This window comes from Plantibacter sp. AC185 (assembly GCF_979258065.1).
Genome location: NZ_OZ409831.1, coordinates 4070218 through 4184364, shown reverse-complemented (window position 1 = coordinate 4184364; position 114147 = coordinate 4070218). Strand labels below are relative to the sequence as shown.

The window sequence follows — 114147 nt, the reverse complement described above, 5'->3', positions numbered from 1 at the left end:
TGCAGCACGGAGCCCGGAGCTGCTGGTCGTCGACGACGAGGACGAGCGCCCCGTCGGCGACGCGGGTGGTGTCTGGCGGGTGCGTCAGGTGTTCGCCGATCCGGCCGGCGACCATGACTGGGGGATCAGCGCCGTCATCGATCTCGACGCCTCCGACGAGACCGGGACCGCGGTCGTCCGCGTGACCGCGGTCGGGATGCTCTGAGTCGTCAGCAGGCGCAGTGAGTCGTCAGCAGGCCCGCTGACCCGTCAGCGGAAGTGCGTCTGAGCCGTCAGCGGGAGACGCTGAGGGATGCCGACTCCTCGACGCGTGACGCGGTCCGGACCGGGATCCGCTGCTGCAGCACGACCCAGGTCATCGCGGCGACGAGCAGTCCGGCGAGCACCATGTGCAGCCCGACGAGCACCTCGGGGAGTCCGAGGCGGGCCTGGGTGAGCCCCACGATGATCTGCACCACTTCGACCGCGAGTAGCGTGGAGACCGCGGTGCGCACCCCGCGCGACCCGCGGCGGGCACCGAGCGCGATCGCGCCGACGAGCAGCACGATGGTGCCGGCGAGCGTCGCGTAGGCGGGCCAGCTGTGCAGGTGCTGGAGGAACTCGGGGTCGAACCCGTTGCGCGGCGCCGGCACCTCCTTCGAGTTGTCGCCGGCGTGCGGGCCCGAGCCCGTCGTCAGGATGCCGAACACGACGGTGACGGCGACGAAGAGGCTCGTCAGGTGGACGACGCCGAGGTACCAGCCGGGCATGACCTTCACCGCACCGCGAGGGCCTCGGTAGACCCGATGGACGAGCATCGTCGCGAGGGCGACCAGGACGATCGAGATGACGAAGTGCAGCCCGACCACGTACGGGTTCAGCCCGGTGAGGACGGTGATGCCGCCGAGGACTGCCTGCGCGGGGATCGACAGGCCCTGGAGCAGGGTCAGTCGGAAGAGGTCGGGGCGCTGCCGACGCATGCGGATCACCGCGAGGAACGCGGCGATCACGATGGCCGCGAGGACGAAGGTCAGAAGGCGGTTGCCGAACTCGATGAAGCCGTGGATGCCCATCTCCGGCGTGTTGACGAAGGAGTCGTCCGTGCAGCGCGGCCACGTCGGGCATCCGAGCCCGGAGGCCGTCAGGCGGACGGCGCCCCCGGTCCCGATGAGGACGAGCTGGAAGGCGAACGAGAGCCAGGCGACGACCCGTACGCGCTTGTCGATCGTCGTCGGCAACCACTGCCAGAACCGGGTGGCCCGCACCCGGTCGGGAAGGGACGGCGCCGGCGTCGGTCGACCGGCGGTCTTGGAGTGGTGTGACACGGGTCGATCCTTCGGTTCGCGGTGGCCACGGCTGCGGTATCCACCGTCCTCACCCACAACCCACAGGAAGCTGTAGGATTATGAGGTTCACGGTGCGCGCGAGAAGCGCCATGGTTCATGAACATTGTAGGTTCGCGAAGAAGCCGCCCGCACATCCCCTCCCCAATCCGCTCCGATCAGGCGCGTGCCATGGGAGGGAATGACGACCTCCAGCCGGTGGTTGTCTCCAGGGAGGAAAGAGGGACACATGTCAGACATCCTGATCGATCGCCCGGAGCTCGCCGGACTCGGCCAATACGAGTTCGGATGGCACGACGGCGACGTCGCCGGCGCTTCAGCGCGCCGCGGCATCTCCACGGAGGTCGTGGCCGACATCTCCGCACTGAAGAGCGAACCGGACTGGATGCTGCAGCGCCGCCTCAAGGCCCTGCAGCTGTTCGAGCGCAAGCCCATGCCGACGTGGGGCGCCGACCTCTCCGAGATCGACTTCGAGAACATCAAGTACTTCGTCCGGTCCACCGAGAAGCAGGCTCAGACCTGGGAGGACCTGCCGGACGACATCAAGAACACCTACGAGAAGCTCGGCATCCCCGAGGCGGAGCGCCAGCGCCTCGTCTCCGGCGTCGCCGCGCAGTACGAGTCCGAGGTGGTCTACCACCAGATCAACGAGGAGCTCGAGGCGCAGGGTGTCATCTTCATGGACACCGACACGGCGTTGCGTGAGCACCCCGAGTTCTTCGAGGAGTACTTCGGCACGGTCATCCCGTCCGGCGACAACAAGTTCGCCGCGCTGAACACCGCCGTGTGGTCGGGTGGCTCCTTCGTCTACGTGCCGCCCGGCGTGCACGTCGAGATCCCGCTGCAGGCCTACTTCCGGATCAACACCGAGAACATGGGTCAGTTCGAGCGCACGCTGATCATCGCCGACGAGGGCAGCTACGTGCACTACATCGAGGGTTGCACCGCGCCGATCTACAAGTCGGACTCGCTGCACTCCGCGGTCGTCGAGATCATCGTCAAGAAGAACGCCCGCGTCCGCTACACGACGATCCAGAACTGGTCGAACAACGTCTACAACCTGGTCACGAAGCGCGCCACGGCCGCCGAAGGCGCGACCATGGAGTGGATCGACGGCAACATCGGATCCAAGGTCACGATGAAGTACCCGTCCATCTACCTCATGGGCGAGCACGCCAAGGGCGAGACCCTGTCCGTCGCGTTCGCCGGTCCCGGCCAGCACCAGGACGCCGGCGCGAAGATGATCCACATGGCTCCGTACACGCAGTCGTCCATCGTCTCCAAGTCGATCGCCCGAGGCGGCGGACGCGCGGGATACCGCGGCGAGGTCCGGGTGGACGCCAACGCCCATCACTCGGCCAACACCGTGCGCTGCGACGCGCTCCTGGTCGACACCATCTCCCGCAGCGACACGTACCCGGCGATCGACATCCGTGTGGACGACGTCCAGCTCGGACACGAGGCGACGGTGTCCAAGGTCAGCGAGGAGCAGCTCTTCTACCTCATGAGCCGCGGCATGCCGGAAGACGAGGCCATGGCGATGATCGTCCGCGGCTTCATCGAGCCGATCGCCCGCGAACTGCCCATGGAGTACGCACTCGAACTCAACAAGCTCATCGAGATGGGCATGGAAGGATCCGTCGGTTAATGACGACTGCAGCACCGACTCAGACCGAAGGACAGCACGGCATCACGGCACACAGCGACGGCGCAGGACGCGTCATCCCGGTGCAGACCCGATCGGAGCGCTTCAGCTCCTATGATGTCGCCGACTTCCCAGCGGTGACGGGACGCGAGGCGGTCTGGAAGCTCAGCCCGGTCGCGCAGTTCACCGACCTCACCGCGGGGGAGCTCGACGGCTCGCCCACCCCGATCACGCACGACGACGTCGACGGCTTCAGCGTCGAGTGGATCAGTCGCGACGACGCCCGCGTCGGCTCCGCCGGCGTGCCGGAGGAGCGCGCCTCCGCGAACGCCTGGTCGAGCTTCGACCAGGCGCTGGCGATCTCGGTCACGGGCGAGGAGTCCAAGACCCTGCGCCTCGAGCGGAGCGGGCTCGGCGACGGCGCCCGCGCTGCGCACACCGTCATCACCGCCGCACCGTTCAGCCGCGGCCTCATCATCATCGAGAACGCGGGCGACGCCCGCCTCACCGAGAACGTCGAGATCGTCGTCGGCGAGCAGGCCGACGTGACCGTCGTGACCGTGCAGTGGTGGGACGACGCAGCCGTGCACCTCGCCAGCCACTTCGCGTCCATCGGTCGCGACGCCCACCTCAAGCACGTCGTGGTGTCGCTCGGCGGCAAGGTCGTCCGGGTGAACCCGACCCTGCACCTCGCCGGTCAGGGCTCGGACCTCGACTCGCTCGGCGTGTACTTCTCCGACGCGGGTCAGCACCTCGAGCAGCAGGTCTACATGCACCACGACGCACCGAACACCCGCGGGCGCGTGACCTACAAGGGCGCACTGCAGGGCGAGGGTGCGCGGTCCGTGTGGATCGGCGACGTCCTCATCAGCAACCGTGCCGTCGGCACCGACAGTTACGAGCAGAACCGCAACCTGGTCCTCTCCGACGGCACCCGTGCCGACTCCGTGCCGAACCTCGAGATCGAGACCGGCGACATCGCCGGTGCCGGTCACGCGAGCGCGACCGGACGCTTCGACGACGAGCAGCTCTTCTACCTGCAGGCTCGAGGCATCCCTGAGGACGAGGCACGACGACTCGTCGTCCGCGGCTTCCTCGTGGAGATCATCCAGCAGATCGGCGACACCGAGCTGCAGGAGCGCCTCTCGGCGGCCATCGAGGCCGAACTGCTCGGCGCCGACGGACAGGGCACCGGCGGAGCGCAGCACTGATGGCGACGAAGGTGTGCTCGTTCGACGAGCTCGCCGTCAACCAGGCCAAGCGGGTCGTGGTGGACGGCGTGCCGATCGCCCTCGTGCGCGACGCATCGGACGAACTGTTCGCGATCGGCGACGTCTGCACCCACGGCGACATCTCGCTGTCCGAAGGCTTCGTCGAGGACGGCAACCTCGAATGCTGGGCACACGGCTCGCAGTTCTCGCTCACGACGGGCAAGCCGCTCACCCTTCCGGCCTACGAGCCGGTCCCCGTCTACACCGTCGAGCTCATCGACGGCGACATCTACATCGACCCGACCGCAACGAAAGAGATCTAGCACCATGTCAGTCCTCGAAATCCGCGACCTGCACGTCAGCGTCGAAACCGAACAGGGCACCAAGCCGATCCTGCGTGGCGTCGACCTCACCATCCGGAAGGGCGAGACCCACGCGATCATGGGTCCGAACGGTTCGGGTAAGTCCACGCTCGCGTACACGATCGCCGGCCACCCGAAGTACACCGTCGACAGCGGATCCATCACGCTGGACGGCGAGGACGTCCTCGCGATGAGCGTCGACGAGCGCGCCCGTGCCGGACTCTTCCTCGCGATGCAGTACCCCGTCGAGATCCCCGGTGTCACGGTCACGAACTTCCTTCGCACGGCGAAGACCGCGGTCGACGGCGAGGCGCCCGCGATCCGCGGCTGGATCAAGGACGTCCGCGAGTCGATGAAGAACCTGCGCATGGAGCCTGCCTTCGCCGAGCGCAACGTCAACGAGGGCTTCTCCGGTGGCGAGAAGAAGCGTCACGAGATCCTCCAGCTCGAGCTGCTGAAGCCGCAGTTCGCAGTCCTCGACGAGACCGACTCCGGCCTCGACGTCGACGCCCTCAAGATCGTGTCCGAGGGCGTCAACCGCGCCAAGGAGAACACGGGCCTCGGCGTCCTGCTGATCACGCACTACACGCGCATCCTGCGCTACATCAAGCCGGACTTCGTGCACGTCTTCGTCGCCGGCAAGATCGCCGAGCAGGGCGGTCCCGAGCTCGCCGACCGACTCGAGAACGAAGGCTACGACCGTTTCCTCGTCGATGCCGTCGTCGCCCCGGAAGGTGCCTGAAGCCGCGCGAGCGGTCTAAGATAACGACATGGTAACAACGCTCAGTCCGCAACGATTCGACGAGGTCGAAGAGGCGCTCAAGGACGTCATGGACCCCGAGCTCGGGGTGAACGTGGTCGACCTCGGTCTCATCTACGACCTGGGTTGGGATGACGAGAACGACGCGCTCATCATCCACATGACCCTGACCTCCGCCGGATGTCCGCTCACGGACGTCCTCGAGGAGCAGACGGGTCAAGCGCTCGACGGCATCGTCGACGCCTTCCGCATCAACTGGGTGTGGATGCCGCCGTGGGGCCCGGAGCGCATCACGGACGACGGGCGCGACATGATGCGTGCCCTCGGCTTCTCGATCTGATCGAACCTCCACGACGACGGACGGCTGCAGTGCAGCCGTCCGTCGTCCTGTTCCTGGCAGCGTCGTCCGGCTGATCCCGGATAGGGTCGAGGCATGACCGAGATCGTGTCCGCAGACCCCCTCGACGTCCTGCGCAGCCGGACGAGCGAGAAGTGGTCCGAGTACCCCGACGACGTCTTGCCCATGTTCGTCGCCGAGATGGACGTCCCCCTGGCACCCGTGGTCCGCGATGCCCTGCACGCGGCGATCGACCGCGGTGACGCCGGGTATGTCGCGAGCCGCACGCGGCTCCCGCAGGTGTTCGCCGACTTCGCAGCGCGACGTTGGGGATGGGTCGTGGATCCCGGCTCCGTGTTCACCACCGCCGACGTCAGCATGGGCATCGTCGAGATCCTGCGTCGCGTCATCTCGCCCGGCGAGGGCGTCGTGATCACCTCGCCGGTCTACCCGCCGTTCTTCGACCTCGTCATCGAGGCCGGGGGAGTCGTGGTGGACGTCCCCTTGCTCGGGTCCAGCCGCGCCGACGATCCCGCCGGAGGCTGGCGGCTCGACCTGGACGGTCTCGAAGCCGCCTTCCGCAACGGCGCGAAGGCGTTCCTGCTCTGCAACCCGCACAACCCGATCGGTCGGCCGCACACGGTCGACGAACTCCGCTCGGTCGCCGCGCTGGCCGCGCGGTACGGGGTCACGGTCGTGAGCGATGAGATCCACGCTCCGCTCACCCAGCCGGGCGAGCGGTTCGTCCCCTATCTCAGCGTGTCCGACGAGGCCGCCGAACACGGGTACGCCGTCCTGTCGGCGAGCAAGGCCTGGAACCTCGCCGGCCTGAAGTGCGCGGTGATGGTCACCGCCGGCCCGGGGCCGCGGAGCGTGGTCGCGGGGATGCCGGTCGAGGTGTTCTGGCGGACGGGTCAGTTCGGTGTGCTGGCTTCGGTCGCCGCCTTCGAGGCCGGAGAGCCCTGGTTGGACGGGCTCCTCGGGTTGCTCGACGGCAACCGGCGGCTGCTCGGTGAGCTGCTGGGCACCGAGTTGCCAGAGGTCGGCTACCGTCCGCCTGCCGCCGGGTACCTCGCCTGGCTGGACTGCACCGCGCTCGGTTGGACCGAACCCCCGGCGCGGCGCATCCTGCGCGAGGCGCGCGTGGCCCTGCAGGAGGGAGCCCCGTTCGGGCCCGGAGGCGTCGGCCACGCACGACTCAACCTGGCCTGCTCACCCGAGCTCCTCACCGAGGCGATCGGACGGATCTCCGCCCTGCGTTGACGCCCGTCCGGCCGCGCCGGAACCCTGCCGGAACGGCCGCGGTGCTGAGCATCGGATTCACGATTTATACTGGGAGGCTGACCCCCACCCTCCGCGTTGTCGAAACGCACCCGAAGAAATGGACTATGCCTGTGCTGAGTGTGCACGACCTCGAGATCCGCGTGGGGGCACGCGTGCTCATGGAGCACGTGAACTTCCGCGTGTCCGCCGGCGACAAGATCGGCCTCGTCGGCCGTAACGGTGCCGGGAAGACGACCCTGACCAAGACGCTGGCTGGGGAGACCCTCCCGACGAACGGCAAGATCGATCGCGGTGGCGAGATCGGTTACCTGCCGCAGGACCCGCGCTCCGGTAACCCGGAGGACCTCGCCCGCACCCGCATCCTCGATGCGCGCGGTCTCGGCCAGCTCGCGCTCGGCATGCACGAGTCCAGCATGGCCATGGCGAGCGACGACCCGAAGGTGGCGGAAGCCGCCATGAAGAAGTACGGCAACCTCACCGACCGGTTCAACGCGCTCGGCGGGTACGCCGCAGAGGCCGAGGCGGCCTCCATCGCATCGAACCTGAACCTGCCCGACCGCATCCTCGATCAGCAGCTGAAGACGCTCTCGGGTGGACAGCGTCGCCGCATCGAACTCGCGCGCATCCTCTTCTCCGACGCCGAGACGCTCATCCTCGACGAGCCGACCAACCACCTCGACGCCGACTCGGTCGTCTGGTTGCGTGAGTTCCTCAAGCAGTACAAGGGCGGGTTCATCGTGATCTCGCACGACATCGAGCTCGTCGGCGAGACGGTCAACCGGGTCTTCTACCTCGATGCGAACCGCACCGTCATCGACATCTACAACATGAACTGGAAGAACTACCAGCGTCAGCGCGAAGCCGACGAGGAGCGCCGGAAGAAGGAGCGCACCAACGTCGAGAAGAAGGCGACGGCGCTGCAGCTCCAGGCGGCCAAGTTCGGTGCGAAGGCCAGCAAGGCGGCCGCAGCCCACCAGATGGTGGCTCGCGCCGAACGAATGCTCTCCGGGCTCGAGGAGGTCCGCGCGCAGGACCGCGTGGCCAAGCTGCGGTTCCCGACCCCGGCGCCCTGTGGCCGGACGCCGCTCATGGCGAGCAACCTGTCGAAGAGCTACGGGTCGCTCGAGATCTTCACGGCCGTCGACCTCGCGATCGACCGTGGCTCGAAGGTCGTCATCCTCGGATTCAACGGTGCGGGCAAGACGACCCTGCTGCGGATCCTCGCCGGAGTGGACCAGCCCGACACCGGGCAGCTCGAGCCCGGGCACGGCCTGCGGATCGGCTACTACGCGCAGGAGCACGAGACGATCGACGTGAAGCGCAGCGTGCTCGAGAACATGGTCTCCTCGTCGCCGAACATCACCGAGATGGAAGCGCGCAAGGTCCTCGGCTCGTTCCTGTTCACCGGCGACGACTCCAACAAGCTCGCGGGCGTGCTGTCCGGTGGCGAGAAGACGAGACTCGCTCTCGCGATGATCGTCGTCTCGGGCGCGAACATGCTTCTTCTGGACGAGCCGACCAACAACCTCGACCCGGCCAGCCGGCTGGAGATCCTCGACGCGCTCGCCCACTACGAGGGTGCCGTCGTGCTCGTGAGTCACGATGAGGGCGCCGTCGAGGCGCTCAACCCCGAGCGGGTGCTCATCCTGCCCGACGGCGTCGAGGACCACTGGAACAAGGACTACCAGGACCTCGTCAGCCTGGCCTAGCGCCAGCGGGCCAGCGCGCCCGGCCCGTGAGCATCACGGGCCGGGTATGCCCCGTCCGTCGACGGCTCGGGGCAGTCGGGTCAGCGACTCGCTTCGAGGATCTCATCCTCGATGTCGGCGTCGGACCGTGCCTTCGCGGCGAGCCGTTCGGCGCGCGCAGCCGCACGCCGTTGCTCCTTCGGGTCGTCGGAGTTCAGGATGCGGTACTCCTGACGGATGGCATAGGCGAGGAAGATGAAGCCCATCAGCGCGAAGACCACCCATTGCAGCGCGTACGAGAGGTGCATCCCCTCGTTCGGCTCGGGCTTGATCGGACCGAGCGGTGCCGCCTCGGCAGGCGCCGGGCTCTCCGAGAGGAGCATGCCGTACGCACCGGAGTAGAGCGTCTCGCCGCGGAGTTCGGCGATCTGCGGGAGGTTGATCGTGGCCACCTGGCCGTCGGCGGCCCCGCGGCCCGGGAGCGTCGGTTCGCCGGGTCGGATGCGGACGACGACCGAGACCTCACCGCTCGGAGGCGCCGGGATCGATTCGGGTGCTTCGAGTGAATCGTTCGCAGCGACCCAGCCACGGTCGACGATGAACACGTCTCCGTTGGCAAGTCGGAGCGGCGTGAGGACGTTGAAGCCCGCCTGGTTGTTCCGGGGACGGTTCCGCACCAGCAGCTGTTCGTCAGGCAGGTAGGTACCGCTCATCGACACCGGGTGCCATTCGTCGGCCACGCTGAAGGAGTCGAGCGACGGCAGCGCTTCGTCGAGCGGGATCGGGGTCGCGTCCCAGTTGGTCTCGATGCGCTGGACCTCCTCCTCCTTCTCGCTCGCCCGGGCGAGCTGCCAGTTGGAGAGGAGGACGCACACGATCGCGAACACGATCGCCACGCCGAGGTAGCCGAGCCAACGGCGGCTGAAGGCGAACCGCCAACCCGCGCTCATGAGCCGACCTCCGACGCCAGCGGACGCCGCTCGAGCGGGAAGGAGCGGGCTTCGAGGAAGGCCTCCAAGAAGTCGACGTGCTCGTCGCAGGCGGTCCAGACCTTCACGCGGTCCTCCGCGTGGATCTTCGGATTGCGCCACTCGATCCGCCAGCTCGCCGCCGCGCGGCAGCCGGCCCGCGAGCAGATCACGCCGTCGGGCTCGGCACCGAACCCGATCATGCCTGGTCGGCCGGACGAGGCGGAACCGAGTCGTCGACGATGATCGGCCGCTGGGATACGACGACACCGGTGGGGCGCTCGATGGCCCCCTGTGACGGCAGCGACCCGGCGTTCGCGATGATCACGGCGACGTACGGCAGGAAGATGGCACCGGCTGCGACCGCGAACATCCAACCGCCCTGGACGAACGGGAGCGCAGCGAGGCAAAGCAACCGGACACCCATGGTGATCGAGTACTTGATGAGCCGCTGCCGGCGCTCCTGTTCGGGAGCCGGTGGGAGGGAGGTGATGCTCTGCTGCTTCATGCCATGACCAGCCTACGCGCTCGGCGGGTGGGCGAAGCCCCCAAATCACCGGGAGAAAGGGAGTACCCCCATATGCTTGTACGGGTCCGCGGCCGGAACGCCGCGCGCCCCGACGGCCGCCGCACGAGTCGGCCGGTATCGCCGCAGGAGAGGAATCGACCATGACCGCACCACGCACCGTACTCGTCACCGGAGGCAACCGGGGGATCGGCTTCGCCATCGCCGAGGAGTTCGTCGCGCAGGGTCACCGCGTCGCCGTCACCGCACGATCCGGCGAGGGCCCCGCGGGCACGTTGACGGTCCGCGCGGACGTCACCGACGCCGCCTCCGTCGACGCGGCGTTCACCGAGATCGAGTCGGAGCTCGGGCCGGTCGAGGTGCTCGTCGCGAACGCGGGCATCACGAAGGACACCCTGCTCATGCGGATGAGCGAGGACGACTTCGACCAGGTGGTCGACACGAACCTCGGCGGCTCCTTCCGCGTCGTCAAGCGCGCGTCCAAGGGCATGCTCAAGGCACGCTTCGGGCGCATCGTGCTCATCTCCAGCGTCGTGGGCCTCTACGGGTCCGCCGGACAGGTCAACTACGCGGCCTCGAAGAGCGGCCTCATCGGCATGGCGCGATCCATCACCCGCGAACTCGGTGCACGTGGGATCACGGCGAACGTGATCGCCCCGGGGTTCATCGAGACCGACATGACCGCCGAACTGCCCGCCGAGACCCAGGCCGAGTACAAGAAGAGCATCCCGGCAGCGCGTTTCGCGAGTGCGAACGAGGTCGCGAAGGTCGTCACGTGGATCGCCGGTGACGACGCGGGCTACATCTCCGGCGCCGTGATCCCGGTCGACGGCGGCCTCGGCATGGGTCACTGACCCGGGCAGCACCGCACCGAGCAGAACCCGACCTCGGGCGCTGACACCGACGCGCGGATCAGAGCCCGAGGAGCGGGAGGACGCCGGCGAGGTCGACCCGCCCGGCGACGAGGTCGGCATGGCGGCGGACGATCGGCTTCGCGTTGAACGCGACCGAGAGCCCGGCGACGGCCATCATCTCGAGGTCGTTGGCTCCGTCGCCGATCGCGATCGTCCGTGCCAACGGCACGCCGTCCTCGTCGGCCCACTCCTGCAGTGCGGCCGCCTTCGCCGCCGCGTCGATGATGGGACCGCTGAGGCCTCCCGTCAACCGACCGTCGGCGGTCTCGAGGCGGTTCGCCCGCACGTGGTCGAGGCCGAGTGCCTCGGCGAGCGGGTCGAGCAGTTCATGGAACCCGCCCGACACGACACCGATCCGCGACCCGTGCGCATGCAGCCGGCCGATCAGCGTCTCCAGGCCGGCCGTCGTCCGGATCCGTTCGGCGATCACCGGGATCCGGTCGACGGGCAGGCCCGCGAGCGTCGCGACCCGGGCCCGGAGGCTGTCGGCGAAGTCGAGGTCACCGCGCATGGCGCGCTCGGTGATGGCGGCGACCTCGGGGAGGCTGCCGACCTCCTCGGCGAGCAGCTCGATCACCTCGTTCTCGATGAGCGTCGAGTCGGCGTCGAGGACCGCGAGGAACCGGACACCTCGTCCGGCCTGTGGGGGGAGTGCTGCTTCGGGATCCGCCACTGCCGAACGCTCGGTACTCATGGAACGACGCGTACTCCCTTGCCAACCACGGTGAGACCGGATTCGGTGACGGTGAAGCCGCGAGCGCGGTCACGGTCGTGGTCGACACCGACGCTCGCGCCGGAGGTGACCACCACATCCTTGTCCAGGATAGCCCGCTTGACGACGGCGTCCGGTTCGATGTGGACCTTGTCGAACACGACCGAGTCGGAGACGTGGGCGCCGGATTCCACGAGCGCCCACGGCCCGAGGACACTGCGCTCGATGTGGGCACCGGACAGCAGCGAACCGAGGGAGACGATCGAGTCGATGGTCTGGCCGAGGTTGCCCTTCGCGTCCCGCACGAACTTCGCCGGCGGCGAGTTCAGCTGCGAACTGAAGATCGGCCAGTCGCGGTTGTACAGGTTGAAGATCGGGAGCGTCGAGATGAGGTCCTGGTGGGCCTCGTAGAACGACTCGATCGTCCCCACGTCGCGCCAGTAGTAGCGATCGCGATCCGTCGATCCGGGTACATCGTTCCGCTGGAGGTCGTAGACGCCGGCCTCGCCGCGATCGACGAAGTACGGGACGATGTCGCCACCCATGTCGTGGTTCGAGCTCGTCACCTCGCCGTCGTCGATGACCGCCTGCATGAGTGCGTCGGCGTCGAAGACGTAGTTGCCCATCGAGGCGAGCACTTCACCGGGGGAGTCGGGCAGGCCCGGCGCGTCGAGCGGCTTCTCGAGGAAGCGGGCGATGGTCGTCGGGTCGTCCGCGTCGACGTCGATGACGCCGAACTGGTCGGCGAGGGAGATGGGCTGACGGATCGCGGCGACCGTCGCCTTCTTGCCCGAGGCGATGTGCGCCTCGATCATCTGCGCGAAGTCCATGCGGTAGACGTGGTCGGCGCCGACGACCACGACGATGTCGGGCTTCTCGTCGCGGATCAGGTTGAGGCTCTGCAGGATCGCGTCGGCGGATCCGCTGAACCAGCGCTTCCCGAGACGCTGCTGCGCCGGCACGGACGCGACATAGGAGTCGAGCAGGCCGGACAACCGCCAGGTCTGCGAGACGTGGCGGTCGAGGCTGTGGGACTTGTACTGGGTGAGGACGACGATCTGTGTGAGTCCCGAGTTGATGAGGTTCGACAGCGCGAAATCGATCAGGCGGTACTGCCCGCCGAACGGTACGGCCGGTTTCGCGCGGTCTGCGGTCAGCGGCATCAACCGCTTCCCTTCCCCACCAGCGAGGACGATTCCGAAGATCTTCTTTGAGGCGGCCATGGCTTCACAATAGATGCCGGACGAGACCTGTACTAGCGTCTAGACATGCGAGTTGATCTTGTGACAAAGGAGTACCCGCCGGAGATCTACGGCGGCGCAGGCGTCCACGTGTCGGAGCTGGTGAAATCCCTCCGCAGCGACATCGACGTGACCGTGCGCTGCTTCGGCGCGCCACGCGACGAGGCCGACACCGTCGCGTACGGTGTCCCGGCCGAGCTCCAGGGGGCGAACGGCGCCCTCACGACACTCGGGACGGACCTCCTGATCGCCCAGGACGTCGCCGGGGCCGACCTCGTGCACTCGCACACCTGGTACGCGAACGGCGCCGGTCACCTCGCGTCACTGCTGCACGGCATCCCGCACGTCGTGACCGCGCACAGTCTGGAACCGCTCCGCCCGTGGAAGGCCGAGCAGCTGGGCGGTGGGTACCGCGTGTCCAGCTGGATCGAGCAGTCCGCCTACGAAGGCGCCGCGGCCGTCGTGGCGGTCAGCGACGGCATGCGTCGCGACATCCTGCGGTCGTACCCGAGCCTCGACCCGGCCAAGGTGCAGGTCATCTACAACGGCATCGACCTGACCGACTGGCAACCACGCGTGGACGACGAGCTGCTGCGGTCCCTCGGTATCGACCCGTCCCGTCCCTCCGTCGTCTTCGTCGGTCGGATCACCCGTCAGAAGGGGCTGCCGTACCTGCTCCGCGCGGCCCGATTGCTGCCACCCGACGTGCAGCTCATCCTGTGCGCCGGCGCTCCCGACACCCCCGAGATCCTCGCCGAGGTCAAGGGGCTCGTCGAAGAGCTGCAGCGCGAGCGCACCGGGGTCGTGTGGATCGAACGACTCCTCCCGCGTCACGAGCTGTGCACCGTCCTCACCGCCGCCACGACCTTCGTGTGCCCATCGATCTACGAGCCGCTCGGCATCGTCAACCTCGAGGCGATGGCCTGCGGTGCCGCCGTGGTCGGGACGGGGACCGGCGGCATCCCGGAGGTCGTGCAGGACGGTGTGACCGGCAGGATCGTCCCGCTCGCGCAGGCGTCCGACGGCACCGGCACCCCGCTCGACCCGGAGCGTTTCGTCGCCGACCTCGCCGCCACCCTCACCGAGGTCGTCCAGGATCCCGCCCAGGCGAGGGCCTACGGGGCCGCTGGTCGCCGACGCGCGGAGTCCGACTTCAGCTGGTCGCGCATCGCCACCCAGACGGCGGAGCTCTACCGCAGCCTGGTCTGAACCACCTGCGGACACCTCGGAGGACGGCGACGCGCGACGAGTCTTGGCGGATAGGCTAGGACCATGCCGAGCGTGTTGCAGTTCTCCGATGTGTCCGTCGTCCGCAATCTCAACCCCATCCTCGATGGCGTCGACTGGACGGTGACGGGCGACCAGCGATGGATCGTCCTCGGCCCGAACGGCGCCGGCAAGACGACGCTCCTGCAGCTCGCGGCCACGCTCATCCACCCCTCGAAGGGCACGGTCTCCGTGCTCGACGAGACGCTCGGCCGGGTCGACGTCTTCGAACTGCGCCCACGCATCGGCTTCGCGTCCTCCGCCCTCGCGAAGCGGGTGCCGCCGGAGGAGACCGTCCTGGACGTCGTGCTCACGGCGGCCTACTCGGTCACCGGGCGCTGGGTCGAGCAGTACGAGGACATCGACGTGAAGCGCGCGTCGCGGGTCCTCGCCGAATGGAAGCTCGACCACCTCGCCGACCGCCGCTTCGGCACACTGAGCGACGGCGAGCAGAAGCGCGTGCAGATCGCGCGGGCCATCATGACCGACCCCGAACTCCTCCTGCTCGACGAGCCGGCCGCGAGCCTCGACCTCGGCACGCGCGAGGAGCTCGTCGAGCTGCTGGGCGGCTACGCGAGCGCCGACGACTCACCGGCGATCATCATGGTGACCCACCACGTCGAGGAGATCCCCGTCGGCTTCACCCACGTCCTGCTCGTTCGCGACGGCGGCATCGTCGCCGCCGGCCCGATCGCCGAGACACTCACGGCCGAGCACCTCAGCGAGACCTTCGACCTCCCGATCGAGCTGAGCGAGGAGGACGGCCGGTTCCACGCCCGCTCCGTCCGCGCCGGACGCTCGGCCGTCGCCCCCTCCTGACGGCCACGACTCGGCGAGTCGTCCTCGGCTGGCGAGCAGACGCGCGCCGAGTCTGGTAAAGTCGACCTTTGGCTCGCGGAGCCAAGAGCTTTCTGCCTCGTGCCTGGAGTTCCGAGCGCGGGTACTACCCACACCATCCACTCAACAAGGACTGCTGATGAAATCTGACATCCACCCCACGTACGAAGCCGTCGTCTTCCGCGACCTCGCCTCCGGCGCGACGTTCCTCACGCGCTCGACGGTCTCGTCGGGCAAGACGATCGACCTCGACGGCGTCACCTACCCGGTGATCGACGTGGAGATCTCGTCCGAGTCGCACCCGTTCTACACGGGCAAGCAGCGCATCATGGACTCCGCCGGTCGCGTCGAGAAGTTCAACCAGCGCTTCAAGGGCTTCGGCAAGTAGTCCTTCAGCTGGAATACACGAACGCCCCGATCCTCGGATCGGGGCGTTCGTCGTCGTGGCGAGCCGTACAGCTCAGATGCCGATGGGCAGCTGGTCCGCTGGGACGATGATCGGCGCCTCGGGTCGGGCGGCAGGGCGTCCCGTGCGGATGGGCCAAGCACCGTCGGCGACGAACTCGGGATCGCGCACGCGGCGCATGTAGGACTGGAAGCTCTCCGCCTGCTCGAGCGACCAGGTCCGCTGGGCCTCGTGCAACTCGTCGACGCTCGTCGGCAGGGCGTCGGCATGAAGCCGACCGATGGCTTGAGCGACGCGTCCGGCGGCGACGGCGTCCACCCCCGCGTCATGCGCACCCTCGAGCGGAACGCCGTGTAGGGCGGCGACGACCTCGAGCGTCCGCTTGCCGCGCCGGAAGGTGTCGAGCCGCCGGTCGAGGATCAGCGGGTCGACGACGGGGGACGGGTCGGCGATCGACGTCACCCCGTGTCGCTCCGCCTCGAAGTGCAGGAGGGAGAAGTCGTACGGAGCGTTGTAGGCGACCACCGGGGTCCGCGCGGCGAACAGCTCGGTGAGGACGGCGACGATCTCTCCGACGACGGCCGGCGCCGGACGCCCCTCCGCCCGGGCCCGCTCCGTCGTGACGCCGTGGATCTCGGCGGCGCGAGCGGGGATCTCGACCCCGGGATCGGCCATCCACGACCACGAACGTTCGACCGAACCGTCCGCGGTGATGACACCGACGAAGGCGGTCACGATGCGACTCGTCTCCACCTCGATGCCCGTCGTCTCGAGATCGAAGACCGCCAGGCGGTCCGTCCAGTGGGGATTCGCATCGACCGTGTTCACGCCTTCACCCTATGACGCACCTCCGACAGGGTCCTGTGCCACGCCGGGGCGGCACGGTCCGCGTCGTCGGGTGAACGCGGAGCCGGACTGCCTAGACTGAGTGGATGCCCGTCGAATCACCGTACGCCGACCAGCTCGACCGCATCCCCGTCCGGGAGCGCTCGCTCATCGTGGACGGAGCCGAGACCCGGTTCTGGGACTACGGCGACCACGAGGCGTCGACGACGATCGTCATGGTGCACGGGTTCCGGGGTGACCACCACGGCCTCGAACCGGTCGTCGCGCAGCTCTCCGGGTTCCGGATCATCGCTCCGGACCTCCCCGGCTTCGGCAGCTCGGCTCCCTTCCCGGAGGCCACCCACTCCGTCGAGGGGTACGCCGCCTGGCTGGGACGGTTCATCGAGGAACTGCACCTGACCGGCCGTGTCGTCCTGCTCGGGCACTCGTTCGGCTCGATCGTGTCGAGCGCCGCCGTCGCCGGGGGACTCCGACCGGATGACCTCATCCTCGTGAACCCGATCGCCGCCCCGGCGCTCCAGGGTCCTCGAGGTGTCCTGACGAGGCTCGCGGTCTTCTACTACTGGTCGTCCGCGAAGCTCCCGAAACGCCTGGGATTCGCCTTCCTCCGGAACAAGGGTGTCGTGCGCATCATGAGCGTCGCGATGTCGAAGACGAAGGACCCGACGCTCCGTCGGTGGATCCACGCCCAGCACGACCAGTACTTCAGCGCCTTCGCCGACCGGGAGGTCGTCCTCGAGTCGTTCACCGCCTCGGTCAGCCACGACGTCAGCGAGTACGCCGACCGGATCCCGAGCCGCACGCTGCTCATCGCCGCCGAGCGTGACGACATCACGCCCGTGGCCGCGCAGTACGCGCTCGCGAAGCGGTTCGCCGACGCGCAGCTGCACGTCATCCCGGGCGTCGGACACCTCATCCACTACGAGGAGCCGCACGACGCGGCGCAGCGCCTCACCGCGTTCCTCGCGGACGACCGCACCGACGCCTGAGGCGTCAGGCGTCGGTCGCCTCCTGCGAGACGACGCTCGTGAAGGCGGACGGGACCAGGCGAGCGGCGATCCCGGTGAGCGTCTCACTGGCACCAGCGTCGAGCTTCACGTCCGCGCGGCCGTCCGCCTTCGTGACGCCGCGGTTGATGACGACGATCGGCAACCGCTTCCGGCGGGCGAGTTCGAGGAGCCGGATCCCCGAGTTGACCACGAGGGAGGAGCCGGCGATCACGAGTGCGTCGGCGCCGCGCACGAGTGCTGCCGCCTCGGCGTACTTCTCCGTCGGGATGAACTCGCCGAAGAAGACCACGTCCGGCTTCAACATGCCACCGCAGACCGTGCACACGGGGACGACGATCTCGTCCACGCGCCCGACCTCGGCATCGCCGTCCGGGTTGATCGTCACGTCCGTCTCGGTGTCGAGCCACGGGTTCAGGTCCGTCATGCGCTCCGCGATGCTCGACCTGGCGTAACTCTGCCCGCAGGAGAGACAGCTGACGCGGTCCATCGACCCGTGCAGGTCGACGACGCGGCGCGAGCCGGCCCTGACGTGGAGGCCGTCGACGTTCTGCGTGATGACGCCGTCGGCGATGCCTGCCTCCTCGAGGAGCGCGATCGCCCGGTGGCCGGCGTTCGGGCGAGCGCCGTCGAACCGCTTCCACCCGAGGTGGCTGCCGGCCCAGTAGCGCTTGCGCGCGGCGTCGTCGTTGGACAGGAACTGGTCGACCGTCATGGGGGTCCGGACCGGAGCGCCCTGGCCCCGGTAGTCGGGGATCCCGGAGTCCGTGCTCACGCCGGCCCCGGTGAGAAAGGCGACACGGCGATCCGCGAGCAGCTCGATCGCCCGTTCGAGCCCGGCCTCGGCCGTCTCGTCAGCGGGATCCCCTGCTGCGATCAGCGTGCTCATGCCTGCTCCGTCCATCCGTCCGCGATGATCGGAGTGCTCCGGGCCATCGCTTCCCCTGAGTCTAAACGGCCTCGTTTTCGATCGTGTTCCCACTCTGGCAAGGTGGAGGTCGAACATCGCGTCGAGAGGACGTCTCCCATGCAGGTCATCCGGATCACCGATCTCGACGACGGACGACTCGACGACTACGCGCGACTGACGGACGTCGCCCTCCGCCGGGTGTCCGAACCCGCTGGTGGCCTGTACATCGCCGAGTCCACGAAGGTCATGGAACGTGCGCTGCGCGCCGGGCACCGACCGCGATCGGTCCTGCTGCAGGAGAAGTGGCTCGAGGACGTCTCGCCACTCCTCGAGGACCACGACGTCCCGGTCTTCGTCGGCGAGCCCGCACTCCTCGAGCAGCTGACGGGCTTCCACCTGCACCGGGGAGCCCTCGCGGCGATGCACCGCCCACCGCTCGCCGATCCCGCCGAACTCCTCGCCGACGCCCGCCGGGTGGTCATCCTCGAGGACATCGTCGACCACACCAACGTCGGCGCCATCTTCCGCTCGGTCGCCGGCCTCGGTGCCGACGCCGTCCTGATCACCCCGCGCTGCGCCGACCCGCTGTACCGCCGAAGCGTCCGCGTCAGCATGGGCACGGTCCTGCAGGTGCCGTGGACCCGCCTGCCGGAATGGGACGTCGCTTCCGGCGTCCTGCGGGATGCCGGCTTCGAGACGGCCGCCTTGGCCTTGGCCGACGATGCCGTGGACCTCGACACCTATGCTCGGACCGCGCCGGAACGACTCGCCATCGTGCTCGGCGCCGAGGGTGACGGTCTGAGCGCCTCGGCCCTCGCCGCCGCCGACACGATCGTGACCATCCCGATGCTCCACGGCGTCGACTCGCTGAACGTCGCGTCGGCCAGTGCCGTCGCCCTCTGGGAGCTCCGGGTCCGCTGACCACGGTCCCTCGCTGCCCGAGGACCACCCGGTCGGCGGCACGTCGCGACAGGGTACGCGCAGGAGCGCCGGGTAGCATGACCGGGTGCCACTCACGAGACGACAGATCTACCGCCGCCGCCGTCTCGCCGTCTTCGGTGTCCTCGCCCTCCTCATCGGGGTGTTCGGGTACAGCGCAGGCGCGCTGCTCCGCCCGGTGCCGGCCGCGGCTGCGACGCTCGATTCCAGCGACGCCCTCACCACCTCGCTCGTCCAGCAGACCACACCGGTCGCCTGGCCCGGATTCGGGCGGGGCGCCATCGGTGCCGTCGGGTTCGACGGCGTCCTGAGTTCGAGTGGCGAGCAGACGCCGTTCCCCATCGCGAGCATCACGAAGACGATCACCTCCCTCGTCGTGCTGGAGGCCAAGCCGCTCGCCGCGGGAGATCAGGGCCCGTCCATCACGCTGACCGACGCCGACGTCGGGTTCTACTACGACACCATCGCGGAGAACGGTTCAGCGGCACCCGTCGTCGCCGGGTCGGTGTTCACCCAGCGGCAGATGCTCGAAGCACTGCTCCTCCCGTCGGCGAACAACTACAGCATCTCCCTCGCCGTCTGGGCCTTCGGTTCGGTCGACGCGTACCTCGACGCGGCGCGCGCCTGGCTCGATGCACGTGGGCTGACGGGCACGACCGTCACGAACACGAGCGGCCTGGGCGAGACGAACGTCAGCACCCCGAGCGACCTCGTGACCATCGGCAAGCTCGTGCTCGCCGACCCGGTGCTCTCGTCGATCGTCAAGGAGCCCACGGCGGTGCTGCCCGCCATCGGCGAGGTCGAGAACACGAACGCCCTCCTCGGCCAGTACGGGGTGACCGGCATGAAGACGGGGACCGACGACGCCTCGGGCGCCTGCCTGCTGTTCTCCGCCGACCTCCAGGTGGCGGGGCGGACGGTGACCGTCGTCGGCGTCATCCTCGGTGCCGACGACCACACCGTGCTCAACGAGGCCGTGGTCTCCCTGTTGCAGAGCGTGCCGGCCGGATTCCACCAGGTCCAGCTCGCCACCGCCGGGCAATCGGTCGGCTCCTACTCGACCGCGTGGGACCAGGCCGCGAAGGTCGTCGTGGCCTCCGACGCCTCCGTGCTCGTCTGGCAGGACACCCCGATCACGGTCGAGAGCCGCGCCAGAGCCATCGACGCGGGTGCCGCCGGTTCGACGGTCGGGAAGCTCAGCTACACCGTGGGGGCGGGCGCGGAGGGCGGCGCGGCGACGATCGACGTCCCGCTGGCCCTCGACGCGGACGTCGCGCCGGTCACGCCCTGGTGGCGCCTGACCAACCCGTGACCGCAGCAGACGCCGGAGCCCGGGTGATCGGCCGGACGGTCAGACGTCGAGTTCCTGGTCCTGCGCTGCGACCGTGAGGAACGGGCCGGCGAGCGGTCGCTTGGCGGTGATGTGGTCGCCGGACGACTGGTGCCGCACCCGACGGAGCACCCACGGCACGAGGTACTCGCGCGCCCAGGCGAAGTCCTCGGTCCGGGCCTGACGCCAACGCCTGACGGGGAGCGGCTCCGGCTGCAGCGGCTTGAGGTCGTTCTCGACGTTCAGCGCGTGCAGGACGAGGCGGGCGACCTCGTGGTGGCCGAGCGCGTTCAGGTGTAGGCGGTCCGGTGCCCACATCCGCGGATCCTGGATCGCCTGGAGGGCCCACTGGTCGGCGATGATGCAGTCGTGTCGGGCGGCGATGGCCCGCAGGTTCTCGTTGTAGATCGCGACCTTGCCGCGGATGCTCCGGAAGACGGGGGAGAAGCCGACGTCCACGCCGGTGAACAGCACGACCGTCGCTCCGTCGCTCCGGAGTCGGATGATCGCCTGCTCGAGTCGTCTGGCGATGTCGTCGGGGTCGGTGCCGGGCCGGATCACGTCGTTGCCGCCCGCCGAGATCGTGATGAGGTCCGGGTGCAGCTCCAGGGCCGGCTCCACCTGGTCGTCGAGGATCTGCTGAGCGAGCTTGCCGCGCACCGCGAGGTTGGCGTAGGCGAAGTCCGAGTTCTGCGCGGCCAGCACCTCGGCGACGCGATCGGCCCATCCGCGGTGCCCGCCCGGCGCCCCAGGCTCAGGATCGCCGATCCCCTCCGTGAACGAGTCGCCGATGGCGACGTACCGCGACCAGGGATGGTGCTGTTCGGTCATGGGTGGTTCCTCCTGCTGTGCATCCGGAACCTCCAGCGTACGCCCGCCCCTCGGCTGGCGGATCAGTCGCGAGTCGGACATCCGGATGGGTGTCGGGGACGCACACGATGGTCGGCGGTGTCGGTGCGGCCGGGTACAGTGGTCTCCAGTGAACGCGGAAATCTCTTCGACCCAGCACCTGGGCGGGTCCGCAGCCGAACACCTCTCACCGGCCTTCCCGGAACGCGCAGCGTGGGGCACGGCGAGCAAGCTTCGAGCCTGGCAGGCCGAGGCGCTCGAGCAGTACTTCACGACCGAACCCCGTGACTTCCTCGCGGCGGCGACACCGGGCGCAGGCAAGACGACGTTCGCGCTGCGGCTCGCCTCCGAACTCCTCCATCGCGGCACGATCGACCGCATCACGGTCGTCGCCCCGACCGATCATCTGAAGCGCCAGTGGGCCGAGGCCGCGAGCCGGGTCGGCATCCGCCTCGACCCGAACTTCGCGAACCGCGACCAGGTCTTCGGCCGCCACTACCACGGTGTCGCGGTCACCTACGCCCAGGTCGCGGCGAACCCGCCAGTGCATCAGCGCACGACCGATTCGGGTCGCACCCTCGTCATCCTCGACGAGGTCCACCACGGCGGCGACGCCCTGAGCTGGGGCGACGGCATCCACGAGGCCTTCTCTCGGGCGACCCGTCGCCTGTCCCTGACCGGGACCCCGTTCCGGTCAGACACGGCACCGATCCCGTTCGTGGTCTACCAGCCGGACCACCAGGGCATCCGGACCTCCGTCACCGACTACAACTACGGGTACGGTCGCGCACTCCAGGACGGGGTCGTCCGTCCGGTGCTCTTCATGGTCTACGCCGGCCACATGCGCTGGCGGACCAAGGCCGGCGACGAGATGGAGGCCCGCCTCGGCGAGGGCAACACGAAGGACATCACCTCCGCGGCCTGGCGCACCGCCCTCGACCCCCAGGGTGACTGGATCCCGGCGGTCCTGAAGTCCGCCGACCTCCGACTGTCCGAGGTCCGTCAAGCGGTCCCCGACGCCGGCGGACTCGTGATCGCCACCGACCAGACGACCGCGCGAGCCTACGCCGCCATCCTGCACGAGCTGACGGGGGAGCAGCCCACGATCGTCCTCTCAGACGAGAAGGAGGCCAGCGACCGGATCGCCGACTTCTCGGGGAACACCAAGCGCTGGATGGTCGCGGTCCGCATGGTGTCGGAAGGCGTGGACGTCCCACGACTCGCCGTCGGCGTCTACGCGACGTCGTCCGCCACGCCGCTGTTCTTCGCGCAGGCGATCGGGCGATTCGTCCGGGCACGTCGACGCGGCGAGATCGCGAGCATCTTCCTCCCGAACGTGCCGAACCTGATGGCCCTCGCTGAGAAACTCGAGCTCGAACGCGACCACGCACTCGACCGCCCGAGCGACCCGGACGCGGAGGGCGACCTCTTCAACCCGGAGGACGCGATGATGGCGGCCGCGGAGCGCGAGGACAAGGCTTCCGACTCACTCCTCGAGGAGTTCACCTGGCAGGCCGTCTCCTCGGACGCGCACTTCGACCGGGTGGTGTTCGACGGCGACGAGTTCGGCGAGCTCGCCCAGCCGGGCACCGAGGAGGAGTTCGACTTCATCGGGTTCCCCGGGCTCCTCGAGCCTGAACAGGTGCACGAGCTGCTCGTGCAGCGCCAGAGCCGCCAGGCCAAGCGCGGGGCGTTCGTCGACAAGAACGCCGCCTCGCCGAGTCCGCAGGCGGACATCCCCGCTCCGCTCTACCGCACCCTCAAGGAGCAGCGCCAGGTGCTCAACACCCTGGTCGGCCTCTACGCCAAGCACACGAAGGAGCCGCACGGACTCGTGCACGCCGAACTGCGACGCGTCTGCGGCGGCCCCGCCGTGGCACAGGCGAGCGTGACGCAGCTGCAGTCGCGCATCGACCTGCTCCGTCGGCGCCTGGGCCACGGGCACTGAGGACAGCGCTTCTTCTCGCGCGCGCGTTCTCCTGCATCGCGGTCAGCCCGCCGGAGCTGCCCTTCGACAGGCTCAGGGACCGGCGTGTTCCGGACGGAGCTCTCCCGGTCACTGAGCTTGTCGAAGTGCCCACGAGGGCCCCTGCTCCGACCACCCTTCGACAGGCTCAGGGACCGGCGGAGGATGCTCAGGGACCGGCGGTGCAGGCTCAGGGACCGGCGGAGGTGCGCCGGATTTCGCTCTGGCCGAAGACGATCTCGGGTGTCGGCGTGTCGTGGAGTCCGGCGGAAAAACAAGAACGGCCGGAGCTTTCGCTCCGGCCGTTCGCCGTCTCAACACGGTGTGCGCGAAGGGGGACTTGAACCCCCACGCCCGTAAGGGCACTAGCACCTCAAGCTAGCGCGTCTGCCATTTCCGCCACCCGCGCGTGTTGTGATCGTGTCCGGCTTTCGCTGGGCACGAGAAGAAACTCTAGCACGGATTTCGACAGCCGTTCACCACCTCGTACCGCCAGAGGATCTTCTCGACGGCTTCCGGCCGTGCGCCGACCGCGCAGAACGGGGGAGAGGTGCAGCGGTCAGGGCCGACGGGTAGCGTGGAACCATGACCTCCGGCTCAGACGCATCCGACCTCACGCTCGACGAGACCACGCGGATCGCGCGGGACCTCATCCGCATGGACACGACGAACTACGGTGAGGGCCGCTCCAACGGCGAGACGGAGGCCGCCGAATATGTCGAGGCGTACCTCCGCGACCTCGGTCTGGAGCCGGAGCTGATCGACGCCGCTCCGGGCCGGACCAGCGTGGTCGCGCGGGTCGCCGGTGCGAACCCCGAGAAGCCGGCGCTCGTCGTACACGGACACCTCGACGTGGTGCCTGCCGACCCTGCGAACTGGTCGGTGGACCCCTTCGGCGGCGAGATCAAGGACGGCCTGCTGTGGGGACGCGGGGCCGTCGACATGAAGAACATGGACGCGATGATCCTCGCGTCGCTCCGCGAGATCCTCGACAGCGGCCGCCGCCCGGAACGCGACCTCGTGATCGCGATGTTCTCGGATGAGGAGAACGGCGGTGTGTTCGGCTCGCACCACCTCGTGACGGAACGACCCGAGCTCTTCGCCGGCGCGACCGAGGCGATCAGCGAGGTCGGCGGGTACTCGATCACGTTCGGCGGACGCCGCTCCTACCTCCTCCAGACCTCGGAGAAGGCCCTCGTCTGGATCAAACTGGTCGCGACCGGACGAGCGGCCCACGGATCCCGCTACGTGCAGGACAACGCCGTCACCCGCCTCGCGGAAGCGGTGGCGGCCATCGGACGCACCGAGTGGCCCGTCCGACTCACCGACACCACCGAGCAGCTGCTCCGTGAGATCGCCACCATCCTCGGCACCACACCCGAACGGCTCGGCCCGGACGAGCTCGCCCTCGCGACGGGTACGGCCTCCGGCTTCATCCAGGCCTCGCTGCGCACGACGAGCAACCCGACCCTGCTGCAGGCCGGCTACAAGCACAACGTGATCCCCGATCGCGCCGAGGCGCTCGTCGACATCCGCACCCTGCCCGGCGAGGAGGACGCCGTGCTCGCGCGCGTCGCGGAGATCGTCGGTGAGGACATCGAGATCATCGTCATGCACCGCGACATCGGCCTCGAGACACCGTTCTCGGGTCCGCTCGTCGACGCGGTCGTCGAGACGCTCGGGCGCCACGACCCCGGCGCCCCGGTGCTCCCGTACATGCTCTCCGGCGGTACCGACAACAAGGCGCTGTCGCTCCTCGGCATCACCGGGTACGGCTTCGCTCCGCTGCGCCTGCCGGAACACCTGGACTTCCCCGCGATGTTCCACGGAGTCGACGAGCGCGTGCCGCTCGACGCGCTAGGGTTTGGCAAGCAGGTCCTCACGGACCTCCTCCTCGACTACTGACTTCCCACGGTCCGTCTTCGCGCCCTCCGAGCCGCGAGACGCTCCAGGAGCCGCCCCGCCGACGACTGCCGGATCCGGCCGAACACCAGCCATCCGGCTGCAGAAAGGTGCCCTGTGGACCTCATCAACGCCATCATCCTCGGACTCGTCCAGGGACTCACCGAGTTCCTCCCGATATCGTCGAGTGCGCACCTGCGCATCCTCGGCGAGTTCCTCCCGGGGGCGAAGGACCCTGGCGCGGCGTTCACGGCGATCACCCAGATCGGTACCGAGGCCGCCGTCGTGGTGTTCTTCTGGCGCGACATCGTCCGCATCATCTCCTCCTGGTGCAAGGCCCTCGTCGGCAAGATCCCGAGGGATGACGCCGACGCCCGCATGGGGTGGCTGATCATCATCGGCAGCGTCCCCATCGTCGTGCTCGGCCTGTTGTTCCAGGACGAGATCGAGACGACCTTCCGCTCACTGTGGATCGTCGCGATCATGCTCATCGTGTTCGGCATCCTGCTCGGTGTCGCCGACGCCGTCGGAGCGAAGAAGCGACGACTGAAGAGCCTGACCTACGGCGACGGCGCGATCTTCGGAGGCGCCCAGGCCCTCGCCCTCATCCCCGGTGTCTCCCGCTCCGGCGGCACGATCACGGCGGGGCTGTTCATGGGCTACGAGCGCCGTGCTGCGGCGCGGTACGCCTTCCTGCTCGCGATCCCCGCGGTGTTCGGCAGTGGCTTCTACCAGGTCTTCAAGAGCATCGGCGAGCCGAGCCCGTACGGACCGGTCGAGACGCTCGTGGCCACCATCATCGCGTTCGTCGTCGGCCTCGCGGTCATCGCCTTCTTCATGAGCTACATCTCGAAGCGCAGCTTCCTGCCCTTCGTCGTCTACCGCATCGTGCTCGGCGTCGTCCTGCTGGTGCTGCTCGGCACGGGCGTGATCAACGCGTGAGGGCCTGGTCCGCCCCGGTCGTCCCGAAGCTGCCCGGCTCCGGCACGGCCCCGTGTCTCTGGGACACCCCGAGCGCCGGTCTCATCGAGGCCTCTGCCGAACGTACGGCGCGGCTGTACGTCTGCGGCATCACCCCGTACGACGCGACCCACCTCGGCCACGCGTCGAGCTACCTCGCCTACGACACCCTGCAGCGCGTCTGGCTGGACGCCGGCTATGAGGTGCACTACGCCCAGAACGTCACCGACGTGGACGACCCGCTGCTCGAGCGGGCCAACGCGACCGGCGTCGACTGGATCGAACTCGCAGCCAGCCAGGTCGAACTCTTCCGAAGCGACATGGAACGCCTCAGCATCCTGCCACCCGAGGACTACGTCGCGGTCACCGAGGTCATCGGACCGATCGCCGACGCCGTCGCGCTGCTCATCGAGCGCGGTGTCGCCTACACGGTCGACACCCCGGACAGTGCCGCCGGAGACGACGTCTACTTCGACGTGCGCGCCGCGGCCGACGACGTCTGGCACCTCGGCGCGGAGAGCGGGCTCGACGAGGCGACGATGGCCGCGTTCTTCGCCGAGCGCGGGGGAGACCCCGACCGCGCCGGGAAACGCGATGCCTTCGATCCACTGCTCTGGCGGGCGGCGCGCGACGGCGAGCCGAGCTGGGAGTCACCCGTCGGCCAAGGACGCCCCGGTTGGCACATCGAGTGCTCGGTCATCGCCCTCCAGCACCTCGGATCCGACTTCACGGTCCAGGGTGGCGGCTCCGACCTCGTCTTCCCGCACCACGACCTGAGTGCCGGGCACGCCGCAGCGCTGTCCGGTCGCCCGCTCGCCAAGGTGTTCAGCCACGCCGGCATGGTCGCCTACGAGGGCACGAAGATGTCGAAGTCCCTGGGCAACCTCGTCCTCGTCTCACGCTTGGCCGCCGACGGAGCAGATCCCTCGGCCATCCGACTCGCGATCCTCGCGAACCACTACCGCAGCGACTGGGAGTGGCACGACGAGCACCTCGTCCTGGCCGATCGTCGGCTCGGGACCTGGCGTTCGGCCTTCGCGACGGACGCCGCGAGTGGAGCGTCCGCCGTCGAGCTGCTGCAGGCGATGCGGGTCCGACTGGCGGACGACCTCGACACCCCGGGTGCCATCGCACTCGTCGACGCCGCAGCGACGACCGGCGTCGACGACGCCGACCTCGCGCGGTCGGCCGTCGACGCGCTCCTCGGCGTGCGCTGAGCAGGACGGCGGCTCACCGAGGTCGCGCCACCGCGATGGAACCGGGTTACTCGCGGTCCTTCCGCCAGGGCTCGTCGCCCTTGCCCTCGTCCCGACGGAGGTACCGCTCGAACTCCTTGGCGATGGCCTCGCCGCTCGCCTCGGGCGACTCGACGGTGTCGCGCGCCTGCTCCAGCTGCTGGATGTAGGCGGCCATGTCCTCGTCTTCGGCGGCGAGCGTGTCGATCCCGCTCTGCCACTCGCCGGACTCCTCGACGAGGGCTCCGCGGGGGATGACGACGTCGATGAGCTCCTCGAGCTTGTCGATCAGCGCCAGGACGGCTTTCGGGGAGGGCGCGCTGTGCACGTAGTGGGGGACCGAGGCCCAGACCGACAGACTCTGGACGCCCTGCCGCTCGGCGGCGTCGGCCAGCACACTGAGGATGCCGACCGGCCCTTCGTACGTGCTGCGCTCGAGCTGCAGGGCCTGCCGCAGCTCCGCGTTCTCGCTCGAGGCGAAGACCGAGATGGGTCGCGTGTGCGGGACGTCGGCGAGCATCGCACCGAGCATCACCATGCCGGTGATGCGCTGCTCGGTGATCACGGCGAGGATCTCGTCGACGAACGCCTTCCAGCCGCGTGAGGGCTCGGCACCGAGCAACACGTAGACGTTGTCGCCGCCGCCCTCGCTGACCCGGAGCGCGGCGTCCTCCGCCAGGGGGGTCGCGGGCTTCGCCGCTTCGGGGTCGGGCCCCGAGATCGTGGTACCGGGCCAGGTCAGGGACCGTTTGCCGTCCTCGTCGACGCCGACCGTCGGCCGGTTGAACTGGTAGTCGTAGTAGGGCTCCGGGTCGATCTCGAGCAGCGGGCGGAGGGCGAGCGAGTCGCGAAGCACGCGCACCGCGCCGCTCGCCGCCTCGCCGGCATCGTTCCAACCCTCGAACGCCACGACGAGCAGGCGACCGCCCAGCGGCTCCTTGGTGTCTTCCGTCACGTCTCACTCCTCGGTGCACGGGGACCTTCCGCGACCATCCATCCAGGATAGGCGCTTCACCACCCGGTAGCATGGCACCCCGTGACCACTCTCCTCCCTGCCGCAGTCCTCTGGGACATGGACGGCACCGTCGTCGACACCGAGCCCTACTGGATGGAGGCCGAGACCGAGCTGGTCGCGGCCCACGGTGGCACCTGGACCCATGAGGACGGCCTCCTGCTCGTCGGGAACGGGCTCTGGGACTCCGCCGCCGTGCTCCAGGGCCGCGGCGTCGCGCTGGACGCGGACACGATCGTCGCCCACCTCACGGACCACGTGCGGCGCCTCATCCAGGAACGCGGCGTCCCGTTCCGTCCCGGCGCCCAGGAGCTGCTCCACGAGCTCCGGGACGCCGGCGTGCCGACCGCGCTCGTCACCATGTCGATCCGGTCCATGGCCGAGGACATCGCGGGCGGCATCCCGTTCGACGCGTTCGACCTCATCGTCGCCGGCGACGAGGTCGAGCACCCCAAGCCCCATCCGGACCCCTACCTCAGGGCCGCCGAGGCACTCGGCGTCGACCCGCGCGAGTGCATCGCGATCGAGGACTCCGCCACCGGTCTCGCGTCCGCGCTCGCGGCGGGGACCATCGCCGTGTCCGTCCCGCACATCGTGCCGATCCCGGAGGGCCCCCACCACACCACCTGGGACACCCTCGCCGGGCGCTCCGTCGCCGACCTCGCCGAGCTGCGCTCGACCGCGAGCGGCACCACCCACCACCCCGAGACAGAGGCAGCACAGCGATGAGCGCGAACCACCAGCCGGCGAACAGCGGCCCCTTCCGCGAGGGTGACCGCGTGCAGCTGACCGGACCGAAGGGGCGGAAGAACACCATCACGCTCGAGGCCGGCAAGGTCTTCCACACGCACCGCGGGATGATCGAGCACACCACGATCATCGGCCTGCCGGACGGCAGCGTCGTCGCCAACACCGAGGGCATCGAGCACCTCGCACTCCGGCCGCTGCTGGTCGACTTCGTGATGTCGATGCCTCGCGGTGCCGCCATCATCTACCCGAAGGACGCGGCCGAGATCATCGGCCAGGCGGACATCTTCCCCGGCGCGACGGTCGTCGAGGCCGGTGTCGGTTCCGGCGCGCTCTCCCTCTGGCTCCTCCGGGCCATCGGACCGTCGGGCAGGTTGGCCTCCTTCGAGCGTCGGGACGAGTTCGCCGACGTCGCGCGAGGCAACGTCGCGACCTTCTTCGGCTACGACCCGCAGAACTGGTCGGTCACGGTCGGCGACCTCCAGGAGACCCTGCCCGACACGATGCCCGCCGAATCCGTCGACCGCGTGGTGCTCGACATGCTCGCACCGTGGGAGTGCCTCGACGTCGCCTGGGAGGCGCTGAAGCCCGGCGGCGTGATCCTCTGCTACGTCGCCACCGTCACCCAGCTGTCCCGGGTCGCCGAAGCGATCCGAGGGACGGGCGGCTTCACCAACCCGCAGTCGAACGAGACGATGATGCGCGGGTGGCACGTCGAGGGGCTCGCAGTGCGACCGGACCACCGGATGATCGGACACACGGGCTTCCTCATCACCGCGCGGAAGCTCGCTCCCGGCACGGTCCTGCCCGAGCTGAAGCGACGCGCCTCGAAGAGCGACTTCAGCGCCGAGGACGTCGAGCTGTGGACGCCGGGCGCCCTCGGGGAACGCTCCGCGAGCGCGAAGATCCTGCGGAAGCGCGCCAGGAGCGCCGGGGCGAGTGCCGAGCTGTCCCGTGCGCGGGGCCTCGACGGCGACAGCGTGGGGCCGGACGAGTCGATCGAACCGTCCGCCGCTGAGCCGGCTCTCGGCGACGATCGTTGACCCCGGTTCACGTCGACTAAACTGTGCGACGGCGACCTGCCGTCCCACCCGTACCACCGAAACGAGGATCCGTGCGCACTGCACCAGCTCTCATCGCCGCAGCAGGCCTGTTGCTCGTCTCCCTCACCGGGTGCACCGCGCCGGGCTCGGCCTCCTGCGACACCGCGGCGTCCGCCGGCGACGCGACGAAGCTCATCAGCGTGTCCGGTGACTTCGGATCCACCCCGAAGGTGGAGCTCCCGAAGCCGCTGTACACGAAGACGACGGAGCGCCAGGTCGTCATCCAGGGCGACGGTCAGCAGGTCTCGGCCGACGGCACCGTCAACCTCAACCTGATGCTCCTCAACGGACGCACCGGAGACGTCCTGCAGCAGACGGACTTCAACGGGCCCGCGAGCACCCTCATCGCCCTGTCCGGAAGCCTCCCCGGCTTCGCGAAGGCGTTCGCCTGCACGACGGTCGGATCCCGTGTCGTCGCGGCTATCTCACCCGAGGACGCCTTCGGCCCGAGCGGTGGCAGCGAGGCGAACGGCATCAAGAAGGACGACGCGATCATCCTCGTCGCCGATATCCAGGGAGCGGCGCTGCCCAAGGCCGACGGCGCCGAACGCCCGATCCCGTCGGGGTTCCCGTCCGTCGTGACCGCTCCGAGCGGCCAGCCCGGCATCACCATCCCGGCGGCCCCCGCCCCGGCCGAGACGAAGCACACCCTGTCCCGCGTCGGCGACGGTGCCACGGTCAAGGCAGGCGACCAGGTCATCGTCAACTACACCGGCGTGCTGTGGGATCAGAAGAGCGTCTTCGACAGCAGCTGGGAGAAGGGCCAGCCCCTCGTCTTCCAGGCCGACGGCGGTCAGATGATCAAGGCCTTCAACGACGCGGTCGTCGGCCAGCAGGTCGGCTCACAGATCATCCTCGTGGTGGCGCCGAAGGACGGCTACGGCGAGCAGGGCTCGGGCACCGTCCCGGCCGGCGCGACGCTCGTGTTCGTCATCGATGTGCTCGGCACCCAGCGCGCGGCGCAGTAGCCGACACGCTTCGGAGACGGCCCGTCCCACGCCCGCGTCGCGGGTGGGGGACGGGCCGTCCGTCGGTACACTGGACCGGTGTCCTCAGCCCGCGAGTCCCCGAAGCCGGTCCCGGTGGAGGAGCGACTCTTCAGCCTCGTGCTCGCGCTCCTCGCCACGCAGACCGGCCTGACGAAGAACGAGATCCTGTCGACCGTCCAGGGCTACCGCCAGCAGTATTCGAGTGGGGGCGGCAACGCCAGCCTCGAGCGACAGTTCGAGCGCGACAAGGACAACATCCGCGAACTCGGCGTCCCGCTCGAGACGATCGAGCAGCCGGGCGAACCCGGCAACAACCAGTCGATGCGCTATCGAATCCCGAAGGGCGCCTACGAGCTCCCCACCGACGTCCGGTTCACCCCGGCGGAGCTGTCACTGCTGTCGCTCGCAGCCACCGTGTGGCGTGAGGGGTCGCTCTCCGGCCAGTCGCAGCGAGCGATGACGAAGTTGCGGTCGCTGGGCATCGAGCCCGACGAACCGATCATCGGATACGCGCCGAGACTCCGCACCCGGGAGGCCTCGTTCGAACCGCTCGACGCGGCGCTCGAACGTCGGTCCGTGGTCGCCTTCCCCTACCTGAAGCCCGGCGAGGCGCGGCCACGCGTCCGCACCGTCGCACCGTTGGCGCTCGTCCAGCACGAGGGTCGCTGGCACCTCTACGCGACCGACCGGACGGTGGACGAGCCACGGACGTTCCTCCTCTCGCGGATCGTCGGTCCGGTCAAGCCGACGGGGGAGTCGTTCCCCGCCGACGACCGCGACCACGCCGCCGACGCGATCGACGGCCTGCGCCGCGTGTCCTCGTCGCAGCGCGCCCTCGTCCGTGTCCGGCCCGGGACCGACGCCGCGGCCCGCCTCGGCAACCGCTACGGCGTCAGCGACGCGGAGCGTACGGAACTCACCATCCCGTACCTCGACCACCACATCCTCGCCGACGAGCTCGCCGGGTTCGGTCCGGAGGTCGTCGTCCTCGACCCTCCGGCGCTCGTGGAGGCCGTGGCGTCCAGACTCGAGCTGGTCGTCGCCCGCCACCGCGCGACGGACGACGCACCCCACCCCCAGGAGACCGCCCGTGGCTAAGCGACCGGCGGCGCCCCGCGCCCAGGACAAGCTGATCTTCCTCCTCTCGCTCGTGCCGTACCTCATCGACCGCGAGCGGGTCACGGTCGACGAGGCCGCGCGGCACTTCGGCCTGTCCCCGCGCCAGATCCGTGAAGCGGTCGAACTCTTGACGGTGTCCGGAGTGCCTGGCGACACCCGGCAGTACCTCGCCGGCGACCTCTTCGACATCGACTGGGGCAGCTTCGAGGAGGACGACGAGATCGTCCTCACCCACCGGGTCGCCCTCGACGACAGTCCTCGCTTCTCAGCCCGCGAGGCGTCGGCCCTCATCGCCGGCCTGCAGTCGCTCCAGCGCCTTCCCGAGTTCGTCGACAGCGACGTCATCGGGGGCGTCATGGCGAAGCTCGCCCGCGGGGCGTCGTCGGCCCCGGGGCAGCTCGCGGTCACCGAGTCCTACTCCGCGAACGCGGTCGGCATCATCCGATCTGCTCTGGCCGCCGGCCACAGCGTCGCGTTCGACTACGTCGACGCGAGTGGGGCGACCGAGGCGAGGCTGGTGGACCCGCTGCGTCTCGAGTCCCAGGACCAGGACTGGTACCTCTACGGGTGGTGCCACCTGCGCGAGGCGACGCGTCGCTTCCGTCTCGATCGGATGACCGAGCTCCGGGAGACCGACGCCGAGGTCGTGTTCCGGGAAGCGGACGTCGTCGTCCCGACCGCGTTGTTCGAGCCGAGCGACTCCGACCGCAACGTCACCGTGCTCGTCCGACGCTCGGTCCTGCCGCTCATCGACGACTACGTGGTCGCCGTCGACAGCGCGCCAGGCGGCTCCGCAGCCCGCGAGGACAGCGACGCCGAGGTGACCGCGACCCTGCGCCTCGCGCACCATCACGGCCTCAAACGACTGGTCGCCGCACACCCCGGGCTCATCACCGTGCTCGGCCCGGCGGACGCGCGCGACGCGGTCGCCGATTGGGCGGCCGCCGGTCTCGCGCAGTACCGCACGACATCCGGGAGCTGACTCCCGAGACTCCCGGCAGGAGAGCGGGAGATGCAGGGTAGAGTGAGTGGACCTCGACCTCGAAGATCAGGAACGAAGACTATGTTCGGCAACGCATTCACCGGGTGGCACCTCGTCATCATCCTCCTCATCGTCCTGCTGCTGTTCGGAGCACCGAAGCTCCCGGGTCTCGCCCGCAGCGTCGGCCAGTCGATGCGGATCTTCAAGAGCGAGGTCAAGAGCATGCGCGACGACGAGCCCGCCTCGCCCGACGCGACTGGCACGGTTCCGCCCGCGAGTGCGGCACCCGCCGACCCGACTCCGGCCGCGACGGCCCCGCAGAAGCCGACCGACCCGCCGGTCAAGCCGTAACCCTGAGGACCACCCGAGCCCGATGACGCCAGCACCTGGCCCCCGACGAGTGCGCCTCGAACACACTGCTCAGGAACGGACGATGTCGCCGTGGCCCTGACCGAGAAGCGTCCCAAGAAACAGAACCGCGAAGGGCGGATGTCCCTCGGCGAGCACCTCGTCGAGTTGCGGAAGCGGCTGTTCTACTCCGCCATCGGCATCATCGTCGGCATGGTCGCGGGTTTCATCGCCTCCGAGTGGATCATCGAGGCGATGAGCGCCCCCATCCTCGTCATCGCTGACGATCGCGGGCAGGCGTTCCTGAACTTCACCAACGTCACGAGCGCGTTCGACCTCCGGATGAAGATCGCCCTCACCGCCGGCGTCGTCCTGTCCAGCCCGGTGTGGCTCTACCAGATCTGGGCGTTCCTCGTGCCCGGCCTGACGCGCAAGGAGCTGAAGTACGCGATCGGGTTCTTCGCGACCGCCGTGCCGTTGTTCCTCGCGGGCTGCTACGCGGGCTGGTTCGTGTTGCCGCACATCGTCGAGCTCATGCTCGGCTTCACCCCGACGGCAGCGGCCAACTTCCTCGACGCCACCACCTATTACGACTTCGTCCTGAAGCTGGTGCTCGCGGTCGGTGTCGCCTTCGTCCTGCCCGTGTTCCTCGTCCTGTTGAACTTCGTCGGCGTGCTCTCCGCAGCGGCGATCATCAAGGCGTGGCGGGTCGCGATCCTCGTCATCGTGCTCTTCACGGCCATCGCCACGCCCGCCGCCGACATCGTGTCGATGTTCGTCCTGGCGATCCCGATGGTCCTGTTGTACTTCGCGGCCTACGGCGTCGCCGTCCTCCACGACCGCAGTGCGGCCAAGCGACAGCGACGCATCGACGCCGAACTCGGCAGCGCGGGGCTCGCATGAGCGACACCGCTTCCCCTGCCGAGCGGTATCGGGCAGCAGCGGTCCGGAACGCGACACCGAGGCTCCAGGAGTTCCGCGCGAGGCAGCGTTTCGACCTGGACGCGTTCCAACTCGAGGCGTGCGAGCGGATCGAGAACGGCAGCAGTGTCCTCGTCGCCGCACCGACGGGGGCCGGCAAGACCATCGTCGCCGAGTTCGCGATCGCCCTCGCCATGCACGGCGACCGCGGCAAGGTCTTCTACACCACGCCGATGAAGGCGCTCAGCAACCAGAAGTTCCAGGAGCTCACCGCCGAGTACGGGTCCGAGCACGTCGGCCTGCTCACGGGCGATACGAACGTGAACGGCAACGCCCGCATCGTCGTCATGACGACCGAGGTCCTCCGCAACATGCTGTACGCGGACTCCGACGCGCTGACCGATCTCGCCTTCGTCATCATGGACGAGGTGCACTACCTGGCGGACCGGTTCCGCGGAGCGGTGTGGGAAGAGGTCATCATCCACCTCCCGCAGGCCGTCCGGATGGTGTCGCTGAGCGCGACCGTGTCGAACGCCGAGGAGTTCGGCGACTGGCTGCAGGCCGTCCGCGGCGACACCGCCGTCATCGTGTCCGAGGAGCGCCCGGTGCCCCTCACCCAGCACGTGCTGATGCGGAACAAACTCATCGACCTGTTCGCCGCACCGAGCCTCGCCGACACCCATCAGGTCAACCCGGAGCTCGTCCGCATGGCGCAGTTCGGTGGCCGTGCACCGAACAGCCGTCAGTACAAGGACGTCAGCCGCTACAACCAGCGCCGAGCCCCGCATCGGGCCGAGAAGCTCGACCGTGGGCATTTCGTCCAGATGCTCGACGACCACCACCTGCTCCCGGCGATCTTCTTCGTCTTCAGCCGTGTCGGGTGCGACCAGGCGGTCAAGCAGGTCCTCCGTTCGGGCATCAGGCTGACCGAGGCGCACGAACGCGACGAGATCCGCCAGATCGTCGACGAGCACTGCCGGACCCTGCTCGACGAGGACCTCGCCGTCCTCGGCTACTGGGAGTGGCTCGACGGTCTGGAGCGGGGCGTCGCCGCCCACCACGCCGGTCTCCTGCCGGCGTTCAAGGAGGTCGTCGAGGAGCTCTTCCGGCGGAAGCTCGTGAAGGTCGTCTTCGCGACCGAGACCCTCGCGCTCGGCATCAACATGCCGGCCAGGACGGTCGTCCTCGAGAAGCTCGAGAAGTTCAACGGCGAGGCACGCGTCCCGATCACCCCGGGGGAGTACACCCAGATCACGGGGCGTGCCGGACGCCGTGGCATCGACGTCGAGGGCCACGCCGTGATCCAGTGGACCGAGGGGCTGCACCCGCAGTCCGTCGCCTCGCTGGCCTCCCGACGCACCTACCCGCTCAACTCCAGCTTCCGCCCGACCTACAACATGGCGGTCAACCTGATCGACCAGTTCGGCCGTCAACGCACCCGTCAGATCCTCGAGTCGTCCTTCGCGCAGTTCCAGGCGGACCGAGCCGTCGTCGGGATCGCCCGGAAGGTGCGCGAGCAGGAGTCCTCGCTCGCCGGCTACGAGAAGTCCATGTCGTGCCACCTCGGGAACTTCGTCGAGTACGCGGGCATCCGGCGCGAGCTCACGGACCTCGAACGCAAGGGCGAGCCGAACGGCTCGCGCGCGTCGAAGGACCGTCGCCAACGCAAGCTCGCCGAACTCCGCAAGCGCATGCGGGCTCACGCCTGCCACGTCTGCCCGCACCGCGAGGACCACGCTCGCTGGGCGGAACGATGGTTCAAGCTCAAGAAGCAGACCGACCAGCTGCGACAGCAGATCCAGACGCGGACGGGCGCGGTCGCTCGTGTGTTCGACCGGGTCGTCGACGTGCTGCTCGAGTACGAGTACCTGGCACGCGACGAGCACGGCGCAGTCGTCGTCGCGGCTCCCGGACGCACCTTGAAGCGCATCTACGGAGAACGGGACCTCCTCGTGGCGGAATGCCTGCGAACCGGTGCCTGGAACGACCTCGATGCCGCATCCCTCGCGGCGATGGCCGCCGCGATCGTGTACGAACCACGGCGTGAGGAGCAGAACACCCCGGAGCGCTTCCTGCCCCGCGGCCCGTTCCGCTCCGCGCTCGAACGGACGCAGGACCTCTGGAGCCGGCTCGACGACAGCGAACGGGAGCACCGCCTCCCGGGGAGCAACCCGATCTCGACCGGTCTCTCCCTCGCGATGCACCAGTGGGCCAAGGGTGCGAACCTCGACACGGTGCTCATCGAGGCGGAACTCGCCGCCGGCGACTTCGTGCGGTGGTGCAAGCAGACCATCGACCTGCTCGATCAGCTCCGCGTCGTCGACGGACCGGTGGGTCGTCATTCGCGTGAGGCGCTGGACTCGATCCGACGCGGCATCGTCGCGTACAGCTCGCTGTGAGGCCCCTGCACCGTCGGAGCCACCGGCTCCGACCGATCGACGCGCTGGTCGACCGTCGTCCGCCGCTCCCGCTCTGGCTCGCGGCCGTCGTGGCCATCGCCGCCGGCCCGGTCCTCGACGCCGGCTTCCCGGACCGCGGGGTCTGGCCCCTGACGTTCGTCGGCATCGCCCTCGTCCTCCTCACCCTCATGGGGCGCAGCGTCGGCGGTGCGCTCCTCGTCGGCTTCCTGGCGGGGGAGTCGTTCTACCTCATCCACATCGAGTGGGCGACCGCCTACCTGGGTCCCGTCCCGTGGGCGGCACTGTCGACGCTGGAGGCCATCTTCTTCGCGCTCGGAGCCGTGCTCATCACCCTGGCGTACCGCTGGGTGCCGCGCGCCTTCCCCGGGATCGGGGGGCGGGTCTGGTTGACCGCCGCGGTCGTCGCCGCCCTGTGGACCGCGCGCGAGACGCTCGTGAGCACCTGGCCCTACGGCGGATTCCCGTGGGCGAGGATGGCGCTCAGCCAGTCCGAGAGCCCGTTCGCACCACTCGTGGCCTGGGTCGGGTTCTCGGGGCTGTCGTTCCTCATGGTGCTGCTCGTGGCACTCGCCCTCCAGCTCGCGGCGACCGCCGAGCTCCCGACGGTCAGCCGGGTCGGGACCGCGGTCCTCGCGGTCATCGCGGTGCTCGTCGTGCCGGCATGGCCGACGGCGACGACCGGGAGCATGCGGGTGGCTGCCATCCAGGGCAACGGCCCCGCCGGCTACTTCGACGCCGCAGCACCCGGCACCGTCATGCAGACCCAGATCGACGAGACGCTGCAGGTGCTCGACGCGGACGTCGACGTCGTGGTCTGGCCCGAGGGCAGCGCAGACCTCGACCCGCAGCGGGTTCCTCAATCGGCTGCAGCCCTCGACGCGTTGAGCCGTCGCATGGACGCACCGTTCGTCGTCGGTGCGATCTCCCAACGCGGCGACCGCTACTACAACTCGTCACTCCTCTGGGACGCCTCGGATGGCGTCCGCGACGTCTACGACAAGAAGCACCCGGTCCCGTTCGGTGAATACGTCCCGGACCGGAAGTTCTGGGAGCCGTTCGCACCCGACCTCATCGGCCTCATCCAGCGCGAGTACACCCCGGGCACGAAGGACAACGTCTTCGACATCGACGGCGTGCTCGCAGGGATCAGCATCTGCTTCGACATCGCCGACGACCAGCTCACCCGCGACGCGGTGGCGGGCGGCGCGCGGATCGTGTTCGCCCAGACCAACAACGCGGACTTCGGGCAGACGGACGAGAATCAACAGCAGCTGGCGATCGCACGGCTCCGGGCTATCGAATCGGCTCGGTCCGTGGTGAACATCTCCACGGTGGGGACCAGCCAGATCATCGGGCCCGACGGCTCGACGATCGACAGCATCCCGGCCTTCCGCCCCGGCTCGATGGTCTCCGAGGTGCCGCTGACGGACACGGTCACGCCGTCGATGGCCTTCGGTCACCAGCTCGAGATGTTCATCGGTGGCATGGGACTCGCCTCGCTGGTCCTCGCCGGTTTCGCCGGCAGGCCCCGGCGCGTCCCGAACCGGCCCCGGACATGACGATCGGCTGATCCGGTACCGGATCAGCCGATCGAGGGGAGGCCTGTCAGGGGCTCGGTGTCACGCGCTCTTCTGCTGGCCGCGACGGGCCCGGAGATACGAGAGGCGCTCTTCGAGCAGCTCCTCGAGCTCATCGCGCGAGCGGCGCTCGAGCAGCATGTCCCAGTGGCTGCGGGGCGTCTTCACATCACCGCGGTCGACGACGACGGGCTTCGAGTCGACGAGGAGGACGGCCTCCGCACCGCAGTGCCGGCACTCCCACAGTTCGGGGACTTCCGCATCGGCGGCGAAGGTCATGGTGGTCTCGCGCTCGCAACTCTGACACCGGTAGATGTGGTTGCTCCGCGCCGAGAATATGACGCCCTCTTCCGTTTGTAGACTCTGGGCGCCCAGGCGCATTCCGCGCAAACTGCGATCTGCCATTGTGTGGTCTCCTCTCGCTCGGCATCCACAGTTATAAACCCACAAGCTGGGTAAACTGTTCCGTTCACCCATCTGGCTATCAGCTCATGCCCAGCTGCAGCCACGCCGGATGCGGAGAGCTGAGCCGTCAGCGCGAGCGGACCACGTCGAGCGCGAGATCACAGCGGTCGGTGACGAGGCCGTCGACACCGAGATCCAGCAGTCGTCGCATGTCGTCGGGGTCGTTGACCGTCCACACGTGCACTTCCACACCGAGCGCGTGCATCTGTGCGAGGAGGCGCTTCGTCACGACGGGTACGCCGCGGAACCGTTCGGGCACCTGGAGCGCCTGGACACCGGTGAGCGACCGACGGAGTGCTCCACGGAGCCCGAGGGCGGCTGCGGGGAGGACGCGGAGCAGGATCCGGGCCGACGCGGATGAGACCACGGAGTCGGCACCGGCCTCCAGCCCCACGGCCTGCACGATCGCGGAACGTCTGCCCTCGTCGAAGGAAGTGACGAGCACCCGATCGGCGGCACCTGCGCCGATGATCGCGGCAGCCGCCGGTGCAGCCGCGGCCGCGGCCTTGATGTCGAGGTTGAAGCGTGCCCCGGGGAGCTCGGCCAGCGCCTCCGACAGCGTCGGGATGCGATCGCCGCCGAGGTCGATCCGCTGGAGTTCCGCGAGTTCGAGGTCGGCGATCGGTCTCGGATCGCCGGTGATGCGTCGCAGGGACGGGTCATGGAAGAGGACGGCGTGTCCGTCGCGCGTGCAGTGCGCGTCGGTCTCGACGTACTCGGCGCCGGCCGCCAGGGCACGGCGGAAGGACGACAGCGTGTTCTCGGGGACCCCCGGCCCGGCCAGCCCTCGATGGGCGAGGACCCGAGGGCGGGCCGGACGGAAGTAGGGGAGGACCACTGTCACCGCGTGCTCAGCCCTCGGGCTGGACGGGAGTCGTCGGCGCCGGTGGCGTCTGGGGTGACGCGGCCGGCGCTGTGGTGAAGGAGGGCGTCTGCGCAGCTGCGGCCGCCGCCCGTGCCGTGGCCGCAGGGTCGCGGGTGTTGCCCGGCCCGAAGGCGGAGCCGATGCCCTTGAGCGCCTCGGTCAGTTCGCTCGGGATGACCCAGAGCTTGTTCGCCTGGCCTTCCGCGAGCTTCGGGAGCATCTGCAGGTACTGGTAGCCCAGGAGCTTCTCGTCGGGGTCGCCGTCGTGGATGGCCTTGAACACCGTCTGGATGGCGGACGCCTCACCCTGAGCACGGAGCACGGCTGCCTGGGCATCACCCTCGGCGCGGAGGATCTCCGCCTGCCGCGCACCCTCGGCTGTCAGGATCGCCGACTGCTTGGTTCCCTCAGCGGTGAGGATGAGGGCTCGACGGTCGCGCTCGGCCCGCATCTGCTTCTCCATGGAGTCCTGGATGGAGAGCGGCGGGTCGATCGCCTTGAGCTCGACGCGTCCGACGCGGATGCCCCACTTACCGGTCGCCTCGTCGAGCACGATGCGGAGCTTGCTGTTGATCTCGTCGCGGCTCGTCAGCGCCTCCTCGAGGTTCAGCCCACCGACGACGTTTCGGAGCGTCGTCGTGGTCAGCTGCTCGACGGCACCCAGGTAGTTCGCGATCTCATACGTCGCGGCTCGGGCGTCGGTCACCTGGAAGTAGACGACCGTGTCGATCGAGACGACGAGGTTGTCCTCGGTGATGACCGGCTGCGGCGGGAAGGAGACGACGGTCTCGCGCAGATCGATGAGCGGCCGCAACCGGTCGATGAAGGGGATGAGCAGGTTCAGACCCGGCAAGAGGGTCTTGTGGTACTTGCCGAGCCGCTCGACCACGCCGGCGCTCGCCTGCGGGATGATGCGGATGGATCGGAACAGCACCACCAGCACGAAGATGACGACGATGGCCGCGATCACCCAGCCGATGATCGCTCCTGATGAGATGTCGTTCACGACTACTCCTTCTGCTCGCCCAGCGGTGCCGGGTGGGTTGGGACGGGGACGACGACGGCGGTGGCACCGTCGACGACGGACAGGACGATGCGCGTGCCGGGCTCGAGGGACGACGAGGGGGAGTCGTGCGGGGTCCTGGCGGTCCAGACCTCGCCGTTGCCGAGCCTCACCTGGCCACCGTGCGGGGTGACCGTCGAGAGGACGAGCCCCGGCATGCCGAGGAGCGCGTCGACGTTGCTCTTCGCCGGGTCCGCGCCGCGTTGCAGCGCTCGGAGCAGCGGCGGCCTGACGGCCAACAAGAGCAGCAGGGCGGCAGCGGCTGCGATGAGCAGCTGGAGCCACCACGGAGCGCCGAGGAGGCCGGACAGTAGCCCGACGGTGCCGCCGAGCGCGAGCATGAGGAAGGTGAACTCGAGCGACAGGATCTCGATGATGACGAACACGAGGATCAGGACCAACCAGGCGATCCAGGCGTACTCGGTGAAAACGTCCATGGTGCGGATTCCTCCCGGATCGGCTCTCGCGTCTGCCGCCTCGCAGTCCGGGGGAGCGCGAGACGGTGCGCCGGTCGGGTTCAACGCTATCAGCTGGGCGGACCGCCGAACCGGATCCGTCTGCCGGTTGTTGGTAAGGTCGTTGGCTGGAACCAGCCGCCGATGAGCGGCCCCAGATCTGAAGGAGCCCTCACGTGACGAACCCCCTGGCCGCCGGATCACTCTCCGGGAAGAACGTCCTCGTGACGGGCTCGTCCCGCGGTATCGGTGCCGACACCATCCGGTACTTCGCCGGTGCCGGCGCCAACGTCGTGATCAACTACCGGAACAAGGAGGCTCGCGCCGTCAAGCTCGCCGAAGAGGTGCGAGCCCTCGGCGTGCAGGCCCTGGTGGTCGGAGCCGACCTCACCGACCCCGCCTCGGTCGCCGCCATGTTCGCGACGACGAAGGCCGACCTCGGCGACCTCGACGTCCTGGTGCTGAACGCCTCCGGAGGGATGGAGAGCGGCATGGCCGAGGACTACGCCATGCAGCTCAACCGTGACGCACAGGTGAGCGTCGTCGAACAGGCCCTCCCGCTCCTCCACCCCGGCTCGCGGATCGTGTTCGTCACGAGCCACCAGGCGCACTTCATCCGGACCACGCCGACGATGCCCGAGTACGTGCCGGTCGCGACCTCCAAGCGTGCAGGCGAGGACGCGCTCCGCGCCAAGCAGGACCAGTTCGACGCCGCCGGTGTCGAGTTCGTGGTCGTCTCGGGCGACATGATCGAGGGGACCATCACCGCGACCCTGCTCGAACGCGCCAACCCCGGTGCGATCAGCTCCCGCAAGGAGTCGGCCGGTCGTCTGTACAACGTCGGTGAGTTCGCGGCCGAGGTCGCCGCGGCCGCCGTGGACCCGATCCCCGAGGACCACACCCGCTACGTGGGGGACACGAGCGACTTCATCGCCGAGTAGTCGACGATCCTGACACGACGAACGCCCGGCCCCTCGAGGGACCGGGCGTTCGTCGTCCTGACAGCCGAGGTCAGCCGGCGAGACCGGCCCGCTTCACCTGCTTGCCGAAGGTGATCGCCTGGATGATCTCGACGACGCCGGCCGCGATGAGGAAGAACGCGGTGACGAGCAGGAGGGTCACGGCGGCGAGCAGCGGGTTCGCGAGGACGAACACGCCGGCGACGACGCTGATGACGCCGTAGAGGATCGTGATCCATCGCGACACGTCCGGTGCCGAGTCGAACAGCGAGGCCACGCCCTCGACAATCCAGGAGACACCGATCACGAAGACGAGTGCGCCGATGCCGAGCAGCGGATCGATGAAGATGTAGACGCCGGCGGCCAGCAGCAGCACACCGAACACGATCGTGAGGACCCGCCAGAGTCCGCCGTGCTCACGGGCGACGACGCCACGCGTGATGCGGGCGATCCCGGCGATCAGGAAGTAGACGGCGAAGATCCACGCGACGGCGACCAGCGAGGCCTTCGGCGCGACCAGCAGGAAGACACCCAAGAGGATCGTGAGGATCCCACCGACGGCGAAGGCCCATCGGACACCGGAGATCTGGCTCGCGGTCAGCTTGGCGGAGTTCAGCGTGTAGGTGGTGGTGGACGGTTCGGACATGGTCGGCTCCTGACGGTGGACAGTGCGGCGCTCCCGAGCAGACCGGGTGCGTTCCACCAGTGTGGCGCATACACACAGGTGTTTCACAGCATGACCTTCCATGTCGCGCGGGTCCGGTGCCGATCGAGGCGAGACGCCAGCCGATGACGACGGATACGCTGATCGCCATGACCGAGACGCCGATGCACACCAGGGCCGCCGACAGCCACGACGTCATCCGGGTCAGGGGTGCTCGCGAGCACAATCTGCGCGAGGTCGACGTCGACCTCCCGAAGCGCCGCCTCACCGTGTTCACGGGTGTGTCCGGCTCGGGGAAGAGCTCGCTCGTCTTCGGGACGATCGCCGCCGAGTCGCAGCGGATGATCAACGAGACCTACAGCGCGTTCGTCCAGGGCTTCATGCCGTCGCAGGCGCGGCCCGACGTCGACGTGCTCGAGGGACTCACCACGGCGATCATCGTCGACCAGGAGCGGATGGGCGCGAACTCACGTTCGACGGTGGGCACGGCGACCGACGCGAACACCATGCTGCGCATCCTCTTCAGTCGGATCGGAGACCCGTCCATCGGGTCTCCGCAGGCCTTCTCCTTCAACGTCGCCTCGATCAGCGGCGCCGGAGCGGTGACCATCGAGCGCGGGGGACAGAGCACGAAGGAACGGCGGAGCTTCTCGATCACCGGCGGCATGTGCCCGCGGTGCGAGGGGATGGGGACCGTGAACGACATCGACCGTACCCAGCTCTACGACGCCACGAAGTCGCTCAACCAGGGCGCGCTCACGATCCCCGGCTACACACCCGACGGCTGGGGTGTGCGGATCTTCACCGGATCCGGATTCCTCGACGCGGACAAGCCCATCCAGGACTACACGGAGCGGGAGCTCCACGACTTCCTCCACAAGGAGCCGGTGAAGGTCAAGGTCGGCGACATCAACATGACCTACGAGGGCCTGATCCCGAAGGTGCAGAAGTCGTTCCTCTCGAAGGACCGTGAGGCGATGCAGCCGCACATCCGCGCATTCGTCGACCGCGCCGTCACCTTCACCACGTGTCCGGCGTGTGAGGGGACCCGCCTGAGCGAGGGCGCACGGAGTTCGCGCATCGCCGGTCGGAACATCGCCGAACTGTGCGCGATGCAGATCAGCGACCTCGCGGCGTGGACCCGGGCGCTCGACGAACCGTCGGTGCGCCCGCTCCTGACGGTCCTCCAGGAGACGCTGGACTCCTTCGTCGCCATCGGGCTGGGATACCTGTCACTCGACCGCACGACGGGCACCCTCTCGGGTGGGGAGGCGCAGCGGACGAAGATGATCCGCCATCTGGGGTCGTCGCTCACCGACGTGACCTACGTGTTCGACGAGCCGACCGTCGGACTGCACCCGCATGACATCCAGCGGATGAACGAACTGCTCCTCCGGCTCCGCGACAAGGGGAACACCGTCCTCGTGGTGGAGCACAAGCCGGAGACGATCACGATCGCCGACCACGTCGTCGACCTCGGCCCCGGAGCCGGGACCGGCGGGGGACAGGTGACGTTCCAGGGGAGTGTGGACGGCCTCCGGACGAGCGACACGCTCACCGGACGCCACTTCGACGACCGCGCCGCGCTCAAGTCGGCGTTGCGTCGACCGACCGGTGTCATCGAGATCCGCGGCGCCGACCGGCACAACCTGCGGGGCGTCGACGTCGACGTGCCGCTCGGCGTCCTCGTGGTCGTCACGGGAGTCGCCGGCTCGGGCAAGAGCTCGCTCATCCACGGCTCGGTCGCCGGGCGTCCCGGCGTGGTGACGGTCGACCAGAGCCCGATCCGCGGCTCGCGTCGCAGTAACCCGGCGACGTACACGGGTCTGCTCGAGCCCATCCGCAAGGCGTTCGCGAAGGCCAACGGGGTCAAGCCGGCGCTGTTCAGCTCGAACTCGGCGGGAGCCTGCCCGAACTGCAACGGCGCCGGGGTCGTCTTCACCGATCTCGGCGTCATGGCGAGCGTCTCGACCGTCTGCGAGGTGTGCGAGGGCCGCCGGTTCGATGCTTCCGTTCTGGAATATCAGCTGGGGGAGCGGGACATCAGCGAGGTGCTCGCGATGTCGGTGACGGAGGCCGAGGCCTTCTTCGCCGACGGGCCGGCCCGGACGCCCGCAGCGCACGTCATCCTGGCGCGACTCGCCGACGTCGGGCTCGGCTACGTCAGCCTCGGACAGCCGTTGACGACCCTGTCAGGAGGTGAACGACAGCGACTCAAGCTGGCGACACAGATGGCCGATTCGGGCGAGGTCTACATCCTGGACGAGCCGACGACGGGCCTGCACCTCGCCGATGTGGAGAATCTGCTCGGGCTCCTGGACCGGTTGGTGGACTCCGGCAAGTCGGTCATCGTCATCGAGCATCATCAGGCGGTCATGGCGCATGCGGACTGGATCGTCGACCTCGGACCCGGCGCAGGTCATGACGGCGGACGCCTGGTGTTCACCGGGACGCCCGCAGCGCTCGTCGCCGATCGCTCGACGCTGACCGGAGAACATCTCGCTCGGTACATCGGCTCCTGACGCGCCCCGGTCGTCGCCGCGATCCTCAGGTCGGTGATGCAGGCCGACGTGACCCGATCCGACCCCGCTCGCGGCGGGCTTGAAAGAGCTGATAATGCACATTATGTCAACTCACCCGAATCAGCCCCGCCTCGCGGCTCGGGTTCGGATGTCCTGTCCCAGGATCACCGCGTGGACCCGGTCGCGGAGGTGCAACTTGGCGAAGATCCGGTTGACGTGCGTTTTGACCGTGGACGGCGACAGGTGGAGTGCGTCGGAGATCTCACGATTCGACAGCCCGACGACGATGCATCCGAACACGTCGAGCTCGCGCGGGCTGAGCGGGTCCAGCGGGTGGGCTGTCCCACCTGCTCCCCCGTGCTCGCGCGACCGTCCACCGGAGGCATAGTGCTCGATGAGTCGCTTCGTGATCCTGGGTTCGACGACGGCATCGCCGGCATGGATCGTCCGAACAGCCTCCTGCAATTGGTCTGGTGGGGTGCTCTTCAGCAGGAAGGCGCTGGCGCCGGCGTGGAGGCCTCCGAACGCGTACTCGTCGATGTCGAAGGTGGTGAGGATGAGGACGCGTGTGGCCGGGTGGACCGTGGTGATGATCCTGGTCGCTTCGACGCCGCCCATGCCGGGCATCCGCACATCCATGAGGACGACGTCCGGTCGCAGTTCCCGTGCACGCCGAATCGCCTCCTCGCCTGTCGCCGCCTCCCCCACGACCTCGATGTCGGGCGCGGAATCCAGGGTCAGCGCGCTGCCCACCCGGACGAGTTCCTGGTCGTCCACCACCAGCACGCTGATGATCGAGGGACTGGTCGTGCTCACGTCGCTGCTCCTCGGTCGATGTGCAGCGTCACGCTCGTCGACCAGCCCCCGCCCGCGCACGGACCTGCTTCGCTCGTGCCGCCGTACGCCGCGGCTCGAGCGGCGATACCCGGGAGCCCCTGCCCACTCCCCTGGCTCGGAGCGCGAGTTCGGTGGGTGTCGATGCGGCCGTCGTCGGTGACCCGCACCGCGACGGTGCCGGGCGCCACGTCGATGCCGACCTCGACTCGCGTGGGGCCGACGGCGTACCGCAACACGTTGGTGAGCGACTCCTGGACGATTCGGTAGACCGTCGTCACCAGAGCGGCCTGCTCCGGCATGGCCCCGCCGGAGCGGGTGAGCGTGACGGGCATGCCGGTACTGCGGAAGACCTCGACGACCTCCTCCACGTCGGAGACGTTGTGTCCCGACCGATGCAGGCGCTGATCCAGCACCGCATCGCCCTCTCGGAGTACCTGCAGGACGCGGTTCATCTCGCCCAGCGCGCTGCGCCCGACACCACCCAGCTGCGCGAGCGCTCGGGCCGACCGCTCGGGCTGTCGTTCCCAGCCACTGGACGCCCCGTCCGCGAGGGAGATCATCGTCGACAGCGAGTGGGCGACGACATCGTGCATCTCCGCGGCGATCCGCTGCCGCTCCACCACCCGCGCCGTGGTGAGTCGTTGGTTCACGAGTTGCGTGAGGGCCGCTCGTCGCTGCGTCACACCGCGGGCGGCGACACCTGCGGCAAGAGCGAGCAGCGCGAGCGGTTCCAGCAACGACGGGGCCTGGGTCGACCCCGTCATGAGCAGACGGACGAGCAGTCCCGACGCGGGGAGCCCCACGAGGACCGCGTAGCCCGACAGCGCGGTTCTGGTGGGCAGCATGGCGGCTACCGTATACAGCGCGACGGCGGCGGGCACCGTCACCGGTGGGACGGGGGCGGGCAGGAGCACACCCGCCGTGTTCGCGAGCGCGACGGCGACGAGGATCGCCCGCGGATACCGACGCCGCCACAACAGGAGCACGCTCGAGAGGATCACCAACGGCAACCCCGGCCAGAGCGATTGCGCACCAGGCAGGACCAGCCCGAGCGCCTGGACCAGGAGACAGGTCACAGCGACCAGTGCGTCGACCACACGCTGGTGGGCGCTGAACCAGCGCAGCACGCGTGTGCCGAGGACACGGTCGACCTCCGCGGCGTCCACGATCGGCTGGATCGCACTCATACCCTTGCCACCTCCACGCTGAGCTCGGCTCTCATTCTCCCTCGCGCACCTCGTGAGCACCGTTCAGGCGTCCCGGCGCAGGAACGTGATCGCTGCGACGACGAACGACGCCAGCGTCCAGATCACCAGAACGGCATATCCGGTCCACGGTCCCATCGGGTCCGTACCGGTCGGGGCGAGGAGCAGGGAGCCGGCCTGGATCGGGAAGAAGCGGGTGATCTCGGTGCCGTATTCGGAGAACATCTGCGGGATCACCGGCACGATGAGGAGGAACACGATCGTCGCGAGCACCGCGGCGACGACGTTGCGGATGATGGTGCCGAGTGCGATTCCGAGGATGCTGATGGTGGCCAGATAGAGCCCGGATCCGAGCACCAACCGCGCCAGGTCGGGTGTCTCCAGCACATAGCCGTACCCGCCCCCTGCCAGGATGATGGGCGCGAGCGCGAACCCGACGGCTGCGCTGACGACACCGATGAGGAACGAGACACCCGCGATGATCGAGGCCTTCGCGACGAGCACCGCCGTCCGGCGCGGAACCGCGAGCAGCGTCGTGCCGATCTGAGCGGACCGGTACTCGTTCGTGATCATCAGGACGGCGAGCACCGCGAGGACGATGCCGACGTAGCCGGTCTTGTCGACGATCATCTCGGGGTAGGCGTCGTAGTTCGCCTTCGGTGACCCGCGGTCGCGGAAGACGTACGCCCAGGGCATCGCGATCCCGTTCGCGGTCAGCAGCAGGAACGCGAATCCTGCGAGGACGTGGTTCGAGGCGAGTCCACGGAACTCGATCCATTCGGAGACGATGGTGCCGCCGAGGCTGACATCGCTTGCGGAGAAGCGCCGCACGACGGGTGCTGCGGCCATGCCGGTGGTGGTGCTCATGAGGATGGTGTCCTTTCGAGGGGGACGCGACGTCAGGCGGAGACGAATTCCTGCGCGTCGCGGGTGAGTCGGTTGTAGGCCTCTTCGAGGGTCTGGCGCAGGGGCGTCAGCTCAGTGATCAGCACTCCCGCCTCGTGCGCGGCACGGGCGATCTGCTCCGCGGAGAGGCCCTCCACGTCCAGCACGCCCGGCTCGCTCGACGCGACGGTCGCCCCCGCTGAGGTGATCCGGCGAGTGAGTGCAGGCGCATCGAGGGCGCGAACACGGACACGACCGTCTCCCTGCTCGGTGAGCGAACCGATGGGAGCGTCCGCGATGATCTCGCCGCGACCGATGATGATCACGTGGTCCGCGATGAGCGCGAGCTCGTTCAGGAGGTGCGAGGACAGGAACACCGTCCGCCCCTCGGCCGCCAGCCGGGCCAGGAGCTCCCGGACCCAGGTCACGCCCTCGGGGTCCAGGCCGTTGACCGGCTCGTCGAGGATGAGCGTGCCCGGATCGCCCAGCAGTGCCGCGGCGATCCCCAAGCGCTGACCCATCCCCAGGGAGAACCCGCCGACCTTCTTCCTGGCGACCGCGCTGAGACCCGTCGCCTCGAGCACCTCGTCGACGCGCGAGCGCGGAATGCGGTGCGTCGCCGCGATCGAGGCGAGGTGGTTCAGCGCCGAGCGCGACCGGTGCGCCGCCCTCGCGTCCAGCAGAGCACCGACCTCGCGCAGCGGCGCGGCGAACGCTCGGTACTCAGAGCCGTCGATACGTGCACGACCAGCGGTGGGACGGTCGAGCCCGACGATCGAACGCATCGTCGTGGACTTGCCGGCGCCGTTCGGCCCCAGGAACCCGGTGACCGTGCCCGATTGGACACTGAAACTCACATCGCGCACCGCGTACGTGCCTCGGTATGCCTTGGTCAGCCCCTCCACGTCGATCGTCATGGCGTCTTCCTCCTGCTCGTAGCGGTTGCCTCGTGCCATCGACGCTACGGACGCGTGTGCGTCGGCGACTGCCAACCAGGGGTTGATCGTCATCGTCGGACTCAGCGGCGAACTGACCGCCGAGCGTCCGACCGTGAGGGAGCACCGCCTTGCGCTCCGGGCTGCGCGACATGATCGCTCAGCCGGGAAGTCGCCTCTGACCTGGACCGAATTGATAGAGTGCGTGCTCTAGAGTGAGTGCTCTAGGAATACGGGAGCAGTCATGCCGAGAATCGTCGACCCACAGCGGTTCACCGCGCGCCAGACCGCGATCCTCGCTGCGGCCTACCGCTGCTTCGCCACCGAGGGGTATGAGACCACCTCGACGGCGGACATCTGCCGGGCGGCGGACATCTCCTCGGGGACCCTGTTCCACTACTTCCCCACCAAGCTCGACATCCTGGTCACGCTGCTGCGGGTGAGCGCCGCCTGGACCGAGGATCAACTGCACCTCGCCACGCGAGCCGGGCCTGGGCGCCCTGCGTTGACCACCTATCTCGGCGCACTCGACCGCCAACGGGCCGCCGACCAGACGGTCGGTTTCGCTCGCGCGGTCCAAGGGATGGCGCATCTCCACGCCGTGGCGGCCGTCCTCGAGGTCGAGCGGGACATGGTGGACCGCTTCTTCCTCAACCACATCACCGAGGCGGTTCGCACCAGCGCTGCCCGCTCCGACGCCACGCCGGAGCAGCTCGTCCGATGGGTGCGCTGGCTCGTCGACGGCAGCGCACTGCACGAGACGCCGGCATCGAGCACAACGGGTGTCAGCGTCGCCGTCCGGTCGTTGCTCCTCCTCGGATGACGGCGTAGGCCACCGGGTCGTCAGGCCGACGGAGCAGGTCGATCGGGGTCCTGGTCCCAGAGCGGCATCCCGAACTCGTTGACCGGGACGGCGGACTGCGCCGGGTCCGGAAGCCGCTCCCCCGTCGGACAGGTCATGAAGTGATCGTGCCCGGAGGAACGGTCGAAGGTGTGCTCGGCGAGCGGATGGCCACAGACCGTGCACTGGCGGTCTTCGGTGTCCGACGTCTTCGTCTGCTCGTTCATGCGGGTCATGCTACGCCGACCGTCGGCGTCGACCACCCCGTTGCGCACGGGGCGCCGACCTGCTTCCGCCCTGAGCGCGACCCGTCAGACCTCTCCGAAGCCGGATTCGATGAGCGACGCCAGTGCCCCGATTGCATCCTCCGCGTCCGGACCGTCCGCCTGCAGCTCCACGACCGCCCCTTTGACGAGGCCCAGTGACATGATCCCGAGCAGGCTCTTGGCGTCCTTCCCGTTCACGACCACCTTGGCCGCGAACGTGCTCGCCAGCTTCACGAACTCCGCAGCGGGTCGAGCGTGGAGCCCGTCCTTGTTCCGCAGGGTCACGGAGGCTGCGGCGTGGGGCGCTGTCGGGTCGTCGGACCCACCCGCCCGAGTCGCCTCGTCGGCGCCGTGCTGGGCAGGGTCACCGCCGGCTGCAGACCGCGCGGCGTCCACGACCTCGTCGAGCGACGCGCCGGTCTGCGCGGCCACGGCTGCGGCGACCCCGCCTTCGACGAGCGGGGCGTCGACGATGCGTACCCGGCCTCGGACGTCGTCGTCGAGGAAGTCGAGTGCCGTCTCAGCGGTCAGGATCGCCGATCCCAGATCGCACAGCACCACCACCCCGGCCCCGGAGTCCACGGCGGCGATCCCGGCGGACACCAGCTCGAAGCTCGTGCCGATCCCTCCGTCATCGGTACCGCCGGCTGCGGCGAGGGCCGCGTCGGGGGCCATCTGGCGCGCCAGGGCGATGAGCCCCTCCGCGATCAGCGCGCTGTGCGAGACGAAGACGAGGCCGACGGCTCCCCCGCTCATGCAGCACCCTCCCCAGCGGCAGCAGCCGCCGCTTGCAGGAGGTAGGAGGTGGACTGCGCCCCGGGGTCGCGGTGCCCGATGGCCCGTTCACCGAGGTAGCTGGCACGCCCCTTGCGGGCGACGAGCGGTTCGGTCGCGGCGGCGCCACCCCACGCGGCCTCCGCGGCTGCGGCCAGCACCCGTGCCGGCGACTCCCCCGCCTCCGCCGCCGCTGATGCAGCGTCCACGGCGGGTGTCCACGCGTCGACCATGGTCTTGTCGCCGACCTCGGCCTTGCCACGGAGCACGATCCCGTCGCGTGCCGCCGTCAGCAGGGCTACGACGGCATCGGCGTCGAGGTCCTCCTGGCCGCCCACGGCGATCGACGCCTTGAGCAGCGCGGTGCCGTACAGCGGGCCGCTCGCGCCTCCGACGGTCGAGATGAGCGTCGTCGCGGCGAGCTTGAGGATGTCCGCGGGCGTCGCATCGTCAGGCTGCTCGTCGAGCTTCGGCAGGATCGCGGAGAACCCGCGGTCGAGGTTCTCGCCATGGTCACCGTCCCCGATGTCGCGGTCGAGCGTGATCAGCTCCACCCGATGCTCTGCGACGACCGCCGCACTCCCCCGCATCCAGGCGATCGCCCAGGCTCCGTCCAATCCCATCCGTCTACCGTCCCCACCGGAGCGCCGCGGTCTGCACCGGGGCGTCCCACAATTCGATCAGTTCGTCGTCGAGTTTCAGGAGGGTGATCGACACACCCTGCATCTCGAGGCTGGTCGTGTAGTTCCCCACGAGCGACCGTGCCACCTCGATCCCGCGCTCCGCGAGCGCCTCGGCCACGCGGCGGAAGACGATGAAGAGCTCGACCTGCGGCGTCCCGCCCATCCCGTTCACCAGGACGAGGGCCCGCTCGCCCGGCGCGTACGGCAAGTCCTCGAGGATGGCGGCGAGCAGCCGGTCGACGATCCGGTCGGCGGGCTCCAGCGGGATGCGTTCACGGCCGGGCTCACCGTGGATCCCGATGCCGATCTCGATCTCGTCGTCGGCCAAGGTGAAACTCGGCTCGCCCGCGTGCGGGACGACGCACGGCGTGAGTGCCACGCCCATCGTGCGGGTGCGCTCGTTGACCTTCGTCGCGAGGTCGGCGACCTCGTCGAGTCCTCCCCCGGCCTCGGCACGTGCCCCGGCGAGCTTCTCCACGAGGACGGTGCCGGCGACACCCCGTCGCCCGGCCGTGTAGAGCGAGTCCTTCACCGCGACGTCGTCGTCGACGATGACCGACCGCACCTCGATGCCCTCGGCCAGCGCGAGGTCCGCCGCGGTCTCGAAGTTGAGGACGTCGCCCGTGTAGTTCTTGACGATGTGCAGGACGCCGGCACCACCGTCCACCGCCTTCGTGGCGGCGAGGATGGGGTCCGGAGTGGGCGAGGTGAACACCGGGCCTGGTACGGCGGCGTCGAGCATCCCGAATCCGACGAACCCGCCGTGGAGGGGTTCGTGCCCGCTGCCACCGCCGCTCACGATCCCCACCTTCCCGGCGACCGGGGCATCGGCTCGGGCGATGAACACCGGGTCGAGCGACACGGTGACGAGGTCGGGGTGCGCGACGCCGAAACCGGCCACCGCCTCGACGACGACGTCCTTGGGATCATTGATGAGCTTCTTCATTGAATCCTCCTGCAAGATCGGTTCGGGTCCGCCGACCGGGTACGCCGGCATCGGGTCTCAACCTACGCGCTGCGGCCCATCGCCGGTAGGGCCGGAAGACCCGGCCACGGCGCGGATCAGCGCGAGCCGAGCGTGCGGGTGGCGTCCACCCAGGCGTCGAGTGTCGCGGTCGCCGCACCCGAGTCGATGACGGCCGCGGCGGACACGAGCGCTGCGGCGAACCGCTCGAGGATCGGCCGCTGGGCCTGCGTCGGATCCTCCGACAGTTCGAACGCCACGATCCCGGCCGCGGCGTTCAGCAGGACGATGTCGCGGACGGGACCCTCCTCGCCGGCCAGCGTGGCGCGCACGACACCGGCGTTGTGCTGGGCGTCACCGCCGATGAGATCGTCGATCGACGCACGGCGGATGCCGAGTTCCCGGGGATCCAGGTCGTGCTCGGTGACGGCTCCGCGGGTGATCTCCCAGAGGTGGCTGTGTCCCGTCGTCGTCAGTTCGTCGAGTCCGTCGTCGCCCCGGAAGACGAGGGCGGTCGCCCCGCGCGTCTGGAAGACGCCCACGAACAACGGGATGCGGTCGGCGTGCGCGACGCCGACCGCCGACGCCTCCGGGCGGGCCGGGTTGACGAGCGGGCCCAGGAAGTTGAAGACCGTCGGCACGCCGAGCTCCGCACGAACCGCCCCTGCGTGGCCGAAACCGGGGTGGAACGCCGCCGCGTACGCGAAGGTGATGCCCGTCGACGCCAGCACCTCCCCCACCAGGTCCGTCGGCAGGGCGAGGTCGACGCCGAGCGCCGAGAGCACGTCGCTCGATCCCGAGGCGGAGCTCGCCGCGCGGTTGCCGTGCTTGATGACCGGGATGCCCGTCGCGGCCGCGACGATGGACGCGGTCGTCGAGATGTTGACCGTGCCGAAGCGGTCGCCGCCGGTGCCGACGATGTCGAGGGCCCGAGACGGGGCGACGAGCGGCTTCGCGTGGTCGAGGATCGCGTCGCGGAACCCGACGATCTCGTCCACCGTCTCCCCCTTCCGACGCAACGCGATGAGGAAGCCGGCCAGCTGGGCGTCCGTCACCTGACCGGTCATGATCCGTTCCATCGCCCACGTCGACTCCGACACACTGAGATCGGTTCCGGCGAGCAGGTCGCCGATGAGCGTCGGCCAGGTCGTGAGAGGCATGTCGACGATCTTACAAGCGCGACTCGCCGACGCCTCGAGCGGCCTGTGGAGGCGAAGATCACATGAATCCCGCAGCAGAACCGAAGATTCCGGTCAGGAAATAAGGCTAGCCTTACTGATCCGAGCGTGCTCGCCGCCCCCGAAATGCGAAAAACCGCTCCGGCTTTCGGCCATAATGGAGGGGTGACGAGCACCTCAATCAACCTTGCGCCGAGCGCGCCCCGGATCAACCGACCGAACACGGTCGCGGTTGGAACGATCGTCTGGCTGGGCAGCGAGGTCATGTTCTTCGCCGGCCTCTTCGCGATCTACTTCACGCTGCGATCGATGGCTCCCGAGCTGTGGGCGGCCGAAGCCGGTCGCCTGAACGTCCCGTACTCGACGATCAACACGATCATCCTCGTGTCCTCGTCGTTCACGTGCCAGTTCGGCGTCTTCGCAGCGGAGCGCATGCAGCCCCGCATGACGGGCTGGAGCCCGCGCAAGTGGGGCATGGTCGAGTGGTTCTTCCTCACCTACGCCCTGGGCGCCGTGTTCGTCTCCGGCCAGATCCTCGAGTACGCGACGCTCGTCAGCGAGGGCATCTCCCTCAGCTCGAACGCGTACGGCTCGGCGTTCTACCTCACGACCGGCTTCCACGGCCTGCACGTGACCGGTGGCCTCATCGCCTTCCTCCTCGTGATCGGCCGTGCCTACGCCGTCAAACGATTCGGCCACAAGGAGGCGACGAGCGCCATCGTCGTCTCGTACTACTGGCACTTCGTCGACGTCGTGTGGATCGGCCTCTACTTCGTCATCTACATCCTGCGCTGACCCGGAATGACTGACTCCATGAAGACTGACCCCACCCAGACGACGACCACCAAGGCGTCCAAGAAGGCCGCCCGCGCCACGCGCAAGAGCGGCCGCCGCAGCCCGTTCGCCTCGGCGGCGCTGCTCGCGATCGGCCTCCTCGTGACCGGTGGCGCCTACGCAGCCGTCAGCGTCAGCACGGCCAGCGCAGAGCCCGTCGCCGCTGCCAAGTCGCAGGCCTCCGTCGACGAGGGCGAGAAGCTCTTCTCCGCGAACTGCGCCACCTGCCACGGCCTCGACATGCAGGGCACGACCGCCGGACCGAGCCTCCTCGGCGTCGGTGCCGCCGCCGTCGACTTCCAGGTCGGCACCGGCCGGATGCCGCTGCAGAACCAGGGCCCGCAGGCCCCGGAGAAGCCCGTGCAGTTCACCGAGGAGCAGATCTCCTCCCTCGCGGCCTACGTCGCCTCGGTCGCACCCGGCCCGGAGATCCCCGAGGAGCAGTACCTCGACGGTGAAGGTGACGCCTCCAACGGCGCACAGCTCTTCCGCATCAACTGCGCGATGTGCCACAACGTCGCAGCCGCCGGTGGCGCCCTGACCGAGGGCAAGTACGCTCCCTCGCTCGTCGGCGTCAGCGCCGCCCACATCTACGAGGCCATGATCACCGGCCCGCAGAACATGCCCGTCTTCAACGACATGAACCTCTCCCCCGAGGACAAGCGCGACATCATCACCGCGCTCAAGTTCATGGAGAAGAACCCGTCACCGGGCGGCAACGACCTCGGCTCGCTCGGCCCCGTCTCCGAGGGCCTGTTCCTCTGGATCTTCGGCCTCGGCTCGATCGTGGCCCTCACCGTCTGGATCACCGCGAAGTCGAACTGACCGACGCGGATCGACAACACGTAAGAAGGAGCACCATGGCTCACGACAACTCGAGCGGCTCGGGTCACCCAGCCGCCGACTCGTCTGCCGATCCGTCCGCCCACGGGCAGGAGCTGCAGGTCGCGACCGGTACCGGGGTCATCTCCCGCGACGCCGTCGTCGACCCCGGCCTGCCTCCGCACCGGAAGCGCGTCACGGACCTCGACCCCAAGAAGGACAAGCGGGCCGAGCGCGCCGTCTACACCCTCTTCTACCTGTCGATCGCCGGCAGCGTCTGGGCGGTCGCCGCCTACATGGCGTTCCCGATCGAGCCCGAGGACATCGCCTCGGTCCGCCTGAACAACCTGTTCATCGGTCTCGGCATGGCGTTGGCCCTGCTCGCGATCGGTATCGGCGCCGTGCACTGGGGCAAGGCCCTCATGCACGACGAAGAGGGCATCGACTACCGTCACAAGGTCGGCGGCAACCAGGCCAGCCGCGATCGCGCGGTGGAGATCATGCACCAGGCGAACGTCGAGTCCGGCATCGGACGACGCGCGCTCATCCGCAACAGCCTCATCGGCTCCCTCATCGTCTTCCCGCTCCCGGGCATCGCACTGTTCCGCGGTCTCGCGCCGTACGACGAAGACCCCGTCGAGCTCATGCAGCACACGATGTGGAAGGAAGGCACGCGCCTCGCCCGTGACCCTTCCGGTACGCCCATCAAGGCGTCCGACGTAACCCTCGGCAGTGCGTTCCACGTGATCCCCGAGAACCTCCACGAGGCCGATCATGTCCTCAACGAGAAGGCGAAGGCGATCGTGCTGCTCATGCGGCTGAAGCCCGAAGACCTCGTCGAGGAGGAGTCCAAGAAGGACTGGTCCTACGACGGCATCGTCGCCTACTCCAAGGTGTGCACGCACGTCGGTTGCCCGGTCGCGCTCTACGAGCAGCAGACGCACCACCTCCTCTGCCCCTGCCACCAGTCGCAGTTCGATGTCACGAACCACTGCGCGGTCATCTTCGGACCGGCCGCCCGGCCGCTTCCGCAGCTGCCGATCACCGTCGACGACGAGGGCTACCTCGTCGCGCGGAGCGACTTCCACGAACCTGTCGGCCCGAGCTTCTGGGAGCGTCATTGAGCACCTCGACCGCAACACGCGCCCCTGAGCAGGCCAAGGCCGCTCCGGCGAAGAGCTCCGGTGGATTCACCGGCGCCGCAGCGAACTACCTCGAAGAGCGGACGTCCATCTCGGTCGCCGTCAAGGAGTTCGGCCGCAAGATCTTCCCCGACCACTGGTCGTTCCTCCTCGGCGAGGTCGCGCTCTACAGCTTCGTCATCATCCTGCTGTCGGGCTCCTTCCTCACCTTCTTCTTCCAGGCATCGATGGCGGAGGTCCACTACGACGGGTCCTTCGTCCCGCTGAAGAACATCGAGATGTCCGTCGCCATGGCGTCGACGCTCGACATCTCGTTCGACATCCGCGGCGGCCTCCTGATGCGTCAGGTGCACCACTGGGCGGCCCTGCTGTTCGTGGCGTCCATCGGCCTGCACATGCTGCGCATCTTCTTCACCGGTGCGTTCCGCAAGCCGCGTGAGCTGAACTGGGTGATCGGTTTCGTCCTGTTCATCCTGGCCATGGCCGAGGGGTTCACCGGGTACTCGCTGCCCGACGACCTGCTCTCCGGTAACGGTCTGCGGATCATCGACGGCATGGTCAAGGGTCTGCCCATCATCGGTACGTGGACGACCTTCCTGCTGTTCGGTGGAGAGTTCCCGGGCACCGACATCGTCGGCCGCCTCTACACCCTCCACATCCTGCTCCTGCCGGCGCTCGTGCTGCTCTTCATCGCCCTGCACCTGGTGTTCGTCGTCGTGCACAAGCACACGCAGTTCCCGGGCGCCGGTCGCACCGAGCAGAACGTGGTCGGATTCCCCGTCCTCCCCGTCTACGCCGCGAAGGCCGGTGGCTTCTTCTTCATCGTCTTCGGTGTCGTGATGCTCATCGCCTCGCTGTTCACGATCAACCCGATCTGGAACTACGGACCGTACGACCCCTCCCCGGTCTCGGCGGGTACGCAGCCTGACTGGTACATCGGATTCGCCGACGGCGCGCTCCGACTGGTTCCGCCGCACCTCGAGTTCGTCCTCTGGGATCACACGTTCTCGTTCAACATCATCCTTCCCGTCCTCGTGCTGGGTCTGTTCATCGTCACGGTGTTCATCTACCCGTTCGTCGAGGCGTGGATCACGGGTGACAAGCGCGAGCACCACATCCTCGACCGTCCGCGCAACGCGCCGACCCGCACCGCCATCGGTGCTGCCGGTGTCACCTTCTACGCCGCTCTCTGGGCTGCTGCGAGCTCGGACATCATCGCCACGCACTTCAAGGTGACGATGGAGGGCGTGATCCACACGCTGCAGGCGATCCTCATCCTCGGACCGTTCATCGCCTACTTCATCGCGAAGCGCACCTGTCTGGCGCTGCAGAAGAAGGATCGCGAGATCCTCCTCCACGGCTACGAGACCGGGCGCATCGTCCGCCTCCCCGGGGGCGAGTTCATCGAGGTCCACGAGCCCGTCGACGAGTACGAGCGCTGGCGCCTCGCGAGCTACGACGACCACAAGCCGTTGATGATCCGTCCGAACGCCAAGGGCAAGATCACCGGCGTCCAGAAGGCTCGCGCCGCGATGTCCCGCTGGTTCTTCGAGGATCGGATCGCTCCGGTCACGAACACGGAGATCGAACGTTCCCACGGCGACCACCACTAGGCGGATCCTCTTGGAAAGCCCCGCAGTCCTCACGGACTGCGGGGCTTTCGTCATTGGGGGCGGGGATCGCCGAACTGCGCCGCGGCAAGACGCGTGCGACAGCGGACGTCCGTGCAGTCCCGGTCCCCCCTTCTCCGGGCGCCGAAGGCCGCTGCGGATGAGGTGAGCCCTTCGACACCCGCAGGGATCCGCGTTCGCTCACCGCGGTTCACCGGCATTCCTCTGCGAAAGCACACGATGGGAGCCGATCGACCGGCCCCGGGGGCGACGTTCCCGACCCAGGGTGATCGTGGCCGTACCGAGGAGACACCGGACTACGGCTGCCCTTCGACGGGCTCAGGGACCGGAATGCCTGCGCCAGAGCTCTTCGTACGCACCCTGAGTCCTCTGTGGGCGGCGCGCGCCCCCGACAGGCTCAGGGCCAGGTTCGCACTCTGCGCCAGGGGCTCTTCGATACGCACGCTGAGTCCTCTGGGCGGCGGTGTGCGCCCCTCGACAGCCTCAGAGACCGGGGGCCGCTCCCCTGGTCTATCAGACGTGCGCAGGGGTCACCGGAGTACGGCTTCCACTGTGAGCAGCCTGGCCGGCCGGAAGGGTGACGGTCACGACCTTCGGGGGTGGTCCCCGCCATGCCGGCTGCTTGTTCTCCACGTCCAGGCGCGCACTGGAACACGAAAGAGCCCCCGAGCATGGCTCGGGGGCTCTTCGATGACAGCTTGGGGATCAGCCCAGCGGGAGGATCTTCTTGTAGAACTCCGCCGTCACGTTGTAGCCGAGACGACGGTAGAAGTCGCCGGCTCGAGAGGTGGACATCGTCAGCTGGCGCGCACCGCGCTCGACGGCGTAGTGCTCGTTCGCCTCCACCAGGGCCGAACCGATGCCGGCGCCGCGGGCGGTCTCGTCGACGACGAGCTCCTGCAGGTGGGCGGTCAGGCCGGCCGCGTGCAGCAGCCGGGACACCGTCATCAGGGTGTATCCAACGACACGATCCGATTCGTCGACCGCGACGTACAGCACGTTGGTCTCGTCTTCACGAGGGCGCATGACGTTGTTGTACGCAGCCATGAAGTCGTCCGCAGCAGGCGGGATGGACCCGGTGATCAGCTGGCCGGCCAGCGCGAAGACGGCTGAACGGTCGTCGGACTGACCACGGCGGATGCTGAACGAGGCGACCATCAGCGTGCGAAGTATCCGCGGTAGTACTCGTAGTTCCAACCGACGACCGCGATGACGACCAGCGGGATGCCGATGATCGCGATCCAGAACCCGACCGCCAGACCCAGCACGAGCAGACCGCACGCACCGGCGAGGATGATGGGCCACCAGCTCCACGGGCTGAAGTGCCCGATCTCCGGGTCGCCGTCGTCGATGTTGGCCGTGAGCGTGTCCTCGGGGAGCTCTGCGCCCTGGCTCTTGTGTACCCGGCTGAGGTAGAAGCCGAGGAAGGCGCTCAGGATCGCGGCGAGAGCCAGGGTGACCGTGCCGACCCATTCGACCCGGCCGTGCAGCGGGTCGACGAGCGACCACACGGTGTAGACCGCGCAGAGGAGGGCGCAGAACACCGTCAGGATCGTGAAGAGGATGATATTGGCGCGCATGGCGGCTACTTCACCTTTCCGGCGTCGATGTCGAGCGTGGGTGCGTCAGGCGCGTCCTTCGCGGGACCGACGCCGACCGGGATACCGACCTCGGGGTGGTGGAGGTCGAACGCCGGGCGCTCCGAGCGGATGCGCGGGATGGAGACGAAGTTGTGACGCGGCGGGGGCGAGCTGGTCGCCCACTCGAGCGATCCACCGTAACCCCACGGGTCGTCCTCGGTGACTCGCGGAGCCTTTCGGATCGTGATGTACACGTTCAGGAAGAAGGGCAGCAGCGAGATGGCGAGGATGAAGGAGCCCACGGTCGACAGCTGGTTCATCCAGGTGAAGCCGTCCTCGGGTGAGTACGTCGCGTAGCGGCGCGGGAACCCGATGACGCCCAACCAGTGCTGGATGAGGAACGTCGTGTGGAAGCCGATGAAGAGCAGCCAGAAGTGCCAGTAGCCGAGCTTCTCGTTGAGCATCTTGCCCGTCCACTTCGGCCACCAGAAGTAGAAGCCGGCGAACATGGCGAACACGACCGTGCCGAACACGACGTAGTGGAAGTGCGCCACGACGAAGTAGGAGTCGGAGACGTGGAAGTCGAGCGGCGGCGAAGCGAGGATGACACCGGTGAGTCCACCAAAGACGAAGGTGATCAGGAAGCCGATCGACCAGAGCATCGGGGTCTCGAAAGTGACCGAACCGCGCCACATCGTCCCGAGCCAGTTGAAGATCTTCACACCGGTCGGAACCGCGATGAGCATCGTCATGAGGGCGAAGAACGGCAGGAGCACCGATCCGGTGACGTACATGTGGTGCGCCCACACGGTCACGGAGAGCGCAGCGATCGCGATCGTCGCGTAGATCAGGGTCTTGTAGCCGAAGATCGGCTTGCGGCTGAACACCGGGAAGATCTCGGACACGATGCCGAAGAACGGCAGCGCGATGATGTAGACCTCGGGGTGCCCGAAGAACCAGAACAGGTGCTGCCACAGGATGACACCGCCGTTGGCCGCGTCGTAGATGTGGGCGTCGAACACGCGGTCCGCTGCGAGGCCGAAGAGGGCCGCTGCGAGCACCGGGAACGCCATCAGGACGAGGATGGACGTCACGAGGACGTTCCACGTGAAGATCGGCATGCGGAACATCGTCATGCCGGGCGCGCGCATCGTGATGATCGTGGTGATGAAGTTGACACCACCGAGGATGGTCCCGAAGCCGCTGAGCGCCAGGCCGAGGACCCAGAGATTACCTCCGAGCCCTGGCGAGAACGTCGTACTCGACAGTGGCGCATAGGCGAACCAGCCGAAGGCGGCGGCACCCTGCGGGGTGAGGAAGCCACCGACGGCGATGAGGCTACCGAAGGCGTAGAGCCAGAACGCGAAGGCGTTCAGTCGCGGGAAGGCGACGTCCGGTGCGCCGATCTGCAGCGGCATAAGCGCGTTCGCGAACCCGGCGAAGAGCGGCGTCGCGAACATGAGGAGCATGATCGTGCCGTGCATCGTGAAGAGCTGGTTGTACTGCTCCTTGGTCTCCACGATCGTGCCGCCGGGCTCGAAGAGCTGGGCGCGGATGATGAGCGCCATCACGCCGCCGAGGCAGAAGAAGATGAACGAGGCGATCAGGTACATGTACCCGATGGTCTTGTGGTCGGTGGAGGTGATCCACTTGACCAGGATGTTGCCCTTGCGCTCGACCGAGGTGCGTCCGACGACGCTCGCCTGGCCTGCGGGAAGCGTGGTGGAGGTCATTCCCCGTCTCCGTGCTCTTCGAGACCTGCCGGCGCCTTGGTGCCGGGGAGGTTGCTGTTGCGATCGTATTCCGTGCCGTAGTCGCCGATGTTGCCCGACTCGGCCAGGTCTTCGAGGTGCTTGTCGTACTCGGCCTGCGAGACGACCTTCACGTTGAAGAGCATGAGCGAGTGGTACTCGCCACAGAGCTCGGCGCACTTGCCGGCGTACGTGCCCTCGCGCTCAGGGGTGAAGGACATGTAGTTCGTCTTGCCCGGGATCATGTCCTTCTTGTAGAGGAAGTCGATGACCCAGAAGGAGTGGATGACGTCGCGCGACTGCAGCGCGATCTTCACCGTCTTGCCGACGGGCAGGTAGAGCGTGGGGAGTGCGTCCTGGTCGATGACGCCACCGGGCTTCTCATCGGCCTGCACGCCTGCGGTCCAGACGTCCTGGCCGTTGACGGCCTCGTCGTACACGAAGTCCCATGCCCACTGCTTGGCGAAGACCTCGATGGCCACGTCGGGATCCTCGTACTGGGTCTCGATCGCGTTCTGATCGCGCGCCGTGAAGGCGAAGAAGCCGAGGACCAGGATGAGCGGGACGATCGTGTAGAAGATCTCGATCGGCATGTTGTACCGCAGCTGGACCGGGAGACCGGTCTGCCCCTTGCGGCGTCGGTACACGATGACGGCCCAGATGATGAGCCCCCACGTGATGACACCGACTGCGAGCAGCACCAGCCATGCCGTCACCCACAGGCCCGCGATGCGGTCCGTGTGGTTCGTGACGGGAGATTCGCCCTCGACGAATCCCGGCAGGTAACCATGCAGTTCCGCCTGCGTACAACCCGCCAGGACTATGGCGAGTGTGGCTGCGACCGGAATGGCAGCCCATCTGAGACGACGAGTCGAGCGCACCTCTGAAACCTTTCGAATACACACCTGTGGATCGCCCCCCAGTCTAGTGGGGATGGGCGGTGAACGCCGGACCATTCGCGTCCGCGGTGCGGGATCGTGACCGGAATGACGAAGGGGAAACCACCCGCGACCGGGTAATTTCCCCTTCAGGAAGAATCTGGCTCAGTGGAAGCTGTCGCCGCAGGCGCAGCTGCCCTCGGCATTGGGGTTGTCGATGGTGAACCCCTGCTTCTGGATGGTGTCCTCGAAGTCGATCTTGGCGCCGTCGAGGTAGGGGACGCTCATCTTGTCGACGATGACCTCGACGCCGTCGAAGTCGACCGTGGCGTCGCCGTCGAGCATGCGCTCGTCGAAGTACAGCTGGTAGATGAGGCCCGAGCACCCACCCGGCTGGACGGCCACGCGGAGACGGAGGTCGTCGCGACCCTCCTGCTCGAGGAGGCTCTTGACCTTCTGCGCCGCCGTGTCGGACAGGCCGACGCCGTGAGCCGCGTCGATCTTGGTCTCGGTCAGGATGGTGTCGCTCATGATGCTCCTCGCGAGGTCTGGCGGCGCCGGGTCGACGCCTGTGTGAGATTCTACCGCCTGCCGCGCCGGACGCACCCCGTGGTTCCGGCGGCGCGTCCGGCACCGACTACGCGTCGGCGGACGGGCGGGGTGCGGCCGCCAGGCGGGCGAGGAGCAACGCCTCCGTGAGGATCGCCTTCTGGAAGACGCCGAGGTGCAGCGACTCGTTCGGGCTGTGGGCGCGCGAGTGCGGGTCCTCGACACCGGTGACGAGGATCTGGGCGTCCGGGAAGACCCGGACGAGGTCGGCGATGAACGGGATCGATCCGCCGACACCCGTCTCCACGGGCTCGACCTCCCAGGCGTCGGCCATGGCGCGCTTCGCCTCGGCGACGGCCCAACCGCTCGTGTCCACGAGGAACGGGCTCCCCTGGTCGACCTCGTCGATCGTCAGCTGTGCGCCGAACGGGCTGTTGGCGAGGAGGTGGGCCTCGAGTGCACGGTAGGCCTCGGCCGGATCCTGCCCGGGGGCGATCCGCGCACTGATGCGCACCGACACCTCCGGGATGAGCGTGTTCGAGGCGTTGGCCACCGACGGTGCGTCGATGCCCGTGACGGTGATCGCGGGCTGCGACCAGATCCGGCTGAGGATGGAGCCGCGTCCGATGGGCGAGACCCCCTCGGACAGTCCGGACTCGGCGCGGAGCTGCGCCTCGTCGAACTCCGGGGTGACGGCGTCGTGCGAGGTGAGTCCGTCGACCGCCACCGAACCGTCCGCGTCCCACAGGGTCGCGAGCAGGGTGACCGTGGCCAGCATCGCGTCCGGCACCGCTCCCCCGAGCATCCCGGAGTGGGAGGCGTGGTCGAGGGTCTTCACGCGCAGCCGGAACGTGACGTTGCCACGCAGACCGATCGTCAGCGCCGGTGTCCGCTCGTCCCAGTTGTCGCTGTCGGCGACGACGATCACGTCCGCCGCGAGGGTGTCGCGGTGCTCCTCCAGGAAGGAGCCGAAGGATCGTGAGCCGAACTCCTCCTCGCCCTCGATGAACAGCACGATACCGAGGTCGAGGTCGGAGCCGAGGACCTCGGTGACGGCTCGGATCGCGGCGATGTGGGACATGACGCCGGCCTTGTCGTCAGCCGCGCCCCGTCCGTAGATGCGGCCGTCGCGGACGGTCGGCTCGAACGGGGGCGAGTCCCACTTGTCGTCGCTTCCGGGGGGCTGGACGTCGTGGTGCGCGTAGAGCAGCACGGTCGGTCGGCCGTTCCGTGGTTCGCGGCGGGCCAGCACGGCGGGCTGTCCGAGCTCCGCTCCGCCGTCGATGGCGGACCGGCGCACCGAGACCTCGTCGAAGACACCGAGACCGCGGGCGAGCTCCGCGACCGCTTCGGCACTCCGCGCCACCTCGGCCGCGTCGAACGCCGACCACGACACCGAGGGGATGCGGACGAGCGCCGACAGATCGGCGATCGAGGACGGCAACGCACCGGCGACGGATTCGCGCAGCCGAGCGAGGACTTCCTGGTCGTTGCGTGGGTCTTGGGTCGATTCCGTCGTGGTACCTGTCGTCATGCGAGTAATCTTAAGGGAATCCCCGAATCAAGGACGTTCCATCGTGGCCAAACAGCAGAGCACCCCGGCATCAGAGCCGATCGTCGAGACCGCAGCGCAGACGGCTGAGCGCCTCGCCCGCGGAGCCAAGGAGGCGAAGGGTCGACCCACCCCCTCACGGGCGGAACGCGAGGCGCAGAACAAGCGTCCGCTCGTCCCCTCCGACCGCAAGGAGGCCTCGAAGGCGGCGAAGGCGCAGCAGGCCGAGGCACGGCGGCGGGCGCAGGCCGGCATGGCCGCCGGCGACGACAAGTTCCTCCCGGCACGCGAGCGCGGTCCGCAGAAGAAGTTCGTCCGCGACTACGTCGACGCCCGGTTCAACATCGGCGAGTTCATGATCCCGGTGATGTTCCTCGTGATCATCCTCACCTTCATGCCGGTGCCCGAGATCCAGGTCTACGGCATGCTCACCCTCTGGGTATTCTTCATCATCGCGATCGCCGACTGCTTCTTCCTCGGCTTCCGCGTCCGGAAGGCGCTGCGGGCGAAGTTCGGGCAGGACGAGCGCGGCGTGCGCTGGTACGCCGCCATGCGAGCGCTGCAGCTGCGCCCGCTCCGCCTGCCCAAGCCGCAGGTCAAGCGCGGCCAGTTCCCCAACAAGTAGTCCCACGAAACCGAACGCCCGCCGGTCCCAGACCGGCGGGCGTTCGTCGTCGATGACGCGTGGTGCCGCTCAGGGGCCGGTTCGAGCCAGCCGGTCGAGCCCGCGGTTGATGTGCCTCGCCCAGAGCGGCCCGCGGTAGAGGAACGCCGTGTAGCCCTGCACGAGGGTTGCTCCTGCGTCCAAGCGCTCCTGGACGTCTTCGGCGGTGTCGACGCCCCCGACCGAGATGACGCACAACTCCGGGGGCACGATGGCCCGGATGCGCCGCAGGACGACGAGCGAGCGGGCGGCCAGCGGTGCACCGGACAGTCCGCCGGCCCCGGCCGCCTCGACGATGGCGGGATCGGTGGTCAGTCCGTCGCGCGAGATGGTCGTGTTCGTCGCGATGACGCCGTCCAGGCCGAGTTCGACGACCAGCTCTGCGATGCGGTCGACCTCCGCATCGCTCAGGTCGGGCGCGATCTTGACGAGCAACGGCGTCGAACCGGCGGCGGCGCGGACGGCCTCGAGCAGCGGCGCGAGCTGGTCGAGCTCCTGGAGGCCGCGGAGCCCAGGGGTGTTCGGCGAGCTGACGTTGACCACGAGGTAGTCGGCCACGGGCGCGAGGAGCGTCGCGCTCCGGACGTAGTCGGCCGTGGCGTCGGCGACGTCCACGACACGGCTCTTGCCGATATTCACGCCGAGGACGGGTCGGCGGCTCACCCGCGCGGTCCGTTCGAGCCGACGCCTGGCCTGGTCGGCTCCCCCGTTGTTGAAGCCCATGCGGTTGACGACCGCCCGATCGGCGATGAGTCGGAACAGCCGGGGCTTGGGGTTGCCCGGCTGCGGGATCGCCGTGATCGTGCCCACCTCGACATGGCCGAACCCGAGGAGTCCGAGGCCGAGGACGCCCTTGCCGTCCTTGTCGAAGCCGGCGGCGACACCGAACGGGGTCTCGAACCGCAGCCCCAGCGTCTCCACCGACTGGTCGAGTCGCGGCGCCGTCCAGCGCCTGATGACGGGGCCGAAGCCGGTCGCGGGAAGCGAGCGGATGACGTCGAAGGCCAGGTGGTGTGCGCGTTCGGGATCGAGCTTGGACAGCACCTGCGAGAAGAGGAAGCGGTACACGGCTCAGAGCTCCTCGGACGGCACGGGGGCGGCACCGGAAGCGTGCTCGACGCGGAGCAGCGCGATCGCGGACTCGAAGTCGTCGAGCGACTCGAAGGCCTGGTACACACTGGCGAAGCGGAGGTACGCGACCTCATCCAGCTCCCGCAACGGCGCGAGGATCGCCAGACCGATGTCGTTCGCGTCGATCTGCGACGCGCCGGTGGCGCGGATGGACTCCTCCACCCGCTGAGCCAGCACGGCGAGGTCGGAGTCCGTCACCGGGCGGCCCTGGCAGGCCTTGCGGACACCACTCACGACCTTCTCCCGGCTGAAGGGCTCCACCACGCCGGAACGCTTGATCACGCCGAGACTCGAGGTCTCCATGGTGCTGAAGCGCCTCCCGCACTCGGGGCACTGCCGGCGTCGGCGGATGGCGAGTCCGTCGTCGCTGGTGCGCGAGTCGATCACACGGGAATCCGGATGGCGGCAGAACGGGCAGTACATCAGCGGGCTCCCTCGGGGGTGGTGGGGGCGGCGGTGTCGTCCGCCGCACGGATCTCGGCATCGACGAGCCCGAACCGGGCCGTCACCGCCTCACCGTGCGCCGGCAGGTCCTCCGAGCCCGAGAGGGCGACGATGTGGGCCGCGACCTGACGGAGCGCCGGTTCGTCGTACCGGACGACCTGCTGCGGCCGGAGGAAGGTGAACGCTCCGAGGCCCGAGGAGAACCGTGCCTGGCCGCCCGTCGGGAGGACGTGGTTCGACCCGGCCAGGTAGTCCCCGAGGCTCACCGGGGTGTGGTCGCCGAGGAAGATCGCGCCGGCGTTGGTGATGGCGCCGAGGAGCGACTCCGGGTCGCGTGTCTGCACCTCGAGGTGCTCCGGTCCGTACGCATTGCTGAACGCCACGGCGGCCTCGAGGTCGTCGACGAGCACGATCGCCGATTGCGGCCCGCCCAGGGCCTCGACGACGCGCGCTCCGTGACGTGTGCCTGCGGCGTACCGCTGCAGCCACTCCTCCACCGCGGTGGCGAGCGCAGCACTGTCGGTGACGAGCAGCGATGCCGCCGCCTCGTCGTGTTCCGCCTGGCTGACGAGGTCGGCTGCGACGAGCCGGGCATCGGCGCCGGCGTCCGCGATGACCAGGATCTCGGTGGTCCCGGCCTCGGCGTCGATCCCCACCTGCCCCTTCACGAGGCGTTTGGCGGCCGCCACGAAGATGTTGCCGGGACCGGTCACGACGTCGACCGGGTCGAGGGCGAGGTCGGGTACCCCGTAGGCGAACGCACCGATCGCTCCGGCGCCGCCCATGGCGTAGACCTCGGTCACCCCGAGCAACCCTGCGGCACCGAGGATCGTCGGGTGGACGCGGCCGCCGAACTCGCGCTGCGGGGGCGAAGCGAGCGCCACGGAACCGACGCCGGCCTCCTGGGCCGGCACGACGTTCATGACGACACTCGAGGGGTAGACGGCCTTCCCGCCCGGGACGTAGAGGCCGACACGGCCGACCGGGGCCCAGCGCTGCACGACGGTCGCGCCGTCGGCGAGCTCGGTCGTGCGCTCCGGCGGGACCTGCGCTCTCGTGGCGGTCCGGACCCGGTCGATGGCCTCCACGAGCGCGGCGCGCACGGCCGGCCCGAGTGCCGTGACGGCGGCGTCGATCTCGGCCTGTGGGACGCGGATCCGCTCGGGGCGTCCCCGTCGAACCGGTCTGCCTGCGCCAAGAGGGCCTCGGAACCGTCCGCTCGGACGGCGTCGATCAGCGCCTGCGCGGCATGCGCTGCCGCGGTGATGTCGACGACGGGACGGGGCAGCATGTCCAGGAGCTCGGTGCGGCTCGGCCGCACTCCCCTGAGGTCAATGGTGGTGATCATGGCCGTCACAGCCTATCGTCCGCAGCGGTCCGTCCCGGCTGCCGCCCGCCTCCGAGCGGGGTCAGCCGAGACAGTTCGGGCCGAGCAGGGACTTCAGCTCGCCGAAGAGTCCGGACGAGAGACTGACGCGATGGGGCAGCTCGAACACCCGCGCGATCTCGCCTCGGATGAGCTTCAATCGGACCTCGGTCGACCCAGCGTGCCGCGTCAGCACGTCGCTCAGCGTGGTCACCGTCTCGGTCGTCGCCCGGGCGTCGGCCATCGACAGCTGGAGCATGCGGTCGGCACCGGCCTCGGGCAGTTCGGGCGAGAAGATGCTGTACGCGTGGAGGTTCATCCCGTCGTCTCGGACACTGACCCGTCCGCGGACCACGACGATCGAGTCGCCGACGAGTTCGGAGGCGAACTCCTGATACGCCTTACCCATGAACATGGCGGTCATCTCGCCGCCGAAGTCCTCGACCTGGATCATGCCGTACTGGTTGCCGGAGGCCTTGGCGATCCGATGCTGGACACTCGTGACGAGCCCCGAGATCACGACGGTCTCGCCGTCCATGCCCTCGGAGGTCATGAGGTCGGTGATGGTCGTCGTGGCGTGCTTCGCCAACTCGATCTCGAGTCCGGCCAGCGGGTGGTCCGAGACGTACAGCCCCAGCATCTCCCGTTCGAAGTTGAGCTTGTCGCGCTTGCTCCAGTCGGGACGCGCGGGGACGCTCGCGAGCGGCACCTCGCCGACCTCGGCGAACAGGCTGTCGAAGTCGAAGCCGATGCTCCCGGACGCCTCGGCACGCTTGTCCTTCACGACCGAGTCGACGGCGTCCTCGTGGATCTCGTAGAGCGCACGTCTGCTGTCGCCCATGGAGTCGAACGCGCCGGCCTTGATGAGCGACTCGATGGTCCGCTTGTTCGCCACCGGCAACGGCACCTTGCGGAGGAAGTCGTGGAACGAGGTGAACCGGCCCTCGCGCTCGCGTGCCTGCCGGATGAGCTCCACGACGTTCGAACCGACGTTGCGCACGGCACCCAGACCGAACCGGATGTCCTCCCCGACTGCGGCGAAGAACCCGATGGACTCGTTGACGTCGGGCGGCAGGACCTGGATCCCCATGCGGCGGCACTCGTTGAGGTAGAGCGCCATCTTGTCCTTGGAGTCGCCGACACTCGTCAGCAGACCGGCCATGTACTCGGCCGGGTAGTGCGCCTTGAGGTACGCCGTCCAGTAGGAGATGACCCCGTAGGCGGCGGAGTGCGCCTTGTTGAACGCGTAGTCCGAGAACGGGAGGAGGATCTCCCACAGCTTGTTGACGGCCTCCATCGAAAAGCCGTTCGCGACCATGCCGCCGGAGAAGCCCTCGAACTGCTTGTCCAGTTCGGACTTCTTCTTCTTACCCATCGCACGACGGAGGATGTCGGCCTGCCCGAGGGAGAAGCCGGCGACCTTCTGCGCGATCGCCATCACCTGCTCCTGGTAGATGATGAGGCCGTAGCTCGTCGACAGGATCTCGGAGAGCGGTTCCTCGAGCTGCGGGTGGATCGGGGTGATCTCCTGGAGGCCGTTCTTCCGCAGCGCGTAGTTCGTGTGCGAGTTCGCGCCCATCGGCCCGGGCCGGTACAGGGCGATCAGCGCCGAGATGTCCTCGAAGTTGTCGGGCTTCATGAGGCGCAGCAGCGCGCGCATCGGTCCGCCGTCGAGCTGGAACACCCCGAGGGTGTCGCCTCGGGACAGGAGTTCGTACGCACCGCGGTCGTCGAGTTCGAGGTCTTCGAGGACGAGTTCGATGTCGCGGTTGCTCTTGATGTTGTCGAGGGCGTCGTTGATGATCGTCAGGTTGCGCAACCCGAGGAAGTCCATCTTGATCAATCCGAGGGACTCGCACGCCGGGTAGTCGAACTGCGTGACGATCTGGCCGTCCTGCTCGCGCTTCATGATCGGGATGATGTCGATGAGCGGGTCGCTCGACATGATCACGCCGGCCGCGTGCACGCCCCACTGGCGCTTCAGGTTCTCGATGCCGAGCGCGGTCTCGAAGACGGTCCGCGCCTCCGGGTCGGTGTCGAGGATGCCACGGAGATCGACCGCCTCCTTGTACCGCGGGTGCTTGGTGTCGAGGATGCCCTCGAGCGGGATGTCCTTGCCCATGACCGCCGGCGGCATGGCCTTCGTCAGCTTGTCGCCCATGCCGAACGGGAAGCCGAGGACGCGCGACGAGTCCTTGAGCGCCTGCTTGGCCTTGATGGTGCCGTACGTGACGATCTGCGCGACGCGCTCGTCGCCGTACTTCTCGGTGACGTACTTGATGACCTCGCCGCGGCGACGGTCGTCGAAGTCGACGTCGAAGTCGGGCATCGACACGCGGTCGGGGTTGAGGAACCGCTCGAAGATGAGGCCGTGGCGGAGTGGGTCGAGGTCGGTGATCTGCATCGCATACGCCGCCATGGAACCGGCACCGGAACCACGACCAGGACCGACCCGGATGCCGTTGCGCTTCGACCACTGGATGAAGTCGGCGACGACGAGGAAGTACCCGGGGAAGCCCATTTGCACGATGACGCGCGTCTCGTAGTTCGCCCGTTCCCGGACGTCGGCGGGGATCCCGTTCGGGTACCGCAGGTTCAGCCCGGTCTCGACCTCCTTGATGAACCAGCTCTCCTCGTTCTCGCCCTCCGGCACGGGGAATCGCGGCATGTAGTTGGCCGAGGTGTCGAAGGCGACATCGCACCGCTCGGCGATCGCGAGGGTGTTGTCGCACGCCTCGGGATACTCGCGGAACAGCCGGCGCATCTCGTCCGCGGACTTCAGGTAGAACTCGTCGGCGTCGAACTTGAACCGGTTCGGGTCGTTGAGGGTGGAGCCGGACTGCACGCAGAGGAGGGCGGCGTGGGCCTTGGCGTCCGCGGCGTGCGTGTAGTGGAGGTCGTTCGTCGCGAGGAGCGGGAGACCGAGGTCTTTGGACAGCCTGATGAGGTCGGCCATGATCCGGCGCTCGATCCCGAGCCCGTGGTCCATGATCTCGCAGAAGTAGTTCTCCGCGCCGAAGATGTCACGGAAGTCAGCCGCGGCCTTGACCGCTTCGTCGTACTGGCCGAGACGGAGTCGCGTCTGCACCTCGCCGCTCGGGCATCCGGTCGTCGCGATGAGGCCGGCGCTGTACTGGCTCAGGATCTCGCGGTCCATGCGCGGCTTGAAGTAGTACCCCTCGATCGACGCCTTCGACGAGAGCCGGAACAGGTTGTGCATCCCCTCGGTGGTCTCCGAGAGCAAGGTCATGTGGGTGTAGGCGCCGGCGCCGGAGACGTCGTCTCCCCCACCGTCGCCCCACTTGATCCGCGTCCGGTCGCCGCGCGCGGTCCCCGGGGTGATGTACGCCTCGGTCCCGATGATCGGCTTGATTCCGGCATCGGTCGCCGTGCGCCAGAAGTCGAAGGCACCGAACATGTTGCCGTGGTCGGTCACGGCGACGGCGGGCATGCCCTGCTCGACCGCGGCCTGGATGAGCGGCTTCACGCGGGCTGCTCCGTCGAGCATCGAATACTCGCTGTGGACGTGCAGATGGACGAACGAATCGGTGGACGTGGGCACGGACGGCGCCTCCGGGGATCGTGCTGTGGGGTTCGGCGCGGACGCCGAGGTGGTCTGTGATCCAGCCTAACCGTCACCGCTGACGGTCGACTCCTGCGACGTCGTCACGTATGGCGCCGGGAGGGCTGGGCGTCGGTTCAGTCGAGTTCGAGCACGGACAGGGCGTGCTGGAGGTCCGCCGGATAGGCAGCCTCGAACCGCACGAACTCCCCCGTGGCCGGGTGGGCGAACCCGAGCTTCGTGGCGTGGAGCCACTGGCGGGTGAGCCCCAGCCGCGCTGAGAGCGCAGCGTCTGCTCCGTACATCGCGTCGCCGACGCAGGGGTGCCGCTGGGCCGCCATGTGCACGCGGATCTGGTGGGTGCGGCCGGTCTCCAGGTGCACCTCGAGCAGCGAGGCGTACGGGAACGCCTCGAGCGTCTCGTAGTGCGTGATCGACGGCTTGCCGTCGGCGGTCACGGCGAACCGCCAGTCGTGACGTGGATGGCGGCCGATCGGTCCGTCGATGGTGCCGGCGAGTGGATCGGGATGCCCCTGCACCACAGCGCGGTAGATCTTCTCGACCTCGCGGTCGTGGAAGGCCCGTTTGAGCCAGGTGTAGGCCCGCTCGGTCTTCGCGACGACCATGAGGCCGCTCGTCCCTGCGTCCAGCCGATGGACGATGCCCGCGCGCTCGGCGGCTCCCGAGGTCGAGATGCGGAAGCCCGCCGCCGCGAGGGCGCCGAGCACCGTCGGTCCCTCCCAACCGACCGAGGGATGCGCCGCGACGCCCGCAGGCTTGTCGACGACGACGATCTCGTCGTCGTCGTGGACGATGCCGAGGTCGGGGACGGCGATCGGGACGATCACGGCCTCCCGTCGAGGCGTCCATTCGATCTCGAGCCAGGCGCCGCCGAGCAGGCGATCGGACTTGTCGACCGACTTCCCGTTCATGGTCACACCGCCGGCCAAGGCCACCTCGGCTGCGTAGCTGCGCGAGAAGCCCAGGAGCTTGGCGAGTCCGGCGTCGACGCGCTCGCCGTCGAGTCCGTCGGGGACGTACAGGCTGCGGGACTCGTTCACGGGCGACCTGCGTCCGGGCTCGCGTCGCCAGGCTCCGCAGGATCGAGGGTGGCCGCGTCGGCTTCGGCCTCGCGGTCCTCCGCCTCCTGGGCGGCCCGTTCACTCGCTCGCGTCGTGCGCGTGCCGTCGAGGTTGACACCGAAGAGCGTCAGGAGGATGAACAGCGCCATGCTGACCACGATGCAGATGTCGGCCACGTTGTAGATCGCGGGGAGCATCCAGGGCGTCGAGATGAAGTCGACGACGTGGCCGAGGCCGAAGGACGGCTCTCGGAAGAGGCGGTCAGTCAGGTTGCCGAGCACGCCGCCGAGGAGCAGACCGAAGACGATCGCCCACGCACGCGAACGGATGCGGCGCGCGAACCAGACGATGACGACGACGACGACCGCGGCGAGGATCGAGAAGATCCAGGTGTAGCCGGCCCCCAGCGAGAAGGCGGCACCCGAGTTCTTGACGAAGTACAGGACCAGCGCCTGTCCGAAGACGGGGACGGACTCACCGACCGTCAGGTTGGTGGTGACGAGGAACTTCGTGAACTGATCGGCCGAATAGGCCACGACGGCAACCAGCGCCAGGACTGCAAGAGTCCTGGCGCTGGCCTTCGACGGTGATGCGGGAGACAACCGGGTGTCTGCGCTAGACCGCTGCGCTGTCGGCGGTGACGCCGGACTTCGCATCGGGTGCGGAGCTCGACGACGAGGCGTCGAGGTCCTTCAGCTGACCCTCGATGTAGCCGCGGAGCTGCGAGCGGTACTCACGCTCGAAGTTGCGCAGCTCGTCGATCTTGTGCTCCAGCACGGAGCGCTCCTGCTCGAGGATCTGCATCTGTGCGCGCTGCTTGGCCTCGGCCTCGGCGACGACACGTGCCGCGGTCGCGTGACCCTCGGCGATGAGTGCGTCGCGACGCTGAGCGCCCTCTGCGACGTGCTCGTCGTGCAGACGGCGGGCCAGCTGCAGGAGGTTGTTGGAGCTCTCGGCCGTGTTGTCGGTCGACTCGGCGGCAGGAGCCGCTGCGGGTGCGACGACCGGAGCCGGTGCGGGAGCGGGCTCAGCCTTTGCGAGCGCGGCGGGAGCGGAGGAGCCGCCCTTCTGCAGCTCGGCGACCTTGGCCTCGGCCGCGGTCAGCTTCTGCTGGACCTCGTCCTTCTCCTGGATGAGGCGACGCAGTTCGACGACGACCTCGTCGAGGAAGTCGTCCACCTCGTCCTGGTCGTAGCCTTCGCGGAACTTGGTCTGCTGAAACCGCTTCTGGACCACGTCTTCGGGAGTGAGCGCCATAGCGAACCACCTTCACTGTCGAATCGAAAATCTGTGTACAACGCCCCCACGCTAGCAAAGTCTGACCCAGTGGGTGAGACATGTTGTCAGCGTCGGAGCTTCCCGTCAGGTGACGGGCGTTCTATCGTAGCCGCACAATCGTCGCGAACCCTGCGCGGGCTCCGACGTCGGCGGCTACAGGAGCTGGACGAGCGTCATCGCGATGATGCAACACAGCATCGTCAGCGTCCAACCGAAGTCGAGCGCGACGGGACCGACCGCGACGCGCGGCAGGACACGTCGGAAGAACCGGATCGGCGGGTCGGTGACCGTGAAACTGAGCTCGGCGAGGACCAGGCCGACGCCCGACGGTCGCCACTGCGGGCGGAGTACCCGAGCCAGGTCGAGGATGAACCGCGCCCAAAGGACGAAGAAGTACAGGAGCAGCGCGAGATAGAGGATCGTGCCGATCACGGAGATGAGAGAAGCCACCCCTCGATTATGACTGAGCGAAGAAGGTCGCCTCGGTCGCTTCCGGTGCGCCCTGCCCGTTGTCGCCGGAAACGGCGACGTGCTCGGGCGAGAGCAGGAAGACCTTGCTCGTCACTCGCTCGATCTTCCCGTAGAGGCCCTGCGAGAGGCCACTGGCGAAGTCGATGAGGCGTCGGGCGTCGCCGTCGCTCATCTGGGAGAGGTTGATGATGACCGGGACACCGTCGCGGAAGCTCTCGGCGATGATCTGAGCATCGCGGTACTGCTTGGGGTGCACCGTGAGGATCTCGTTGAGGTCAGAGCTCGGGGCGACCGGCTGACGGACCGGGACCGGCTTGCGCAGCGGGGTCACGGGAGCGGCCTTCTCGACGCGCTCGACACGCTCTGCGCGCTCGGGACGTTCTGCCCGGCGAGGCTCGGCCTGCTGCGTGGGCTCGGCCTGGGCAGCGTGCTGCTGCTCGTATTCGAGATCATCGTCGGCGAGCCCGAGGTACACCATGGTCTTCTTCAGTGGGTTCGACATCGTTTCCTCCGTGATCTGCGGTCCTTGCACCTTCGAGATTAACGTCACACCGGACGATTCCCGGTGATTGCCGTGCCGATGCGCAGGTGTGTCGCGCCCGCTTCGATCGCCTCGACGTAGTCGTGGCTCATCCCGATCGACAGGCCGTCGGCCTGCGGAGCGAGGGATCGCACCCGCGCGGACGCCGTGACGACCCGCGCGAACGCGGCGGCCGGCGGCTCGTCGAGCGGGGCGACGGCCATCACGCCTCGCAGGAGGACGCCTTCGGCTTCGAGCGTCTCCGTGGCGAGCCTTTCCAGCGCCTCGTCGCCGACCACACCGCCGCGACCCGGGTCGTCGGTCAGGTTCACCTGGAGGAACACCTCGAGGAGGCGGTCCGGTGACGACAGCGCGCGCAGGAGTTCGGGCCGGTCCACCGAGTGCACGGCGTCGACGTATCGACGCACCTGCTTGGCCTTGTTCGTCTGCAACTGGCCGATGAAGTGCCACCGCAACCCGAGTCCGGCGGCCGCCTCGGCCTTGTCGCGGGCCTCCGGGTGTCGGTTCTCCCCCACGTCGGTGACCCCCGCGGCCGCGAGCTGCTGCACGAGTGCGACCGGATGGAACTTCGTCACGACGATGAGCGTCGGCTCGTGGGTGCGACCGGCCGCACGGGCAGCGTCTGCGACGCGGCCGCGGATCGCGGCGAGGCGATCGAGCAGAGCCGGATCGGGCTCCGAAGAGCCCGATCCGGCCGGGGTGATCGTGTCGCCGCCCACTACTTCAGGAAGTCGGGGATGTCCAGCTCGCCCTCGTCGTCGAACGAGGGGTCGACGACGGCGGTCTCGACGACCGCATCGGGTTGACGGTGCGTCGCACCGGAGAAGGGCGAGGACGCGTTCTGCCTGGAGCCCCAGTCGCCACCCGAGGCGACCGGTGCCGCAGCAGGCGCCGAGCGGTGCTCGGACGACTCGGAGGCCGTGTTGGCCGAGGTGCTGATCGGAGCGCTGGGCGCCTCGTCCGAGGTGCTCATGACGCCGCCGGAGATGACCGCGTCGGCCGGTGAAGCAGCCGTCCTGGTGAGGGGCTCGCCACCGTCGAATCCGGCGGCGATGACCGTCACGCGCACCTCGTCGCCGAGGGTGTCGTCGACGACCGCACCGAAGATGATGTTCGCCTCGGGGTGCACGGCCTCCTGGACGAGCTTGGCGGCGTCGTTGATCTCGAAGATGCCGAGGTTCGAGCCACCCTGGATGGACAGCAGGACACCGTGGGCGCCCTCGATGCTCGCTTCGAGCAGCGGGGAGGCGACGGCGAGTTCAGCCGCCTTGATGGCACGATCAGCGCCACGCGAGGAACCGATACCCATGAGGGCGGAGCCGGCCCCCTGCATGACCGACTTGACGTCGGCGAAGTCGAGGTTGATGAGGCCGGGGGTGGTGATGAGGTCGGTGATCCCCTGGACACCGGCGAGCAGCACCTGGTCGGCGGTCGCGAACGCCTCGAGCATGCTGATCCCGCGGTCGCTGATCTCCAGCAGGCGGTCGTTCGGCACGACGATGAGCGTGTCGACCTCCTCCTTCAGGCGGGCGACGCCGAGCTCGGCCTGGGCCTGACGGCGACGACCCTCGAAGCCGAACGGCTTCGTGACGACACCGATGGTCAGCGCACCGATCGACTTCGCGATCCGCGCCACGACGGGTGCGCCACCGGTTCCGGTACCGCCACCCTCACCGGCGGTGACGAACACCATGTCGGCGCCGGCGATGGCCTCTTCGATCTCCTCGGCGTGATCCTCCGCCGCACGGCGTCCGACCTCGGGGTCGGCACCGGCGCCGAGGCCGCGGGTGATCTCGCGGCCGACGTCGAGCTTGACGTCGGCATCGCTCATCAGCAGCGCTTGCGCGTCCGTGTTGATGGCGATGAATTCCACGCCTCGGAGGCCGAGCTCGATCATGCGGTTGACCGCGTTGACACCGCCGCCGCCGATACCGACGACCTTGATGACGGCGAGGTAGTTCTGGTTTGTAGTCACTTCAGGCCTCCGTGAGAACTCTCAACCTCTAGTTAAGGTTTAAAGTTATGCTGCGTATGCATTTTCTGTCCTGAGCACGACGTTAGGGCCCAGCCCCGACCGTGTCGGGACGCTTCCGGGCGTGTCGGCACATCGACGGGAATATCCCGGTGCGCTTCCTCAGCGGACGATCGCGGCGGACGGCGACGACACGTCGTACTGGTTCACCTGGGACGGGTCGGTGGCCGCCATCGTGGTCGCGAGGATCCGCGCTTTCAGGACCGAGTCCTCCGCACTCCCCCACACGACCTCGGCGGGCGAGTCCACGAGCGTGAGGGTGACGTCGTCCGCGGTCGACGCCGAGACCGACGCCACGCGGGCGCGGAGATCCGTCGGGAGCGCCCGGATCACCGCGGCCGCGGCGACGAAGCCCTTGGAGGTCGGGCCGCCGGTGACCATGAGCGTCGGATACCCGGCGATCGGCTGGTCGCTGCGCTCGATCGTGACCCCGGCTGCATCGACCAGGGTGTACACCGATCCGGACTGCAGCACACCCACCGGTTCGCGTTCGACGATCCGCACGACGAGTGTGCTCGGGGGCTGGGATTCGAGGGAGTAACTCGCGATGAGCGGGTATCCGACGAGCACCGCCTTGACGGCTCCCGCGTCGACCAGCGCGAGTGGGCGACCCAGCTGGTCGCTGAGCGCCTCGGTGATCTCGGCCTGGTTCACCCGGCTCGCACCGACGACCTCGATGGACCGGACGGCCAGCAGCGGCGAATAGGCTCCGGCGAGCGAGACGACGATCAGGACGCCGAGGATCGCGGCCGCGATCACCCACGGACGGTGGCGGCCGCGCTTGCGGGCCGTGAACCGACGGATCTCCTGGCGTTCGTGACGACGTCGCAGCTTGGCGGCCTCACGCGGGGTGAGGAACGCCTCATCCTCCGGTTCGTCCGGGCGCTCCAGGGTCGCCGTCGCCGAGGCGGAGGACGCCGCCGCCGGTTTCGCGTCGACCTTCGACGATGGTGCCGGCGTCGATGAGGCCGACTTCGACTTCGCCTTCGACTTCGAGCCCGACGGCTGGGACGGTGCGCCGGCACCCGACCGCTTCGGCCGGAGCCGCGCGGCGTCCAGCTCGATGACGTCCGTCTCCTGCTCGGCGACGGGCTCAGCAGGCGCGCCGGCGCGGTCCACCGGCGCGGACGCCGACGGTCGCGTCTGACGCTCGGGGCGCGGGCTGGCCGCGGGGTCGAAGCCGTCCGGGCGTTTCACCGGACGCCCATCAGACGGACTCGCGACCGGCGATGGCCTCGAGGAGCTGCGGCACGATCCGATAGACGTCGCCACATCCGAGCGTGATGACGAAGTCGCCGGGTCGCACGACCGTCGCCGTGTAGTCCGCGGCGCGCTGCCAGTCGTCGATGTACGCGACGCGGTCCGCGTCGGAGAACCGGGTCGACACGGTCGCACCGGTCACACCGGGCTCGGGGTCCTCGCGCGCGCCGTAGACCTCGAGCACGACCGTGTGGTCGGCGTACCGTTCGAGGGCGTCGGCGAACTCCTGGGCGAACAGGCGGGTCCGGCTGTACAGGTGCGGCTGGTGGACCGCGATGATGCGTCCGTCGCCGACCACCGTGCGCGCTGCGGCGAGGGCGGCGGCGACCTCGGTGGGGTGGTGCGCGTAGTCGTCGTAGACGCTCACACCGTCGACGACACCGTGCAGTTCGAATCGACGCTGCGTCCCGCCGAAGGCGGTGATGCCTCGGAGCGCGTCCGCCGGGTCGAACCCGACACCGACGAGGACCGCGAAGGCGCCGGCCGCGTTGATGGCGTTGTGGCGCCCGGGCACGCGGAGGGTCGCCGCGTAGCTGGTCCCCTCGTAGCTGAGCTGGAACGAGACCGGGCCGGTGGAGCCGACGTCGTGCAGTCGGACGTCCGCGTCGGCGGCCTCTCCGAAGGTCAGCACGCGTTTGCCGTCGGCGGCCGCGCGGAGCGCCGGGGTGATCCGGACCGCGCCGGCGTCGTCCGAGGAGATGACGACGAGTTCGCGTGCCTGCTGGGCGAAGGTCACGAACGCCTGCTCGAACGCTTCGAGCGAGCCGTAGTGGTCCAAGTGGTCGGGGTCGATGTTCGTGATGAGCGCGACGGCCGTGTCGTAGAGCAGGAACGAACCGTCGGACTCGTCCGCCTCGACGACGAACAGTTCTCCGGCGCCGCGGGCCGAGCTCAGCCCGAGGGACTCGATCACGCCACCGTTGACGAAGCTGGGGTCGGCACCGAGCTCCAGGAGCGCCGTGATGATCATGCCGGTCGACGTCGTCTTCCCGTGTGCCCCCGCGACGGAGATGAGTCGCGTACCGGAGGTCAGCCACGCGAGCGCCTGCGACCGGTGCAGGATCGTCAGACCCCGTTCCTTCGCGAGCAGGTACTCGGGGTTGTCCGCCCACAGCGCTCCGGTCACGACGAGGGTGTCCGCATCACCGACGTTCTGCGCATCGTGGCCGATGGCGACCGGGACCCCGAGTTCGCGGAGGGCGTCGATGTTCTTCGACTCGCGCACGTCCGAGCCGGTCACGCGTGATCCGGCGCTCACGAACAACCGTGCGATGCCGCTCATCCCGCTGCCGCCGATGCCGACGAAGTGCACGACGCCGAGGTCGGCGGGGATCTCGACGGTGGGGTCTGGCTTGATCACGGTGTCACGCTTTCTGGGAAGACTGGATCACCGGCCGCGCACGCGCTGCACCGATGGTTGGAGCGCCTCATCGATGAGGGCGATGACGCGAGCCGTGCCGTCGGAGACACCGACGCTCATGGATTGGGCGGCCAGGTCGTCGACCCGGTGCCGATCGCTCAGCAACGGGACGAGGTGCTCATGCACCCAGGCCGGCACGAACTGCGCGTCATCTACCATAACCGCTCCCCCGGCACGCACGACGTCGGCGGCGTTGAAGCGCTGCTCACCGTTGCCGACCGGATAGGGCACGTAGACGGCCGGCAGCCCGACCGCACACAGCTCGCTGACCGTGGCGCTGCCCGCACGCGACACCGCGAAGTCGGCTGCGGCGATGGCGAGCTCCATCCGGGAGCAGTACTCGAGCAGGTGGTAGTGGTCGACACCCGGATCCGAGATCTCGCTCTTCGCACCCGTGATGTGGAGCACCTGCCAGCCGGCCGCGACGACGTCTTCGGCGCTCTGACTCATCGTCGCGTTGATCCGTCTCGCGCCGAGCGAACCGCCGGTGACGAGCAGCAGCGGTCGGTCCGACACGAGGCCGAACTCGGCGAGGGCCGCCGGCCGGAGCGTCTCGCGGTCCAACTCCTCGATCTCGCGACGCAGCGGCATGCCGACGAAGCGTGCGTTGCGGATGGGCGTGTGGTGGAAGGCGACACCGACGTAGGGCGTGTACCTCGCACCGAGTCGGTTCGCGAGGCCTGGACGCGCGTTCGCTTCGTGGATGACCAGCGGGACGCCGGCGCGCCTGGCCGCCGTGTACGCCGGCGCGGCCGCGTAGCCACCGAAACCGATCACCACGTCCACGCGGTGCTCCCGGATCATCGCGACGACGGCTGCGACCGCCCGGCGGAGGCGACTGGGGAAGCGGAGTGCGTCGATGTTCGGACGGCGGGGGAAGGGCAGTTTGGGGATCGTGAGCAACTCGTAACCGCGTTCCGGGACGAGTCGAGCCTCAAGGCCCTCCGCCGTGCCGACGACGAGGATCGTCGCTTCAGGGTCTCTGGCGCGGAGTCCGTCGGCCACCGCCAACAGCGGATTGACATGGCCGGCGGTGCCGCCGCCGGCGAGAAGGTAGGTGGTCATCGGGTGACTCCGGAGGATTGGGGACGTCGAGCGGGTGACCGACGGGACTGCTGGGACGCGGGGCGCCCCCGCTCCCGGGCGAACGACAGGACGATCCCGATCGCGACGAGGGTGGTGAGCAGCGCCGTGCCGCCCGAGGACAGGAGTGGTAACGGCACGCCGAGCACCGGGAGGACTCCGAGGACGACGCCGATGTTCACGAGTGCCTGGCCGATGATCCAGGCCATGATGGCGCCGGTGGTGATCCGGACGAAGGAGTCGTCGCTGGTACGGATCACCCGGATGAACATGACGGCGAGGAAGACGAACAGCCCGAGGACGAGGACGGCGCCGATGAGGCCCAGCTCCTCGCCGATCGCCGCGAAGATGAAGTCGTTCGAGATCGCCGGCAGCCACCCGTACTTCGCGCGCGAGTTGCCGAGACCGACGCCCCAGAGGCCGCCGTTCGCCAGCGCCCACGTGCCGTGGGTCGACTGCCAGTCGGCGTTCTCGTAGTCGCCCTTGCCGTCGCCGAAGAACGCCATGATGCGCTGCATGCGGTTGGCGCTCGTGACGGCCATGATGAGGAACAGCACAGCCCCAGCGACCACCGGGATCGCGATGTAGCGCAGTCGCACTCCGGCGAAGTACAGCGCCGAGAACACGATGAGGGCCATGATCACGACGGTACCGAGGTCGCCACCGAGCAGGACGAGGCCGATGGAGAGACCGGCGAAGGGGATGACCGGGATCAGGGCGTGCTTCCACTCGAGGAGACGCGGTTGCTTGATCGTCAGCACGAGCCCGAGCCACACGACCAGCGCGAGCTTGACCGCTTCCGAGGGCTGCGCGGTGAAGCCGCCGATCTCGATCCAGTTGCGGTTGCCGCCGATCTCGTAGCCGAGCGGTGTGAAGACGAGCAGTTGCAGGCCCATCGCGACGAGGAGGAACACCCACGCCCACTTCTTCCAGAACCGTGCCGGGAAGCGGCTCACGATCAGCATGAGCGGGACACCGATCATCGCGAACGTCGCCTGGCGCCAGAACAGCCCGAAATACCCGTCGCCGGCTTCGTAGGACTCGACGGAGGACGAGGACAGCACCATGACGAGCCCGAGCCCGACGAGGAAGAGGGTGACACCCAGCAGGAGGAAGTAGTTCTTCGACTCCGGACGCAGCACCTTGCCCAGCGAGATCCGCGCACTCGACATGCCTCTCGGCGACGTCGGCGCGTCGGGTGTCCCACTACCTGAGGCGGTCCCCATCATCCGGGACGACGACGACCGCACGCGGCGCGGGTCAGCGCGAGGCGGATCGATCATCCGCCTCACCTCCCAGCTCTGCTTCGACGGCGGCCTGGAACAGGCGACCACGGTGCCCGTAGTCCGTGAACTGGTCCATCGAGGCGGCTGCAGGAGCGAGGAGCACGGTGTCCCCTGCCTGCGCGACCTCGGCGGCCCGGCGAACGGCCTCCGGCATGACGTGTTCAGTCTCCGCTGCGTCGACCTCGATGACGGTCAACGTCGGCGCGTGTCGCGCGAATGCCGCGAGGACCTCCGAGCGGTCGGCGCCGATCACGACGGCCGCGCGCAGGTGGTCGGCGTGCCGCTCCACCAGACGATCGATCGAGACGCCCTTCAACAGGCCTCCGACGATCCACACCACCGAGCGGTAGGCGGCGAGCGATGCGTCGGCGGCGTGCGGGTTGGTGGCCTTCGAGTCGTCGATCCAGTCCACCTCGAGCCTCCGGGCGATGAGCTGGATCCGGTGCGCGTCCAGACCGAACGACAGCAGGGTGTCGCGCACGGCCTCGACCGTGATGCCGGCGGCCCGGGCGAGTGCCGCTGCCGCCAGGATGTTGGCGACGATGTGCGGGGCGGCGAGCCCGCGCTGGGCGAGCGCTTCGACCGTCGTGATCTCGAGGGCGCTCGTCCGACGGTCGTCGAGGAACGCGCGGTCGACCAGGATGCCGTCCACGACGCCGAAGTCGCTCGGTCCGGGGACGTCGAGGCCGAACCCGACGGCGCGGGCACCGTCGACGACCTCGGCCTCCTCGACCATCGACATCGTCGCCGCGTCAGCGCGGTTGTAGACGCACGCGACCTTCGTGTTCTCGTACACCACGGCCTTCGCCGCCCGGTACGCCTCGGCGGAGCCGTGCCAGTCGAGGTGGTCGTCGGCGAGGTTCAGGCAGACGCTGGCGAGCGGTGAGACGATGCTCCGACCGCCCTGCAGGCCGAGGGTGTGCAACTGGTAACTCGAGAGCTCGACGACGAAGAAGTCGAAGCCCTGCGGATCACGGACGGCGTCCAGGACCGGGACGCCGATGTTGCCGCAGGGCGCCGCGCGGAAGCCCGCCTCGACGAGCATCGACGCCGTCAGCTGAACGGTCGTGGTCTTGCCGTTCGTGCCCGTGACGCAGATCCACTCGGCCGGGGTGCCGACCTTGTCGCGGACCCGCCAGGCGAGCTCGATGTCGCCCCAGACGGCGACCCCGGTCGCCTGTGCCCAGGTGACGACGGAGTGGTCGGGGTGGAATCCGGGTGAGACGACGACGAGTTCCGGAGCGAACTCGACGAGCTCGGACGGAACGGTCGACAGGTCCCGCTGGATGAGCCGCGCACCGATGACGCCGACGAGTTCGGCGCGTTCGTCCGCGGTCTCGCCTGCCAGGACCAGTACCTCCGAGCCGAGCTCGGTGAGCGTGTCGGCGACGGAGAACCCGGTCATCCCGAGCCCCAGGACGGCGACCCGGAGTCCCCGCCAGTCGGCGTGCCAGCTCCGGAGTCCGTCGAGGCGCTCGGCGCTCAACGGCTCAACCACTCGAGGTAGAAGGAACCCACACCCGCGGCGACGAGCAGACCACCGATGATCCAGAATCGGACGACGACGGTGACCTCGGCCCAACCCTTGAGTTCGAAGTGGTGGTGGATGGGGCTCATGAGGAAGATGCGCTTGCCGTGGGTGACCTTGAAGTAGGCGCGCTGCACGATCACCGAACCGGCCTCGATCACGAACAGCCCACCGACGAGCACCAGGAGGAGCTCGGTCTTGCTGAGGATGGCCAGAGCCGCGAGCGCTCCACCGAGCGCCAACGAACCGCTGTCACCCATGAAGATCTGCGCCGGCGAGGTGTTCCACCAGAGGAACCCGATGAGCGCGCCCACGATCGCCGCCGCGACCACGGCGAGATCGAGCGGGTCCCGGACGTCGTAGCACTTGTACGCCACGTCGGAGGCGAGCGAGGAGCTGAAGCACGACTGGTTGAACTGCCAGAACCCGATGATGATGTACGAGCCGATCGCGAGGATCGAGGCGCCGGTGGCCAGCCCGTCGAGCCCGTCGGTGACGTTCACACCGTTCGACGTCGCAGCCACGATCACCGAGGTCCAGAGGATGTAGAGCAGGATGCCGATCACCGGGATGCCGATCGCCATGAAGTTGATCGGGATGTCGCGGATGATCGAGATGTTGGTCGACGCCGGGGTGAACCCCTCGGTGTTCGGGAAGTTGATCGCGAGGACGGCGAAGACCGTCGCGACGATGAGCTGTCCGGCGACCTTCGCCCACCCGCCGAGGCCGAGACTCTGCTTCTTCCGCACCTTCAGGAAGTCGTCGATGAACCCGACGATGCCGAGACCGACCATCATCAGCAGGACGAGGAGCGCCGAGACGCCGACCTGTTCCTGGAAGATCAGATAGCTCGCGAAGAAACCGACGAGGGTGCCGACGATGATGATGACGCCGCCCATCGTCGCGGTCCCGCGCTTCGTGTGGTGGCTCTGCGGTCCGTCGTCGCGGATGAACTGGCCCCAGGCCAGCTTGCGGAACGCTCTGATGAAGAGCGGGGTCAGGAAGAGGGAGAACGCCAGCGAGATCGCTCCCGCGGCCAACAGGACTCTCATGCGTACAACTCCCCCAGTCGATCGCCCAGCAACCGGAGTCCGGCCGCGTTCGACGATTTGACGAGCACGGTGTCGCCCGGGGCGATCTCCGCGCTCAAGTACGCGAACGCCTCGTCCGCGGTCGCGAAGTACACCGACTCCCCGTCCCACGACCCTTCGTTGATCGCGGTGATGTGCATGCGGCGGGCCTCGGGGCCGACCACGACGAGGCGGCCGATGCCGAGCCGGACGACCTGGAGCCCGATCCGGTCGTGTTCCTCGCCCGCCCAGTCGCCCAGTTCGCTCATGGCGCCGAGGACCGCGATGGTCCGGCCGCGTTCAGCACCGATCTGGGCGAGGGTCCGGATGGCGGCCGACATCGAGTCGGGGCTGGCGTTGTAGGCGTCGTTGATGATGGACACGTCGTCGCGTCCACCGAGGGGCTCCATCCGCCAGCGCTCCGCCCGGCTCACGCTCTCGAGGGCGTCGACGATCAGGTCGATCTCCCCACCGAGTTCGTGGGCGGCTGCGGCCGCGGCGAGGGCGTTCATGACGTGGTGCTCGCCGAGCACCTTGAAGCGGACGGGCGCAGAGGAACCGTCGGGCAGGTGCAGCGTGAACGCGGTTCCGGACGCCGTCGCGACGATGTCGGTCGCGCGAACGGCGGCGCGATCGTCGAGGCCGAACCAGAGCACGCGCGCCCGGGTGGCGTCGGCCATGCCCGCCACCCGTGGATCGTCGAGGTTGAGGACGGCGACGTCCTCCGGGAGCAGCTCGGACACCATCTCGGTCTTCGCCGTGACGGTCGCTTCGATCCCACCGAACTCCCCCGCGTGGGCGAGTCCGACCTTCAGGACCACGCCGATGTCGGGCTTCGCCATGCGGATGAGTCGGGCGATCTCGCCGATGCCGCTGGCACCCATCTCCGCGACGAGGAACCGCGTCTCGTTCGTCACGCGCAGCATGGTGATCGGTGCACCGACCTCGTTGTTGAAGGAGGCCTTCGGGCTGACCGTCTCGCCGACCCGCTCGAGGACCGCGGCCAGGAGGTTCTTGGTCGTGGTCTTGCCGTTGGATCCGGTGATGCCGACGATCCGGAGTCGTCCGAGCGCGCGCACCCTCGAGATGACCTCGGTGGCGAGGGCGCCGAGCGCGGTCACGGAGTGCTCGACGACGATCTGCGGCACGGCGACGGCCAGTTCCCGTTCGACGATGAGCAGGGCGGCGCCGTTCGCGACCGCCGCATCCGCGAACAGGTGTCCGTCGGTCTCCTCGCCGGGCTTCGCGACGAAGATGTCGCCGGGCGTGATGAGTCGGGAGTCGGTGTCGGCGACGCCGGACACGACGAGGCCGGGGTCCGCCGAACCGTGGATCAGTCGGCCGTCGGTCGCAGCAGCGATCTCGGTGAGGGTCAGGTCGATCATCAGAGCCACCCTGCCTCTCGCAGCGCCTCACGCGAGTCGTCGCGCGCCGAGTACGGGAGCTTCACACCGGCGACCTCGTGGTAGTCCTCATGCCCCGGTCCGGCGTACAGGATGGTGTCGCCCTGACCGGCAAGCGCCAGCGCCGTGCGGAAGGCGGTCGCCGGATCGGCGACCTCGTGCAGCTCGCCGTGCGGCGCGGCTTCGCGGGCGGCCTCGAGGAGCACGCGTCGGATCGACGCCGGGTCCTCGCTCCGTGGGTGGAAGTCGGTGACCACCACGACGTCGGCACCCCGTGCAGCGATCGCACCCATGTCGCGACGCTTCGTCGTGTCGCGGTCTCCGTCGGCGCCGAACACCATGATCACGCGGCCCGGCGTGACGGCGCGGATGGCTGCGAGGGTGTTGAGGAACGCGTCGGGACTGTGCCCGTAGTCGATGTACACGACCGGGCCGCGGTCGCCACTGATCCGCTCGGCCCGCCCGGGGATGTAGGCGTCGATCCCACCGTCTCGTTCGAGGGCCTGGGCGATCATGTCGAACTCCACGCCGGACTCGACGAGCATCACGATCGCGAGCGCGGCGTTCGCCGCCATGAACCAGCCGAGCAGGGGCACGCTCGTCACCAGCACCCGGTCGCCGGGGCCGTCGAGTCGGAACGTCGTGGAGCCGGCGGTCTCCTCGAGGATCGTCATGCGCCAGTCGGCGTCGACCTCCGGGCGGGTCGTCAGGGTCGTCACCGGGATCCGGCTCTGCTCGACGAGTCGGCCGCCCCACTCGGAATCGATCGTGACGACACCACGTCGTGCGCGATCGGGTTCGAACAGCTCCCGCTTGGCCGCGAAGTACTCGTCGAAGTCGCCGTAGTCGTCGAAGTGATCGTGACTGAGGTTGGTGAAGCCGACGACGTCGAAGACGATGCCGTCGACGCGGTGCCTGGTCAGCGCCTGGGCGGAGACCTCGATGGCGACCGCGCGCACCTCGGACTCGCGCATGCGTGCGAGCAACGCGTGCAGCTCACTGGCCTCCGGCGTGGTGAGGGAGCTCGTCACCGCGAGCTCGCCGATGCGCCGCTCCGCAGTGGAACTCAGCCCGGAGACGATCCCGAGTTGCGCGAGCATGCCGCTCAGGAGGTAGACCACGCTCGTCTTGCCGTTGGTGCCGGTCACGCCGAACAGCGTCGGCGGCTCCTCGGCGGTGCGGTACACCCAGGCTGCGAGGTGCCCGAGGGCGGCACGCGGCTCGGGCACGACGATGATCGGCAGACCGGCCGCTGCGGCCAGGTCTCGTCCGGCGTCGTCGGTGAGCACGGCGACCGCGCCGCGTCCCTTCGCCTGCTCGGCGTATGCGGCACCGTGGGCGCGGACACCCGGCATGCCGATGTAGAGGTCACCGGGCTCGACGGCACCGGAGCTCAGGCTGACACCGCTGATCTCCACGCCGTCGGCCGAGCCGTGCAGGTCGAGGTCGAATTCGGTCACCAGCTGCGAGAGCGCCCGCCGTTGCGGATGTTCCGGCCTGAGGCTGATCGGGCCCTGATTGTTCACGCTGAGCCCATCCTTCATGAGGTCGTTCAAAAACTGAGCGGCAGGTTCGGTGCCGGCTCCGTGGACGGCTGCACTCCCCTGCTCTTCAGCACCTGGGTGGTCACATCCCGGAAGATGGGAGCGACTGCAGCCGATGAATTCATCTTAACCGGGTCGGCCAGGTTCACCGAAACGACGAACTGCGGCGCCTCTGCAGGAGCGAAACCGGCCATCGAGACGAGGTAGCTCGAGCTGTAGCCTCCATCGCCGTCGGGCTGCTGTGCGGTGCCGGTCTTCATCGCCACCCGGTAGCCGGGGACGTCGACGTTCTTGGCCACCCAGCTCTCCTGGTCGACCATCTCGAGCATGTCGCTGACCTGCTTCGCCGCGTCGGCGGAGACGACCTGGGTTCCGGTCGCGTCGGGGACGTCGGTCATGGTGCCGTCGGCGTTCCGGCAACCCTCGACCAGCTGGACGGGCATGCGGACACCGCCGTTCGCGATCGTCTGGTACAGGCTGGCGCCCTGGATAGCGGTCGTCGAGAAGCCCTGACCGAACATGGTCGCGTAGTCCGTCTGGTTGTCCCAGTCCGCAGCGTCAGCCATGAGGCCACCGGACTCGCTCGGGAAGCCGACCTCGGTCTTCTGCAGCTGACCGAACTTCTGGAAGTACGCATAGCGGGTGTCGGCGCTCATCTTCTCGCCGAACTGCGAGATCCCCGTGTTCGACGACTGCACCATGACGCCCGCGAGCGTGAGGTTCATGTCCTCGTGGAACTCGCTGTCGTTGATGTCCGCACCGTTCGAGGGCTTGTACCGGAACGGAGCGACCACCTGTGAGTTGGGGCTGGCGACGCCCTGGTCGATCAGTGCCGCAGCGGTGAGCGACTTGTACGTCGATCCCGGTTCGAACGGCGCGGCGAAGGCCCGTGAACCTCGGTCCTCGGACGGCGTCGCGCTGACGTTGCCGGGGTCGACGGCCGGGTACTCGGCGACGGCGAGGAGCTTGCCGGTCTTGACCTCCATCACCGTGACGACGCCCCAGCTCGCACCGACCGCTTCGGCCTGCGCGGCGAGCGACTGCTGCGAGAACCACTGGATGTCCTTGTCGAGCGTCAGCACGACGTCGCCGCCGTCCTTCGCCGGCTTCGTCACCGTGGTGCCGGGGAGCGGCAGACCGCCGCTGCCCTTCTCGTACGTCGTGCGTCCGTCCTTGCCGGCGAGGCAGGAGTTCTCCATGAGTTCGACGCCCGCCTGGGCCTCGCCCTCCTCGCCCACGAAGCCGACGATGTTGCCGGCGACGGCGCCGTTCGGGTAGACCCGGTACGGCTCCTCCTGGAAGGTCGTCCACGGGATCTCCAGCGCCTTGAGCGCTCGGAGCTGGTCGAGGGTGAGCTTCTTCGCGATGAGCGCGTAGAGCGAGTCCTTGTCCGCGGCGAGGGCGTCCGTGATGAGCGCGAGGATCTCCGGACCGGGCTTCCCGATGATCGCGCCGATCTCGTTCGTCGCCTGTTCGAGGGTGATCGTCTGCTCGGTGCCGTCGACATCACGTTCGAACGGGCCGGCGTCCTTCGGGGATGCCGCCATGCTGTAGCGCATGACCGCTTCGGCGAGCACCGAACCGTCGGAGGCGAGGATGCTGCCGCGGGTGGCGAGGATCGTGTCGCCCGTCTCGGTCTTCTCGAGCGATTCGGCGCTCAAGGCACTCGCGCGGACCACCTGGATGTCGACCAGACGGAGGACGAAGAGCGTCATCACGATGGAGACCGCGACGATGGTGAACGCGAGGCGTCGGCGCGTGGTCTTCGTGTGTCTCACCATGATGCCCGCACCGCGTCCTCTCCTGACGTCGCACCTCCGAGCAGGGCGTCGTCCTCCACCGCTATCCGTCCGGTCATCGCGTGGTCGGCGACGGCAGCCCGTCCTGCAACGGTACGGGCGGTGTGACAGCTTCCTGGCTCGACGCGCCGTCTGCGGCGGCGGCGTTCTGTCCGCCGACGAGCGGGAGCGTCGCTGCCTGTGCGTTCGGCACGAGGGCGGCATTGAAGATCGGACTCGTGCTCGCCGACGCCGGCGTGGGCGTCCCCAGCACAGCGCCGTCGGAGAGCCGGAGGTAGGTCGGGAGCGAGTTGCCCACCATGCCGAGTGCCTGCGCGTTGACGGCGAGGTACTGCGGCGAGGCCAGGCGGTCGAGGTCCTCGGCCAGCGCGGCCGAGGTGCGGCCGAGTTCGACCTGCTTCCCCTCGAGCTGCTGGATCTGGTAGGCGCCCTGGCTCAGCCCGACGCTGAGGAGCAACTGGCCCACGACGATGGCGACGACCGCACCGACGACGATGACCGCGTACATCGGCCGTGGTCGGAGCTTCGAGCGCGCCCCGGTCGTGACCGCACGGATGTGCTGCCGTTCGGGGGCGGTCCGGGTCGGCTGCGGCCGAGCGCGTCCGAACCGTTCGGGCGCGAGATCGAGTGCTGCGGTCGCTCCGCTCATGCTGGCCTCCTCAGCCGTTCGGCCGCGCGGAGTCGCACGGGTTTCGCTCTGGGGTTCTCGTCGATCTCGGCCTCGGTGGCGAGTTCGGCGCCCTTGACGAGGAGCTTCAGCTCCGCGCTGTGCTCCGGGAGCTCGACGGGCAGCCCCGCCGGCGTGGTCGACTTCGCCCGCGCCTGGAGCTCGCGCTTGACGATCCGGTCCTCGAGTGACTGGTAGGACAGGAACACGATCCGGCCTCCGACCCGAAGCAGGTCGAGCGCGCGGGGCACGGCGGACTCGAGGACCGACAGCTCCGCGTTGACCTCGATGCGCAGCGCCTGGAAGACCCGCTTGGCCGGGTGGCCGGTGCGACGTGCGGCCGCCGGCGTGGCCCGATCGATGAGCTCGACGAGCTGACCGGAACTCGTCAGGGGTCGCTGCTGGCGTTCCTCGACGATGCGGCGCGCGTAGCGCTGCGCCAACTTCTCGTCGCCGTACTCCCAGAAGATCTTCCGAAGTGCGACCTCGTCGTAGGTGGCGAGGATCGTCTCCGCCGTCAGCTCGCTCGAGGCGTCCATCCGCATGTCGAGTGGCGCGTCCTGCGAGTACGAGAAGCCGCGTTCGGTCCGATCGAGTTGCAGTGAGGAGACACCGAGGTCGAACAGGATCCCGTCCACCTGTGGGAACCCGAGCTCCTCGGCCGCCTCGTCGATGTCGTCGTAGACGGCTTTGACGAACCGGACTCGCGACCCGAAGCGCTCGAGTCGCTCCTGAGCGATTTCCAGCGCATCGAGGTCGCGGTCGAGCCCGATGAGGGTCAACTGCGGGAACCGCTCGAGCATGGCTTCGGCGTGGCCCGCCATGCCGAGCGTGGCGTCGATGAGGACCGCGCCCTCGTGGGACACGGCTGGGGCGAGCAGCTCGATGCATCGCTCGAGGAGGACCGGGGTGTGGATGTCGTTGATGGCCATATGCGTAATCCGGACGGTCCCTGACCCCTGATCCCCATCCGTTCCGACCTGGCACCGGGGAAGTGTGTCAGGGCGGGCTCCGACCTGGCACCGGGGAAGTGTGTCAGGGCGGGACGGCTGGGAGTCAGGGGGCAGGGCGCTAGAAGAGTCCGGGGATCACCTCCTCGGCGGTCTCGGAGAAGACGCTCTCCTGTTCGGCGAGGTAGGACTCCCATGCCTCGGCGTCCCAGATCTCCGCGCGGCTGCCGGCGCCGATGACCACGAGGTCGCGGCTGAGCCCGGCGTACTGGCGGAGGTTGGACGGAATGGTCACGCGGTGCTGCTTGTCGGGGGTCTCGGCGCTCGCTCCGGAGAGGAACACGCGCAGGTAGTCGCGGGCCTGCTTGCTGGTGACCGGAGCCTGGCGGATCTTCTCGTGGAGAGCCTCGAACTCCCGCGTGCTGAAGACGTAGATGCAGTGCTCCTGGCCTCGAGTCATGACGACCCCGCCGGAGAGCTCATCGCGGAACTTCGCCGGCAGGATGATGCGGCCTTTTTCGTCGAGTTTGGGGGCGTGACTACCGAGGAACATACGCCCCCGCCCCCAATCGTTCTGGCCAACATCTTGGTTGGGCTCCACTTTACTCCACTTTGCACCACCGTCGCAGCACATTCCTCCACATTGGGCCATTTGCTCATGAAAAAACCCCGCAAAGTCGGGACTCTGCGGGGTGGAGGGAAATGGAGGGGTTTTGCCATACTCGGGACGATCAGGGAGGGCCCGAAACGACGAAACGGGGCCGATCCGAAGATCGGCCCCGTTTGGAGTCGTGGTGCGGCGGTGCCGCGAGGGAGGGAAGTGGAGTCAGGTGGCCGGCCGCTTAGCGACCAGGAGACCGGGCCTCGCTACCGCTCGTCGCCCGACTGGCGCTTGTCCCAGCGGTCGTTGAAGCGGTCCATCAGACGCGAGGACTTCTGTCCTGCCGGCGCAGCCTGACGAGGTCGCGGCTGTTCGAGTGGAGCCCGGGTCGGCTTCGTCGCCACGAGCACGCCCGTGAGCATGATCGCGAACCCGAGCAGACCGACGATGGGCTGCTGGATCACGACTCCGAGCACGAGGCCGATCGCCCCGACCACCGCGATGAGGGAGCCGAGCGCGATTCCGCGGTAACTCGGTTTGCCCGCGCCAGCGCTGACCTTGGAGACGAAATCGGCATCGCTGCGGTAGAGGTGGCGTTCCATCTCATCGAGGAGCCGTTGCTCCTGCTCTGAAAGTGGCATCTGATTCCCCTCAAGGTCACACGACGCGACGTTGTTGATCGAGTCTAGCCACCGAAGCATGACTAGGCTAGGTGCGTGATCGAAAGCAATGAACTCGCCACCCTGGTGGGCCGCGGGCTCTCCGACTTTCTCTCCTCGCGAAGCTCCATTGTCGCGCAGATCGGCCCGGAGCTCTCCCCGTTCCTCGACTTCTCCCGGGAATTTCTCAGCGGTGGGAAGCGGTTCCGAGCACAGTTCTGCTTCCGGGGCTGGCAGGCCGTCTCGACCGGGAGGCACGCCAGCGGTCAGGGCGGCCTCGAGACCGTCATCGCGACCTGTGGAGCACTCGAGCTGTTCCACGCCGCAGCGCTCGTCCACGACGACATCATCGACAACTCCGACACGCGCCGGGGTGCACCGTCTGCTCACGTCTCCTTCGCGGAGTTGCACCGTCGCAGCCGATGGGACGGCGACCCGACGACCTTCGGCACCGGAGCCGCCACGCTCCTCGGCGACCTGCTCCTCGGCTGGAGCGACGAACTCCTCGACGACGGACTCGACCAGCTGGACGACCGCACCGCCGCTCGCGCAGCGCGGGCCGAGTTCAACCGGATGCGGACCGAGGTCACGGCCGGCCAGTACCTCGACATCCTCGAGGAGCGCGCCTGGCGCGACGCCGCCGACGACGAACAGCGTCGCCGCGCCGAGCGCGTCCTGATCTTCAAATCGGCCAAGTACAGCATCGAGTCCCCGCTCGCGCTCGGGGCGCTCCTCGGCGGCGGGAACGAGCAGCAGCTCGCGTCGCTCCGCGGGTACGGCCTCCCCCTCGGCATCGCCTTCCAGCTGCGCGACGACCTCCTCGGCGTCTACGGCGATCCCGCCGTGACCGGCAAACCGAGCGGCGACGACCTCCGCGAAGGGAAGCGAACCATCCTCATCGCGCTCACGAGGGAGGCCCTCCAGCCGGGCGCGCGCGCCATCCTCGACGAGCTGCTCGGGGATCCCGAACTCGACGACGACCAGATCGGCCTGCTCCAGGCGACCATCCGCGACAGCGGGGCCGTCGACCAGGTGGAGAAGCTCATCCAGGACCACGTCGCACGGGCACTCTCCGCATTGGGCGAGGCTCCGATCAACGACGACGCCCGGGCCCACCTGCGCGGCCTCGCGGTCGCGGTCGCGCGCCGCGAGACCTGAGCGGTCCGGCTCGGACGGTGTGGGATCAGGCCAGCGCCTGAGCCACCCGGCGAACCTCGGAACGACGTCCCTCGCGGAGGGCTTGGATCGGCGAGGTCCCGATCGCGTCGTCGTCCTCGAGCATCCAGACCATTGCGGCCTCATCGTCGAAGCCGTTGTCGGACAGCAGCGTGAGCGTGCCGCGCAGGTTGTGCACCGGTCCGCCGTCCGCGATGAACGACGACGGCACCTGCAGCACGCCGTCACGTCGGACGGCGAGGAGGTCGCGCTCCTCGAGGTACTGGCGGATGCGGCGGATCGGCAGCCCGAGTTCGGTCGCCAGATCGGGAAGGGTGAACCACACGAGTTCGGAATTCTGCTCAGTCACGCACAGCAGTCTGCCACGACCGCGCTCCGCTCGGCGCCGTCGGATCGCGTTCGGGTAACGATCCAGGCACCTCGCCGCCCTCCCGGGGTGTTGACAGCTCTTCGCGCTCGACGTTCCATACACTCGACTGGTGAGTAGCAACCAGCAGACCGATCCGATGATCGGCCGTCTCCTCGACGGGAGATATCAGGTGCGCTCACGCATCGCCCGTGGCGGCATGGCGACGGTCTACCTCGCCACCGACCTCCGGTTGGAACGGCGCGTCGCGATCAAGGTCATGCACGGCCACCTCTCGGACGACACGACCTTCAAGAACCGCTTCATCCAGGAGGCGCGATCCGCCGCGCGGCTCGCGAACCCGCATGTCGTCAGCGTGTTCGACCAGGGCCAGGACTCCGACATGGCGTACCTCGTCATGGAGCACCTGCCGGGGATCACCCTCCGCGACCTCATCCGCGACAACGGCACGCTGACCCCTCGGCAGGCCGCCGACATCCTCGACGCCGTACTGTCCGGACTCGCCGCCGCGCACCGCGCCGGCATCGTCCACCGCGACGTCAAGCCGGAGAACGTCCTCCTCGCTGACGACGGACGAATCAAGATCGGCGACTTCGGCCTCGCGAGAGCCGCGAGCGCGAACACGGCCACCGGCCAAGCGCTCCTCGGCACGATCGCCTACCTCTCCCCCGAACTCGTCACCCGTGGACAGGCCGACGCGCGGAGCGACATCTACGCGCTCGGGATCATGCTCTACGAGATGCTCACCGGCGAGCAGCCCTACAAGGGCGAGCAGCCGATGCAGATCGCCTACCAGCACGCCAACGAATCGGTCCCCGCACCGAGCGCCAAGAACCCCGCCGTCCCGAAGGAACTCGACGACCTCGTCTTCTGGGCCACCGAGCGCGAACCGGACGATCGTCCGTCGAACGCTGGCGAGATGCTCGAGCGCCTGCGGTCCATCGAGTCCAGTCTCGGGTTCACCTCGGTCGCCACCGGGGCGCAACCCACGATCGTCATGCCGGCCTCCTACTCGAGCGAGCACGCCGACGACGTCACCCAGGTCATCGGCCGCAACACCAAACCGCAGCAGGTCCCGGTGCGCGCCGACGCGACGGACGGTCCGGGCAAGCTCGCCACGAAGGCGCGCAAGCGCAGCCGCGTGGGCGTCGCGCTGTTCACGATCGTCCTCATGCTCGCCGCGCTCGCCGGTGGGACCGGATGGTACTTCGGCCAGGGCCCCGGCTCGCTCGTCGAGGTCCCGAACGTCGCCGACGGGAGTTTCGACCAGGCGTCCGCCAAACTCGTGGAGCTGGGCTTCGTGCCCGTCGAAGGCGCGACGTTCAGCCTCACCGTCCCGGCCGGCACGGTCGCCGGCAGCGATCCGCCGTCCGGGTCGAAGATCGACAAGGGCAGCTCCGTCACGGTCCTCGTCTCCCAGGGACCGCAGCCGGTGGACATCCCGGTCCTCGCCGGGCTCGCACAGTCCGACGCCGAACAGCAGTTGGACGCGCTCGGCGTCGCCGTCGGCACCGTGAACCAGCAGTTCGACCCGAGCATCGCGAAGGACATCGTGCTCGCGGCGACCGACGCGACCTCGGGAGCCGACTACAGCCAGGGCGGGCCGTCCTTTCAAGGCTCCACGGTGACGTTGCTCGTGTCGGCCGGACAGGTGCCCTCGGTCTCGGGGATGACACCGGACCAGGCGCGCGACGCCCTCGAATCCGTCGGGCTCGGCGTGGGCACCTCCGACGAGGCGTTCGACGACACGATCCCCGCGGGGCAGGTCATCGGCATCCAGGCCAAGACCGATGCGGACGGGAACGAGACGGCGTTCATCCCGGGCGACGACGTGACGTTGATCGTGTCCAAGGGCGTCGAGTTGGTCGCCGTCCCCGACACCACCGGCCAGACGATCAATCAAGCCATCAAAGCACTGCAGGACGCCGGATTCACCGTCGGCGACATCGCCGTGGCAGAGGCCTTCCGCGACATCTTCAAGGTGAAGAAGACCGATCCCCCGGCGGGCAAGTCCGTCAAGAAGGGCTCGACCGTCAACATCACCGACTTCGGTCTGTGACCCGGTCGGACGGCGCTCATCCGCTCGTCGGAACGAGCCGCCGCCGTCCTGCTACGATCGCCGCATGAGCCCGGAGGACCTCGCTGAACTCGCCTGCCTCCGACGGGCGCGCGACCTGATCGACCGCGACTACGCCGAACCGCTCGACGTGCCGCTGATGGCATCGACGGCGCACATGTCGCCGTCGCATTTCGCGAGGCGGTTCCGTGCGGTCTACGGCGAGACGCCGTACGGCCACCTCATGACCCGTCGGATCGAACGGGCGATGGCGCTCCTCCGGGCGGGGAGCTCGGTGACGGACGCCGCTCTTGCCGTCGGGGCCACCTCGCTCGGATCGTTCAGCTCGGCCTTCACCGCCATCACGGGCGAGACGCCGAGCGCGTACCGTCGGCGCGAACATCATGCGGTCGACGCGATGCCGGACTGCGTCGCCAAGACGACCACGAGGCCTGCCCATCGCCGGGTGTCCGGTCCGAGTGGATCGAGCAGGATCGGAGAAGCGGGCCTCCAGCGCCCGGCGTAACGTCGTCGTCATGACGATCTCGCTCCAGTACTGCAACATCACGGTGAACGACGTGGACGAGGCCATCGCCTTCTACGCCGACGCACTCGGACTCGAGGTCCGGAACGACGTCGCCAACGGCGGCTTCCGGTGGGTGACGCTCGGCAGCGACGCGCAGCCCGGCCTCGACATCGTCGTCTCCGAACCGCACGCGGGTCGTTCGCAGGCTGACGGGGACGCGCTGCAGGCCCTCCTCACGAAGGGGGTGCTGCCGATGCTCGTCTTCCGAGCCGACGACCTCGACGCCACGTTCGAACGGGTCCGCGCGTCCGGCGCAGACGTGCTCCAGGAACCGAAGGAGATGGGCTGGGGCGCGCGCGACTGCGCGTTCCGCGACCCGTCGGGCAACCTGGTCAGGATCTCCCAGGCGTAGGTGTCGCGGACGACGAAGCGCCCATGCCGAACCCGGCATGGGCGCTTCGTCGTGTGAGACTTACTTCGCGGCGGCGAGCTCCTCCGCCACGAGGAAGGCGAGCTCCAGCGACTGCATGTGGTTGAGGCGAGGATCGCACAGCGACTCGTACCGCGTCGCCAGGGTGGCCTCGTCGATCTGCTCGGAGCCGCCCAGGCACTCGGTGACGTCGTCGCCGGTGAGCTCGACGTGGATGCCGCCGGGGTGCGTCCCTGCGGCGCGGTGGGCTTCGAAGAACCCCTTGACCTCGTCCACGACGTCGTCGAAGCGACGCGTCTTGTAGCCGGTGGGCGTCGTGAGTCCGTTGCCGTGCATCGGATCGGTGACCCAGAGCGGCGTCGCATCGGCACCCTTGATCGCTTCGAGCAGCGGAGGCAGGGCGTCCCTGATCTTGCCCGCACCCATCCGCGTGATGAACGTCAGGCGCCCGGGCTCGCGCTCGGGGTCGAGCTTGTCGATGAGACGCAGCATGTCGTCGGCCGAGGTGGTGGGGCCGAGCTTCACGCCGATCGGGTTGCGGACGCGCGACAGGAAGTCGACGTGCGCGCCGTCGAGCTCGCGGGTCCGCTCCCCGATCCACACGAAGTGGGCGGAGGTGTTGTACGGCGTGCCGGTCCGCGAGTCGATCCGCGTCATCGGTCGCTCGTAGTCCATGAGCAGCGCCTCGTGGCTCGAGTAGAACTCGACACCGCGCAGCTGGTCGAAGTCGGCTCCGGCCGCCTCCATGAACTTGATCGCACGATCGATGTCGCGCGCCAGTCCCTCGTATCGGTGGTTCACCGGGTTGGCGGCGAACCCCTTGTTCCAACTGTGGACCTCACGGAGGTCGGCGAACCCGCCCTGGGTGAACGCCCGGATGAGGTTCAGCGTCGATGCGGAGGTGTGGTACCCCTTGACGAGCCGAGCGGGGTCGGCCGTGCGCGACTCCGGGGTGAAGTCGTAGCCGTTGACGATGTCGCCGCGGTACGCGGGCAGGGTGACGTCGCCCCGCGTCTCGGAGTCGTTGGAGCGCGGCTTGGCGAACTGCCCGGCCATCCGGCCCATCTTGACGACCGGCATCGACGCGCCGTACGTGAGCACGACGGCCATCTGCAGGACCGTCTTCACGCGGTTGCGGATCTGCTCGGCCGTCGCACCGGCGAAGGTCTCGGCGCAGTCGCCGCCCTGGAGCAGGAACGCGTTGCCGCTCGCCGCCCGAGCCAACCGGTCGCGCAGGATGTCGACCTCGCCGGCGAAGACCAGCGGAGGGAGCGTCGCGAGTTCGGCGGAGGCACGCGCCACCGCGGCCTGGTCCGGCCATGACGGCTGCTGCTTGATCGGCAGCTCACGCCAATAGTCCAGTCCGGCGATCACCGAGGGTTCGGCCATGACGACTGGTTCTGTAGCGTGGGACACGGATTTCCTGTTTCTCTTCGACCGGACGCGCTCCGGAGCCCGCCCGGAAGGGGGAACGGACCGCGATCGCGGCCCGGTTTTTCAGCTTAGCGTCACGCCGACGCGGCGCGCTCCTTGACGCTCGTGGCGTAGACGTCGCGATAGTCCTGGCCCGAGAGCTTGCGGAGCTCGACCATCAACTCGTCCGTGACGCTGCGGAGGATGAAGCGGTCGCCCTCCATGCCCTCGAACCGCGAGAAGTCGAGCGGCTTGCCGATGACGATCCCGATCCGGCGGATCCGGGGCAGCTTCGTGCCGATGGGCATGACCTTCTCGGTGTCGATCATCGCGACGGGGACGATGGGGACCCCGGCCTCGAGCACCATCCGCGCGACCCCGGTGCGGCCTCGGTACATCGTCCCGTCGGGACTGCGCGTGCCTTCCGGGTAGATCCCGAGCAGGTGACCGCCGCCGAGGACCGCGAGTCCGGTGTTGAGCGAGGCTTCGGAGGCCTTGCCTCCCGACCGGTCGATCGGGAGTTGCCCCGTGCCGAGCATGAAGGTCTTCGTGGCCCAGCCGCCGAAGCCCTTGCCGCGGAAGTACTCGCTCTTGGCCAGGAAGGAGATCCGCCGATCGACGCACAGCGGGAGGATCACCGAGTCGATGAAGGACAGGTGGTTGCTGGCGATGATCGCGCCGCCGTGCTCCGGGATGTTCTCGGCGCCGATCACCCACGGCCGGAAGATCGACTTCAGGATCGGGCCGGCGACCAGGTACTTCATGAACCAGTAGAACATCGTGCTCCTCCGTCTTGCCGTCGTCGTCAGCCGAGGACGAGGGCGCTCCTGGCGAGATCGCCGGCGCCGATGACACCGGCGTCGTTCACGAGCTGCGCGATGCTGAAGGACGGCTCCGGGTGGAACCCGCGCGCCGGGAGGTGCGTCAGGAACGCCTCACGAACGGGGTCCAGGAGGAGGTCGCCGGCCTGGGCGACGCCGCCGCCGATCACGAAGATGTTGGGGTCGAGGATGGCCGACATGCTCGCGAGGGCCTGCCCCAGCAGATCGGCGAGCTCGTTGAGGCACCGGAGGGCGCCGGGATCACCGGACTCGAGCAGGGCGGAGACGTGGTGTCCGTTCAGCAGCCCGCCGGCCGCCACCCGGGCTCGGGCGAGGGCGGCACCGTCGCCACCGGCGTCCGCTGCCTCGTTCGCGAGTCGGAGCAACGCGTTCCCCGAGCAGTACTGCTCGACGCAGCCACGCGCGCCGCAGCCGCAGGGCAGACCGTCCGGGATGAGGCGCATGTGTCCCAGTTCCGCACCGCTGCCGAAGCCACCGGTGAGGAGCCGGTCGTCGAGGACGATCGCTCCGCCGACACCCGTGCCGATCGTCACCATGACCATGCTGCGTTCCTCGCGCCCCGCACCGAACCGGAACTCGGCCCAACCCGCGGCGTTCGCGTCGTTCTCGATGGTCACGACCTTGTCGGGCAACCGCGCGGCCAGCCGGGCCTGCAGGGGTTCGTTCCGCCAGGCGATGTTCGGCGAGTAGTAGACGGTCGAGCGAGTGGCGTCGAAGAACCCGGGGGCGGCGACGCCGACGCTCGAGATGCTGCCGTCGTCCAAGGACCGGACCATGGCGACGACGTCGTCGATGATGGCGTCGGGATCGGAGGCCTGCGTCGGCGTGCGCCCGGCCGCGAGGATCCGGCCGTCGTCGTCGACGACCCCGCCCGCGATCTTCGTCCCGCCGATGTCGATGCCGATCGCGTTTGCCATAACGGTGCCGTCTCCCTGTCCTGATGTCGCCGATACCGGCAGCGGCGTGTGACCGACCGTCAGTAGAGTCGGTCGCCCGCGCGCCGCAGTCGAGTCTACTGAGCGTCTGCGCGCCACAGAAACCGCGCAAACACCCGTGCTCTAGGATGGAGCCACATCTTGCCGACCTGGTACCGAAGGAGTTGCCGTGGAACAGTTCGACGTCCCTGCAGTCGTCGCAGCAGACCCATCCGCCAATGCGACCGATCTGCTCGTGAAGCGCCTGGCTGCTGCGCCCGACGCCGCACTGTTCGCCGTTCCCCGCGGGTCGGAGTGGGTGGACGTGACCACCGCCGAGTTCCACGCCCAGGTCGTAGCCCTGGCGAAGGGGCTCGTCGCCGCGGGGATCGAACCCGGCGACAAGATCGGGCTCATGTGCAAGACCCGGTACGAGTGGACCCTCATCGACTTCGCCGTGTGGTTCGCCGGAGCACTCCTCGTCCCGATCTACGAGACCAGCTCGCCGAGCCAGGTGCAGTGGATCCTCAGCGACTCGGGAGCGACGAGCGTGCTGGTCGAGACGCCCGACCAGTTCGCCCGCTTCGACGAGGTGCACGGCGACCTCCCCGATGTGGCACGGGTCTGGCAGATCGACCTCGGAGACCTCGACAAGATCGCGGCCGCCGGCGTCGACGTCCCCGACGAGGAGATCGAACGCCGCCGCAACCTCGCGGTGGGTTCCGACATGGCGACCCTCATCTACACCTCCGGCTCGACCGGCCGGCCGAAGGGCTGCGTCCTCACCCACTCCAACTTCGTGGAATTGTCGCGGAACTCGGCCGTCGCACTCAAGGACGTCGTGTCCGCTCCCGGCGCCTCCACCCTCCTCTTCATCACGACGGCGCACATCTTCGCGCGCTTCATCGCCGTGCTGTGCGTGCACTCCGGCGTGAAGACAGGCCACCAGCCGGACACGAAGCAGCTGCTCCCCTCGCTCGGCACCTTCAAGCCGACGTTCCTCCTCGCGGTCCCCCGGGTCTTCGAGAAGGTCTACAACTCCTCCGAGCAGAAGGCCGAGGCCGGCGGCAAGGGCAAGATCTTCCGCGCAGCCGCCGAGACCGGGATCGCCTACTCGAAGGCCCTGGAGAGCGGTTCCGTGCCGTTCGGCCTGAAGATGAAGTTCCGGGTCCTCGACCGCCTCGTGCTGTCGAAGATCCGCACGGCCATGGGCGGCCGGGTGCGCTACGCGGTCTCCGGCAGCGCTCCACTCGGTCCGCGACTCGGCCACTTCTTCCACGCGCTCGGCATCGTGATCCTCGAGGGCTACGGCCTCACCGAGACCACCGCGCCTGCAACGGTCAACCTCGCCCAGAAGTCGAAGATCGGCACGGTCGGACCGGCACTCCCCGGTGTCTCGCTCCGCATCGCCGACGACGGCGAGGTCGAGGTGCGTGGGATCAACGTCTTCAAGGAGTACTGGCAGAACCCCGAGGCGACGGCGGAGGCCTTCGACGACGGCTGGTTCCGCACCGGCGACATCGGGTCCTTCGACGCCGACGGCTTCCTCACGATCACCGGGCGGAAGAAGGAGATCATCGTCACCGCCGGCGGGAAGAACGTCGCCCCGGCGGCGCTCGAGGACCCGATCCGCGCGACCCCGGTCGTCGGACAGGTCGTCGTCGTCGGCGATCAGAAGCCGTTCATCAGCGCCCTCATCACGCTCGACACCGAGATGCTGCCGTCATGGCTCGCCAACAACGGCCAGGACGCGTCGATGAGCGCCGCCGAGGCTGCTCGGAACCCCGCAGTGCTCGCCGCCGTCCAGCGCGCCATCGACGAGGCCAACACCAAGGTGTCCCGCGCGGAGTCGATCCGCAAGTTCGTCATCCTCGACGACGAGCTCACGGAGGCGAGCGGTCACCTCACGCCGAAGCTCAGCATCAAGCGGAACGTGATCCTCAAGGACTTCGCGGAGACGATCGAGGGCATGTACCTCGGAGCGGGTTCGCCCGAGACCCAGGGGATGTCCCTGAAGTAGCGCCTCGACGGGCTCGGCGGTCGGTCGACGACCGCCGGGCCCGTCGACCGGCGTCTAGAACCAGTCGCTCTCGCGGACCTGCTTCATCGCCTCGCGACGGTGCTCCTTCGACAATCGGTCGAGGTAGAGCATGCCGTCGAGGTGGTCGGTCTCGTGCTGCAGCGCCTGGGCGAGGAGTCCTTCACCCTCGACGACGAGCTCCTGCCCGTCGAGGTCGATGCCGACGGCACGCGCGTAGGGATGGCGCGGCGTCGGGAACCAGAGCCCGGGCACCGACAGGCAGCCCTCGCCGATCTCCTCGAGCTCACCGCGCACCTCGACGAGCTTCGGGTTGATGAGGTACCCGATGACGCCGTCGACGTTGTAGCTGAACACGCGGAGTCCGACGCCGATCTGCGTGGCGGCGACGCCGGCACGACCGGGGAGCTCCACGCTGTCCACGAGATCGCGGACGAGGCTGCGGATGTCGTCGTCGATCGTGACGACCTCGGCCGTCGGAGCCTTCAGGACCGGGTCACCGAAGTGTCTGATGGGTCGTGTCGTCACGGGTTGGATCCTTCCGGGCGGGACAGGTGTGGTGGACGCGGAGACCGGCCGCGTCGCCTCGAGGAGGGACGCGGCCGGTCTCGGGAGGGTCAGGCGCTCGGCTTCACGACGACGAGCAGGTCGCCCGCCTCGACCTGCTGGGTCGCCGGGATGGCGAGGCGCTCGACGATGCCGGCGACGGCGGTCGTGATCGCCGCCTCCATCTTCATGGCCTCGATCGAGGCGACCGGCTGGCCCGCCTCGACGCGGTCGCCGACGGCGACCTTCACGGTCACGACGCCGGAGAACGGCGCGGCCACCTGGCCGGGGACGGAGGTGTCGGCCTTCTCTGCAGCGCGGGAGTCGACCTCGATGCTGCGGTCGCGGACGAACACCGGACGCAACTGCCCGTTGAGGGTCGCCATGACGGTGCGCATGCCCTTCTCGTCGGCCGCGCCGATCGCTTCGAGCCCGACGAACAGCCGGACGCCCTTGTCGATCTCGACGACGTGCTCCATGCCCGGCTCGAGGCCGTACAGGTAGTCGGCGGTGTCGACGACGGAGAGGTCGCCGTACAGGTCGCGCTGCTGCTCGAACTGCTTGGTCGGCGCCGGGAACAACAGCCGGTTGAGGGTCGACCGGCGCTCGGCGGACTCGCCGTCGAGCGAGGCCTGGTCTTCAGCGGAGATCGGCGTGATCCCGATGTCGACGGAACGACCGGCGAGGACCTTCGAGCGGAACGGCTCAGGCCATCCGCCCGGGAGCTCCCCGAGTTCGCCCGCCATGAACCCCACGACGGAGTCCGGGACGTCGTACTTGTCGGGGTTGGCCTCGAAGTCGGCCGGATCCGCCTTGACGGCGGCGAGGTGGAGCGCGAGGTCGCCGACGACCTTGCTCGACGGGGTCACCTTGGGCACCCGACCGAGGATCTTGTTGGAGGCCGCGTACATGTCCTCGATGAGCTCGAAGTGGTCCGCGAGCCCCAGGGCGATCGCCTGCTGGCGGAGGTTCGACAGCTGACCGCCCGGGATCTCGTGCGTGTACACGCGACCGGTCGGGCCCGCGAGTCCTGACTCGAACGGCCGGTACATCGCGCGGGCGGCCTCCCAGTAGGGCTCGAGGTCGGCGATCCCTTGCAGGGAGATGCCGGTGTCGCGCTCGGTGTGGGCCAGCGCGGCGACCAGCGAGGACGCGGACGGCTGACTCGTCGTGCCGGCCATCGGCGCGCTCGCGACGTCGACGGCGTCGGCGCCCGCGTTGCTCGCCGCGAGGAGGGTCGCCAGCTGTCCACCGGGGGTGTCGTGCGTGTGCACGTGGACCGGCAGGTCGAACCGCTCGCGGAACGCCGCGACGAGCTTGGCCGCCGCGGACGGACGGAGGAGCCCCGCCATGTCCTTGATGGCGAGCACGTGGGCACCGGACTCGACGATCTTCTCGGCGAGACGGAGGTAGTAGTCGAGGGTGTAGAGGTCCTCGGCCGGGTTCAGCAGGTCACCGGTGTAGCAGACGGCGACCTCCGCGACGGTCGTCCCCGTCTCCAGGACCGCGTCGATGGCCGGGCGCATCTGCGACACGTCGTTGAGGGCGTCGAAGATCCGGAAGATGTCGATCCCGGTGTCGGCGGCCTCCCGCACGAAGGCGTTCGTCACCTCCGTGGGATAGGGCGTGTAGCCGACGGTGTTCCGGCCGCGCAGCAGCATCTGGATCGCGATGTTCGGCATCGCCTGACGCAGCGAGGCCAGTCGCTCCCACGGCTCCTCACCGAGGAAGCGGAGGGCCACGTCGTACGTCGCGCCACCCCAGGCCTCGACGGATAGCAGTTCGGGGGTGAGCCGGGAGACGAACGGTGCGACCGCGAGCAGGTCCTTCGTCCGGACGCGCGTGGCCAGGAGCGACTGGTGGGCGTCGCGGAAGGTGGTCTCGGTCACGGCGAGGGCGGTCTGAGCGCGGAGGGCGTCAGCGAAGCCCTTCGGGCCGAGCTCGAGCAGTCGCTGACGCGAGCCGGCCGGGGCGTCGGTCGTGATGTCGATCGCGGGCAGCTTGTCGACCGGGTCCGCGCCGGACGGACGCGACCCGTTGGGCTGGTTGACCGTGACGTCGGCGAGCCAGTTGACGATCTTCGTCCCGCGGTCCTTCGAGACGTGCCCGCGCAGGAGCTGCGGACGCTCGTCGATGAAGGAGGTGCTGAGGTCGCCGGCCACGAACGAGGCGTCTTCGAGGACCGCCTGCAGGAAGGGGATGTTCGTGGAGACGCCGCGGATGCGGAACTCGGCGAGGGCGCGCTTGGCGCGCGTGACGGCCGCCTCGAAGGTGCGCCCACGGCAGGTGAGCTTCGCGAGCATCGAGTCGAAGTGGGGGCTGATCTGTGCACCGGAGGCGACCGTGCCGCCGTCGAGTCGGATGCCGCCGCCGCCCGGAGAGCGGTAGGTCGTGATCTTCCCGGTGTCGGGACGGAAGCCCGCCGTGGGGTCCTCGGTGGTGATGCGGCACTGGAGCGCGAAGCCGCGGAGGTGCAGGGACTCCTGCGTGAGGCCGAGGTCGCCGAGCGACTCGCCGGCGGCGATGCGCATCTGCGACTGGACGAGGTCGACGTCCGTGACCTCCTCGGTCACGGTGTGCTCGACCTGGATGCGCGGGTTCATCTCGATGAACACGTGCTGACCGGCCCGCTCCCCCGCGGTGTCGAGCAGGAACTCGACCGTCCCGGCGTTGACGTAGCCGATCGACTTGGCGAACGCGATGGCGTCGCGGTACATCGCCTGACGGGTGTCCTCGTCGAGATTCGGGGCCGGCGCGATCTCGACGACCTTCTGGTGCCGGCGCTGCACCGAGCAGTCGCGCTCGAAGAGGTGGATGGTCTCGCCGTCGGCGCTCGCCAGGATCTGGACCTCGATGTGCCGCGGGCGGACGACGGCCTGCTCGAGGAACATCGTCGGGTCGCCGAAGGCGCTGTCCGCCTCGCGCATGGCGGCCTCGAGAGCGCCACGGAGGTCCTCGGCGTTGTCGACGCGGCGCATGCCACGGCCGCCGCCGCCGGCGACCGCCTTCGCGAAGATCGGGAACCCGATGTCGGCGGCACCGGCGAGCAGCTCTTCGATGTCGCGGCTGGCCGGCGTGGACTTCAGGACCGGGACCCCGGCCGCGATGGCGTGCTCCTTGGCGGTCACCTTGTTGCCGGCCATCTCCAGGACGGAGGACGGCGGACCGATGAAGGTGATGCCGGCTGCTCGGGCGGCCTCGGCCAGCTCCGGATTCTCGGAGAGGAAGCCGTACCCGGGGTAGATCGCGTCGGCGCCCGACTCCTTCGCGACGCGGATGATCTCCGAGACGTCGAGGTAGGCGCGCACCGGATGACCCTCCGTGCCGATCTGGTAAGCCTCATCGGCCTTCAGCCGATGCATCGAGTTGCGGTCCTCATAGGGGAACACCGCAACCGTCTTCGCCCCCAGCTCGTACGCGGCACGGAACGCCCGGATGGCGATCTCTCCGCGATTGGCGACAAGAATCTTCCTGAACATGGAACCCTTCCCACAACAGCCAACTCAGCAAACGTTGAGATTCCCTAGCCTAGTCACGGTAACGTTGAGCCTTGTGCATGTACTCAGCGTTAGCTCCCTGAAGGGGGGCGTCGGCAAGACCACCGTCACCCTTGGCCTGGCTTCCGCCGCGTTCTCGAAGGACATCCGCACGCTGGTCGTGGATCTCGACCCCCAATCCGACGTCTCGACCGGCATGGCCGTCGACGTCGCAGGGCACCTCACGGTGACGGATGTGTTGACCTCGCCGAAGAAGAAGATCGTCGAGCAGGCGATCGTGGCGAGCGGCTGGACGAAGATCCACCCGGGCAAGATGGACGTCATGATCGGCAGCCCGTCTGCGATCAACTTCGACGGCCCGCACCCCAGCATCCGCGACATCTGGCGCCTGGAAGAGGCGCTCGCGCACGTCGAGGAGGAGTACGACCTCGTCCTGATCGACAGCGCCCCCTCGCTCAACGCACTCACCCGCACCGCCTGGGCGGCGAGCGACCGCGTCGCCGTCGTCACGGAGCCGGGCCTGTTCTCGGTCTCCGCAGCCGACCGCGCGCTCCGCGCCGTCGAGGAGATCCGTCGTGGGCTGAGCCCCCGGCTGCAGCCGCTCGGCATCATCGTCAACCGGGTGCGTCCGCAGTCGATGGAGCACCAGTTCCGCATCAAGGAACTGCGCGACATGTTCGGTCCCCTCATCCTCAACCCGCAGCTGTTGGAGCGCACGTCCCTCCAGCAGGCTCAGGGTGCCGCCAAACCTGTCCACGTGTGGCCGGGTGACACGGCGCAGGAGATGGCGAAGAACTTCGACTCGCTCCTCGACCGCGTGCTGCGCACGGGCCGCGTCGGCGAGTACGCCGACGGCGCTCCCCCGGAGCCGGCTGCCGTCACGAGTCCCGCTGCCGTCGAGGCACCCTCCACCGACAGCTGAGGTCGCGGCGAGACCGTTCGGTCGGCTCACGGACCAGGCGCTCGCTCGGGTCGCCCTTCGACAGGCTCAGGGACCGGCAGGCGCGCTCATGGACCGGCCGGAGCTCCAGGACCGGCAGGAGCACCCAGTACCCCGGGATGCGCGCTCAGGGAACGTGTGGCGCGCGTCGGTGAGCCCTTCGACAGACTCAGGGACCGGCGCCTTCGGCTCGGGTCAGGCGCTGCGAGCGGAGCGACGTGCTGCGAGCTCGTCCATGGGGTCGGCCGACTGTGCGTCGAACTCGATGAGCGTGGACTCCACCTCGCGCAGCACCTTGCCGACGGCGATGCCGAAGACGCCCTGTCCGCGGCTGACGAGGTCGATGACCTCGTCGTTCGAGGTGCAGAGGTAGACACTGGCGCCGTCGCTCATGAGCGTGGTCTGGGCGAGGTCGACGATGCCCGCTTCGCGGAGCTGGTCGACTGCCGTGCGGATCTGCTGCAGGGAGATGCCCGTGTCGAGCAGGCGCTTGACGAGCTTGAGGACGAGGATGTCGCGGAAGCCGTAGAGACGCTGCGTTCCGGATCCGGATGCACCGCGGACGGTGGGCTCGACCAGACCCGTCCGGGCCCAGTAGTCGAGCTGGCGGTAGCTGATGCCGGCTGCACGGGCGGCGACCGCTCCGCGGTAGCCCTGGCCCTCTTCGAGTTCTGGAAGCCCGTCGGTGAACAGCAGCCCGAGGTCACCGTACCGTGACGCCCCGTCGCGACTGAGTTCACTCATGTCTGCTTCTCCTCGATGTTCGCTGCACGGTCGGTACGGTCTCGACGGGGGCGTCGAGCCGACTTGACCACTCCCACCACGCTACCGATCCGCCCCGGTCAACGCTGCGACATCCGTTCGAAACGGACGGCGTGTCGTGACGAGTGATCGAACTGTGACCTGGCCGTGATGGATGAGGGCAGTCTACGCCCTGGGAGGTCGATCAGGAGGATTGGTGTCGCTCGAGTGCCGAGCGGACGAGGTTCGACCGCACACCCTCGAGCTGTGCGGCGATCTCCAGCGCCCGGTCGGCAGTACGTGCCCGGCCGGCGGCGTCGTTCCGCTTGGCGACGGCGCTCAACGCGCTCTCGATGAGCCCGACCTCGCGCTCGATCGAGGCGCGGAACCCGCGGAGGTGCCGTGGTTCGATGCCGGAGCGCTGCAGCTCCACGAGGATCCGCAGGAGGGACGCGACGTCCTCGCCGTAGTTCTCGGCGGGCAGGATCAGCGACGCGCTCACGGCGTCGTTGAAGAGCATCGGGGTGGCGCCGGCTTCGCGGATCAATTCGTTCCTCGAGAATCTGCGGACCCCGGGATGGATCGACGGCGCGCCGACGGCTTGCCCACTGCCAGGGAACAGCGGCGATCGTCCCGCGTCGACCTCGACGAGGTAGGTGCGGATGACCTTGAGGGGGAAGTAGTGGTCTCGCTGCATCGACAGGATCAGCCGCAGGCGTTCGAGGTCATCGCTCGAGAACTTCCGGTAGCCCGACTTCGTCCGTGCCGGGGACACCAGCCCCTGCTCCTCGAGGAACCGGAGCTTCGAATTACTCAGCTCGGGGAACTCCGGAGTGAGGCGTGCGAGGACCTGCCCGATGCTCAGCAGCGGAGCACCGTCGCTTCGCGCGTTCGCGCTGGCTGCCGCCACTAGCTTCCCAGCTGGGAGGCGAGGTCGATCCGCGACGCGTAGAAGGTGAGGCGGAACTTGCCGATCTGCACCTCGGCGGCGTCGCGCAGGATCGCCTTGTCGATGCGGACACCGTCGAAGTACGTGCCGTTCAGGGAGTTGAGATCGCGGATCTCGAACGCGGTCCCGTGACGGTGGAACTCGGTGTGCCGACGCGACACCGTGACGTCGTCGAGGAAGATGTCGGCCTCGGGGTGACGTCCGACGGTGGTGACGTCGGCGTCGAGGAGGAACCGCGCACCGGCGTTCGGACCACGACGGACGATCAGCAGCGCTGAACCGGACGGCAGGGCCGCGATCGCCTCGTGCTCCTCAGCGGTGACGTCGGAGTCGATCGCCGCGAGGGCCGCTCCGAGGTCTTCACCGAAGGTGAGTGTCGTGTCGACTTCCCGATCGCCCGAGCCGCTCGTCGGGGCACCGTCATCGACGGCTCCCGGCGTGTACGCCCCGGTCGCGGGATACTTCTCATCGTGCTCAGCCACCGTCGACCTCCTCTCCGTCAAGCGTATCCGATGTGGCGTCACTGTCGAGCCGCCCGGTCGAGGGTGATCCGTCGGATCGGGCCCGTTCCCGCTGCTTCGAACGGGCATCCCCCGAGATGCGCACGGTCTGCAGCAGGTAGAGGATGCCGGCCCACCAGTAGAGCGTCGCTCCGGCGATCACCGCCACCCAACCGAGCGGCGTCGCGATCATCGCGACGGCTGGGAACGCCTGACCGAGCATGAGGACCGGGAGCCCGATGAACAGGAGTGCCGTGCCCCACTTCCCCACGCGGATGACCGGGAGCACGCCCGTACCGGACCGGTGGAGGACGACGGCGAGCCCGACGAGCAGCAGGTCGCGGGCGAAGACGACGATGAGCAACCACCACGGGATGAGTCCGCGGGCCGCGAGACCGATCAACGCTGCGAGGATGTAGAGGCGATCGGCGGCCGGATCGAGTTGTCGACCGAGCTTCGTCATCTGGTCGAACCGTCGCGCGATCCACCCGTCGAGGAGGTCGGTGACGCCCGAGAACGCGAGCGTCGCGAGAGCCAACAGGTCCTGCCCCTGCACGAGGAGGATCAGGAAGACCGGGACGAGGAGGATCCGGAAGACGCTGAGCGCATTGGGGAGGGTGACGACGCGGTCTTCACCGGTCCGTCGAACCCCGCGCCCCGCCCCGTCAGTCACGGGTCGAGTCTACCGATGGGCTGCTCTACCATCGGAGGATGGACAGCCCGTCGAGCGTGCGCGTCGACGCATGGATCTGGGCGGTGCGGCTGACGAAGACCCGCTCGGCCGGCGCGACCGCCTGCCGAGCCGGCCACGTCCGGGTCAACGGCGAGCGGGCGAAGCCGGCACAGGCCGTCAGGATCGGCGACGAGGTCCGACTCCGCGTGGCGGGCTTCGACCGGGTCGTGGAGGTCCGACGCCTCATCGCGAAACGGGTCGGGGCGGACGTCGCGGCGGAATGTCTCATCGACCGCTCTCCCCCGCTGCCGACGCCGACGGAACGGCAGGTCGTGGCCGTCCGAGACCGGGGCGCCGGTCGACCGACGAAGCGTGAACGACGCGACATCGAGCGGTTGCGAGGGCGCTGACGCGCTGCTCACGACCCGTCCGGCCTCATCGGCGACGCATCGACCCCGCCCAGGGAACACTCAAGCGTCGCCAAGGTGACTCGGTCATGCTGGGCCGATGTTCCGCCGCCATCCCGTGCTCAGCACCCTCACCGTGGTGTACCTCGCGCTCGTGGCGGCCGTCACCCTCGGCCCACGGCCCTTCGACGGCCGGACCGAGTCCCTCGTGTACCGACTCGTCGACCTCCTCGCCCGGTGGGAGTCGACGGCGTGGGTCACTTACGAGCGCCTCGAATTCGGAGCGAACATCGCCATGTTCGTCCCGATCGGCGTCTTCTTCCTGCTCCTGCTCGGACGGCGGCGCTGGTGGCTCGCCATCCTCGTCGCAGCCGCACTGACGGTCGGCATCGAGGTCGCGCAGCTGGCGGTCCCCGGACGCGTGAGCGATCCCCGCGACCTCCTCGCGAACACGTCCGGGGCCGTCGCCGGGGTCGTCCTCGGCCTGATGCTGACCGCCGGGCGCGCCCGCCGGCTCCAGGCCTCGTCACGTCGCCGCGCGGCCCTGCAGCACTGAACTGCTCGCGACGGTCCTGATTCACAGGAGGCTGAGAGGCGTTCCAAGGCCGCTTCAGTAGAGTGCGAGCGGGCCGTCGGCCCGTCGGAGACAGAGCTGGAGCGCACGCCCATGACCGGACCAACGTCGTCGGACAACCTCGAGGAGCTGAAGCGCCTCAAGGACGAGTTCACGCGGTTCATGATGCTGTACAAGTTCGGCATCGACGAGATCACCACGAAGCTCAACATCCTCAAGGAGGAGTTCACGCAGATCCACGACTACAACCCGATCGAGCACATCAGCTCGCGGTTGAAGTCGCCGGAGAGCATCATCGGCAAGATCGAACGCAAGCAGTACGGGCAGGACATCGACGACATCCGCGAACACATCACGGACATCGCGGGCATCCGCGTCACCTGCAGCTTCATCTCCGACACGTACAAGGTGTTCGAACTCCTGACGAGCCAGCAGGACATCACCGTGGTGAAGGTCAAGGACTACATCGCGAACCCGAAGCCGAACGGGTACCAGAGCCTCCACGTGATCGTCGAGGTTCCGGTGTTCATGTCCGACGGCGTCGTGCAGGTGCCCGTCGAGATCCAGTTCCGGACGATCGCCATGGACTTCTGGGCGAGCCTCGAACACAAGATCTACTACAAGTACGACAAGGCCGTGCCGGACAGCCTGCTCGCCGAGCTCAAGCACGCAGCCGAGGCGGCGTCCAGGCTCGACGCGAAGATGGAGCACCTCCACGGCGAGGTCCTCGCGCTCGACCGGGCGACGACCTCGCGGACCACCGCCGACGGGCACCCGAAGCCTCCGTCACTCGCCGACCGGGTCATGACCGAGCTGATCGACGGGCTGGACCCGCGTTAGAGCGCCTTGCGCATCTGCACGGCCATCGTCTCGTAGCCGAGCGACTCGTACAGGCCGCGCGCGATCCGGTTGAACCCGAAGACGTTCAGCCCGAGCGTCTTCGCGCCCTGCTCCTTTGCCGCAGTCTCGGCGAGCTGCATGGCCTGCCGGCCGAGCCCACGCCCGCGGAACGACTCGTCGATCTCCACGTCCCAGACCCACCACTCGTCCGGGTGGCTCGTGCTCCGCGGTCCGATCCAGAGCACGCCGACCGCGGCTTCGTCGAGGACCACCTCGAAGACGAGGTGTCCGACCTGGAGTCGGCCGGCCGGGAACGTCTCGGCGAGGGACTGTGCCGCCTTCGCCGTCGCCTCTGCCTCGGTCTCCCCCGCCTCGATGCGTTCGAGGCGGTACTGCGCGTTCGCGGCGAGCATCCACCCCCGCAGTCGATCGGCGGGCATGCGGACGAGCGTGGCGTTCATGAGGACATCCTCCCAGAACGTCGCGACCCCGTCGCTCGCCGTCCTGCGCCGGGTCGTCGCCGGGCTCGGGAATAGTTCCCGCCCGAAACGAGCTGGACTCCGAAGGACACACGATTGGGATCCGCCCGTCGTCATCCGGAGAATCGAGACATGCCGATCCACACCGCCCCGCAGCCGAACGCGATCGCCGAGCACGACGCCTGGCGCGACGAGCGTCGAGCCGCCGTGACCGCGCCGCTCGGCAACCTCGCCCTCGTCGAGACACGATGGCTCGCGGAGGAGACGCCGGCCACCGTCGACGAGGCCGCAGCGGCCATCGCCGCCGAGCAGCCGAGCGGCGTCACGGTGACGACGCTCCGCCGCACCCACCTCGACACGGGCCAGGACGAGGTCGGCATCCGCCGATGGGACGCGAACGCACCCGCCATCCGCGCGTTCGACGGCATCGAGGTGTTCCCGTACGACGCCGCCTGGGTCCAGACGGCGCGGTTCACGCCCGTCGACGGCTCGCGGACTGTCCCGTTCGAGCACATCCGCGACAACGGCGGATCACGGGAGCTCGTCGTCCCCGGCGACATCGTGTTCACGCGGGACGGCGTCGAGTACACGATGAGCGCCTTCGACGACGGCGGCACGCTGCTCCTCGTGTTCGGCGACGCGACGAACGGCCGCGACGACGAGTCGGGCACGTACGGCGCCGGCCGGTTCCTGTTCGTGCAACGGACCGACGACGGCGGCTTCGGCACGGCGGGCGAGGTCGTCCTCGACTTCAACCGCGCGTTCGTGCCGCCCTGCGGCTTCTCCGTGCAGTACAACTGTCCGATGCCGCCGCCGCAGAACCGGTTCACCGGAGACGTCCTCGCCGGGGAACGGATCGTCCGGTTCCGCGAGGGCTTCGACCTCTACGCCGTCTGACCCCCAGCACCCCACAGCCTGCACCAGCATCATCACCCCCACACCACAGGAGTATCCGTGAAGAGAACCATCGGGCTCGTCGCCCTGTCCGTCGCCGCCGCCGTCGCCCTCGCCGGCTGCGCCGGTGGTGGTGGCAGCTCGGCGACGGGCGACGAGGCGACCATCGCCATCGGCTCGCTCTACGAGCCGCAGAACCTCAGCAACACCGGCGGCGGCGGCCAGGGCGTCACGGAGGCCTTCACCGGCAACGTGTACGAGGGCCTGTACCGCCTCACGGACGACGGCGAGGTCGAACCGGTGCTCGCCGCCGACAGCACGGTGAGCGACGACGGCCTGACGTACACCTTCACCCTCAAGGACGGCGTCACCTTCCACTCCGGCGACCCGCTCACCTCGGCGGACGTGAAGTCGAGCATCGAAGCCGTGACCGCCGAGGACTCGCAGTCGGCGCGGAAGAGCAGCTTCGCGGTGATCTCCGACATCGCGACCCCCGACGACAAGACGGTCGTCATCACCCTCTCCGAGCGCTCCATCTCCTTCATCTACAACCTGAGCTACGT

The 114147-nt window shown here is 68.6% G+C and carries 110 protein-coding genes, 1 tRNA gene and 2 pseudogenes (2 of these 113 cut by a window edge); 47 read left to right on the top strand and 66 right to left on the bottom strand.

The window, feature by feature from the left end:
- Positions 1-205: pseudogene (locus ACZZZB_RS19525) on the top strand (DEAD/DEAH box helicase); it begins 2344 nt to the left of the window's first position.
- A gap of 67 nt (positions 206-272) precedes the next feature.
- Here ACZZZB_RS19525 and ACZZZB_RS19520 read toward each other — a convergent pair.
- Positions 273-1244: a COX15/CtaA family protein gene (locus tag ACZZZB_RS19520; protein WP_137243062.1), complete on the bottom strand. Its 972-nt coding sequence runs from the start codon at positions 1242-1244 to the stop codon at positions 273-275.
- Positions 1245-1551: 307 nt separating this feature from the next.
- Here ACZZZB_RS19520 and sufB point away from each other — a divergent pair, with 307 nt between their 5' ends.
- The 7 genes from sufB (at position 1552) to abc-f (ending at position 8630) form a co-directional block, all read left to right on the top strand.
- Positions 1552-2970, top strand: a complete 1419-nt coding sequence (gene sufB, locus ACZZZB_RS19515) for a Fe-S cluster assembly protein SufB (protein WP_056005633.1) — start codon at positions 1552-1554, stop codon at positions 2968-2970.
- Positions 2970-4178 (top strand): Fe-S cluster assembly protein SufD, encoded by a 1209-nt coding sequence (sufD, locus tag ACZZZB_RS19510; RefSeq protein ID WP_191941116.1) that lies wholly within the window; start codon positions 2970-2972, stop codon positions 4176-4178. The genes sufB and sufD overlap by 1 nt, the downstream gene beginning before the upstream one ends.
- Positions 4178-4501 (top strand): non-heme iron oxygenase ferredoxin subunit, encoded by a 324-nt coding sequence (locus ACZZZB_RS19505; RefSeq protein WP_064296937.1) that lies wholly within the window; start codon positions 4178-4180, stop codon positions 4499-4501. Before sufD ends, ACZZZB_RS19505 begins: the two co-directional genes overlap by 1 nt.
- 4 nt (positions 4502-4505) lie before the next feature.
- Entirely contained in the window at positions 4506-5282 is a 777-nt protein-coding gene (sufC, locus tag ACZZZB_RS19500; RefSeq protein WP_079002531.1) for a Fe-S cluster assembly ATPase SufC, read from the top strand.
- 28 nt (positions 5283-5310) lie between these two features.
- Entirely contained in the window at positions 5311-5640 is a 330-nt protein-coding gene (locus ACZZZB_RS19495; RefSeq protein WP_056005622.1) for a metal-sulfur cluster assembly factor, read from the top strand.
- A gap of 93 nt (positions 5641-5733) precedes the next feature.
- A complete protein-coding gene (locus ACZZZB_RS19490; protein ID WP_191941117.1) occupies positions 5734-6900 on the top strand; it encodes a MalY/PatB family protein in 1167 nt (388 codons plus the stop codon).
- A 131-nt stretch (positions 6901-7031) separates the two neighbouring features.
- On the top strand, positions 7032-8630 hold the full coding sequence (abc-f, locus tag ACZZZB_RS19485) for a ribosomal protection-like ABC-F family protein (RefSeq protein ID WP_056005615.1): 1599 nt from the start codon (positions 7032-7034) through the stop codon (positions 8628-8630).
- Between the two features lie 80 nt (positions 8631-8710).
- Here abc-f and ACZZZB_RS19480 read toward each other — a convergent pair whose 3' ends face one another.
- Genes ACZZZB_RS19480 through ACZZZB_RS19470 form a run of 3 tightly spaced genes read right to left on the bottom strand, consistent with a single transcriptional unit; the run spans position 8711 to position 10085 of the window.
- Positions 8711-9559, bottom strand: coding sequence for an SURF1 family cytochrome oxidase biogenesis protein (locus ACZZZB_RS19480; RefSeq protein WP_137241655.1), 849 nt, complete (start codon positions 9557-9559; stop codon positions 8711-8713).
- Positions 9556-9780 carry a hypothetical protein gene (locus tag ACZZZB_RS19475; RefSeq protein ID WP_430890923.1) on the bottom strand — a complete coding sequence of 75 codons (225 nt, stop codon included), beginning with the start codon at positions 9778-9780 and terminating at the stop codon, positions 9556-9558. Before ACZZZB_RS19475 ends, ACZZZB_RS19480 begins: the two co-directional genes overlap by 4 nt.
- Positions 9777-10085, bottom strand: coding sequence for a DUF3099 domain-containing protein (locus ACZZZB_RS19470; RefSeq protein ID WP_086473255.1), 309 nt, complete (start codon positions 10083-10085; stop codon positions 9777-9779). The genes ACZZZB_RS19475 and ACZZZB_RS19470 overlap by 4 nt, the downstream gene beginning before the upstream one ends.
- Positions 10086-10246: 161 nt before the next feature.
- Here ACZZZB_RS19470 and fabG point away from each other — a divergent pair, with 161 nt between their 5' ends.
- A complete protein-coding gene (gene fabG / locus ACZZZB_RS19465; protein ID WP_079705970.1) occupies positions 10247-10957 on the top strand; it encodes a 3-oxoacyl-ACP reductase FabG in 711 nt (236 codons plus the stop codon).
- Between the two features lie 58 nt (positions 10958-11015).
- Here the strand turns inward: fabG and serB are convergent, their stop codons facing one another.
- Both serB and ACZZZB_RS19455 read right to left on the bottom strand, forming a co-directional pair.
- On the bottom strand, positions 11016-11711 hold the full coding sequence (gene serB / locus ACZZZB_RS19460) for a phosphoserine phosphatase SerB (RefSeq protein ID WP_191941118.1): 696 nt from the start codon (positions 11709-11711) through the stop codon (positions 11016-11018).
- Positions 11708-12952 carry a glucose-1-phosphate adenylyltransferase gene (locus ACZZZB_RS19455; RefSeq protein ID WP_064296946.1) on the bottom strand — a complete coding sequence of 415 codons (1245 nt, stop codon included), beginning with the start codon at positions 12950-12952 and terminating at the stop codon, positions 11708-11710. The genes serB and ACZZZB_RS19455 overlap by 4 nt, the downstream gene beginning before the upstream one ends.
- Before the next feature lie 45 nt (positions 12953-12997).
- Between ACZZZB_RS19455 and glgA the strand changes: the two genes are divergently transcribed.
- The 3 genes from glgA (at position 12998) to ACZZZB_RS19440 (ending at position 15461) form a co-directional block, all read left to right on the top strand.
- Positions 12998-14179 (top strand): glycogen synthase, encoded by a 1182-nt coding sequence (gene glgA / locus ACZZZB_RS19450; protein WP_086473253.1) that lies wholly within the window; start codon positions 12998-13000, stop codon positions 14177-14179.
- 63 nt (positions 14180-14242) lie between these two features.
- Positions 14243-15055: an ABC transporter ATP-binding protein gene (locus ACZZZB_RS19445; RefSeq protein WP_085510924.1), complete on the top strand. Its 813-nt coding sequence runs from the start codon at positions 14243-14245 to the stop codon at positions 15053-15055.
- A 157-nt stretch (positions 15056-15212) separates the two neighbouring features.
- Positions 15213-15461, top strand: coding sequence for a type B 50S ribosomal protein L31 (locus tag ACZZZB_RS19440; RefSeq protein ID WP_056005588.1), 249 nt, complete (start codon positions 15213-15215; stop codon positions 15459-15461).
- Positions 15462-15533: 72 nt separating this feature from the next.
- On the opposite strand, the gene ACZZZB_RS19435 is transcribed toward ACZZZB_RS19440, so the two are convergent.
- A complete protein-coding gene (locus ACZZZB_RS19435; RefSeq protein WP_191941120.1) occupies positions 15534-16307 on the bottom strand; it encodes an exonuclease domain-containing protein in 774 nt (257 codons plus the stop codon).
- Between the two features lie 104 nt (positions 16308-16411).
- Here ACZZZB_RS19435 and ACZZZB_RS19430 point away from each other — a divergent pair, with 104 nt between their 5' ends.
- Positions 16412-17314, top strand: coding sequence for an alpha/beta fold hydrolase (locus tag ACZZZB_RS19430; RefSeq protein ID WP_137241650.1), 903 nt, complete (start codon positions 16412-16414; stop codon positions 17312-17314).
- A gap of 4 nt (positions 17315-17318) precedes the next feature.
- Here ACZZZB_RS19430 and ACZZZB_RS19425 read toward each other — a convergent pair whose 3' ends face one another.
- Positions 17319-18221, bottom strand: a complete 903-nt coding sequence (locus ACZZZB_RS19425) for a Sir2 family NAD-dependent protein deacetylase (RefSeq protein WP_079705976.1) — start codon at positions 18219-18221, stop codon at positions 17319-17321.
- A 138-nt stretch (positions 18222-18359) separates the two neighbouring features.
- Here ACZZZB_RS19425 and ACZZZB_RS19420 point away from each other — a divergent pair, with 138 nt between their 5' ends.
- Positions 18360-19163 (top strand): TrmH family RNA methyltransferase, encoded by an 804-nt coding sequence (locus tag ACZZZB_RS19420; protein WP_138947103.1) that lies wholly within the window; start codon positions 18360-18362, stop codon positions 19161-19163.
- A gap of 85 nt (positions 19164-19248) precedes the next feature.
- Positions 19249-20493, top strand: a complete 1245-nt coding sequence (locus ACZZZB_RS19415; protein ID WP_463530505.1) for a D-alanyl-D-alanine carboxypeptidase family protein — start codon at positions 19249-19251, stop codon at positions 20491-20493.
- Between the two features lie 39 nt (positions 20494-20532).
- Here ACZZZB_RS19415 and ACZZZB_RS19410 read toward each other — a convergent pair whose 3' ends face one another.
- Positions 20533-21342, bottom strand: a complete 810-nt coding sequence (locus ACZZZB_RS19410; RefSeq protein ID WP_079705978.1) for an SGNH/GDSL hydrolase family protein — start codon at positions 21340-21342, stop codon at positions 20533-20535.
- A 148-nt stretch (positions 21343-21490) separates the two neighbouring features.
- On the opposite strand from ACZZZB_RS19410, the gene ACZZZB_RS19405 reads away from it, so the two are divergent.
- Positions 21491-23308 carry a DEAD/DEAH box helicase gene (locus ACZZZB_RS19405; protein ID WP_240043850.1) on the top strand — a complete coding sequence of 606 codons (1818 nt, stop codon included), beginning with the start codon at positions 21491-21493 and terminating at the stop codon, positions 23306-23308.
- Between the two features lie 343 nt (positions 23309-23651).
- Here the strand turns inward: ACZZZB_RS19405 and ACZZZB_RS19400 are convergent.
- Positions 23652-23735: transfer RNA gene (locus ACZZZB_RS19400), tRNA-Leu, on the bottom strand.
- Positions 23736-23911: 176 nt separating this feature from the next.
- On the opposite strand from ACZZZB_RS19400, the gene ACZZZB_RS19395 reads away from it, so the two are divergent.
- The 3 genes from ACZZZB_RS19395 (at position 23912) to mshC (ending at position 27405) form a co-directional block, all read left to right on the top strand.
- Entirely contained in the window at positions 23912-25231 is a 1320-nt protein-coding gene (locus ACZZZB_RS19395) for a M20/M25/M40 family metallo-hydrolase (protein ID WP_086473246.1), read from the top strand.
- A gap of 114 nt (positions 25232-25345) precedes the next feature.
- Entirely contained in the window at positions 25346-26170 is an 825-nt protein-coding gene (locus ACZZZB_RS19390) for an undecaprenyl-diphosphate phosphatase (protein WP_463530504.1), read from the top strand.
- Complete coding sequence (gene mshC, locus ACZZZB_RS19385) at positions 26167-27405, top strand: cysteine--1-D-myo-inosityl 2-amino-2-deoxy-alpha-D-glucopyranoside ligase (RefSeq protein ID WP_194644636.1); 1239 nt, start codon at positions 26167-26169, stop codon at positions 27403-27405. The genes ACZZZB_RS19390 and mshC overlap by 4 nt, the downstream gene beginning before the upstream one ends.
- 46 nt (positions 27406-27451) lie before the next feature.
- Here the strand turns inward: mshC and ACZZZB_RS19380 are convergent, their stop codons facing one another.
- Complete coding sequence (locus ACZZZB_RS19380) at positions 27452-28378, bottom strand: PAC2 family protein (protein ID WP_064296958.1); 927 nt, start codon at positions 28376-28378, stop codon at positions 27452-27454.
- A gap of 81 nt (positions 28379-28459) precedes the next feature.
- Between ACZZZB_RS19380 and ACZZZB_RS19375 the strand changes: the two genes are divergently transcribed.
- The 9 genes from ACZZZB_RS19375 to lnt all read left to right on the top strand — a co-directional run bounded on the left by ACZZZB_RS19375 (position 28460) and on the right by lnt (position 38623).
- Positions 28460-29164, top strand: coding sequence for an HAD family hydrolase (locus tag ACZZZB_RS19375; RefSeq protein WP_463530503.1), 705 nt, complete (start codon positions 28460-28462; stop codon positions 29162-29164).
- Positions 29161-30225 (top strand): tRNA (adenine-N1)-methyltransferase, encoded by a 1065-nt coding sequence (locus ACZZZB_RS19370; RefSeq protein WP_194644637.1) that lies wholly within the window; start codon positions 29161-29163, stop codon positions 30223-30225. The genes ACZZZB_RS19375 and ACZZZB_RS19370 overlap by 4 nt, the downstream gene beginning before the upstream one ends.
- Positions 30226-30296: 71 nt before the next feature.
- Positions 30297-31253, top strand: a complete 957-nt coding sequence (locus tag ACZZZB_RS19365) for an FKBP-type peptidyl-prolyl cis-trans isomerase (RefSeq protein ID WP_463530502.1) — start codon at positions 30297-30299, stop codon at positions 31251-31253.
- 78 nt (positions 31254-31331) lie between these two features.
- Positions 31332-32372 carry a helix-turn-helix transcriptional regulator gene (locus ACZZZB_RS19360; protein ID WP_463530501.1) on the top strand — a complete coding sequence of 347 codons (1041 nt, stop codon included), beginning with the start codon at positions 31332-31334 and terminating at the stop codon, positions 32370-32372.
- Positions 32365-33375, top strand: coding sequence for a helix-turn-helix transcriptional regulator (locus ACZZZB_RS19355; RefSeq protein ID WP_194644639.1), 1011 nt, complete (start codon positions 32365-32367; stop codon positions 33373-33375). Before ACZZZB_RS19360 ends, ACZZZB_RS19355 begins: the two co-directional genes overlap by 8 nt.
- 81 nt (positions 33376-33456) lie before the next feature.
- Positions 33457-33726, top strand: a complete 270-nt coding sequence (tatA, locus tag ACZZZB_RS19350; RefSeq protein ID WP_085510936.1) for a Sec-independent protein translocase subunit TatA — start codon at positions 33457-33459, stop codon at positions 33724-33726.
- 138 nt (positions 33727-33864) lie between these two features.
- Positions 33865-34626 (top strand): twin-arginine translocase subunit TatC, encoded by a 762-nt coding sequence (gene tatC / locus ACZZZB_RS19345; RefSeq protein WP_071260381.1) that lies wholly within the window; start codon positions 33865-33867, stop codon positions 34624-34626.
- Entirely contained in the window at positions 34623-37043 is a 2421-nt protein-coding gene (locus tag ACZZZB_RS19340) for a DEAD/DEAH box helicase (RefSeq protein WP_194644640.1), read from the top strand. Before tatC ends, ACZZZB_RS19340 begins: the two co-directional genes overlap by 4 nt.
- Entirely contained in the window at positions 37040-38623 is a 1584-nt protein-coding gene (gene lnt / locus ACZZZB_RS19335) for an apolipoprotein N-acyltransferase (RefSeq protein WP_370582627.1), read from the top strand. Before ACZZZB_RS19340 ends, lnt begins: the two co-directional genes overlap by 4 nt.
- A 60-nt stretch (positions 38624-38683) precedes the next feature.
- On the opposite strand, the gene ACZZZB_RS19330 is transcribed toward lnt, so the two are convergent.
- The 4 genes from ACZZZB_RS19330 to ACZZZB_RS19315 form a co-directional block, all read right to left on the bottom strand.
- Positions 38684-39046, bottom strand: coding sequence for an RNA polymerase-binding protein RbpA (locus ACZZZB_RS19330; protein ID WP_064296965.1), 363 nt, complete (start codon positions 39044-39046; stop codon positions 38684-38686).
- Between the two features lie 127 nt (positions 39047-39173).
- Complete coding sequence (locus ACZZZB_RS19325) at positions 39174-39950, bottom strand: glycerophosphodiester phosphodiesterase family protein (RefSeq protein WP_370582628.1); 777 nt, start codon at positions 39948-39950, stop codon at positions 39174-39176.
- A gap of 7 nt (positions 39951-39957) precedes the next feature.
- Positions 39958-40977 carry an SPFH domain-containing protein gene (locus tag ACZZZB_RS19320; protein WP_124769383.1) on the bottom strand — a complete coding sequence of 340 codons (1020 nt, stop codon included), beginning with the start codon at positions 40975-40977 and terminating at the stop codon, positions 39958-39960.
- Positions 40978-40979: 2 nt separating this feature from the next.
- Positions 40980-41471 (bottom strand): NfeD family protein, encoded by a 492-nt coding sequence (locus tag ACZZZB_RS19315; RefSeq protein WP_463530500.1) that lies wholly within the window; start codon positions 41469-41471, stop codon positions 40980-40982.
- A 194-nt stretch (positions 41472-41665) separates the two neighbouring features.
- Here ACZZZB_RS19315 and ACZZZB_RS19310 point away from each other — a divergent pair, with 194 nt between their 5' ends.
- The gene (locus tag ACZZZB_RS19310; RefSeq protein ID WP_463530499.1) at positions 41666-42430 is read left to right on the top strand and encodes an SDR family oxidoreductase; all 765 of its coding nucleotides are present in this window, start codon (positions 41666-41668) and stop codon (positions 42428-42430) included.
- A gap of 70 nt (positions 42431-42500) precedes the next feature.
- On the opposite strand, the gene ACZZZB_RS19305 is transcribed toward ACZZZB_RS19310, so the two are convergent.
- A complete protein-coding gene (locus ACZZZB_RS19305; RefSeq protein WP_165766990.1) occupies positions 42501-43094 on the bottom strand; it encodes an HdeD family acid-resistance protein in 594 nt (197 codons plus the stop codon).
- A 143-nt stretch (positions 43095-43237) separates the two neighbouring features.
- Here ACZZZB_RS19305 and ACZZZB_RS19300 point away from each other — a divergent pair, with 143 nt between their 5' ends.
- Complete coding sequence (locus tag ACZZZB_RS19300; RefSeq protein ID WP_463530498.1) at positions 43238-45634, top strand: ATP-binding cassette domain-containing protein; 2397 nt, start codon at positions 43238-43240, stop codon at positions 45632-45634.
- 120 nt (positions 45635-45754) lie between these two features.
- On the opposite strand, the gene ACZZZB_RS19295 is transcribed toward ACZZZB_RS19300, so the two are convergent.
- The 4 genes from ACZZZB_RS19295 to ACZZZB_RS19280 all read right to left on the bottom strand — a co-directional run bounded on the left by ACZZZB_RS19295 (position 45755) and on the right by ACZZZB_RS19280 (position 49478).
- Entirely contained in the window at positions 45755-46450 is a 696-nt protein-coding gene (locus tag ACZZZB_RS19295) for a response regulator transcription factor (protein ID WP_463530497.1), read from the bottom strand.
- A complete protein-coding gene (locus tag ACZZZB_RS19290) occupies positions 46447-47658 on the bottom strand; it encodes a sensor histidine kinase (RefSeq protein ID WP_463530496.1) in 1212 nt (403 codons plus the stop codon). The genes ACZZZB_RS19295 and ACZZZB_RS19290 overlap by 4 nt, the downstream gene beginning before the upstream one ends.
- A 63-nt stretch (positions 47659-47721) precedes the next feature.
- Positions 47722-48543, bottom strand: coding sequence for an ABC transporter permease (locus ACZZZB_RS19285; protein ID WP_463530495.1), 822 nt, complete (start codon positions 48541-48543; stop codon positions 47722-47724).
- Between the two features lie 32 nt (positions 48544-48575).
- Positions 48576-49478, bottom strand: coding sequence for an ABC transporter ATP-binding protein (locus ACZZZB_RS19280; protein WP_192018336.1), 903 nt, complete (start codon positions 49476-49478; stop codon positions 48576-48578).
- A gap of 262 nt (positions 49479-49740) precedes the next feature.
- On the opposite strand from ACZZZB_RS19280, the gene ACZZZB_RS19275 reads away from it, so the two are divergent.
- A complete protein-coding gene (locus ACZZZB_RS19275; RefSeq protein ID WP_463530494.1) occupies positions 49741-50319 on the top strand; it encodes a TetR/AcrR family transcriptional regulator in 579 nt (192 codons plus the stop codon).
- 20 nt (positions 50320-50339) lie between these two features.
- Here the strand turns inward: ACZZZB_RS19275 and ACZZZB_RS19270 are convergent, their stop codons facing one another.
- The 5 genes from ACZZZB_RS19270 to trpD form a co-directional block, all read right to left on the bottom strand.
- On the bottom strand, positions 50340-50564 hold the full coding sequence (locus tag ACZZZB_RS19270) for a hypothetical protein (RefSeq protein WP_133059937.1): 225 nt from the start codon (positions 50562-50564) through the stop codon (positions 50340-50342).
- An 84-nt stretch (positions 50565-50648) separates the two neighbouring features.
- Positions 50649-51359 carry a dihydroxyacetone kinase phosphoryl donor subunit DhaM gene (dhaM, locus tag ACZZZB_RS19265; protein ID WP_191941127.1) on the bottom strand — a complete coding sequence of 237 codons (711 nt, stop codon included), beginning with the start codon at positions 51357-51359 and terminating at the stop codon, positions 50649-50651.
- Positions 51356-52000, bottom strand: coding sequence for a dihydroxyacetone kinase subunit DhaL (gene dhaL / locus ACZZZB_RS19260; protein WP_191941128.1), 645 nt, complete (start codon positions 51998-52000; stop codon positions 51356-51358). The genes dhaM and dhaL overlap by 4 nt, the downstream gene beginning before the upstream one ends.
- A 4-nt stretch (positions 52001-52004) precedes the next feature.
- On the bottom strand, positions 52005-53006 hold the full coding sequence (dhaK, locus tag ACZZZB_RS19255) for a dihydroxyacetone kinase subunit DhaK (RefSeq protein WP_191941129.1): 1002 nt from the start codon (positions 53004-53006) through the stop codon (positions 52005-52007).
- Positions 53007-53122: 116 nt separating this feature from the next.
- On the bottom strand, positions 53123-54184 hold the full coding sequence (gene trpD / locus ACZZZB_RS19250; protein ID WP_086473228.1) for an anthranilate phosphoribosyltransferase: 1062 nt from the start codon (positions 54182-54184) through the stop codon (positions 53123-53125).
- Between the two features lie 183 nt (positions 54185-54367).
- On the opposite strand from trpD, the gene ctaE reads away from it, so the two are divergent.
- Genes ctaE through qcrB form a run of 4 tightly spaced genes read left to right on the top strand, consistent with a single transcriptional unit; the run spans position 54368 to position 58613 of the window.
- Positions 54368-54997, top strand: a complete 630-nt coding sequence (ctaE, locus tag ACZZZB_RS19245) for an aa3-type cytochrome oxidase subunit III (RefSeq protein ID WP_428844491.1) — start codon at positions 54368-54370, stop codon at positions 54995-54997.
- Positions 54998-55015: 18 nt separating this feature from the next.
- Complete coding sequence (qcrC, locus tag ACZZZB_RS19240; protein ID WP_064296976.1) at positions 55016-55861, top strand: cytochrome bc1 complex diheme cytochrome c subunit; 846 nt, start codon at positions 55016-55018, stop codon at positions 55859-55861.
- 35 nt (positions 55862-55896) lie between these two features.
- Positions 55897-56982: a cytochrome bc1 complex Rieske iron-sulfur subunit gene (gene qcrA, locus ACZZZB_RS19235; protein ID WP_085510950.1), complete on the top strand. Its 1086-nt coding sequence runs from the start codon at positions 55897-55899 to the stop codon at positions 56980-56982.
- Positions 56979-58613: a cytochrome bc1 complex cytochrome b subunit gene (qcrB, locus tag ACZZZB_RS19230; protein WP_064296978.1), complete on the top strand. Its 1635-nt coding sequence runs from the start codon at positions 56979-56981 to the stop codon at positions 58611-58613. The genes qcrA and qcrB overlap by 4 nt, the downstream gene beginning before the upstream one ends.
- Before the next feature lie 723 nt (positions 58614-59336).
- On the opposite strand, the gene ACZZZB_RS19225 is transcribed toward qcrB, so the two are convergent.
- The 6 genes from ACZZZB_RS19225 to ACZZZB_RS19200 all read right to left on the bottom strand — a co-directional run bounded on the left by ACZZZB_RS19225 (position 59337) and on the right by ACZZZB_RS19200 (position 64923).
- On the bottom strand, positions 59337-59789 hold the full coding sequence (locus ACZZZB_RS19225) for a GNAT family N-acetyltransferase (protein ID WP_085510951.1): 453 nt from the start codon (positions 59787-59789) through the stop codon (positions 59337-59339).
- Positions 59789-60211, bottom strand: coding sequence for a cytochrome c oxidase subunit 4 (locus tag ACZZZB_RS19220; RefSeq protein WP_064296980.1), 423 nt, complete (start codon positions 60209-60211; stop codon positions 59789-59791). Before ACZZZB_RS19220 ends, ACZZZB_RS19225 begins: the two co-directional genes overlap by 1 nt.
- 5 nt (positions 60212-60216) lie before the next feature.
- Positions 60217-61944 carry an aa3-type cytochrome oxidase subunit I gene (gene ctaD / locus ACZZZB_RS19215; RefSeq protein WP_064296981.1) on the bottom strand — a complete coding sequence of 576 codons (1728 nt, stop codon included), beginning with the start codon at positions 61942-61944 and terminating at the stop codon, positions 60217-60219.
- Positions 61941-62843, bottom strand: a complete 903-nt coding sequence (gene ctaC, locus ACZZZB_RS19210; RefSeq protein WP_079706003.1) for an aa3-type cytochrome oxidase subunit II — start codon at positions 62841-62843, stop codon at positions 61941-61943. The genes ctaD and ctaC overlap by 4 nt, the downstream gene beginning before the upstream one ends.
- A 162-nt stretch (positions 62844-63005) precedes the next feature.
- A complete protein-coding gene (gene erpA, locus ACZZZB_RS19205) occupies positions 63006-63371 on the bottom strand; it encodes an iron-sulfur cluster insertion protein ErpA (RefSeq protein ID WP_064296983.1) in 366 nt (121 codons plus the stop codon).
- Positions 63372-63477: 106 nt separating this feature from the next.
- Positions 63478-64923: a M20/M25/M40 family metallo-hydrolase gene (locus ACZZZB_RS19200; protein WP_463530493.1), complete on the bottom strand. Its 1446-nt coding sequence runs from the start codon at positions 64921-64923 to the stop codon at positions 63478-63480.
- A gap of 43 nt (positions 64924-64966) precedes the next feature.
- Between ACZZZB_RS19200 and ACZZZB_RS19195 the strand changes: the two genes are divergently transcribed.
- Positions 64967-65566, top strand: coding sequence for a DUF3043 domain-containing protein (locus ACZZZB_RS19195; RefSeq protein WP_064296985.1), 600 nt, complete (start codon positions 64967-64969; stop codon positions 65564-65566).
- A gap of 69 nt (positions 65567-65635) precedes the next feature.
- On the opposite strand, the gene ACZZZB_RS19190 is transcribed toward ACZZZB_RS19195, so the two are convergent.
- The 24 genes and pseudogenes from ACZZZB_RS19190 to ACZZZB_RS19075 form a co-directional block, all read right to left on the bottom strand.
- Positions 65636-66673: a quinone-dependent dihydroorotate dehydrogenase gene (locus ACZZZB_RS19190; RefSeq protein WP_463530492.1), complete on the bottom strand. Its 1038-nt coding sequence runs from the start codon at positions 66671-66673 to the stop codon at positions 65636-65638.
- Positions 66674-66676: 3 nt separating this feature from the next.
- Positions 66677-67159, bottom strand: coding sequence for a transcriptional regulator NrdR (gene nrdR / locus ACZZZB_RS19185; RefSeq protein ID WP_064296987.1), 483 nt, complete (start codon positions 67157-67159; stop codon positions 66677-66679).
- Positions 67159-68528 (bottom strand): annotated as a pseudogene (gene hisD / locus ACZZZB_RS19180) (histidinol dehydrogenase). The gene nrdR and the pseudogene hisD overlap by 1 nt, the downstream one beginning before the upstream one ends.
- 61 nt (positions 68529-68589) lie before the next feature.
- Positions 68590-72054: a DNA polymerase III subunit alpha gene (gene dnaE / locus ACZZZB_RS19175; protein ID WP_194718966.1), complete on the bottom strand. Its 3465-nt coding sequence runs from the start codon at positions 72052-72054 to the stop codon at positions 68590-68592.
- A 191-nt stretch (positions 72055-72245) separates the two neighbouring features.
- A complete protein-coding gene (locus ACZZZB_RS19170) occupies positions 72246-73169 on the bottom strand; it encodes an RluA family pseudouridine synthase (protein ID WP_079706009.1) in 924 nt (307 codons plus the stop codon).
- The gene (gene lspA / locus ACZZZB_RS19165; RefSeq protein WP_137241625.1) at positions 73166-73846 is read right to left on the bottom strand and encodes a signal peptidase II; all 681 of its coding nucleotides are present in this window, start codon (positions 73844-73846) and stop codon (positions 73166-73168) included. Before lspA ends, ACZZZB_RS19170 begins: the two co-directional genes overlap by 4 nt.
- Positions 73806-74447, bottom strand: a complete 642-nt coding sequence (locus ACZZZB_RS19160; RefSeq protein ID WP_079706011.1) for a DivIVA domain-containing protein — start codon at positions 74445-74447, stop codon at positions 73806-73808. The genes lspA and ACZZZB_RS19160 overlap by 41 nt, the downstream gene beginning before the upstream one ends.
- A gap of 174 nt (positions 74448-74621) precedes the next feature.
- Positions 74622-74918 (bottom strand): YggT family protein, encoded by a 297-nt coding sequence (locus ACZZZB_RS19155; protein WP_064296991.1) that lies wholly within the window; start codon positions 74916-74918, stop codon positions 74622-74624.
- A gap of 7 nt (positions 74919-74925) precedes the next feature.
- On the bottom strand, positions 74926-75441 hold the full coding sequence (locus tag ACZZZB_RS19150) for a cell division protein SepF (protein ID WP_064296992.1): 516 nt from the start codon (positions 75439-75441) through the stop codon (positions 74926-74928).
- Between the two features lie 44 nt (positions 75442-75485).
- The gene (locus tag ACZZZB_RS19145; protein WP_307783462.1) at positions 75486-76199 is read right to left on the bottom strand and encodes a YggS family pyridoxal phosphate-dependent enzyme; all 714 of its coding nucleotides are present in this window, start codon (positions 76197-76199) and stop codon (positions 75486-75488) included.
- Complete coding sequence (gene ftsZ, locus ACZZZB_RS19140; protein ID WP_137241624.1) at positions 76199-77455, bottom strand: cell division protein FtsZ; 1257 nt, start codon at positions 77453-77455, stop codon at positions 76199-76201. Before ftsZ ends, ACZZZB_RS19145 begins: the two co-directional genes overlap by 1 nt.
- A 159-nt stretch (positions 77456-77614) precedes the next feature.
- Positions 77615-78709, bottom strand: coding sequence for a cell division protein FtsQ/DivIB (locus tag ACZZZB_RS19135; RefSeq protein ID WP_161578515.1), 1095 nt, complete (start codon positions 78707-78709; stop codon positions 77615-77617).
- A 10-nt stretch (positions 78710-78719) separates the two neighbouring features.
- Positions 78720-80132 carry a UDP-N-acetylmuramate--L-alanine ligase gene (murC, locus tag ACZZZB_RS19130; protein WP_137241622.1) on the bottom strand — a complete coding sequence of 471 codons (1413 nt, stop codon included), beginning with the start codon at positions 80130-80132 and terminating at the stop codon, positions 78720-78722.
- Between the two features lie 27 nt (positions 80133-80159).
- Positions 80160-81257 (bottom strand): UDP-N-acetylglucosamine--N-acetylmuramyl-(pentapeptide) pyrophosphoryl-undecaprenol N-acetylglucosamine transferase, encoded by a 1098-nt coding sequence (locus ACZZZB_RS19125; protein WP_137241621.1) that lies wholly within the window; start codon positions 81255-81257, stop codon positions 80160-80162.
- Positions 81254-82447, bottom strand: coding sequence for a putative lipid II flippase FtsW (gene ftsW / locus ACZZZB_RS19120; protein ID WP_228498104.1), 1194 nt, complete (start codon positions 82445-82447; stop codon positions 81254-81256). The genes ACZZZB_RS19125 and ftsW overlap by 4 nt, the downstream gene beginning before the upstream one ends.
- An 88-nt stretch (positions 82448-82535) precedes the next feature.
- Positions 82536-84047, bottom strand: a complete 1512-nt coding sequence (murD, locus tag ACZZZB_RS19115) for a UDP-N-acetylmuramoyl-L-alanine--D-glutamate ligase (RefSeq protein ID WP_463530491.1) — start codon at positions 84045-84047, stop codon at positions 82536-82538.
- The gene (gene mraY, locus ACZZZB_RS19110; RefSeq protein ID WP_086473215.1) at positions 84044-85141 is read right to left on the bottom strand and encodes a phospho-N-acetylmuramoyl-pentapeptide-transferase; all 1098 of its coding nucleotides are present in this window, start codon (positions 85139-85141) and stop codon (positions 84044-84046) included. The genes murD and mraY overlap by 4 nt, the downstream gene beginning before the upstream one ends.
- A complete protein-coding gene (locus tag ACZZZB_RS19105; RefSeq protein ID WP_463530490.1) occupies positions 85138-86544 on the bottom strand; it encodes a UDP-N-acetylmuramoyl-tripeptide--D-alanyl-D-alanine ligase in 1407 nt (468 codons plus the stop codon). Before ACZZZB_RS19105 ends, mraY begins: the two co-directional genes overlap by 4 nt.
- Complete coding sequence (locus ACZZZB_RS19100) at positions 86544-88088, bottom strand: Mur ligase family protein (RefSeq protein WP_229938929.1); 1545 nt, start codon at positions 88086-88088, stop codon at positions 86544-86546. The genes ACZZZB_RS19105 and ACZZZB_RS19100 overlap by 1 nt, the downstream gene beginning before the upstream one ends.
- A 26-nt stretch (positions 88089-88114) precedes the next feature.
- A complete protein-coding gene (locus ACZZZB_RS19095) occupies positions 88115-89887 on the bottom strand; it encodes a peptidoglycan D,D-transpeptidase FtsI family protein (RefSeq protein ID WP_192004859.1) in 1773 nt (590 codons plus the stop codon).
- Positions 89888-89960: 73 nt separating this feature from the next.
- Entirely contained in the window at positions 89961-90554 is a 594-nt protein-coding gene (gene ftsL / locus ACZZZB_RS19090; protein WP_192004858.1) for a cell division protein FtsL, read from the bottom strand.
- The gene (gene rsmH / locus ACZZZB_RS19085) at positions 90551-91504 is read right to left on the bottom strand and encodes a 16S rRNA (cytosine(1402)-N(4))-methyltransferase RsmH (protein WP_274499990.1); all 954 of its coding nucleotides are present in this window, start codon (positions 91502-91504) and stop codon (positions 90551-90553) included. Before rsmH ends, ftsL begins: the two co-directional genes overlap by 4 nt.
- Positions 91505-91643: 139 nt before the next feature.
- Positions 91644-92075: a division/cell wall cluster transcriptional repressor MraZ gene (mraZ, locus tag ACZZZB_RS19080; protein WP_064297003.1), complete on the bottom strand. Its 432-nt coding sequence runs from the start codon at positions 92073-92075 to the stop codon at positions 91644-91646.
- A 314-nt stretch (positions 92076-92389) separates the two neighbouring features.
- Complete coding sequence (locus ACZZZB_RS19075; RefSeq protein WP_064297004.1) at positions 92390-92764, bottom strand: DUF3040 domain-containing protein; 375 nt, start codon at positions 92762-92764, stop codon at positions 92390-92392.
- 75 nt (positions 92765-92839) lie between these two features.
- Here ACZZZB_RS19075 and ACZZZB_RS19070 point away from each other — a divergent pair, with 75 nt between their 5' ends.
- Positions 92840-93940 carry a polyprenyl synthetase family protein gene (locus tag ACZZZB_RS19070; RefSeq protein WP_064297005.1) on the top strand — a complete coding sequence of 367 codons (1101 nt, stop codon included), beginning with the start codon at positions 92840-92842 and terminating at the stop codon, positions 93938-93940.
- A 25-nt stretch (positions 93941-93965) separates the two neighbouring features.
- Here the strand turns inward: ACZZZB_RS19070 and ACZZZB_RS19065 are convergent, their stop codons facing one another.
- Entirely contained in the window at positions 93966-94307 is a 342-nt protein-coding gene (locus ACZZZB_RS19065) for an Rv2175c family DNA-binding protein (protein WP_064297006.1), read from the bottom strand.
- A gap of 130 nt (positions 94308-94437) precedes the next feature.
- Here ACZZZB_RS19065 and pknB point away from each other — a divergent pair, with 130 nt between their 5' ends.
- From pknB to ACZZZB_RS19050, 3 genes are all read left to right on the top strand, one after another.
- A complete protein-coding gene (gene pknB, locus ACZZZB_RS19060) occupies positions 94438-96384 on the top strand; it encodes a Stk1 family PASTA domain-containing Ser/Thr kinase (protein WP_085510970.1) in 1947 nt (648 codons plus the stop codon).
- Between the two features lie 64 nt (positions 96385-96448).
- The gene (locus ACZZZB_RS19055) at positions 96449-96907 is read left to right on the top strand and encodes a helix-turn-helix transcriptional regulator (protein WP_137241613.1); all 459 of its coding nucleotides are present in this window, start codon (positions 96449-96451) and stop codon (positions 96905-96907) included.
- 10 nt (positions 96908-96917) lie between these two features.
- Positions 96918-97319 carry a VOC family protein gene (locus tag ACZZZB_RS19050; RefSeq protein ID WP_137241612.1) on the top strand — a complete coding sequence of 134 codons (402 nt, stop codon included), beginning with the start codon at positions 96918-96920 and terminating at the stop codon, positions 97317-97319.
- Positions 97320-97379: 60 nt separating this feature from the next.
- On the opposite strand, the gene ACZZZB_RS19045 is transcribed toward ACZZZB_RS19050, so the two are convergent.
- The 3 genes from ACZZZB_RS19045 to ACZZZB_RS19035 form a co-directional block, all read right to left on the bottom strand.
- A complete protein-coding gene (locus ACZZZB_RS19045) occupies positions 97380-98726 on the bottom strand; it encodes a class II 3-deoxy-7-phosphoheptulonate synthase (protein ID WP_056005400.1) in 1347 nt (448 codons plus the stop codon).
- Positions 98727-98845: 119 nt separating this feature from the next.
- Positions 98846-99529 carry a lysophospholipid acyltransferase family protein gene (locus ACZZZB_RS19040; RefSeq protein WP_064297009.1) on the bottom strand — a complete coding sequence of 228 codons (684 nt, stop codon included), beginning with the start codon at positions 99527-99529 and terminating at the stop codon, positions 98846-98848.
- 26 nt (positions 99530-99555) lie between these two features.
- Positions 99556-100509: an ROK family glucokinase gene (locus tag ACZZZB_RS19035; protein WP_079706022.1), complete on the bottom strand. Its 954-nt coding sequence runs from the start codon at positions 100507-100509 to the stop codon at positions 99556-99558.
- Positions 100510-100696: 187 nt separating this feature from the next.
- Between ACZZZB_RS19035 and ACZZZB_RS19030 the strand changes: the two genes are divergently transcribed.
- Positions 100697-102526 carry an AMP-dependent synthetase/ligase gene (locus tag ACZZZB_RS19030; protein ID WP_124769407.1) on the top strand — a complete coding sequence of 610 codons (1830 nt, stop codon included), beginning with the start codon at positions 100697-100699 and terminating at the stop codon, positions 102524-102526.
- 54 nt (positions 102527-102580) lie between these two features.
- Here ACZZZB_RS19030 and ACZZZB_RS19025 read toward each other — a convergent pair whose 3' ends face one another.
- Complete coding sequence (locus ACZZZB_RS19025) at positions 102581-103072, bottom strand: peptide deformylase (RefSeq protein WP_064297012.1); 492 nt, start codon at positions 103070-103072, stop codon at positions 102581-102583.
- Positions 103073-103161: 89 nt separating this feature from the next.
- Positions 103162-106569, bottom strand: a complete 3408-nt coding sequence (locus ACZZZB_RS19020) for a pyruvate carboxylase (protein ID WP_463530489.1) — start codon at positions 106567-106569, stop codon at positions 103162-103164.
- 73 nt (positions 106570-106642) lie between these two features.
- Here ACZZZB_RS19020 and ACZZZB_RS19015 point away from each other — a divergent pair, with 73 nt between their 5' ends.
- On the top strand, positions 106643-107509 hold the full coding sequence (locus ACZZZB_RS19015; protein WP_079002579.1) for a ParA family protein: 867 nt from the start codon (positions 106643-106645) through the stop codon (positions 107507-107509).
- 213 nt (positions 107510-107722) lie between these two features.
- Here the strand turns inward: ACZZZB_RS19015 and ACZZZB_RS19010 are convergent, their stop codons facing one another.
- The 4 genes from ACZZZB_RS19010 to ACZZZB_RS18995 all read right to left on the bottom strand — a co-directional run bounded on the left by ACZZZB_RS19010 (position 107723) and on the right by ACZZZB_RS18995 (position 110390).
- Positions 107723-108271, bottom strand: coding sequence for a MerR family transcriptional regulator (locus ACZZZB_RS19010; protein ID WP_064297014.1), 549 nt, complete (start codon positions 108269-108271; stop codon positions 107723-107725).
- A gap of 202 nt (positions 108272-108473) precedes the next feature.
- A complete protein-coding gene (ftsR, locus tag ACZZZB_RS19005; RefSeq protein WP_079706024.1) occupies positions 108474-109178 on the bottom strand; it encodes a transcriptional regulator FtsR in 705 nt (234 codons plus the stop codon).
- The gene (locus ACZZZB_RS19000) at positions 109178-109699 is read right to left on the bottom strand and encodes an FHA domain-containing protein (protein WP_086473205.1); all 522 of its coding nucleotides are present in this window, start codon (positions 109697-109699) and stop codon (positions 109178-109180) included. The genes ftsR and ACZZZB_RS19000 overlap by 1 nt, the downstream gene beginning before the upstream one ends.
- Complete coding sequence (locus tag ACZZZB_RS18995; protein ID WP_463530488.1) at positions 109692-110390, bottom strand: CDP-alcohol phosphatidyltransferase family protein; 699 nt, start codon at positions 110388-110390, stop codon at positions 109692-109694. Before ACZZZB_RS18995 ends, ACZZZB_RS19000 begins: the two co-directional genes overlap by 8 nt.
- Positions 110391-110428: 38 nt before the next feature.
- On the opposite strand from ACZZZB_RS18995, the gene ACZZZB_RS18990 reads away from it, so the two are divergent.
- The 3 genes from ACZZZB_RS18990 (at position 110429) to ACZZZB_RS18980 (ending at position 112211) form a co-directional block, all read left to right on the top strand.
- On the top strand, positions 110429-110800 hold the full coding sequence (locus ACZZZB_RS18990; RefSeq protein WP_192004853.1) for an RNA-binding S4 domain-containing protein: 372 nt from the start codon (positions 110429-110431) through the stop codon (positions 110798-110800).
- A 97-nt stretch (positions 110801-110897) separates the two neighbouring features.
- Entirely contained in the window at positions 110898-111353 is a 456-nt protein-coding gene (locus ACZZZB_RS18985) for a VanZ family protein (protein ID WP_463530487.1), read from the top strand.
- 111 nt (positions 111354-111464) lie between these two features.
- Positions 111465-112211, top strand: a complete 747-nt coding sequence (locus ACZZZB_RS18980) for a GTP pyrophosphokinase (protein WP_082916274.1) — start codon at positions 111465-111467, stop codon at positions 112209-112211.
- Here ACZZZB_RS18980 and ACZZZB_RS18975 read toward each other — a convergent pair.
- Entirely contained in the window at positions 112208-112672 is a 465-nt protein-coding gene (locus ACZZZB_RS18975; protein WP_086473201.1) for a GNAT family N-acetyltransferase, read from the bottom strand. The two genes, ACZZZB_RS18980 and ACZZZB_RS18975, sit on opposite strands and share 4 nt — an antisense overlap.
- A 150-nt stretch (positions 112673-112822) precedes the next feature.
- On the opposite strand from ACZZZB_RS18975, the gene ACZZZB_RS18970 reads away from it, so the two are divergent.
- Positions 112823-113587, top strand: coding sequence for a DUF1684 domain-containing protein (locus ACZZZB_RS18970; RefSeq protein ID WP_463530486.1), 765 nt, complete (start codon positions 112823-112825; stop codon positions 113585-113587).
- Positions 113588-113644: 57 nt separating this feature from the next.
- A protein-coding gene (locus ACZZZB_RS18965) for an ABC transporter substrate-binding protein (RefSeq protein ID WP_463530485.1) crosses the window boundary here: on the top strand, positions 113645-114147 show its beginning. It continues 991 nt past the right edge of the window; only the first 503 of its 1494 coding nucleotides appear in the window; its start codon is at positions 113645-113647; its stop codon lies off the right edge, out of view.

Coding starts and splice junctions, on each gene's coding strand:
- ctaD (WP_064296981.1), bottom strand. CDS start 61,944: ATGACCTCCACCACGCTTCCCGCAGGCCAGGCGAGCGTCGTCGGACGC.
- ACZZZB_RS19105 (WP_463530490.1), bottom strand. CDS start 86,544: ATGATCGACCTGACCCTCACCGAGATCGCTGCTGCGACCGACGGCCGA.
- ACZZZB_RS19095 (WP_192004859.1), bottom strand. CDS start 89,887: ATGGTGAGACACACGAAGACCACGCGCCGACGCCTCGCGTTCACCATC.
- qcrA (WP_085510950.1), top strand. CDS start 55,897: ATGGCTCACGACAACTCGAGCGGCTCGGGTCACCCAGCCGCCGACTCG.
- ACZZZB_RS19160 (WP_079706011.1), bottom strand. CDS start 74,447: ATGGCGCTCACTCCCGAAGACGTGGTCCAGAAGCGGTTTCAGCAGACC.
- ACZZZB_RS18990 (WP_192004853.1), top strand. CDS start 110,429: ATGGACAGCCCGTCGAGCGTGCGCGTCGACGCATGGATCTGGGCGGTG.
- glgA (WP_086473253.1), top strand. CDS start 12,998: ATGCGAGTTGATCTTGTGACAAAGGAGTACCCGCCGGAGATCTACGGC.
- ACZZZB_RS19425 (WP_079705976.1), bottom strand. CDS start 18,221: ATGAGCACGCTGATCGCAGCAGGGGATCCCGCTGACGAGACGGCCGAG.
- ACZZZB_RS19040 (WP_064297009.1), bottom strand. CDS start 99,529: ATGTTCTACTGGTTCATGAAGTACCTGGTCGCCGGCCCGATCCTGAAG.
- ACZZZB_RS19420 (WP_138947103.1), top strand. CDS start 18,360: ATGCAGGTCATCCGGATCACCGATCTCGACGACGGACGACTCGACGAC.
- fabG (WP_079705970.1), top strand. CDS start 10,247: ATGACCGCACCACGCACCGTACTCGTCACCGGAGGCAACCGGGGGATC.
- ACZZZB_RS19050 (WP_137241612.1), top strand. CDS start 96,918: ATGACGATCTCGCTCCAGTACTGCAACATCACGGTGAACGACGTGGAC.
- ACZZZB_RS19475 (WP_430890923.1), bottom strand. CDS start 9,780: ATGATCGGGTTCGGTGCCGAGCCCGACGGCGTGATCTGCTCGCGGGCC.
- ACZZZB_RS19220 (WP_064296980.1), bottom strand. CDS start 60,211: ATGCGCGCCAATATCATCCTCTTCACGATCCTGACGGTGTTCTGCGCC.
- ACZZZB_RS19150 (WP_064296992.1), bottom strand. CDS start 75,441: ATGTCGAACCCACTGAAGAAGACCATGGTGTACCTCGGGCTCGCCGAC.
- ACZZZB_RS19395 (WP_086473246.1), top strand. CDS start 23,912: ATGACCTCCGGCTCAGACGCATCCGACCTCACGCTCGACGAGACCACG.
- ACZZZB_RS18975 (WP_086473201.1), bottom strand. CDS start 112,672: ATGAACGCCACGCTCGTCCGCATGCCCGCCGATCGACTGCGGGGGTGG.
- nrdR (WP_064296987.1), bottom strand. CDS start 67,159: ATGTACTGCCCGTTCTGCCGCCATCCGGATTCCCGTGTGATCGACTCG.
- ACZZZB_RS19275 (WP_463530494.1), top strand. CDS start 49,741: ATGCCGAGAATCGTCGACCCACAGCGGTTCACCGCGCGCCAGACCGCG.
- ACZZZB_RS19340 (WP_194644640.1), top strand. CDS start 34,623: ATGAGCGACACCGCTTCCCCTGCCGAGCGGTATCGGGCAGCAGCGGTC.
- trpD (WP_086473228.1), bottom strand. CDS start 54,184: ATGCCTCTCACGACCTGGCCGACGCTCATCGGCGACCTGCTCGCCGGA.
- mraY (WP_086473215.1), bottom strand. CDS start 85,141: ATGAGAGTCCTGTTGGCCGCGGGAGCGATCTCGCTGGCGTTCTCCCTC.
- ACZZZB_RS19470 (WP_086473255.1), bottom strand. CDS start 10,085: ATGAAGCAGCAGAGCATCACCTCCCTCCCACCGGCTCCCGAACAGGAG.
- ACZZZB_RS19075 (WP_064297004.1), bottom strand. CDS start 92,764: ATGCCACTTTCAGAGCAGGAGCAACGGCTCCTCGATGAGATGGAACGC.
- ftsW (WP_228498104.1), bottom strand. CDS start 82,447: ATGTCGAGTGCGCGGATCTCGCTGGGCAAGGTGCTGCGTCCGGAGTCG.
- ACZZZB_RS19495 (WP_056005622.1), top strand. CDS start 5,311: ATGGTAACAACGCTCAGTCCGCAACGATTCGACGAGGTCGAAGAGGCG.
- ACZZZB_RS18970 (WP_463530486.1), top strand. CDS start 112,823: ATGCCGATCCACACCGCCCCGCAGCCGAACGCGATCGCCGAGCACGAC.
- ACZZZB_RS19285 (WP_463530495.1), bottom strand. CDS start 48,543: ATGAGCACCACCACCGGCATGGCCGCAGCACCCGTCGTGCGGCGCTTC.
- ACZZZB_RS19125 (WP_137241621.1), bottom strand. CDS start 81,257: ATGACCACCTACCTTCTCGCCGGCGGCGGCACCGCCGGCCATGTCAAT.
- rsmH (WP_274499990.1), bottom strand. CDS start 91,504: ATGGCCATCAACGACATCCACACCCCGGTCCTCCTCGAGCGATGCATC.
- ACZZZB_RS19305 (WP_165766990.1), bottom strand. CDS start 43,094: ATGTCCGAACCGTCCACCACCACCTACACGCTGAACTCCGCCAAGCTG.
- serB (WP_191941118.1), bottom strand. CDS start 11,711: ATGAGTACCGAGCGTTCGGCAGTGGCGGATCCCGAAGCAGCACTCCCC.
- ACZZZB_RS18980 (WP_082916274.1), top strand. CDS start 111,465: ATGACCGGACCAACGTCGTCGGACAACCTCGAGGAGCTGAAGCGCCTC.
- ACZZZB_RS19480 (WP_137241655.1), bottom strand. CDS start 9,559: ATGAGCGCGGGTTGGCGGTTCGCCTTCAGCCGCCGTTGGCTCGGCTAC.
- dnaE (WP_194718966.1), bottom strand. CDS start 72,054: ATGCTCGACGGAGCAGCCCGCGTGAAGCCGCTCATCCAGGCCGCGGTC.
- ACZZZB_RS19440 (WP_056005588.1), top strand. CDS start 15,213: ATGAAATCTGACATCCACCCCACGTACGAAGCCGTCGTCTTCCGCGAC.
- ACZZZB_RS19225 (WP_085510951.1), bottom strand. CDS start 59,789: ATGGTCGCCTCGTTCAGCATCCGCCGTGGTCAGTCCGACGACCGTTCA.
- sufC (WP_079002531.1), top strand. CDS start 4,506: ATGTCAGTCCTCGAAATCCGCGACCTGCACGTCAGCGTCGAAACCGAA.
- ACZZZB_RS19200 (WP_463530493.1), bottom strand. CDS start 64,923: ATGACGACAGGTACCACGACGGAATCGACCCAAGACCCACGCAACGAC.
- mraZ (WP_064297003.1), bottom strand. CDS start 92,075: ATGTTCCTCGGTAGTCACGCCCCCAAACTCGACGAAAAAGGCCGCATC.
- lspA (WP_137241625.1), bottom strand. CDS start 73,846: ATGCGAAGTCCGGCGTCACCGCCGACAGCGCAGCGGTCTAGCGCAGAC.
- tatC (WP_071260381.1), top strand. CDS start 33,865: ATGTCCCTCGGCGAGCACCTCGTCGAGTTGCGGAAGCGGCTGTTCTAC.
- ACZZZB_RS19410 (WP_079705978.1), bottom strand. CDS start 21,342: ATGACCGAACAGCACCATCCCTGGTCGCGGTACGTCGCCATCGGCGAC.
- ACZZZB_RS19430 (WP_137241650.1), top strand. CDS start 16,412: ATGCCCGTCGAATCACCGTACGCCGACCAGCTCGACCGCATCCCCGTC.
- sufB (WP_056005633.1), top strand. CDS start 1,552: ATGTCAGACATCCTGATCGATCGCCCGGAGCTCGCCGGACTCGGCCAA.
- ACZZZB_RS18985 (WP_463530487.1), top strand. CDS start 110,898: ATGTTCCGCCGCCATCCCGTGCTCAGCACCCTCACCGTGGTGTACCTC.
- ACZZZB_RS19055 (WP_137241613.1), top strand. CDS start 96,449: ATGAGCCCGGAGGACCTCGCTGAACTCGCCTGCCTCCGACGGGCGCGC.
- ACZZZB_RS19370 (WP_194644637.1), top strand. CDS start 29,161: ATGAGCGCGAACCACCAGCCGGCGAACAGCGGCCCCTTCCGCGAGGGT.
- ftsL (WP_192004858.1), bottom strand. CDS start 90,554: ATGAGCGGAGCGACCGCAGCACTCGATCTCGCGCCCGAACGGTTCGGA.
- ACZZZB_RS19300 (WP_463530498.1), top strand. CDS start 43,238: ATGACGACGGATACGCTGATCGCCATGACCGAGACGCCGATGCACACC.
- ACZZZB_RS19315 (WP_463530500.1), bottom strand. CDS start 41,471: ATGGACGTTTTCACCGAGTACGCCTGGATCGCCTGGTTGGTCCTGATC.
- ACZZZB_RS19290 (WP_463530496.1), bottom strand. CDS start 47,658: ATGAGTGCGATCCAGCCGATCGTGGACGCCGCGGAGGTCGACCGTGTC.
- ACZZZB_RS19455 (WP_064296946.1), bottom strand. CDS start 12,952: ATGGCCGCCTCAAAGAAGATCTTCGGAATCGTCCTCGCTGGTGGGGAA.
- ACZZZB_RS19490 (WP_191941117.1), top strand. CDS start 5,734: ATGACCGAGATCGTGTCCGCAGACCCCCTCGACGTCCTGCGCAGCCGG.
- erpA (WP_064296983.1), bottom strand. CDS start 63,371: ATGAGCGACACCATCCTGACCGAGACCAAGATCGACGCGGCTCACGGC.
- ACZZZB_RS19020 (WP_463530489.1), bottom strand. CDS start 106,569: ATGTTCAGGAAGATTCTTGTCGCCAATCGCGGAGAGATCGCCATCCGG.
- ACZZZB_RS19035 (WP_079706022.1), bottom strand. CDS start 100,509: ATGGCAAACGCGATCGGCATCGACATCGGCGGGACGAAGATCGCGGGC.
- dhaM (WP_191941127.1), bottom strand. CDS start 51,359: ATGAGCGGGGGAGCCGTCGGCCTCGTCTTCGTCTCGCACAGCGCGCTG.
- ACZZZB_RS19280 (WP_192018336.1), bottom strand. CDS start 49,478: ATGACGATCGACGTGGAGGGGCTGACCAAGGCATACCGAGGCACGTAC.
- tatA (WP_085510936.1), top strand. CDS start 33,457: ATGTTCGGCAACGCATTCACCGGGTGGCACCTCGTCATCATCCTCCTC.
- ACZZZB_RS19010 (WP_064297014.1), bottom strand. CDS start 108,271: ATGAGTGAACTCAGTCGCGACGGGGCGTCACGGTACGGTGACCTCGGG.
- qcrC (WP_064296976.1), top strand. CDS start 55,016: ATGAAGACTGACCCCACCCAGACGACGACCACCAAGGCGTCCAAGAAG.
- ACZZZB_RS19445 (WP_085510924.1), top strand. CDS start 14,243: ATGCCGAGCGTGTTGCAGTTCTCCGATGTGTCCGTCGTCCGCAATCTC.
- dhaL (WP_191941128.1), bottom strand. CDS start 52,000: ATGGGATTGGACGGAGCCTGGGCGATCGCCTGGATGCGGGGGAGTGCG.
- dhaK (WP_191941129.1), bottom strand. CDS start 53,006: ATGAAGAAGCTCATCAATGATCCCAAGGACGTCGTCGTCGAGGCGGTG.
- ACZZZB_RS19505 (WP_064296937.1), top strand. CDS start 4,178: ATGGCGACGAAGGTGTGCTCGTTCGACGAGCTCGCCGTCAACCAGGCC.
- ACZZZB_RS19045 (WP_056005400.1), bottom strand. CDS start 98,726: ATGGCCGAACCCTCGGTGATCGCCGGACTGGACTATTGGCGTGAGCTG.
- ACZZZB_RS19330 (WP_064296965.1), bottom strand. CDS start 39,046: ATGGCAGATCGCAGTTTGCGCGGAATGCGCCTGGGCGCCCAGAGTCTA.
- sufD (WP_191941116.1), top strand. CDS start 2,970: ATGACGACTGCAGCACCGACTCAGACCGAAGGACAGCACGGCATCACG.
- ACZZZB_RS19270 (WP_133059937.1), bottom strand. CDS start 50,564: ATGAACGAGCAGACGAAGACGTCGGACACCGAAGACCGCCAGTGCACG.